The organism is Vibrio sp. M260121 (assembly GCF_036533715.1).
GTDB lineage: Bacteria > Pseudomonadota > Gammaproteobacteria > Enterobacterales > Vibrionaceae > Vibrio.
Genome location: NZ_JATABF010000019.1, coordinates 1 through 89,769, shown reverse-complemented (window position 1 = coordinate 89,769; position 89,769 = coordinate 1). Strand labels below are relative to the sequence as shown.

The window sequence follows — 89,769 nt, the reverse complement described above, 5'->3', positions numbered from 1 at the left end:
GGGCAATTTCCTAGGCATTACTCACCCGTCCGCCGCTCGACGCCGTTATCGTTCCCCGAAGGTTCAGATAACTCGTTTCCGCTCGACTTGCATGTGTTAGGCCTGCCGCCAGCGTTCAATCTGAGCCATGATCAAACTCTTCAATTTAAAGTTTTTGATTCCCTAAATAAATAGGGAGAGGCTCAATGAATACTGACTTCAAAACTACTAATGTAATTTTAAAGCTATTATCGTTCCAACAGAACGATAATGAATTGACTGTGCCAAGTCCGAAGACTTGATTGGTCACTTCGTTTCATTGAAACCTAATTTGAAACCGCTCTTTATTAAGAGAAATTTCTAATTGGATTATCATCAACGAGTGCCCACACAGATTGATAGGTCTATATTGTTAAAGAGCTTGCTTATCGAGAAGTTTTTCTCTCAAAGCGGAGGTGCATTCTAGCGAGATAATTGAGAGTGTCAAACACTTTTTTCAACTAATTTTTCGTAGAAGCTTTTTACCTCTCCGACCCTGCTGAAGCCTTGTGGCGCCTGCCGTGTCGATGGATGCGCATTATAGGGAGAAGATTTTCTTTGGCAATACTAAAAATGCATTTTTTCTAAAAAAACATGCCAAGCGAACACTTTCCATCCAACCTTAAAATTACTCAGAAATAACACTCAGGATCTCTACAATTTACCCACAAAAAGCTGTGGATAACTACTCATCGCTATCGAAGAAATAGGAAATGCGTGAGCGCGGATTAAGATACTCTTTGATTTTTTCCGGCAATTTAGACGGATGAATAGCATTAACTATCTTTATATCCTTAGATGCAAGGTCAATGATTGGAGCTTGCGTTCTTGGAACAGCAGGATCATAGACCAGTACATTCGGGAACAATAAGTGAGATGCGTTCACTGAGATAACCAAGCCCACCATATTGTTAGAAAGCTGAACTACTGTCCCTGGAGGGAATACGCCCATAAACTTAATTAAGATATTAAGGTTCTCTTCTTTATATAGGTGCTTGCAGTTCTTATATAAGTGGGAAAGTGCTGTATATGGAATTTTCTGTTCAGAAGCGATTGGGGTATGGCACAGATTATCAAAAGCATTAGCAACAATAATCACCTGTGCGAGCTCATCAATCTCATCCCCCTTCAAACCCTCTGGGTAGCCAGAGCCGTCGCGAAGTTCATGATGTTGAGCGATAACGGTTTTTGCGCTATCGGGGAAATCTTCAATTTGGTTAGCCATATCTAAGCCGTACTTAGTGTGCAGCTTTAGATAGTTGCTTTCGGGCTCACTCAGTGGCGTTTGCTTCCTTAATATAGCGGTTGGGATTTTGATCTTGCCCATGTCATGAAACAACGCAGCAAACGAAAGTGCTTTAAGTTGCTCGGCAGAATAGCCTTTCGCTCGCCCAATCATCATCGCAATAACGGCAACGTTAAGAGAGTGGAAGTAGATATCTTCGAACTCGTTCTTACCGTTCATTAAGTGCAAAGTCACATTGTCATCACACATTAACTTCTCAACGATGTCGTCGATCAGTTGTTTTGCTTCCCCTACCGCATCTGCGGGACGGTTACGAATTTTTGTCATCACAGAACGCATTCGAGCGAGTGAGCGTTCGAATTCTTTTTCACATTGAATGACGCGACGACGATAAGCACTCAGCTTTTCAATTCGTTTTTGCTTCTCTTGCCATAATTTTTGAGCCTCAAGATCTAAGGTATCATCTTTTTTAACTTCGGCTTGAGGCTGATTCGCAGGAAGAGGAGATGCATCGCTTTGTTCCGGATTAAAGTACACAAACTTCACACCAAGGTGACGAATCATCTCCACTTGTTCTTGGTCTTTAATCTTGAAGCTATTAAGTAGGAATGGGTGATCGTTCCACTTTAGCGGAAGACGGATATGTAACCCGGGCTGAATACGATCCACTGTAAGTTTAATTGCTGCCACTGTTCCACTGCTGATAAGACTTTATTGATAAGCCTCTAATACTAGTAGATTTTGTAAATGAATTCATCAATAAGGGAGATGAATGAAGCTTCTCTGTGCATGTCATCAACAAACTCGCACAGAGAGTAATAAAGAAGGGTTAGAAAAGAGTTCGATCCGCTTTGCGTAGTTTTAACTCTGCTTCAAATACTGGCTTGGTGTGTGATTGCTGATCTTTGATTAACCCCATTAACGTTTGAACTGCCACTCTAGCCATCTCGCTGATTGGGAAGTGTACGGCAGACACCGTTGGATATAAGCTTTCACACAAATCCACACTATCAAAACTCACCAATGAGATTTGTTCTGGCACTGGGATACGCTTTTCATGCAAAAACTGCATCGCTCCGACCGTCATCTCTTCACTACATGAAAACACAGCCGTCACTTCAGGATGGCGGTGATAAATAGCGGCCATTGCATCATAACCACTTTGGCGTCCGTAATTGCCTTCTTCACACCAGCTTTCGTCTATCTTAATGCCAGCCGTTTTCATTGCATCCACATAGCCGAGTTTTCGCAATAAACTATTATGACGTTGAGAAGGACCACTGATACAAGCGATATGTTTATGACCACCAGTAATTAAATGTTCAACGGCAATTCGACTGGCATGATGATGGTTGAAGGTGACGCAACGCTCCTCTATGCCTTCGACATAACGATCGAGTAATACAAACGGCGTTGGCAACTTGGCTAGCTCTCGTAAATCATCATCAGATAGGTAGCGGCTATGAAGCACGTAACCATCACACCGCAGATCATTAAAACGCTGAATGGCTTCCTTTTCCCCTTCCGCCGAATGGTGTCCTTGCGCTGTAATTAGGAACTTCTTATGCATGTCCAATTCGGTCTGCACTTGCTCCATCATCTCACCAAAGAATCCACCGGTATAGTACGTCACCAACAAACCAACCATGTTGCTAGATGAAGTTGCAAGCGAACGGGCAATAGCACTTGGGCGGTAGTTAAGTTCAGCCATCGCAGCTTCAACTTTTTTCTTTGTTTCTTCTCTGAACTTCCCCTCTCCATTAATAATGCGAGAAACGGTAGAGCGGTTTACTCCCGCAAGTTCAGCGACATCTTTAATCCTTGCCATCGTGCTTATTCAATCCAACTGCTTTTTGTTAATGGAGACAATACCAGAAAGTGACTGCCAGCAAATCGTAAGGTGTGCAGGGGGGCGATGCTGGCAGCCTTAATCATACACTGGCAAATTTACGAGTAGAAATGAGTGTCGAATAATCCGTGATGCTCATACCGTGCTCGGCCAGCTCTTGCTTTAATATTGGAGAGGTTAGCACCTGAAGTTCTAACTCTCGCTGCAGAGCGTAGCCGCTAATAGACAATAAGTGTTGATCGACATCAGCAGGGTGACACATTACTTCAACCACATCATATTGAGACTTGAGACTTTTTAGATGCGCCATAACACCATCTAAACTCACCCCCTGATCATAGAACTCATCGGTAAAATGATACGTGGTATCGCAGTCGATATGACACAAACCGCTACCACGCAACGGTACTCGATACTGCTCAGCCACTCTTCGAATCACTGGCAATAATTGAGGATGAGTATGAGCATGATGATGACTATCTATATGGCTAAGCGATAATCCCAATGAAAGAAAATGCTCAACTTGAGCAACGGCTTCTTGGTAAACCGCCTCTTCTTGGAAATCACGCTTCTTCCATAACTCGTTAAAACGAACAAACTGCTCCGCATCACAGGTAAGATTTGGATGCCCAGTTAGAGGGTTCCCTGCAGTAAAACGAAGGTGGACGCCAATTTTTAAGTTCGGATTCTGATTCGCTAACTCAACAGCGTGTTGCTCTGCGTCCATACCCATCATCATGGTTGTCGATAGAACAACACCTTGTTGATGGGCTTTGATAATGCCGTTGTTTACACCTTGAGTTAAACCAAAATCATCTGCGTTAAAAATCACTTTCATTCGCGATGTTCCTCGAGTTACAAAGTCGTCAGTTTAAACTGCGGCAGATATGGCGCATTCACTTCCAATATTTCATCTAAGATGGATTTCGCACGACCAATATCTGGAACCAACGGGTTGTTAGTTAATGCCATTAAGGCTTTGTCATAACTCCCCTCAACCGCCGCTTCTATTGCGAGTTGCTCATAGGCTTTTACTTGATGAAGCAATCCACTGATATTGGTAGATAAATTGCCAACAGCCAGAGGTTTTGCCCCCCAACTTCCGATAACGGCACTGCATTCAATAACGGCATCATCAGCTAAGCCATTGATTGCACCATTATTTAGCACATTAACAACGTGAATAGTGTTACGATTGTTGTAAATCGAATCCACAAGATTTAAAGAAGCATCAGAGTAATAAGCGCCACCTCTCTCTTCTAACTCCTTGGGTTTGTGGTCTAAATTTGGATCTTGGTAAAGTTTGAAGAGTGCACTTTCTGTTTCCATCACCTGCTCAGCACGTGTCCCCTGCTCCCCTGCACTTTGCTTTTCTTCAGCTAGCATTGCGTCGGTTTGATAGAAGTAACGATGATAAGGACACGGTATTGCGCCTAACGCTTTTAGAAATGCAGGATCCCATGGTTCTTCCCAAATGTTCTTCATACTGAAATTGGCACCGTCACCGACTTTCTCTAGCACCGTTTGAGTAATGTCTTCGCCTTTCAACCAAGCTTTTAGCACCCAGACAAGATGGTTCAAGCCTGCAAACTCGAGTTGAAGCTCCTTCGGTTCACACTCCATCATTTCAGCTACCATCATCTCCATCGAGACAGGGACATTGCACAAACCAATACTTTTAACCTTAGAGTACTTGCTCACCGCTTCAGAAACTAAACCTGCAGGATTGGTAAAATTCAGCATCCAAGCATTTGGCGCAAGCTCCTCAATATCTTTACAAATATCCAGAATCACGGGAATAGTTCGTAATGCTTTTGCAAATCCACCAGGGCCTGTTGTTTCTTGACCGATGACATCGTACTTAATTGGGATACGCTCATCGTTAGCTCGTGCAGCTAAACCACCGACTCGGAATTGAGTCATAACAAAATCGGCTCCGTTGATCGCCTCACGTCGGTCAAATCCAGCTTTGATTTCAATATCTGCACCAGCTTTATCCACCATACGCTGAGCTAAGCCCTTGATGATCTCTAGCTTCTCAGCGCCTGCTTCAATATCCACAAAGTGCATCTGTTTGACTGGCAAAAACTCCAAGCGTTTGATCACCCCTTCGACCAGTTCCGGTGTATAGCTGCTGCCGCCACCAATAATGGCAAGCTTGATTGCATCTCTTGGCATAATGGTTTCCTTACTTCTCAGCGAGTTGCTTATTCAGCGCGACGATTTCAACGGCCATTTCTTGCGCCAATATTGTGGTCATCAAATGGTCTTGAGCATGTACCATCACTAACGTCATTGGTACTTTGCCTTCTCCTTGGTCTTCTTCGATCAACTGAGTTTGAATCAAGTGTGCTTTGTTAATGCACTCTCTAGCTTGAGAAAGCTTTTCCTCTGCAGCAACAAAGTCTTTCTCTCTCGATAGACGTAACGCTTCGTAACTTAGACTTCTAGCCTCACCAGCATTGCAGATAATTTCCATCACAACTAATTCTTGTTCCATGTCTTCTCTCCGAAAAGAAGGGCTGCCAAATCACAGCCCAATTAATAGTTAAGCCGTCACGCCTTCGCCCGAAGGCTGCTCTGCTTCTTTGGATTCTTTATTGCTCGGTAATTCTTGCTCAAGTACCTGTTTCTCAAACATCTTGAAGAACGGCAGGTAAATAAAGAGGTCAAGAATAAGCAGGCCAATCACCAACAAAACAGGTGTGAATGTCCAACCACTTCCCCATGACGCACCAATAATCGCAGGCGTTGTCCAAGGCGTGGTCGCGACACCCATACCAACAAAACCAAGATGCACAGCAAAATATGCGATGGTTGCGTTCAAGATTGGAGCAAATACGAATGGAATAAATAGAATTGGGTTCATCACTACAGGGCTACCAAAAATAACTGGTTCATTGATTTGGAAGAACCCCGGTACAGCACTCATGCGACCAATACTTTTGAGGTGCGCTGAACGGCTGAAACACATCAACAGGACTAGCGCCAGCGTTGCGCCCGAACCACCAATGAAGATATAGAAATCCCAGAAAGGTTGAGTGAATACGTTTGGAATAGGCTGACCAGCAACAAACGCATCAATATTCGCACTGATATTAGTTAAGAAGATTGGGGATAGCAGACCAACAACGATTGCCGCCCCGTGGATACCTGCAAACCACAACAACTGACACACAAGCAGCGCACCAATAATCGCTGGTAAAGTATTAGAAGCGCTGATCAATGGTTTGAACATTGCCATCACGGCATCAGGGATCAACATGTCGTATTGAGTTTGAACAAAAATACTCAACGGATAGAGCGTAATGAAAATTGCCAAAACTGGCAGTAAAACTTCAAAAGAACGAGCGATAGCTGGCGGAACCTGCTCTGGCATACGAATAGTAATGTTATGTTTCTTCATAAATCGGTACAGTTCAACTGAGAAGAAAGCACACATAACCGCTGTAAAGATCCCTGTTCCTCCCATGTGATTCATCGCTAAAGCGCCATCTTTGGCTGGAGCAGCAACCAATAAAAAGCTCATGAGTGACAAAACCGCACTGGTAATTCCGTCCATCTTGTACGCCTTCGCCAAACTGTAGGCGACCCCAAGCGAGACAAATATGGTCATGATCCCCATCGACATATTAAAGGGCATCATTATGGTATCGAAATGCGTTGTCGCGAAATCCAACCATATTTGCCCTAAAGTAAACGTGGTACCTTCAGCAAATGGGGGAAACGCAAAAATTAAGATAAAACTGCCGACAATAATAAACGGCATTGCCACAATAAATCCGTCTCTCATTGCTCTAACATGAGGTTGATTACCCACTTTAGCCGCAATTGGGGCTATATGCTTTTCGACGATTCCGATAATCGCATCATAAAGCTTCATAGATTCCATCCTTATTTCAGACAAAAGAATTTCGTACCGAATATTTATATTCAGTTAAAAACTCTTACTTTTATTTAAATTATTGAATTAGTTAATAAGTTCTAATGCTTGTTGTAATACTTCTTCCCCTTTCATCATTCCGTAAGCTTGAGGGGAAATCGCTTCAATATTTTTGCCGTGTTCATTTGCTGTTTTACGAAGCTCTTCTAGTTGGAATCGCACTTGTGGCCCCAACAAGCAGACGTCATATTCTTTAATCGCTTCATCAAACGCATTCACTGATAGCGCATCTATCTTGCAGTCAATGCCTTGTTTTTCAGCTGCTTGCTCCATTTTTTTAACCAACATACTGGTCGACATCCCAGCACTACAGCACAAAAGAATTTTTTTCATAGCCTTACTCCCGTTGTGTAAATTTCAATCTACAAAAACTGTAGCAAAAATAACCAACGCAAAAAAGCGCAACCGGTTGCATTGTTCGTGAACTAAATCTCATTTTAGAAAATACAGCCTATTTTTTATTAATTATTTAGGTCTAGGATAAAAGCCAACAAAATAACAAAATGCATTAATTTATATTTATAACTATCAATATATTACTACTGACAACGTCATAATTAATTTCTAAAAAGGAATAGAAAATGAAATTAAATAAACTGGCTATGGTTACACTTTTAGGTACTGCGCTATCTCAATTTTCATTTGCCCAAACTGCACCAAAAGGCACGATATATTTGACCTTTGATGATGGCCCTATTAACGCTTCTATTGATGTGATTAATGTGCTTAATGAACAAGGCGTTAAAGGTACTTTCTACTTTAATGCTTGGCACTTAGATGGCATTGGCGATGAGAATGAGGATCGTGCTTTAGAAGCACTTAAACTTGCTCTAGACACTGGGCATATCGTTGCTAACCATAGTTACGCCCACATGATCCATAACTGTGTAGAGGAATTTGGCCCAAACAGCGGCGCGGAGTGTAATGCAACCGGCGATCATCAAATCAACTCTTACCAAGATCCTGTTTATGATGCGGGTACGTTTGCTGAGAACTTAGCTGTATTGGAAAGATACTTGCCGAATATCAACAGTTATCCAAACTATCGTGGCGAAGAATTTGCACGATTGCCTTACACCAATGGTTGGCGTGTAACAAAGAACTTCAAAGCGGATGGCTTGTGCGCAACTTCTGACGATCTAAAGCCTTGGGAACCAGGCTATGTGTGTGATACACATAATCCATCAAACAGTGTAAAAGCTTCCATTGAAGTACAAAATATTCTTGCGAATAAAGGCTATCAAACTCATGGGTGGGATCTCGACTGGGCCCCGGAGAACTGGGGCATTGCAATGCCAGCCAACAGTTTGACGGAAGCAGAACCTTTCTTAGGCTATGTCGACGCCGCTCTTAACAGTTGTGCACCAACAACGATCAATCCTATCAACTCCAAAGCTCAGGAATTCCCTTGTGGTACCCCGCTACACGCAGACAAAGTTATCGTGTTAACGCATGAGTTCTTATTCGAAGATGGCAAACGCGGCATGGGAGCAACCAAAAACTTACCTAAGTTGGCTAAGTTTATCCAAATCGCAAAGGAAGCAGGATACGCTTTCGATACCATGGATAACTACACGCCTGTTTGGCAGGTCGGCAACGCATACGCTGCTGGTGATTACGTAACGCATTCTGGCACTGTTTACAAATCAGTGACAGCGCACATCGCGCAGCAAGACTGGGCACCATCTTCTACTTCTAGCCTTTGGACCAATGCAGATCCTGCAACAAACTGGACACTTAACGTTTCTTATGAAGCAGGTGATGTCGTGACTTACCAAGGCCTACGCTATCTAGTCAACGTACCGCATGTATCACAAGCAGACTGGACTCCGAATACACAGAACACCTTGTTCACAGCTCTATAGGCTGTTCCTACTATCACCATGTAGTAGTTTGCGCGAGGCATACCCCTCGCGCTTTTTTTTGTTTTGAGGATTCAGAAACGTCGAGGCACCGCCTTGAGCTACAGTATCGGCGCACCAACCTAACTGGACAAACATTCCTACAGCTAATGCGAAGACACACTAACTTCCTTCTTCCATTTCCAAACGCCCCAAAACGAAGAAAGACCGCGATTAAAACGATCTTTCTATATATGGTATCGGCGGATGACTTGATTGGACAGGCACTCCTGCCGCCACGCTGGATTTGAATTAACAGAACCCAGATACAACAAAGCCCCGACTTTCGTCGAGGCTCTGTCTTAAAATATGGTACCGGTGGGCGGACTTGAACCGCCACGCCCGAAGGCAACGGATTTTGAATCCGTCGTGTATACCAATTTCACCACACCGGCATCTCTGGGCTATTGCCCTTTGATGGTTGGCATTATACGTAAGCTTTTGACCCGCGCAAGCAGAAAAACCTTAAATAACTATCGTTTGCTGATATTTTCGCCACAAAGTGTGACAAAGGAGATCTCATTACAGTTCAGTCTGCCATATAACCTGATAACAAGACCTCCCCTTCAGCCCTATAAACGATTAACAGTAATATCCGAAACGTAACCATTACCTATATTAGATAGCGCACCATGAATCATCGTCGCTGCATCGCCTGCGCTCATAAAGCTACTGGTGTCTAATGACTTACCGCTCGTCTCCCAAAATTCCGTCGCCATACCTCCGGGATACACAGCGATAATTTTCATTGGTTTGCCTTTTAACTCCATACGAACGGACTCAATCAAACCTTTAACTGCCCACTTCACCGCACAATAAGTCGATTCTTGTGCCTTTGGCTGTTGTGCCGCTGTCGACATCACCATCACAACATTTACAGGCTGCTCTTGATAACGCTTTACCAACTCTTTTAGGACATGAATTGCGGAGGTGAGATTGTTTTCAATCAGCTTTTGAATCTCTTGCGGGTCTTGCTCGGCCAACAAACCAAAATACCCACTTCCCGCACAATGAATCACGGTAGTAGGCGCTTGAGATAACTCATCAAATAAATTCTCCACTTGCGATGCGTCGATAAGATCACAACTTCGTACCTGAGCTTTACTTGAGAGGTGTTGAGCAAGCGTATTTAACTTCTTTTCGCTGCGGCCAGTTAACAGTGTTTCTTCGCCTTGGGCATCATACAACTTAGCGAGCTGTGCACCTAAGCCACTGCTTGCGCCTGTAATTACGATCATCTTGCACCTCTATTACATCATTCGTAATCTTGTTTTCTAAGCAAGGTAACCCATGCTTGTGGCTTTCACAGGTTGCATGGTAGGAAGTTTGAACTCGGTTGCTTTGTTGAGTGGTTGATTAGCGATAAAGCACTTGTGATTTGCCCGTAATTAGAGACTCTGTGCGTTAGCTCTCTTTTCACAAGCAGATGGAATCTATATTCTGACGCACAATTTTAAAGGTAAGTGATGGAACTATGACTACTTCTACAACTCTTCCACCAGCAGGCTTTTTCCGTCGACTCGCAGCGTTGTTTTACGACACACTGATTATCCTCGCGATTGAGATGATGGCTGCAGGCGTGGTAATGGCGATTGTTTTTGCGCTTAACGCGGCAGGCTTGTTGAGCTATGGAGAATATGTGGATGCAGCAGACATGCTAGGAAAGCATCCAGTATTAAGCCCACTGTTTACACTGTATCTTGCAGTGGTGTGGATCTACTTCTTTGTGTTCTTCTGGACTCGCGCGGGCCAAACCTTGGGTATGCGAGCTTGGAAAATGCAGATTCGTAACAGTAAAGATGGCGCACCAATTACGATTACTCAGGCACTAATTCGCTTAGCGACATCTGGCTTCGGCTTGGCAAACTTAACGGTGCCAATTGACCCACAAAAACGTGGTTTCCACGATATTTGGGCAAAAACCGAAGTTGTTGTCTTACCGAAAGCAAAATAGCGAAGCAACAAAAGCAGAATAGAAAAAGGAAGGCGCAGTGCCTTCCTTTTTTATATTTATCACTTTGAAAACCTACAGTTTTCTTCTTAGCAAGGATACTGCAATTGCTAGGAACACCAAACTAGGGGCTAATGCGCCGAACACTGGTGGAATGCCGTATACCAAGGTAAGCGGCCCAAAGAACTCACTGGATATGTAGAAGGTAAAGCCCGCGACCACCCCCGAAAGTACTCTTGCACCCATGGTCACGCTACGCAATGGTCCGAATACAAAGGACAGCGCCATCAGCATCATTACCGCGATGGAAAGCGGCTGAGAAAGCTTACGCCAAAATGCCAGTTCATAGCGTGAGGCGTCTTGCTCTGAAGCTTTCAAATAGGTCACATAGTCATACAAACCGCTTAGAGAAAGCTCTTCTGGCTTCACCGTCACAACCGCAAGCTTATCTGGCGCGAGCGAGGTGTGCCATTCCATCTGCTCTACGTCACGCTTGGTAATGACGTTCTCATTTTCCATATCGGTGATTTGCACATAACGCATCAACCAATTGTTATCTTGTTGGTAGTCGACTTCTTCTGCGAAGATAACTTTGTCTAAGTTCTTATCTTCATCGAAACGCCACATGTTCAAGCCGTAGAGTTTGTCGTCTTCTACTTTACCGATAAAAATGAAGTCATTGGCATCACGAGCCCATACCCCTGCCCGCACAGATACGATGCTACCACCAGACAAAGCAAACGCACGCAGGTCACGCGCCATCTTTTGCGCTTCAGGTGCGCCCCATTGACCCAACGTCATGACGATAAGCATCAATGGCACCGCGGTCTTAAGCACTGATAAACCGATATCCAACTTAGAGAAGCCCGCTGCTTGCATAACCACAAGTTCAGAGCTTGATGCCAGCATACCCAAACCAATCAAGGCCCCCAGCAGCGCGGCCATTGGGAAGAACATTTCGATATCGCGAGGAATACTCAGCAAAACAAAGTAAAGCGCATGCATTAAGTCGTAAGCACCACGGCCTACTTTACGCAACTGCTCTACGTATTTGATGATGCCCGACAAGCCAACGAAGGTCGCCAGAACCAAGGCAGTGGTAGAGATGATCGTTCTACCGATGTAAAGGTCTAAGAGTTTAAACACAGCTTACGCGAGCCTCTTCTTGCGGAATTTGTCTTTCATTCGTCGAACAGGAACGCTGTCCATCATGTTTGCCAAGATAGCCACTATCAACAACATTGCATTGATTGGCCACATACCAATGGCAGCAGGAATCGCACCATCCTCTAACGCCGATTTCGTTGCACTGATGGCAAGGAAGTACGCTAGGTAAATCAAGATGGCAGGTCCCATTTTAGCGAAACGCCCCTGACGAGGGTTCACTGCGGATAAAGGAATAACCAACATCGTTAATAGTGGAATACATACGAACAATGAGATACGCCATTGCAGCTCAGCTTGCGCTTCAGGATCGGGATGACCAATCAAGTCCGCCGTTGGGTATGCTTCCCAGTCGCGTCCTTTTTGCTTCACCTCACGCTGGCCAATCACACCTTCGTACTGATCAAACTTAGTCACCATGTACTCAACACGAGTCGGCACACCTTCATAACGCGTCCCCTCATGCATGGTGATGATCTGACGACCATCCGACAATTCTTTCACTTCACCGGAAGAAGAGAACATGACGCTAGGCAAGATAGAATCACGTGGGCGCATCTGTGCTACAAACACGTTACTTAACGTGCTGTCTTTAATGTCATCAATGAAAACAACCGAAGAACCATCTGGCGTGCCTTGGAACTGACCTTTCTTAAGTAGATCAACGCTGTTTTCGGCAGCGACTTGTTCATAAAGCTGCTCTACGCGGTCTTGCGACCAAGGTGATAGCCATAACGCGTTAAACGCCGCAACACCAGAAGTAATGATCGCCAAGTACAACGCCGCTTGTACTAGGAATTTATTCCCAATACCTGTCGCGTTCATCACCACGATTTCACTTTCTGCATATAGACGACCAAACGTGATCAATATGCCGATGTACAAACTCAATGGCAGCATTAATAGCCCCATTGCTGGCATGTTTAAACCAACAATTGAGAAAATTAATCCAGCAGGAATATCCCCGTCCGAAGCGTCAGCAAGAACACTGATAAACTTCTGACTCAAAAACACCAAAAAAAGCACGAAGAAAATCGCAAATTGGCTCTTGAGTGTTTCGCGGATCAAATATCTAACAATAATCACGCTGAAATTACCTATACAAAACTTGTTTTTTTGGTCGAATCACTATAGTTTCCCGTTGAACCATTTATTTTTTTAAAAATTATAAACTAGATGTTAGCGCTTAAATCAGCTCTGTTGGTAAGACCTGAGCTTAAATTCAACAAGTAAGCGATCATTATCTAACATTTAGAGCAATTTGTCTTCAGGATGTAGGAGTACGCATGGAGTTCAGTGTTAAAAGTGGCAGTCCAGAGAAACAACGTAGCGCATGTATCGTTGTTGGTGTGTTTGAACCACGTCGCCTTTCTCCAGTAGCCGAGCAACTTGATAAAATCAGTGACGGTTACATCAGTTCACTACTTCGCCGTGGTGATCTAGAGGGTAAACCTGGTCAGATGCTGCTACTGCATCAAGTACCAGGTGTTTTGTCAGAGCGCGTTCTACTTGTAGGTTGTGGTAAAGAACGTGAGCTAGGCGAGCGCCAGTACAAGGAAATCATTCAAAAGACGATCAGCACACTTAACGAAACAGGTTCTATGGAAGCAGTATGTTTCCTAACTGAACTGCACGTTAAAGGTCGCGATACGTACTGGAAAGTACGTCAAGCAGTTGAAGCGACTAAAGATGGTCTTTACACATTTAACCAGTTCAAGAGCGTTAAGCCAGAAACTCGTCGTCCACTGCGTAAGCTAGTGTTCAACGTACCAACGCGTCGTGAACTGAACCTAGGTGAAAAAGCAATCACCCATGGTCTAGCTATTTCTTCTGGTGTGAAAGCATCAAAAGATCTTGGCAACATGCCACCAAACGTAGCAAACCCAGCTTACTTAGCCTCTCAAGCTCGTCGCCTTGCTGACGATTACGAAACCGTAACCACCAAGATCATTGGTGAGCAAGAGATGGAAAAACTGGGCATGACATCTTACCTAGCAGTAGGTCGTGGTTCGAAGAACGAATCTATGATGTCGATTATCGAATACAAAGGTAACCCAGAGTCAGAAGCAAAACCTATCGTTCTCGTCGGTAAAGGTCTGACGTTCGATTCAGGCGGTATCTCTCTCAAACCTGGTGAAGGTATGGATGAGATGAAGTACGACATGTGTGGTGCAGCATCTGTATTCGGTACAATGAAAGCGCTAGCGAAGCTAAACCTACCAATCAACGTTATTGGTGTTCTAGCAGGCTGTGAAAACATGCCAGGCAGCAACGCTTACCGTCCAGGTGATATCCTAACAACCATGTCAGGTCAAACCGTAGAAGTTCTGAACACGGATGCGGAAGGTCGTCTTGTTCTTTGTGACGCACTGACTTACGTAGAGCGTTTCGAACCAGACTGTGTAGTAGACGTTGCAACGCTAACTGGTGCTTGTGTTATCGCACTAGGTCACCATATTAGCGGCGTAATCTCTAACCACAACCCACTTTCTCATGAGCTAGTAAACGCTTCTGAGCAAGCAAGTGACCGTGCATGGCGTCTACCAATGGCAGACGAGTACCATGAGCAGCTGAAGAGTCCATTTGCTGATATGGCAAACATTGGTGGTCGTCCTGCTGGCACTATCACTGCAGGTTGCTTCCTGTCTAAGTTTGCTAAGAAGTACAACTGGGCACACGTCGATATCGCGGGTACAGCTTGGAAGTCAGGCGCAGCGAAAGGCTCAACGGGCCGTCCTGTCTCAATGCTTGTCCAATTCCTTTTGAACCGCAGCGGCCAAGAGACAGAAGAGTAATTTCTGAACACTATCTAAAAGGGCCGCAAGGCCCTTTTTTATTACCCCGATTTTCTTGAGAGAGAATAGGAATGTAAAATGGTCTAAGGATGAGGCCAATGGCAAGTGAGAGAATGATGCAAACTGCAACCTTCTACATCATTAAAGAAGAGAGCCCTCAAGCAACAAAGACGGGCTTTGAACAATACATCGTATTCTTGGCTCAGCACTTTGCTCGCCAAGGAGCTAAAGTGTATTTGAACTGCCAAGACAAGTCGCACGCCGAACAACTGGCCGAGGCTTTTTGGCAAATTGATGCAGATAAGTTCATGGCTCATAATCTCGTAGGTGAAGGACCGAAATACGCCACCAATATTGAGATCGGCCATGAAGGCGTAAAACCTAATTGGAATCGTCAATTGGTAATTAATTTGGCGGAAAATGAGACAACCTTTGCGAACAAGTTTGCTCAAGTGGTAGACTTCGTGCCTTGCGAAGAAAAAGCTAAACAGGTCGCAAGAGAAAGGTATAAAATTTACCGTCAAGCAGGTTATCAACTGCAAACGATCGAAATTCAATATCCTTAACGGTCAATCCTTATAGTTAAGGCGATCTTGTTAAGATCCCTCACTTATAAAGATTGACTTAGATTCAACCATCAACGTATCCATTAAAAGAGCGCTATGGAAAAGACATACAACCCAACTTCAATTGAACAAGCTCTGTATCAGACTTGGGAAGAGCAAGGCTACTTTAAGCCACACGGTGACACTACTAAAGAATCATACAGCATCATGATCCCGCCACCGAACGTCACTGGTAGCCTACACATGGGCCACGCGTTCCAAGATACGATCATGGATACGCTTATCCGTTGTGAGCGCATGAAGGGTAAAAACACTCTTTGGCAAGTAGGTACGGACCACGCAGGTATCGCAACTCAGATGGTTGTTGAGCGTAAGATCGCTGCAGAAGAAGGCAAAACAAAACACGATTACGGCCGTGAAGCTTTCATCGACAAAATCTGGGAATGGAAAGGCGAATCTGGCGGTACTATCACTAAGCAGCTTCGTCGTCTTGGCGCATCTGTAGACTGGGATCGTGAGCGCTTTACGATGGACGATGGTCTATCTAACGCGGTTCAAGAAGTGTTCGTACGTCTATACGAAGACGACCTAATCTACCGCGGTAAGCGTCTAGTTAACTGGGATCCAAAATTACACACAGCGATTTCAGATCTAGAAGTAGAGAACAAAGACACCAAAGGCAACATGTGGCACTTCCGCTACCCACTAGCGGATGGCGTTAAAACAGCGGATGGCAAAGACTACATCGTTGTTGCAACCACTCGTCCAGAGACCATGCTAGGCGATACTGGTGTTGCGGTTAACCCAGAAGATCCACGTTACAAAGATCTTATCGGTAAAGAAATCATCCTTCCTATTGTTGATCGTCGCATCCCAATCGTGGGCGATGAGCACGCAGATATGGAAAAAGGTACTGGCTGTGTGAAAATCACACCTGCGCACGACTTCAACGACTACGAAGTTGGTAAGCGCCACCAGCTACCAATGATCAACATTCTGACTTTCGACGCGAACATCCGTGACGCTTCTGAAGTATTCAACACTAACGGCGAAGCAAGCGACGCATACAGCACTGAGCTACCAGCTAAGTACCACGGTATGGAGCGTTTTGCTGCTCGTAAAGCTATCGTTGCTGAATTCGACGAGCTAGGTCTACTTGAAGAAGTGAAAGATCACGATCTACAAGTTCCTTACGGCGACCGTGGTGGCGTGGTTATCGAACCAATGCTAACTGACCAATGGTACGTACGTACTGCGCCTCTAGCGAAAACAGCCGTTGAAGCAGTTGAAAACGGCGACATCCAATTCGTTCCTAAGCAATACGAAAACATGTACTTCTCTTGGATGCGTGACGTTCAAGACTGGTGTATCTCTCGTCAACTATGGTGGGGTCACCGCATCCCAGCTTGGTACGACAACCAAGGTAATGTTTACGTAGGTCGTGACGAAGAAGAAGTTCGTAAGAACAACAACCTAGAGTCAGTCATTGAACTACACCAAGACGAAGACGTACTGGATACATGGTTCTCTTCTGCACTATGGACGTTCGGTACTCAAGGTTGGCCAGAGCAAACTGACGATCTGAAAGTATTCCACCCTTCAGACGTACTAGTAACTGGTTTCGACATCATCTTCTTCTGGGTTGCGCGCATGATCATGATGACCATGCACTTCGTGAAAGACGAAAACGGCAAACCACAAGTACCATTTAAGACAGTTTACGTTACTGGTCTAATCCGTGACGAAAACGGCGACAAGATGTCTAAGTCGAAAGGTAACGTACTTGACCCAATCGACATGATCGATGGTATCGACCTAGAGTCTCTAGTAGAGAAGCGTTGTGGCAACATGATGCAGCCTCAGCTAGCGAAGAAAATCGAGAAGAACACTCGTAAGACGTTTGAAAACGGTATCGAAGCATACGGTACAGACGCACTACGTTTTACTCTTGCAGCAATGGCATCAACAGGTCGCGATATCAACTGGGATATGAAGCGTCTTGAGGGTTACCGTAACTTCTGTAACAAACTATGGAACGCAAGCCGTTACGTAATGATGAATACAGAAGAGCAAGATTGTGGCTTCAACGGTGGTGAGATTGAATACTCACTAGCGGACAAGTGGATCGAGTCTCAGTTTGAACTTGCAGCGAAAGCGTTCAACAACCATATCGACAACTTCCGTCTAGATATGGCGTCTAACACGCTTTACGAATTCATCTGGAACCAATTCTGTGACTGGTACCTAGAGCTTACTAAGCCAGTTCTATGGAAAGGTACTGAAGCGCAACAGCGTGGTACTCGCCGTACACTAATCACGGTTCTTGAGAAGACGCTACGTCTAGCTCACCCAGTGATTCCTTACATCACTGAAACTATCTGGCAAAGCATCAAGCCACTAGTTGAAGGTGTAGAAGGTGAGACAATCATGCTTCAAGCACTGCCTCAATTCGACGAAGCAAACTTCAACCAAGAAGCGCTAGACGATATTGAATGGGTGAAAGCGTTCATTACCAGCATCCGTAACCTACGTGCTGAATACGACATCAACCCAGGTAAGCCGCTTGACGTTATGCTGAAAGCTGCAAACGCAGAAGACGCAACGCGTCTAGAAGCAAATAAACAAGTACTGATGTCTCTAGCGAAACTAGAATCTGTACGCGTACTTGCTGCTGACGAAGAAACGCCAGCGTGTGCAACAGCATTGGTTGCTAAGTCTGAGCTGATGATCCCAATGGCGGGTCTGATCGACAAAGACGCTGAGCTTGCTCGTCTAGATGGCGAAATCAAGAAAACTCACGGCGAAATCAAGCGTATCGAAGGCAAACTAGGCAACGAAGGCTTCGTAGCGAAAGCTCCTGAAGCAGTTGTTGCTAAAGAGCGTGAGAAACTTGAAGGCTACAAAGAGACGCTAGCTAAGCTAGAAGAGCAGAAGACAACGATCGCTGCACTTTAATCGCTAAAGACTAGAGTAAAAGAATCAAAGGGTTGGTGTGAAAGCATCAACCCTTTTTGCATTTTATCGCTAGGAAAGCTTTCAAAGATATTCGCTCTTCTCTCCTACTTCCCCTCCTATTTAATAGTTTTTACCTATCAAACTAATCTTAACTGCCCATTAGATTTAATGATAATAATTCTCAATAATAGACCTATCGAAACAACACAACGATTGAGTAATTATCATGAAAAAGACACTAACCTTTGCAGCACTCCATTTTACTATCGCGTTTAGTGTCGCTTACGTGCTTACTGGCGACATTCTAATTGGTAGTTTAATTGCCATGATTGAGCCTTCAGTGAACACCGTCGCTTTCTACTTTCATGAAAAGGCATGGGCAAAAGTCCCAGCGCTTAAAGCTCGTCAGTGGATGACCAAATTAAAAACCGCAAGCTTTGCCACTATCCACTTCAGTGTTGCTTTTACCGTGGTTTACTTGCTAACAGGTGATGCGTTTGTCGGCGGTATTATGGCGATGCTAGAGCCTAGCTTGAACACTGTGGCTTACTACTTCCACGAGAAAGTATGGATGCGTAAATCAGATAGCCAAGCGCCACAATTTTGCCTACACCAACACGCTTAAACATGGAAGCTCAATACGCCTCCTAACAAGCAAAATAACATTTACCATTGACAAAGTTGCGCACCGCAATTAATTTAATTGCGGTGCGCAACTTTGTTTTTAGAGGTAAGTGATAATGCATGCTCGTCAACTCCGGCACTATTCCCGCCAAGCCGTCCGATTGCTTGGTATGCTCGATAAGCAATGTGGCGACGTCGCTCTCACTCCAGTGCAAGCGCACGCGTTAGGTGAGATCCAACTGCAGCCGTTGACCATCAATCGACTAGCACAACAGCTCAATGTCGACAAGTCCAATGCAAGCCGCACCGTAACTGGGCTGATCAAATTAGGTTTAGTTGAGAGTATCGAAAACCCGAAAGACAAACGCAGTCAACTTGTGGCGCTTACAGAGCAAGGTCAACAGGCGTTATCGCAACTAGACCAACAGCAAAACAGCTTCTTTGAACAACTGCTTACCCAACTGGATGACAGCGAGCAAGAGCAACTCAAACTTGGTTTAGAGACTTACCTAAAAGGGCTAACAAAAGTGTGTCAGGCAGAGGAATACGTTCTTCGACCTCTTACCAAAGCAGATAACTCGCAAGTTGCAAACGTGATTCGCGCAGTCTCCGCAGAATACGGTTTAACCGCAGACAAAGGTTATGGTGTGGCCGATCCAACGCTTGATGACATGTACTCAGTTTACGACCAACAAGGTGCCGCTTATTGGGTGGTAGAACACCAAGGCGAGATTGTGGGTGGTGGTGGCTTCGCACCTTTAGCTGGCGAGCCAAATGTGTGTGAGCTACAAAAGATGTACTTCTTACCTCAAACGCGAGGACACGGTTTAGCCAAACGCATCGTCGCATTGAGCTTACAACTGGCGAAACAGTTTGGTTATCAGCTGTGCTATTTAGAAACGACAAAATGTCTAAGAGAAGCGGTAGGCTTGTATGAAAAGCTAGGCTTTGAGCATCTCGATGCCCCGCTAGGACAAACAGGGCATGATGCATGCGAAGTCGTGATGCTTAAAACGCTATAGTGCTTTATCCTCAAACTTAAAGTACAAGATGGGTAACACAAAGCTCTTGGCTAAGTGCTACAGTAAACGCTTGGCGTTGCCCATCCAACTCCACCACGAGTTCGTAGAGATCTTTTGGATCGGGATCGTTAAGATCGGCATACTTTGGCGCTTCAATCTGGAATAAAGCACTCGCATGATCCGCTCGGACATCAATAGGAATATGGTAAGTCATGCCATTAAACTTAACCGATGCCGATACTAGACCCGGCGCAAAAGTTTGATAGTACAAGTCGACTTTAAACTCACACCCTCCGCCGTGGTGCCAAATCTGCTCGGTTGCCACACGGTCTAAACGAACATTGCGAATGAACTGTAGATACGGTTCTTGCCATACCCCCAAGCGCTCATCACTCTTTTGGTATTCATGATCCGCAAGTGAGCACAACTCCGGTTTATCCTCATCCAGCAGAAGATCTTCTTCTTCCTCGAGGAACAGGATCTCAAAACGGTTGCGTCCCATCTGCATAAATGGACGAATGTCTTTTTTGTATATGCTTTGCGAACCGTCACAGTCGAACAATGCGACTCCGTTCAAACGCACTTCTGCATGGTAATCCACGCCACCCAACACCATTTCTACCGCTGGGAATGTCATCATGGATTCGTCCACTTCGATGTCGTGCATCAGGTGCCACTCTTGCTGACGGATCGCTTCTTCAGTCAGTTCAGCAGGCAATACCTGACTCAAAGGAGCAGGGAAAGTAATGTCATCCTGTGGGATAGAAAGGTCCGTCAGTGGAGAGACTTGCCATAAACCGGCGAGTGAGAGTTGCATATACACCTTGAGCTAGATCAATTTTCATGCATTATATACTCAAGTGGCTTAGGGTTATAGGCAGTAAGCCTACAAACTCAATGAGAATTATTTATGCTCACCCTCGGTTATCATTTTTAAGGCACAAAAAAAACCAGCGATAAACGCTGGCTTCTTAGAATGAATGAGTCGACTACTCTTCGTCTTCATCATCTTCGTCTGGGTAAAGCGCATCTTCGCCTTCGTAGTAAGTACCCCAACCGTCGTAAATGATGTCGTATTTTTCTGCAAGGTGAATCAACTTCTCAACCTGTGCATCAATCGCTTCTGCGTTTAGTGCAGATTCCATTGTTGCATCACAACAAAGCAGTTTGTTACCGTCTTCATCTTCTGTTTCTTCAGCTTCAAGCACTTCAAAGCCCATTTTGAATGCTTCCACAACCGCTTTCTCTAGCGTGTCGAAGTCTTCAGCAAATAGGTGGTGCTCGATTTCGTATAGTGAATCTGGATCGCTGCCGTCTTCTAGCAATGCTGCAATGATATCGCGAGTCTCTTCCTTTTGAATCTCAATTAATTCTTCTACTGATAGATATTCATCTTCGTGAGACATGTTTTGGCTCCAGATTAGTTACTTGATGAAAACACTATACTCAAGACTGAGTATGTTAATGCGGTGAAATATGGCACGGATTGCGATGAAAAGCCACAAACAAACACCAAACTGCGGTGATTCTTGATGATAATTTTTACTCACAAATCTAAACCTCGCTCACAGAAACAAAAAATTAACAAAAACGGCTAATCTTTAATATTCAGAAGATCCTAATTGAGCCTGAGACGAGTAATTTTAGGCTTGTTTGCGTGTTTATGATCTTGGAGTGAATACAGCAACGGCTCGTTAATTCTGACCTAACGAATAAAAGAAAGCCAAAAACTGCATATTTCAGAATGGTTATGCACGTTTTATGCACTTTTGATGTATGACTTCTTTCTCAAACGAAAAAGAATAAAAACGCACTTTTTAAAACTCATGAACAAACAACAAAATATAGAATTAAAATACACCAAGGAAGCATTTACAAAATATAACGCCAAAAAATTATATTTTTACAATATATAAGCAAAGTTCTAAGACTTGCATCTTTGCACCAAGCTTGTCATAACTAACGGCTGGAATATTTGTAAGGATGCAAAATGAGTAAGCTGTACGTTGGATCAGAAGTTGGTCAACTAAGACGAGTTCTATTAAACCGCCCAGAGCGCGCCCTCACCCACCTAACGCCATCGAACTGCCATGAGCTACTGTTTGATGACGTATTAGCGGTAGAAGCGGCAGGTGAAGAACACGACGCGTTTGCGCGCACACTGCGTGAACAAGATGTCGAAGTACTACTACTTCATGATCTACTGGTTGAAACCCTTGCGGTTCCAGAAGCAAAACAATGGTTGTTGAATACTCAGATCTCTGACTTCCGTTACGGTCCGACTTTCGCTCGTGACTTACGCCAGTACTTCGCAGAGATGGACGATGAGCACCTAGCAAGCATTCTCCTTGGCGGCTTGGCTTACTCGGAACTGCCAATCAAATCTTCATCAATGTTGCCGAAGATGAAGCGCCCACTGGACTTCGTGATCGAACCTCTGCCGAACCACCTCTTTACCCGTGACACGTCATGCTGGGTATACGGCGGCGTTTCTCTTAACCCAATGATGATGCCTGCACGTCAACGCGAAACCAACCATCTGCGTGCGATTTATCGCTGGCACCCAACCTTCGCTGGTCAAGACTTCATTAACTACTTTGGTGATGAAGACCAGCACTACGACAATGCCAACGTTGAAGGTGGTGATGTACTGGTTATCGGTAAAGGTGCGGTTCTAATTGGTATGTCTGAGCGCACAACCCCACAAGGTGTAGAAAACTTAGCGGCAAGCCTGTTTAAATCTGGTCAGGCGAAAGAAGTTATTGCTATCGACCTACCAAAACACCGCTCGTGTATGCACCTTGATACGGTCATGACGCATATGGATGTGGATACTTTCTCGGTATACCCAGAAATCATGCGTAAAGATTTAGATACTTGGCGCCTAACACCTAAAGGCAACGGTGAAATGCATGTCGAAGCATCACACAACTATCTGCATGCCATCGAATCGGCACTCGGTTTAGATCAATTGAAGATCATCACAACGGGTGGTGACAGCTACGAAGCTGAACGAGAGCAATGGAACGATGCCAACAACGTACTGACGGTGAAACCTGGTGTTGTGATTGGTTACGAACGTAACGTCTACACTAACGAGAAGTACGACAAAGCTGGCATTGAAGTCCTGACTATTCCGGGTAACGAGCTTGGTCGCGGTCGTGGTGGTGCACGTTGCATGAGCTGCCCAATAGAACGTGACGATATTTGAGAAACCTCTCCACCAAATAAAACCAATTGAGACTAAGGTTGATGTGAATACATCAACCTTTTTTTGTTTTTAATTAAAATAATTATTCACAATAAAAGCATTTATATGTTTTAATGCTTTTATTCTTTATCAACCAAACGACCTAAGGGACGAGCTATGGCTTTCAATCTACGTAATCGCAACTTTTTGAAGCTATTGGACTTCTCAACTAAAGAGATCCAGTTTTTGCTCGAACTGTCTGCAGAGCTGAAAAAAGCTAAATATGCAGGAACAGAGCAGAAGAAACTTCAAGGTAAAAACATCGCACTAATCTTTGAGAAATCTTCTACTCGTACCCGATGTGCATTTGAAGTCGCGGCCTTTGACCAAGGCGCTCAAGTCTCTTACATCGGTCCTTCTGGCTCACAGATCGGTCATAAAGAATCGATGAAAGATACCGCTCGTGTTCTTGGTCGCATGTACGATGGCATCGAATACCGTGGCTTTGGTCAATCGATCGTTGAAGAGCTTGGTACTTATGCTGGTGTACCTGTCTGGAACGGTTTAACGGATGAGTTCCACCCTACCCAAATCCTTGCAGACTTCCTGACCATGCAAGAGCACGGACGTGGGAAACAACTGCATGAAATGACGTTTGCCTACCTTGGTGATGCTCGCAATAACATGGGGAATTCACTCATGGTTGGCGCAGCAAAAATGGGCATGGACATCCGCCTTGTAGCGCCAAAAGCGTTCTGGCCAGAAGAAGCATTAGTGGCAACTTGCCAAGAAATTGCCCAACAAACCGGCGCGAAAATCACGCTGACTGAGAACGTTGAAGAAGGCGTTAAAGGCTGTGACTTCTTATATACCGACGTTTGGGTATCGATGGGTGAGTCGGCTGAAGCTTGGGATGAGCGTGTTGCTCTGATGACACCTTACCAAATCAATATGGATGTGATTAAGCAAACGGGTAACCCTCATGTGAAGTTCATGCACTGCCTGCCAGCCTTCCACAACGATGAAACGACTGTGGGTAAAGAGGTAGCAGAGAAATACGGAATGAAAGGGCTTGAGGTCACCGAAGAGGTGTTTGAATCTGAATACTCTATCGTATTCGACGAAGCCGAGAACCGCATGCACACCATCAAAGCCGTGATGGTTGCGACATTAGGCAGCTAAACCATAGCATTAAAAATGGTAACAAAAACCATGATGTAATCGCTTGCGCTCACGAAAGTTAAGCGTATAATGCTCGGCAATTTGTCTGAGGATTACGAAATGACCACGCCGATTGCTGACGTAAAAACGCGATTTGCTCTAGCTAAGCGACTACGCTTACGTGCTGTTATTTTCGTTAATTCTATTGAATTTTAAAACCTCCCCAATTGGGGAGGTTTTTTTATGCCTAAAATTCCATCGCGGTGAATTTTGGGGATAGTCACCACTGTTATAGGGAAGAAGATCATGGCGAACTCGCTTTACCAGAAGCACATCATCTCTATTCCAGAGCTTTCACGTGAAGAACTGGAACTGATTGTAGAAACTGCAGGTCAGCTAAAAAAAGAACCTCGTCCAGAACTGATTAAAAACAAGGTTGTAGCAAGCTGTTTCTTTGAGCCATCCACACGTACTCGCCTGTCATTCGAGACAGCAATTCAACGTATCGGTGGCGATGTTATTGGTTTTGATAACGGTGGTAACACCTCTCTGGCGAAAAAAGGCGAGACGCTATCTGACTCAGTTCAAGTTATCTCTTCTTACGTCGATGCATTCGTGATGCGCCACCCTCAAGAAGGCGCAGCGCGCTTAGCCTCTGAGTTCTCTAACGGCGTACCAGTTATCAACGCAGGTGACGGCGCAAACCAACACCCAACGCAAACGCTACTCGACCTATACACCATCGCGGAAACGCAAGGTCGTCTAGACAACCTAAACGTTGCGTTTGTTGGTGACCTAAAATACGGTCGCACCGTGCACTCGTTGACTCAAGCATTGGCAAAGTTCAATAACATTCGCTTCTTCTTTGTTGCACCAGAAGCACTCGCAATGCCAGATTACATCTGTGAAGAGCTAGATGAAGCAGGCATTCAATACAGCCTACACACAGACATGGAAAGCGTGATTCCTGAGCTCGACATTCTGTACATGACTCGCGTACAAAAAGAGCGCTTTGATGAATCCGAATACGCGCACATCAAATCAGCTTACATCCTAACGGCGGCACTACTAGAAGGTGCACGTGAAAACTTGAAAGTACTGCACCCACTGCCACGCGTGGATGAAATCACCACAGACGTCGACGTCACACCACACGCTTACTACTTCCAACAAGCAGAAAACGGCGTTTACGCGCGCCAAGCGTTGTTGGCTCTGGTTCTTAACGAAACACTGTAATCGAGGGAGAAAAAGACATGGCTAAAGAAACTCAATTGCAGGTTGAAGCAATCAAAAACGGCACAGTAATCGACCACATCCCAGCACAAATTGGTATCAAAGTGTTGAAGCTGTTCGATATGCACAACTCTTCTCAACGTGTCACCATCGGTCTGAATCTGCCTTCATCTGCACTCGGCCATAAAGACCTACTCAAGATTGAAAACGTGTTCATCAACGAAGAGCAGGCAAGTAAACTAGCACTGTACGCACCACACGCGACCGTTAACCAAATCGAAAACTACGAAGTAGTGAAGAAGTTGGCGCTGGAGTTACCAGAGCGAATCAACAACGTGTTTGAATGTCCGAACAGCAACTGTATTACACACAACGAGCCGGTTGCGAGCAGCTTCCAAGTGTTCGAGAAGAAGGAAGAAATCCGTCTGAAGTGTAAATACTGTGAGAAAGTCTTCGCGCGTGAGATCGTGACTGAGCGTTAGTTTCCCGCTTCGATGTTGCTAACGATAAATTAACTGATACCCCGCTAATGCGGGGTATTTTGCTCTTTACGTGCTTCATGTTTAAAGGCAAACTGATTCTTCTTAAGAACGCTCAAGATGCTTGAGTAAACTCTTTATTCCCCTAAACAGATGGAACAATTCAAATGACGAAAGTACTTCATACTGAGTCTGCACCAGCAGCAATCGGTCCTTACGTTCAAGGCGTAGATCTAGGCAACATGGTTCTAACTTCTGGCCAAATCCCAGTAAACCCAGCGACAGGTGAAGTGTCTGCAGACATCGCAGAGCAAGCTCGTCAATCTCTAGAGAACGTAAAAGCTGTTGTTGAAGCATCAGGCCTTAAAGTGACTGACATCGTTAAAATGACAGTATTCGTGAAAGACCTAAACGACTTCGGCACAGTAAACGAAGTTTACGGTAAGTTCTTCGATGAGCACGAAGTAGCAAACTACCCTGCACGTTCTTGTGTAGAAGTCGCTCGTCTGCCTAAAGATGTTGGCATCGAGATTGAAGCAATCGCAGTTCGCAAATAATTGCGCAGGCTGACAAACATAAAAAAACGGGTAGCTCAGGCTACCCGTTTTTTATTGTCTTTTGGCGATGATGTCGCAGTAAAACTTAAGCTGCGTTGCGCTGTTTTACTTCTTCATCTAAGGCTTCTAGTTTTGCTTTCATTTCTTCACGACAAACATTCGCTAGCTCACGTACGCCTTCTTTGCCGTAACCTTCTGTGCTCACAGGAGGCAGCATCTCAATGATCACGTGACCATTGTTCCAGCGGTTCAGTTTGATGTGGTCAGTAGAACTACACACGATTGGAATGATTGGCACTTCTGCACCGATAGCGGCATGGAAAGCTCCCGTTTTAAATGGTAGTAAACCACGGCCACGTGAACGTGTACCTTCAGGGAACATCCACACTGAAACATCACTATTTTTAATGCTGTCTACAACTTGGTCGATAGTGCCTTTTGCTTTAGAGCGGTTTGCACGGTCAATCAAAATGTTACCTGTTAGCCAGTAAAGCTGACCAAACAACGGCATCCACGCTAGACTCTTCTTACCTACTGTTACGACCTTAGGTGTAACGGCTGAAGAGACAGTGAAAAGGTCCCAGTTGTTCTGGTGGTTAGCAATGTAAACATGCTGACCACGAGAGTACGCATTTTCCGGAATACGCAGCTCTAGCTTGATACCAAACACACGCGACATTTTGCCGAATAGACGACCGAAGGTGAAAACGTGCTTAGGGTTTCGAGGGCTTAGTAGGCAGTAACCGCAACCACCAATAAACATCACAATTGCGAAAATTGCGACAGCAAATACACGTAACAGTGCAATCATTGTTGTTCTCCAGGAACCGGCTTTGCGCCAGCTACAGCTATTATTGTCTCTTTGAACATAGTCATGGACTATGACAGAAAGCGCGATATAAAAAAGCCGAAACCTGAGTTTCGGCTCTCTTCATATCTAGGTCAACTGCGGTGCAGTTTAACCTGCCTCACTCACGCGCTCAATATTTGCGCCAAGTGCAGACAGTTTATTTTCGATTTTGTCGTAACCGCGGTCGATATGATAGATACGGTCAACGATGGTTTCGCCTTTTGCGATACAACCTGCAATCACCAAACTTGCCGAAGCTCGTAGGTCGGTTGCCATCACTTGTGCGCCACTTAGAGAATCTACGTCACCACAGATAACCGTGTTACCTTCGATTTCCGCTTTCGCGCCCATGCGCATCAATTCTGGTACGTGCATGAAACGGTTTTCGAAGATCGTTTCCGTGATCACGCCGCCGCCTTTTGCCATAATGTTCAAGAGCGTGAATTGCGCCTGCATGTCAGTAGGGAAGCCAGGGTGCGGAGCAGTGCGGATGCTTACCGCTTTCAGCTCACGGTCAGTCATATCAACAGAAATCCAGTCTTCACCAGTTTCCACTAATGCGCCTGCCTCTTCTAGCTTCGCCAATACCGCTTCTAGAAGGTGTGCATTGGTGTTGCGACATACTACTTTGCCGCCAGAAACCGCTGCTGCAACTAGGAAGGTACCTGTCTCAATACGGTCAGCCACAACGTTGTGCTTACCGCCACCTAGACGCTCAACACCCTCGATGGTGATGGTATCAGTACCTGCACCAGAGATTTTTGCGCCAAGTGTGTTTAGGAAGTCCGCCGTATCAACGATTTCAGGCTCGCGCGCTGCGTTGTCTAGCGTTGTCGTGCCCTCAGCAAGCGCTGCTGCACACATGATAGTGATCGTTGCACCAACACTCACTTTGTCCATCACAATGTGCGCGCCTTTTAGGCGACCATCAACTTCTGCTTTCACGTAACCATCTTCTAGTGTGATGGTTGCGCCAAGCTGTTCTAGACCAGTAATGTGTAGATCAACAGGACGAGCACCGATAGCACAGCCGCCAGGTAGAGAAACCTGACCTTGGCCAAAACGCGCTACAAGAGGACCAAGCGCCCAAATAGATGCACGCATGGTTTTTACTAAATCGTAAGGAGCACAGTATTCGTTGATACTGCTTGGATCGACATGAACGGAACCATTACGGCTTACCTTTGCGCCAAGACGCTTAAGCAGTTCCATGGTGGTGTCGATATCACGAAGGTGTGGCACATTCGCCACTTCTACAGGCTCTTCCGCCAAGATAGACGCAAATAAAATCGGTAGTGCTGCGTTTTTTGCACCTGAAATGGTCACTTCACCAACCAGTGGTTTATCTGACCCAATAACTCGAAACTTTTCCATCAATAAACCTTAAAGCGACATTAGCTTCTTATCACGAGCCCACTCTTCTGGAGTGAACGCTTTGATCGATAACGCGTGAATGTCGTTACGCTGGATGTAATCCATCAGAGGACCGTAAATTAACTGCTGCTTCTTAACGCGGCTCATTCCATCGAAACAAGCATCAACAGCAACCACCTCATAGTGGCTACCTTCACCTTTTACATGCACTTCTTGAAGGTTTAGTGCTTCTTCTAGTAACTGTTGTACTTTTGCGCTATCCACAATTTACCCCTGATAATTCTGTATATGTTTGGCCACTAAAGATTCAACATTGCTCAATTGAAACAAAGTGCGCAATTGCGCCGGCACGAAACTGAGCATTATATGACAGTTTTGTTTTTTTGCATGCTCTAATAAGTGGATTAACATCACCATTCCCGCAGAGTCAATGCGTTCAATCTCTTCTAACGAGCATTCTAGCTCGGTTTGAGAAGGTTGCCATTGCTGTGCCACCGCCCACAATGCTGGCACTGAATCACGATCCAGCGCCCCTGTAAGCTTAAGAATGTCTGCTTGTAATTGCCACTGAGAATGAGACTGCGCCATTACTTTGCCGCCTCGAAACGAATTGGCTGTGCTGCCAGTTTCTCTAAATCTTTCGCGACCGCTAGAATGCCTTCTTGGCGAATCTGAGTATTCCACTCTGATTGCTTGCTTGATAGTAGGCTGATGCCTTCTGCAACCATGTCGAATGCTAACCATTCACCTGTTTTCTTATCTTTACGCAGCTTAAACTCAAGTTTGATGTTTGGACGCGGTGCGTCGATGATATCAACCTTGATGCTCGTAATGCGTTTAGAAGGATCCAGCTTTGGCTCAGGGCCAAATTCAATTTGTTGATCCGAGTATTGCGTTAACACTTGCGCATATGAGGTCACCAGATAAGCACGGAATGCTGTGATGAACTCACCCACATCTTCACGCTTCGCACCTTTTAAGTTTGGACCAAGCAGTTTCAATGCCGCATAGCGATCGTTAACGTAAGGCATCAACTCTTCTTCAACGATGGTCTTAAGCAAATTTGGATCTTGCTTAATTTGTGGCTGTTCAGCTTTCAAACGATCAAATGTCACTTCCGCAACTTGTCTCATCATTTGATAAGGCTGAGTTTTATCCACTTCTGCAGCCACTGCACCAAAAGCAGTAAACGCTGCTACGAATGAAAGTAATAGTCTCGAAAGCATGGGTTATTCCTTACTTGTATCACCAGAATCGCCTGAACCACCAATGCTGTATAGTACTTGGCCGATAAGGTCTTCCAGTACTAATGCAGATTTGGTGTCTTCGATGGTGTCACCATCAACAAGCATTTCTTCATCGTCAAAAACAAAGCCCGGTACCAAGCCAATGTACTGTTCACCAATCAATCCCGATGTCAAAATTTGCACACTAGAGGTTTCTGGGAACTGGTTGTATTGGCTGTTAATCGACAAGCTAACTACTGGTAATAGGCTATCAGGGTTAAGTGTAATGCTACTTACACGACCGATAACAACGCCGCCAACTTTCACTGGAGAGCGAACTTTCAAACTACCAATATTGTCGAACTCGGCTTTCAAGGTGTAAGTATTGCCAGAGCCAATGCTTTTTACGTCAGCAACCTGAAAAATCATCACAAGAATCGCGCAAATTCCTGCTAATACAAAGCTGCCAACCCATAATTCTGTTTTACGTGTTTGTTGCATGATTAATTCCCAAACATCAATGCGGTCAGTACAAAGTCTAGTCCCAGTACTGCTAAAGAAGAATGCACAACAGTGCGCGTCGTTGCTCGGCTGATCCCTTCCGAAGTAGGAATAGCGTCATAGCCATTAAATAGAGCGATCCAAGTAACGGTAATCGCAAACACGATACATTTGATCATGCTGTTACCGATGTCTTGGCCTAATTCAACCGAAGATTGCATTGCAGCCCAGAAGCTGCCGTGATCTACGCCTTTCCAATCCACACCAACAAGCTGTGCACCCCAAATGCCCACAGCCATGAAGATCATCGCGAGTAGTGGCATTGAAATAGCACCCGCCCAAAAACGAGGTGCAATAACGCGTTTCAGCGGATCCACAGCCATCATTTCTAAGCTTGAAAGCTGCTCTGTGGCTTTCATCAATCCGATTTCTGCTGTCAGCGCGGAACCAGCACGACCAGCAAACAATAACGCTGTTACTACTGGTCCTAACTCACGTAGTAGCGAAAGAGCGACCATTTGACCAAGGCTGCCTTCTGCTCCGTAATCCACCAGCACCACATAGCCTTGCAAGCTAAGCACCATACCGATGAACAAACCAGAAACGACAATGATCGCTAGCGATTGAACGCCTACGGAATACAGCTGCTTAATCAGTAAAGGAAGGTTTTTGATTGGCTGTGGTCGAGTCACTAACGCACCAACGAGCATCAATGTTGCGCGACCGAACGCCTCACAAATAGCCAATGTGCGTCTGCCTAGTGAAGCGACAAATTGAATAAAGCTATCGACCATCAAATAAATCCTTTTCGATACTTTGAGCTGGGAAACGGAACGGTACTGGCCCATCCGCTTCCCCTTGTAAGAATTGCTGAACGCGAGGGTCTTGATTGTCTCTCAGTTCTTGAGGGGTACCAAAGGCAATCACTTTGCCATCAGCCATCAAGTAAACCCAATCCGCAATACTCATCACTTCTGGCACATCATGAGAAACGACGATAGAAGTCACGCCTAATGCTCGGTTAAGGTTACTGATCAACTCAACCAACACACCCATGGTAATTGGGTCCTGACCCACAAACGGCTCGTCGTACATGATAAGGTCTGGATCAAGCGCAATCGCTCGAGCCAGCGCAGCACGACGCGCCATACCACCTGACAATTCACTTGGCATAAGCTCTGCCGCACCACGAAGGCCTACCGCTTCAAGCTTTAGCAGCACCATGGTGCGGATGAGTTCTTCGGAAAGCTCGGTGTGTTCACGTAAAGGAAATGCCACATTATCGAACACATTCAGGTCGGTAAATAGCGCCCCTGACTGGAACAACATGCTCATTTTTTTACGTGCGTGATACAGTTTTTTGCGTGACAACGCAGGAATGTTGTCACCATCAAACCAAATCTCACCCTGTTCAGGGTATATCTGACCGCCAATTAGGCGCAGCAGTGTCGTTTTACCGATACCCGACGGCCCCATAATGGCCGTCACCTTCCCTTTTGGTACGTGCAAATCAATACCATCAAAGATCTTGCGCTCGCCGCGTGAAAAGGTGAGATTGTTAACGGTAACTAAATCGTTGTTCGACATACTATCTCTTCTACTATTTGTGAGCGGTTCTCACAGAGTTGTAATCCAACTCAACCCCGATTGTTTTCAAGATATTACGTCGAGAATATCCTAAAGTGACTTCGGTACACTTATTAGGCTGCAATCATAAGCACATTGAACGTTAATTAAAAGCACTGTTCAATTAAATAGAGCCGACGAAATTCAAGCAAATCTTCATAAAATATGACGAAATGAAAGGAAGGTGTTTACATCTCACTCCAGATTAACCGCATTAAGAACGACGATTGAATGAGCAACAATTAAACACAATTTCGTTACTAACCTTTAATTTATTTGTTGTTTATCTTCCATTTTTGGCCGCAAAAGGTCAAAATTAGCGGTTACTCATTTCACTTATTTTATTACTTAGGAATCATCATGCTCGAAGCCGTAGCATTGCTTATCGTCGGTCTTGTCTTACTTGTTTGGAGTGCAGATAAACTTGTTTTTGGCTCTGCAGCTCTGGCCCGCAACGTCGGTATTTCACCTCTAGTGATCGGTATGACCATTCTTGCAATGGGCTCATCTGCACCAGAGATGATGGTTTCGGCAACCGCTGCATGGGATGGCAAAACCGATACCGCGGTTGGCAACGTGCTCGGTTCCAACATTGCTAATATTGCTTTGATCCTAGGTATTACTGCGATCATCAAACCACTTTCTATCAGCTCTGCCGTGATTCGCCGCGAACTGCCTTTGATGATAGCAGTTACTGTACTTGCTGGTATTTTACTGTGGGATAGCCACTTAGGCTTCTATGAAGGTATCTTGCTGTTTATTTTGTTCGGTGGATTCCTATTTGCCATGCTGCAAATTAGCCGTAAAGAGCAGAAAGCTGGTGATGCGTTTGTTGATGAGCAAGAATCTGAAGTCCCAGAAGGCGTAACTAACCCGAAAGCAATCATGTGGGTTGTGATTGGCTTGATACTGCTTCCTTTGGCAGCAAGCATGCTGGTAGATAATGCCGTCATTATTGCGAAACACTTTGGCATGAGTGACCTAGTGATTGGCCTTACTATTATTGCTATCGGCACTAGCCTTCCAGAACTCGCTGCATCTCTTGCTGGCGTTCTAAAAGGCGAAGACGACATGGCCGTAGGTAACATCATCGGCTCAAACGTATTCAACATTCTTGCGGTTATGGGTCTACCTGGCATCATCAATCCATCGATGCTGAGCGAATACGCTATGGGTCGTGATTTCTGGGTGATGCTAGGGGTTTCTCTCCTTCTTGTGGCAATGTGTCTTGGTAAGTCACGCAGTATCAACCGCCTTGAAGGTGGCATCCTGTTTGTGTGTTTCTTAGGTTACCAAGTGTACCTATTCGCAAACATGGCCGCTTAATAACATAATAAGTAAAGACAAATTGGAGCACTGATATGTCCACTCAATTTGATTTTCGCGCTGCAGCTAAACAAGTTCTTGATATTGAGGTATCAGCTTTACAACAGCTAGACCAATACTTTGACGCGCAGTTTGAACAAGCTTGCGAATTGATTCTTTCCAATAACGGCAAAGTTGTCGTAATGGGCATGGGCAAATCAGGTCATATCGGCAACAAAATTGCTGCGACCCTTGCGAGCACTGGTACTTCAGCATTTTTCGTTCACCCTGGCGAAGCTGCACATGGTGACCTAGGCATGATCAGCGCGGGTGATATTGTTATTGCGATTTCAAACTCGGGAGAGTCTCATGAGATTTTGTCTCTATTCCCAGTTTTGAAACGCCTGAACATCAAAATCATCAGTATGACAGGCAAGCCAGAATCGAACATGGCGAAGTTGTCTGATCTGCATTTGCAAATCACTGTTCCAAAAGAAGCTTGCCCACTTGGTCTCGCGCCAACCAGCAGTACTACGGCGACTTTGGTTATGGGTGATGCACTGGCTGTTGCGCTTCTGCAAGCTCGTGGCTTCTCAGCGGAAGACTTTGCGTTATCACACCCTGGTGGTGCGCTGGGAAGAAAATTGCTGCTTAAGCTGTCTGATATAATGCACTTCGGTAATGCACTACCAAAAGTATCACCTGATGCGCTTATTCGTGACGCCTTGCTCGAGATTTCTGAAAAAGGCTTGGGCATGACAGCCATCGTCGATGAGCACGATGCTATGCTTGGTATATTCACCGATGGCGATTTACGTCGTACTTTGGATAAGCGCATTGATATCCACACCACAGCAATTGGTGAAGTGATGACGCAAAACCCAACTACAGCACATCCGGAGATGTTAGCGGTAGAGGGGTTGAATCTAATGCAAGACAAGAACATCAATGCTCTGATCTTGTGCGATAACAATAAGATTGTTGGCGCACTGAATATGCATGATTTATTGAAAGCTGGCGTGATGTAGTATTGCATCACCCAAAAGACTTAACGGTTGATTTAACAGATTAAGGCAATGGTCAGGGAAGTACTGAGCTAAGATAAAGGCCTTTATTTTATGAGTTTTACTCGCCTTATTTATTTGCTCTTGATCTTTGTTGTCGCGTGGTGCGGTTATTACCTCATGACACCAAAAGGCAATGAAGATATTCAAGTAGCACCAAATTTAGAACTGCCTATGTTCAGTGGTACTGGACTAGAAAACATCACTTATGGTGAAGATGGTGTCCGCAGTTACATCATCCGTTCCACTAACTTGGATCACTATGCTAAGAGTGGAGACACGATTTTTAAGAGCCCAACACTGATGGTTTACCGTGAAGGTAGCGTCGTGGAGTGGAAAGTCACTGCGACAAAAGCAGTACTTGATGAAGACCAGATTCTGACCTTGTACGACAAAGTACTGATGCAGAATCTATTGCCTGGCGCGAGTTTCGATACCATGGCGACAGATAAATTGGTCATCAATCTCACCAATCGTGATTTTAAAGCCGATCAACAAGTAATGTTGGTTGGACCGCAATTTGAAACTACCGGAGGCGCAATGCAGGGCAACTTGAAAGCTCACACTGCGACTCTGACAGATGAAGTTCAAGGTCGATATGAAACCGTTACACCTTAGCCTATTGGCATTGGTTTTAGCAGCGCCGCAAGCGTTAGCACTTAAGTCGGATACTCAACAACCGGTTTACATCAATTCAGACACCCAACAGGTGGACATGAAGAGTAACCAGGTCATCTTTAAAGGTGATGTATCGCTTAAGCAAGGTAGCATCAATATCGATGCTGATAGAATCGTTGTGACTCGCGATCCTAAGACCGAGTCTATCAAGCAGATCCAAGCATTTGGTAAGCCTGCTACGTTTTCTCAGTTGATGGACGATGGCAAAACGCTAAGCGGCCAAGCAACTGAGCTAGACTACCGCATCTCTACTGATGAATTGACCATGAAAGGTCAAGCGCAACTAGCACAAGACGGTAATACCATCAAAGGTTCATCGATCCGTTACCAAATTGGTCAACAGAAGCTAGTCGCCGACAGCTCGAAGGATGAGCGCGTAACCACCATCCTGCAACCGAATCAAATCGAGAACTAATATGGCAGTACTGAGTGCAAAGAACCTTGCGAAAAGCTACAAAAAGCGCAAGGTAGTTACCGATGTAAGTCTCGAAGTAGAATCTGGCCAAATCGTTGGTCTACTGGGCCCAAATGGTGCGGGTAAAACCACTTCGTTTTACATGATCGTAGGCTTGGTTCCGCGTGATGAAGGTACCATCACCATCGACAACCAAGACATCAGTATTTTACCGATGCACAGTCGTTCTCGCTTGGGTATTGGCTACCTGCCGCAAGAAGCGTCGATCTTCCGTAAGCTATCTGTTGAAGACAACATCATGGCCGTTCTCGAGACTCGCCAAGAACTGACTCGTGAAGAACGCCAAGACAAACTGGAAGATTTGTTGGAAGAATTCCACATACAGCACATACGCACCAGTGCGGGTATGGCACTATCAGGTGGTGAACGCCGCCGTGTAGAAATTGCTCGTGCATTGGCAGCAAACCCTCAGTTCATTTTGTTGGATGAACCGTTCGCGGGTGTTGACCCAATTTCGGTTAACGACATCAAAAAAATCATTGAACACTTGCGCGATCGCGGTCTTGGCGTGTTAATCACTGACCATAACGTTCGCGAAACCTTGGACGTTTGTGAAAAAGCCTATATCGTAAGTCAAGGACACCTCATCGCATCGGGAACTCCGGATGAAGTTCTCAATAACGAGCAAGTGAAACAAGTTTATCTCGGCGAACAATTCCGTCTATGATTACATTAGGAACGGTAAGATTCTGAGCATTACAAGGTAAGTAACACTGAATGAAACCTTCATTACAACTCAAGCTAGGTCAACAGTTAGCCATGACGCCACAGCTGCAGCAAGCGATTCGTTTGTTGCAATTGTCGACGCTCGATCTTCAACAAGAAATCCAAGAAGCGTTGGACTCCAACCCGCTACTGGAAGTTGAAGAAGGCCACGATGAGCCTCAAGCAAACGGTGAAGACAAATCAGCGTCTGAATCTGCTGATAACAGTGCGAACGAAGCTAACGACGCCTCAGAACCCGACCTTCCAGACAGCTCAGACGTGATTGAAAAATCTGAAATCAGCTCTGAGCTAGAAATCGATACCACTTGGGATGACGTATACAGCGCCAATACAGGCAGCACAGGCCTAGCGCTAGATGATGACATGCCCGTCTACCAAGGTGAGACCACTGAATCGCTGCATGATTACCTTATGTGGCAGTTAGACTTAACGCCTTTCAGTGAAACCGACCGCACCATCGCCCTCGCGATCATCGATGCCATCGACGACTACGGCTACCTAACCCTATCCCCTGAAGAAATTCACGAGAGCTTCGACAACGAAGAAGTGGAATTGGATGAAGTAGAAGCGGTACGTAAGCGTATTCAGCAATTTGACCCGCTCGGTGTAGCCTCTCGCAATCTACAAGAGTGCCTACTGCTGCAACTGGCAACTTTCCCTGAAGACACGCCATGGCTTGCTGAGGCGAAAATGGTGTTAAGCGATCACATCGACCACCTTGGCAATCGTGACTACAAGCTGGTCATCAAAGAGACTAAGCTTAAAGAAGCGGACTTGCGTGAAGTATTGAAGTTGATTCAACAACTTGACCCACGCCCAGGTAGTCGTATCACACCCGATGACACTGAATACGTCATTCCGGATGTGTCCGTATTTAAAGATCATGGTAAGTGGACCGTCTCCATAAACCCTGACAGCATTCCGAAACTAAAAGTAAATCAACAATATGCGCAACTAGGCAAAGGCAACAGTGCGGATAGCCAGTACATTCGCAGCAATTTGCAAGAGGCAAAATGGCTGATTAAGAGCCTAGAAAGCAGAAACGAGACGCTTCTCAAAGTTGCAAGATGTATTGTTGAACATCAACAAGATTTCTTCGAGTATGGTGAAGAAGCCATGAAACCAATGGTGCTAAATGACGTAGCATTGGATGTGGACATGCATGAATCGACAATTTCTCGTGTAACAACACAGAAGTTTATGCATACCCCACGTGGCATTTTTGAATTGAAGTACTTCTTCTCTAGCCATGTTAGTACAGACAATGGTGGAGAGTGTTCGTCCACAGCAATTCGCGCACTCATCAAAAAGTTGGTCGCAGCGGAGAATACCGCTAAGCCACTGAGTGATAGCAAAATTGCTGCTCTTCTGGCTGACCAGGGGATTCAAGTCGCGAGACGTACGATAGCGAAATATCGTGAATCCTTGGGTATCGCCCCTTCGAGTCAGCGCAAACGCCTACTTTAGGCACCAACTGAAAAGGAAAGTCTATGCAAATCAATATTCAAGGCCATCACGTTGATCTTACCGATTCAATGCAAGACTATGTTCAATCTAAGTTTCAGAAGCTCGAAAGGTTCTTCGACCACATTAACCAAGTCCAAGTCGTACTAAAAGTTGAAAAACTCAACCAAATAGCGGAAGCTACGCTCCACATCAATCAAGGCGAAATCCACGCGTCATCGAACGACGAAAGTATGTATGCAGCAATTGATTCGCTGGTGGATAAATTAGTTCGTCAACTTAATAAGCACAAAGAAAAACTAAACAGTCATTAATCATGCAACTGAGCGAAATACTGTCACTGGACTGCACCAAAAGTGCAGTCCATTGTACAAGTAAGAAACGTGCCCTAGAAATGATCAGCCAAATTGTCGCTGAAAACACGGGCCAAGATTCTACAGAACTGTTTGAGTGTATGCTCAGCAGAGAAAAAATGGGTAGTACTGGTATCGGCAACGGTATTGCTATCCCTCACGCAAGAATGCAATCAAGCGACAAAGCCATCGCGGTGTTACTTCAGTGTGACGAAGCGATTGAATTTGACGCCATCGACAACCGACCTGTCGACCTTCTTTTTGCTCTCCTTGTACCTGAAGAACAGTGCAAAGAGCACCTCAAAACACTATCCTCTATGGCAGAGCGTCTAAGTGACAAGCAAGTGCTTAAAAGCTTACGTAACGCTCAGAGCGATGAAGAGCTCTACGACATTATGATTCATAAGTAATCAGGACGATCACCATGCGATTAATCGTTGTTAGCGGGCACTCTGGTGCCGGGAAAAGTGTTGCCCTGCGCGTACTTGAGGACTTAGGTTACTACTGCGTAGACAACCTACCGGTAAACTTACTTGACGCGTTTGTTCAGTCAGTCTCTGAGAGCAAACAAAACGTCGCAGTAAGCATCGATATTCGAAATATCCCTAAGAAGCTCAAAGAACTGAATACCACGCTAGAGAAGCTAAAGGCTGAACTGGATGTGACAGTACTGTTCTTAGACGCGAATAAAGAAACGCTTCTCACCCGCTACAGCGAAACACGTCGGATTCATCCGCTATCACTTGGCAGTCAATCATTATCACTTGATCAGGCGATTGAGCTTGAACAAGAGATCTTAATGCCTCTGAAAGCACACGCAGACTTAGTTCTGAACAGTAGCGGTCAATCTCTGCATGATCTCAGTGAAACCGTACGTATGCGTGTGGAAGGCCGAGAACGCAAAGACTTAGTCATGGTGTTTGAGTCGTTTGGTTTCAAATACGGATTACCATCTGATGCCGATTACGTGTTTGATGTGCGTTTCTTGCCAAACCCACACTGGGAGCCAGCACTGCGCCCTCTCACTGGTTTAGACGGCCCGATCGGCGCCTTCTTAGAGCAACACCAGTCGGTACTTGATCTGAAATACCAAATTGAAAGCTTTATAGAGACTTGGTTACCACTATTAGAGAAAAACAACCGTAGTTACCTGACCGTTGCGATCGGTTGTACTGGTGGTAAACACCGCTCGGTTTATCTCACTCAAAAAATCGGTGAGTACTTTGCGGACAAAGGACACCAAGTACAAATTCGCCACACTTCATTGGAAAAGAACGTTAAGGAATAACGGTGGAATTAAGTCGTAAAGTACTGATCCAAAACCGCCTAGGCTTGCACGCTCGTGCGGCAGTTAAACTGGTAGAACTAGCACAAAGCTTCGACGCGGTGATCACCATCGACAACGAAGAAGACAAAACCGCGACCGCAGACAGCGTCATGGGATTGCTGATGCTGGAATCAGCCCAAGGACAATACGTGACCATCCACGCCACTGGCGATCAATCCGAGCAAGCTCTTGATGCGGTTTGCCATTTGATTGAAGATAAGTTTGACGAAGGCGAGTGATTCACTCGCTTTTTTATTATCTCTAGCCAGATATCCCACATAAGTTTCACCTCCCGCTTAAATTCCGATAAATAATTTTGTCGACTTTCATAAGTTGTTATTAAAAGGTGCCTAGAATTAAGTTATTATTCAAAGCATTGTAAATATCAGGAATTGGGAGGAATGAATGGCAGAGCAAATAGAATTCGACCAAGCTCACCAAGCCCTCCAAGAAGTCACTGAAGCACTGGAAAACGGCCGCTTCGTCCATGTTCGTCGCCAACTGCAGGACATGGAACCTGAGGATATTGCCCACCTTTTAGAAGCCTCCCCACGTAAAAGTCGTGAGGTTCTTTGGCAACTCACCGACCCAGAAGATTACGGTGAGATTCTTGACGAGCTAAACGAAGACGTTAAAGACAGTCTTGTGTCCAAAATGGCTCCTGAAGCGCTTGCAGAAGCAACGGAAGGCATGGACACCGATGACGTGGCTTACGTCCTGCGTAGCTTGCCTGACGACGTCTCACGTGAAGTTCTGTCCCAGATGGACAGTGCAGATCGTCTGCGCGTGGAAACCGCCCTATCCTACCCTGAGGATACCGCGGGTGGACTGATGAACACCGACGTAATCACTATTCGTGGTGACGTTGATGTCGACGTAGTCCTGCGTTATCTACGTATGAAAGGCGAACTGCCTGAAGCAACTGATGCGCTGTACGTCATTGATGATGAGAGCAAACTGATTGGTGAACTACCGATCACGACGCTGATCACCACGCAACCTGATGTCAAAGTCAGTGAAGTGATGGAAGATGCGGATGATGCAATTACAGTGGATACCAGTGACTCTGATGTCGCTAGCCTGTTTGAACGTCGTAACTGGGTATCTGCTCCGGTTGTGGATGAAAATCAGCACCTCGTTGGTCGTATCACCATCGATGACGTGGTCGACGTTATCCGTGAAGATGCCGAACACTCAATGATGAGTATGGCGGGTATGGATGACGACGAAGATACCTTCGCGCCTGTAGTAAAGTCTGCTCGTAAACGTAGTATTTGGCTTGGTGCCAACGTACTTGCTGCACTGGCCGCTGCTTCTGTCTCCAACATGTTTGAAGCGACTCTAGACCAAATGGCTGCGATTGCTGTCCTAATGACGATCGTGCCTTCAATGGGTGGTGTAGCAGGTAACCAAACCGTTGCACTTGTAATCCGTGGCTTAGCACTCGGTCATATCGGTGATTCGAACAAACGCGAACTGTTGATGAAAGAGGCGGCTATCGGCTTGCTAAACGGCATCATGTGGGCGCTGATCATCGGTGGTATCGTAGTAGCTTGGAAAGGGAACTGGATGCTTGGTGGGATTATCTCGGCAGCCATGCTGACCAACCTACTTGTAGCAGGTGTTGCGGGTGTAACTATCCCAATACTATTGAAGAAGATGAACATCGACCCAGCACTCGCTGGTGGTATGGCGCTAACGACAGTGACCGATGTAATTGGTCTTTCAGTTTTCCTTGGTCTCGCGACCTTGATGATTTAGCCTCAGTAATGACCAGTAGGTAACGAATAATAAAAAAGCCTGATGAACACATCAGGCTTTTTCGTATCTAGCGGTTAGTGAGTTTACTCACCAGCAACCTTCATGGTATCCAACAAGATAGAACCCGTTTGGATTTGTGAGCGTGTTTCTACATCGCTACCCACAGCCACAATCTGATTGAACATGTCTTTCAAGTTACCCGCGATAGTAATTTCAGACACTGGGTATTGGATTTCACCGTTTTCTACCCAGAAACCTGCAGCACCACGAGAGTAATCGCCCGTGACAACGTTTACGCCTTGCCCCATGGTCTCTGTTACCAGTAGACCGGTACCCAGCTCTTTCAGCATTTGCTCGAAGTTTTGACCTGTTGACTTCACGTACCAGTTGTGGATTCCACCAGCGTGACCCGTTGGGTCCATCTTCATCTTGCGAGCGGCATAGCTGGTTAGCAAGTAAGTAGCTAAAACACCATCGGTGATGATTTCACGATCTTGCGTGTAAACGCCTTCGCTATCGAACGGGCTGGAAGCCAATCCGCGCAGTACGTGTGGACGCTCAGAAATGTTGAACCACTCAGGCAATACTTGCTTACCAAGATGATCCAATAGGAAAGAAGACTTACGGTATAGGTTGCCACCGCTGATAGCCATCACTAGGTGACCAATCAAGCCTGTTGCTACATCCGCAGCAAACATCACCGGGTATTTGCCTGTCTTAAGCTTTTGCGCGTCAAGGCGACTGATGGTTTTCTCTGCAGCGTTGCGACCAACAGTTTCTGGTGTCCAAAGATCATCACGATGACGCGCAACGGTGTAGCTGTAATCACGTTCCATCTCACCGTTTTGACCCACACCAATCACACAACAGCTGGTACTATGACGGCTGGATGCGTAGCTGGCTAACAAGCCGTGGCTATTACCATACACTTTTACGCCGTAGTGGCTATCGTAGCTTGCACCATCGCTTTGCTTAATCGCATCGCTGTAGTTCAACGCTTCTTTTTCAGCAGCAATCGCGACTTGCGCTGCGTAGTCTGGATCAGGCGCATCTGGGTGGAAAAGGTCTAAGTCTGGTACCTCTTTCACCATGTATTCTTTTGGAGCAGGACCTGCGAATGGGTCTTCTGATGTGTATTGAGCAATGTCTAGTGCTGCTAAGACCGTTTGCTCGATAGCAGCTTCACTCAAGTCAGATGTGGAAGCACTGCCTTTGCGTTGACCACGGTAGACGGTGATACCCAGTGCGCCATCGCTATTGAATTCAACGTTTTCCACGTCACCCATGCGAGTGGAAACACTCAAACCTGTGCTCTTGGTGATTGCGACTTCAGCGGCATCAGACTTCGCCGCAGCGATTTCTAGTGCACGTGAAACGGCTTGTTCTAGCTCGGTACGTTGCTCAGCAACCTGCTGTTTAATATCCATTGTCTTTCACATCATGTATTCGATGCACAATAGAATAACAAGAATTTCGCTTTCTCCCCACGATTCTTGTTAAAATAGTCATAATATTAATCAAAACACAGGCAACTGAAATGGCACGTAAGAATCAAAAAGCGCCATGGGAACCAGAAGAAGAGATCATCTGGGTAAGTAAATCCGAGATGAAGCGAGACATGGAAGAGCTGCAAAAGCTAGGTGAAGAGCTTGTAGGCCTAAAGCCAGCTGTTCTAGATAAGTTTCCATTGAGCGAAGACCTACGAGAAGCGGTTGCTGATGCACAACGCTTTAAAAACGAAGCGCGTCGTCGTCAGCTACAACGCATTGGTAAGCTAATGCGTTACGAAGATCCAGAACCAATCCAAGCGGCACTGGATAAAATCCGCAACAAGCACTCACAAGCGACTGCTGCTCTGCACAAGCTAGAAGCGCTGCGTGATCGCGTTGTGGAAGAAGGCGATAAAGCGATTGATGACGTAATGGAACTGTACCCAGAAGCGGATCGTCAACGTCTACGTCAACTTGCTCGCCAAGCAGCGAAAGAGAAGAAAGCCGGTAAACCAGCAAAATCTTACCGTGAAATCTTCCAAATTCTTAAAGCGTTTGAAGAAGAAATGTAATTCAACGCTTAAGAACGTAAAAAGCAGACCTTTGTGTCTGCTTTTTTCATGCCTATTTTCTGCTATTACGCCAAGCGATTAAGACTTTCACCGCGCTCAAAGGCGTTAATATTCTCAATCAAGATCTCAGCCAAACGCTGAATCGATGAGTCACTGCCCCAGGCAACGTGTGGCGTCAGCAATAGGTTCGGCAAGTGCATATTGGCAATCAGCGGATTACTCTCATTGGCGGGCTCTTGGGTAAAGACATCAACCCCAGCACCAGCAATCTCACCTTGCTTTAAGCCGTCCACTAAAGCTTGTTCATCCACCAAGCCACCACGTCCGGTATTAATCAAAATCGATGTAGGCTTCATCAACTTGAGTTCTGCCTCACCAATCAAATTACGTGTTTCATCATTCAGTGGACAATGCAGTGTGATGGCGTCCGCTTGCTCAAGAACCTCAGCAAAAGAAACATAACCTTCTCGGCACTCCGTTACGCTTTTGCGCTCCGAAAACACCACGTTCATCCCTAACGCTTGTGCCAGTTTTGCTGTTGCTTGACCTAATGCGCCGCTGCCAACCACACCCAAAGTGCTACCTGCCACATCGCCAATCGGATGCGTAAAGAAACAGAACTGTTTATTGCGTTGCCACTCGCCCGCTGCGATATCTTGGTGATAACCAAACAAGTTACGACGCAAAGCAAACAGCATCGCGATAACGTGTTCTGGCACAGAGCGAGTCGCATAGCCACGCACGTTCGCGACCGCAACATTGTGCTCAGCGCAATAGTTGATATCGACGTTGTTGAACCCCGTGGCCGCCACAGCAATCATCTTGAGATTAGGAAGCTGAGATAGAACAGCTTGGTCGAGCACCACTTTGTTACTGATAACGATATCCGCATCAGTGAGACGCTCTATCACTTGTTCTAGAGAAGTCAGATCGTATTCCACCCAATCATGGGCAAAGCTCGGGCGGGGCACCTGAATTTGAGCGGGGATGGTCGCGCGGTCGAGGAAGACCACTTTAGGCAGTGACATAACAACTCCTTGTTCACTGCCTAAAGATGAATTTATGGACGTGGCAGTGTTTTGTAATCTGGTAATTTACGCTCTGGGTCGAAATAGTCAAAGATCATCGCTTCCGCTTCCGGGTAAAAATCACAAGGAACAAAAATGCTGCGCAGCCAATGGCATTTCGGATGGTAAAAGCTCAACTCAGCGGCGTGCAGTTCTAGGCGCTCAGAGAAGGCTTTCGCTTCTTCAGTTGCGTAAAACTCATCGCCTACAATCGGGTGACCTAATGCTTGCATGTGAACTCGCAATTGGTGTGAGCGACCAGTGATCGGCAACAAACGTACAATCGTCGTCTTGGAGCCATCAGGATGCTCTTCTCGCTTCGCTACTTGGAAAAGCGTCTTAGAAGGTTTGCCATTTTCAAAACAGACTTTCTGCAACGGACGATTAGGCCAATCGCAAATCAGCGGTAGGTCAATCTCACCCTCTTCTTGCTCTATATGCCCCCAAACGCGCGCGTAGTAAATCTTATGCGTCAATCGGTATTGAAACTGTTTCTTTAACGCGCTTTCTGCACGTTTGTTCTTCGCCAGTACCATCAAACCGGAAGTGCACATATCCAAGCGATGCACGACTTGAATATCTGGATACTGCTCAGTGAGTCGACTCCACATACTGTCATAGTGCTCAGCGAGACGCCCCGGCACAGAGAGCAAACCAGATGGCTTGTTTACCGCCAAAATTTGCTCATCTTCAAAAACGACATCAATCCAAGGATCGGTTGGTGGATTGTACTCAAGCATTGCCATGGGCAGGATCTCTACAGAATAAAAACGCGCTGATTATACCCAAGAGCCCTCAAGATGCATGCACAAAACACGTTTAATTTTTTCACCAATAGGGGGCGATATAACTTTTTGAAATAACGAAAGTTAACAAGTCAAATTACCAACAAAAATAAAAACAAAACAAGTTGTAAAATTAAATTGACAACCATACTGGGCATGTTACTTATAGTTTATCGTTGATGAACAAGGACAATAACAAATGGAATCTGCAGTACCAGATCAACCCCAATCCAAAATCTCCCAATTTGTACGCTCGTTGGGTCCCGGCATTCTCATGGCTTCTGCCGCAGTAGGTGGATCTCACCTCGTTGCTTCAACGAAAGCTGGAGCCATTTATGGTTGGCAACTCGCCGTGCTTATCCTGCTGGTAAACCTTTTTAAATACCCATTTTTCCGAGCCGGCGTGCAGTACACCATGGGCACAGGCAAAACCTTGGTTGAAGGCTACGCTAAGCTTGGTCGTCCATACTTGTGGTTGTTCTTGTTTCTCAGCTCCGTATCTGCGGTGATCAATACAGCAGCCCTTCTGATGTTCAGTGCGAGCTTGTTGGGTTACTTCATTCCATTTTCATTGTCGATGGCGTCACTCAGCATCATTGTATTGGTCACGTGCTTGGTGATCCTATTTGCTGGTCATTACAAAGCGCTGGATACGCTCTCGAAAGTCATCATGACCGTACTGAGCATTGCGACTTTGCTGGCAGTGGCGATTGCGTTTGGTAATCCGGTAGAACCCGTTGCGAACTTTGAATCTCCTTCTCCGTGGTCAATTGCAGCAATCGGCTTTATCGTCGTGACCATGGGCTGGATGCCAGCACCAATCGAGATCTCTTGTTTGACGTCTGCGTGGCTAAAACGCCAAACCAGCCAACAAGAAGTCACCGCAAAATCTGCGTTGTTTGATTTTAACGTCGGCTACATTGGTACGGCAGTATTGGCGTTGGTGTTTGTATCGCTAGGTGCGTTGATGCTACACGGCTCAGGCATCGAGCTTAAAAGCTCTGGCGTGGGTTTCTCCCACCAGCTAGTCGGCTTGTACGCTGCGACTATTGGTGAGTGGTCACGCTACCTAATTGCGGTGATTGCGTTCTTCTGCATCTTCGGCAGTACAATTACGGTGATTGATGGCTACTCTCGTGTAATTTCAGACTCTCAACGTCTACTGCGCTCACAACCAGAGACTAACCCAAAAGCAACGTCAGCGATCATGCTAACGGTATCGGTCTTGGCATTAGGTATTGTGGTGTTCTGGGCTTCAGCACTGCTACCAATGCTGAACTTTGCCATGGTACTGGCGTTTATGACGACACCGTTCTTTGCGCTACTGAACTACATTTTAGTGAGTAAAACGGACTTACCTAAGCCATTGGCATTGGGTCGTAAATTGAAGTGGTTGTCGATTGCTGGCTTGATTTACTTATTCGGCTTCTTAGCGCTGTTTATTTGGTGGAAGTGGCTAATGTAATTAGCTACAAACGATTAACCGAACCGCTGAGATAAACCAAGCTCAGATAAAGAAAAAGGTCTTCAATTGAAGACCTTTTTTCGTGTGTTTGAACGCTGATTAGTTATGGCTGACCACAATCAAACGTAGCGAATCTAGCTGGACCTGAGCTTGGTTGATGTAACCTGTTAGCTCTTTGATTTGCTCTTCAATCGCTTCAATTTCTTCATCACGGATGTTCGGGTTTACCGCTTTCAGCGCTTGTAGACGCTCAAGCTCAGCATTCAAGCTTTGCTGCATGTCTTGATGCGCTTGCTTACGAACTTCTTCCACTTTCTGCTCAACCAATACGTCACCCGCTTCGATTAGGCTGTGAATATCTTTCTGTACTGATGTCACTAGCTTGCTACCTAAGTGACGGTTTACCGGGCTTAGCTGACGGTTGAAACCTTCAAACTCAACCTGAGAAGACAGATCGTTACCACGAGCATCCATCATCATGCGAATTGGCGTCTTCGGTAAGAAACGAGTAATACCGCTGCGTTTTGGTGCTTGTGCATCCACCGCGTATACCAATTCAAGTAGGATAGTGCCCACTGGTAGCGCTTTGTTCTTCAGCAGAGAAACCGCAGAGGTACCCACACCTTCGCTCATCAGCAGATCAATACCACCTTGAATCATTGGGTGTTCCCAACTGATAAAGTGCATGTCTTCGCGAGATAGCGCTGTATCACGATCAAATGTGATAGTCGCACCTTCGTATGGCAAACCTGGGTAGCTTGGCACCATCATGTGCTCAGATGGCGTTACCACAAGTGCATTTTCGCCTTTGTCGTCTTGGTTCAAGCCAATGGTGTCAAACAGAGACAGTGCGAACGTCACTAGGTTTGTGTCACCATCTGTCGATGAGATTTTCTCAACGATCTGCTGCGCTTTCTCGCCGCCGTTTGAATGCATCTCTAGCAGACGGTCACGACCTTGCTCAAGTTGTGATTTCAGCTCTTTGTTCATCTTCGCTGATTCTTCAATCACTTCATCAAGGTTTGAAACATCACCAGATGCCAGCATTTCAATCAGCGCATCAGAGTACTTATCGTAAACCGCGCGACCTGTTGGACAGGTTTCAGCAAACGCGTTCAGACCTTCATCGAACCAACGAGCAAGAATCGCTTGTGACGTGTCTTTTAGGTAAGGCACGTGGATATCGATATCACGCTTCTGACCGATACGGTCCAGACGACCAATACGCTGCTCTAGCAAGTCTGGGTTGAACGGTAAATCGAACATCACAAGCTGGTTAGCAAACTGGAAGTTACGACCTTCTGAGCCGATTTCACTACAGATAAGAACCTGCGCGCCGCCCTCTTCTTGCGCAAAGTAAGCAGCCGCTTTGTCACGCTCAAGAATCGACATGCCTTCGTGGAATACAGTTGCACGAATACCTTCACGCTCACGCAGTGCCTGCTCAAGTTGCAGCGCAGTACTTGCACGAGAGGCAATAACCAGTACTTTGTCGCTGCGTTTCTCTTTTACTTTCTCAAGTAGCCAGTTAACACGTGAGTCGAACTGCCACCAGCTTGAATCTTCACCTTCAAATTCTTGGAAGATTTCTTCTGGATAAAGGTTCTTCACCGCGCGCGCTTCTGGTGTCATCTTGCCGCCGATCATGCCTGATACACGCATTGACGTGGTGTACTGCTGCGGAATGTCCATTGGCATTAGATGCACGTTACGCTTCGGGAAGCCTTTGATCGCTGCACGCGTGTTACGGAACAGAACGCGACCTGTACCGTGACGGTCCATCAGGTTGTCGATCAGCTCTTGGCGCGCTGACGCTTTCGCTTCTTCATCACTGTCGCTTTCGATAATGCGGAATAGCGGCTCAACGTCTTGTTCAGAAAGCAGTTCTGTAATTTGGTTTTTCGCTTCGTCAGGCAGTTTCTCACCAGAGAACAGCGAAGTAATAGCATCCGCAACAGGTGCGTATTGCTCTTCTTCTTCAACGAATGCGTCGTAATCGTAGAAGCGATCTGGGTCTAGCAGACGTAAACGAGCGAAGTGACTCTCACGACCTAGCTGCTCTGGTGTTGCCGTTAGCAGTAGCACACCCGCAGTGCGTTCTGCCAAGCCTTCTACCACTTGGTATTCGCGGCTTGGTTTGTCTTGGCTCCATTCTAAGTGGTGCGCTTCATCGACAACCAATAGATCCCACTCGCCTTCTAGCGCTTGCTCGAAACGCTTGCGGCTCTTACGTAGGAAATCCAGTGAACACAGCACGTATTGCTGCGTATCAAATGGGTTTTCCGCTTCTGCGAACGCTTCAATACAACGCTCTTCATCAAAGATAGAGAAGTGCAGGTTGAAACGACGCATCATCTCAACGAGCCACTGGTGTTGCAGTGTCTCTGGCACCACGATAAGGATACGTTCAGCACGACCGGACAGCACTTGCTGGTGGATGATCATGCCCGCTTCGATGGTTTTACCCAGACCAACTTCATCCGCTAGCAATACGCGAGGCGCGTGACGACGACCGACTTCGTGCGCGATGTAAAGCTGGTGAGGGATCAAGCCTGCACGCATGCCACACAGACCACGCATTGGGCTCTTGTGTTGCTCAAATTGGTTTTGTAGCGCACGGTAGCGAAGTACAAAGTTGTCCATGCGATCGATTTGACCTGCGTACAACTTGTCTTGCGGCTTGTTAAAACGAATGTGGTTGCTTAGGAAGATTTCACGCAACACGATCGCCGTTTCTTGCGTGTCTTCACGAGTACCGAAATAGGTGTATAGACCTTCATCTTCCAGTACTTCTTCAACTTTTAATGACCAACCTTCTTGGCAATCGATGACATCACCGACGTTGAACGTTACTCGGGTAACTGGTGCATCGTTACGTGCGTAAACTCGGTTTTCCTCTGATGCTGCAAACATCAATGTCACAGTACGAGCATCCATTGCTACTACGGTACCTAAACCTAAATCGCTTTCCGTATCGCTAATCCAGCGCTGCCCCAAAGCAAATGTCATGAATTGACTACCTCGTTGTTGTTTCTTGTTGGTCTCTACCCATCCCGATGGGCATGGATAATAGTTTAGATCTGATTCTGGCTTCTGCTATACCAATCGTGCTTGTCATGCCACTTTGTGCTGTGCATTTTTAAGCCAGCTGAACATGATAAATCGGGCGTAGCCTATACGCAGAAAAAGGTCGCTAATCTTACTTGAAGCTGTGATTTAGGTCACGCCGAAACCGCCCAGAGGGGCAACTTTTTTTCCTGAATTAGGAATGCAATCAAATTGTAAAAAACTCATGACAATTATTAAGTTGTAAGAAGTAAATTTTACGTATACTTCTAATGAGGGGCGCTTAGAGTCATCAAGCATGATTTGAGCGCATTAAGTACACGATTAGGATCAACACGGGTTTGCAGTAAGTTGTCTTGCTACTCGGTTGCGCACTAACCGACATTGCCCGACAACCTCTATTGCAAGCAATCAGAGTTAGGAAGACTGTTCCTTCTTAGCTACTAGCCAGCAAAGCCGCGCTGCGGCAAGGAGACGCTATGGGCGATACCGATCGGAAACTGTTTGTACTCGATACCAACATTCTTCTTCATGAACCCTTCGCCATCTTCTCTTTCCAAGAACACGATGTCGTCATCCCAATGACCGTGTTGGAAGAACTCGACCGAATCAAAGACAGTAAACGTGATGTAGCAAGGGATGCACGCGTTGCGATTCGCGCTTTGGAAGATCTGTTTAAAGACGCAACACCCGATGAAATCTCAGAAGGTATTCCAGTTTCTAAAGACAACCCAAACCAAGGCACCATCTCTATTTTGGCGGACTTCGAATTGCAGGAAACCGTCAAAGCCTTCGCCGACAAAGCCGGTGACAACCGCATACTCAATGCGGTGCTTTATCTGCAAAACAAACGCGCACCACGTGAAGTCGTGCTCGTAACCAAAGACATCAACATGCGTTTGCGAGCCAAAGGCGCTGGCGTACGTTTCGTCGAAGACTATCGTACTGATCAACTGATTGATGATATCCAATATCTCACCAAAGGCTTCCAACAACGTGAAGGTGATTTTTGGAGTGATGTGGATGAAGTTGAGAGTTACGCGCTGGGTGGAAAAACGTTCCATAAACTCAACCGCGAACCGTTCGAGCCGACCTTTATCAACCAATACGTGATTGATGAAGAGAGTGATTTTGTAGGTCGAGTAGAAACCATTAATGGGGATAAGGTTACGCTGCTCGACCTGAGTCGTGAGCGCATGATGCATCGTCGCGCTTGGGACATTACACCGAAAAATATCTATCAAGGCATGGCGATGGATGCCTTGCTTGATCCTGATATTGACTTGGTGATTCTGACCGGCGCTGCCGGTAGTGGTAAAACGCTCCTTGCAATGGCAGCGGCACTAGAGCAAACCATTGAAAAAGGCATGTTCGATAAGATTATCGTAACGCGGAACACGCCAGATATTGGGGAGTCGATTGGTTTCTTACCGGGCTCGGAAGAAGAGAAAATGATGCCGTGGTTAGCCGCAGTGACCGATACCTTGGAAGCGCTGCACAAGAACGACCATTGCACCGAAGGTTCGATGAAGTACATCTGCGATAAAGCCAATATTCAGTTTAAATCGATTAACTTTATGCGTGGTCGCTCTATCCAGAATGCGTTTGTCTTGCTCGATGAGTGTCAGAACTTAACCGCTTCACAAATCAAAACCATCATCACCCGTTGTGGTGAAGGCACTAAGATTGTGTGCTCGGGTAACTTGGCACAGATTGACTCCCACTACCTAACCCCAGTGACGTCTGGTTTGACGTATATGGTTGAACGCTTCAAGAACTTTGAAGGCAGCGCCAATATTCACCTCAATGGTGTGGTGCGCAGTCGCTTGGCAGAGTTTGCGGAAGAGAATCTATAGCGAATCATCTCCCCCTAAAACAAAAGAGCGCTCAATGGGCGCTCTTTTATTCTTTAATAGTTTAACGTTTGATGCTCTAGGCTAAAAGTCGAGATTCCCTATCATCGCTCCTTCGTCACGGTAGGGAATGACGATCTTTAACGTCATAGCTAATTGGTAGTTAATGCTTACTCAGTACCACCCACGGTGATTGAATCGAGCTTCAATGTTGGTTGACCAACGCCAACCGGTACGCTTTGACCAGCCTTACCACACACGCCAACGCCTCTGTCGATGCTTAGGTCGTTACCCACCATAGAAACTTGCTGCATTGCTTCGATACCTGAGCCAATCAACGTTGCGCCTTTCACTGGGCGAGTGATTTTGCCATCTTCAATCAAGTACGCTTCCGATGCAGAGAACACGAACTTACCAGAAGTGATGTCCACCTGACCGCCCCCGAAGTTTGGTGCGTACAGACCTTTCTTCACCGTAGAGATGATCTCTTCTGGTGTGTGTTCGCCCGGTAGCATGTAAGTATTAGTCATACGTGGCATTGGTAGATGTGCGTAAGACTCACGACGGCCGTTACCTGTAGGGTTCACACCCATTAGGCGTGCGTTTAGCTTGTCTTGCATGTAGCCTTTCAGCACACCATTTTCGATAAGCGTGTTGTATTGACCGTTCACACCTTCATCATCCACGTTCAATGAACCGCGCAGATCTTTTAGCGTGCCATCATCCACGATCGTACAAAGCGGAGATGTCACTTGCTCACCCATCTTGCCCGAGAACACTGACGACTCTTTGCGGTTGAAATCACCTTCTAAACCGTGACCTACCGCTTCGTGCAGCAATACGCCCGGCCAGCCAGAACCAAGTACCACAGGCATCATGCCTGCAGGTGCTGCTTCTGCTTCTAAGTTCACTAGCGCCATACGAATCGCTTCATCTGCGAATTGGAAGGCTTGTTTCACGCCGTTCGTTTCAGATAGGAAGAAGTCGTAACCGAAACGACCACCACCACCAGCGCTACCGCGTTCACGGCGATCGCCTTTTTCAGCAAGAACACTGATTGATAGACGAACAAGCGGGCGAATATCGCCAGCGTAAGTACCGTCGGTTGCTGCAACTAGCATTTGCTCGTGCACACCGCTGATGCTTATCGACACTTCTTTGATGAGTGGCTCTTTGGTACGAATGTACGCATCCAGAGACAATAACAGTTCAGTTTTTTGTTGCTTTTCCCAGCTTGCTAGTGGGTTTACCGCATCGTAGTAAGCTTGGTTATCAGAACGCTTGAATGCGTGCACTTTGCCGTTTTGACCTTGCTGCGCAATACCACGCGCTGCAATCGCACTTTGCTTCAAACCTTCTAGTTGAATTTGGTCTGAGTAGGCGAAACCGGTTTTCTCGCCTGTGACTGCACGTACACCGACACCACAGTCAATATTGAAAGAGCCATCTTTAATGATACTGTCTTCTAGAACCAGAGACTCATGCCAGCTGGACTGAAAGTAAATGTCCGCATAATCGATCTGGCGCGTCGCAATGCTCGCTAGTGTGTCAGCGATGTCTTGCTCTGTCAGACCGTTTGGGGCAAGGAGTGCCTGTTCTATTTGGTTTATGCTCATAGTTAGCTCTTTTATTTCCGTTTCAATTCATTTTGAAAGCGACTGTGTTGAGTCAGCGGCATATTCTGCCTTACTTGCTGGTTGTGTGACAAATCTATCTCTGCCACCAGCAGTCCTACTTGGTCATTCAATTGTTGGTGAACGCGCCCCCAAGGGTCAATCACCATGGAGTGCCCCCAGGTTTGACGACCACAAGGATGCGTCCCCGTTTGCCCGCAGGCAAGAATCCAGCACTGGGTTTCAATCGCACGCGCTCTTAGCAGTACTTCCCAATGCGCCTCTCCCGTGACGGCGGTAAACGCAGCGGGCACAACGATAACTTGTGCTCCTGCTAAGCGTAGTGCTTTAAACAGTTCAGGAAAGCGTACGTCGTAGCAAATACTTAAGCCTACCGTACCAATATTGGTCTCTGCCGTCACGATGCGATTACCTGCACTAAAGGTATCCGACTCACGATAGCTGCCATACCCATCGGCGACATCCACGTCAAACATATGCAGCTTATCGTAATGAGCAATACGCTCGCCTTGCGGTGAGAAAACAAATGTCGTGGTAGTCACGCCTTGTTCAGTGCGAATCGGCATGCTTCCGACTATTAGCGTTAATTGATTGCGTTGTGCGATCTCAGATAAACACTGCTGAATAGGACCGTCACCCAAAGTTTCTGCGTTCTGGTGATACGCCTCTCGATTGGCAAACTGCGTAGCGTTTTCTGGTGTCACAACCAGCTTCACACCTTGCTCAGCAGCCAATGCGCATTGCTTGGCAATGAGGTCCAGATTCTCCTCGATATCTGGACCTGATGTCATTTGGATGATGCCAACACGTTCCATGTATTCAATTCCTTGTTCGTCGGAAGACTAACCGCGCAATTACTTCGCTTGCTCACGCAGTTTTTCTGGCAACTTGTATTCACCTTTGCTTCGTGAAATCTCTTTTACAGTAGGTGAATCCAGAGGACCTTTCACTTCGTAGTTTACTTGCGTGAAGACTTCCACTACTGGAGAAATAACCGTCGAAATCGCCAGTACGTACAACGCCGTTTGAGGCGCTACAGCAAAGGCAGTCAGCATAGGCAAACCTGAAGTAATGTCCGGAGTAAAGTTCACTTCCGCATCCACCAAGCGGGTGTTCATATCGGCGATGCCACGAATCTTCATTTCACCGGCCAGTGCATCCATCACAATATCGTTGGTGATAAATACACCATCTTGGATTTGGCCTGTACCCGTAATTGAGTTGAATGCCATCCCTTTGTCGAACACGTCAGTAAAGTCGAGCTGCATCTTACGAATGATAGAGTCGAGGCTGAATAGACCAAGCAATCGAGCGGCGCCGCTGACTTCAGTGATCACGCCTTTTCCGAACTCGGTAGACACGTCACCTTGTAAACTTTGAGTCTTCATCGACCACGGCGCGCCATCCCAGTCTAGGTTGGCATTGATTTCAAACGGCGCTTGTTGGATGCCAGAGGTTATCCCAAAGCGCTCCATCAAATCACTGTTGTTCTCACCTTTCACCTTCATGGTCAGGTTTGAATGACTACGTTCTTTCGTCAGTTCCCACCATCCGCTCATATCCACACGGTTTTGACCACTGCTAAAGTTTACATTCTTCCATTCAAGGCGGTTGTTAGCGCGTGCCACATCCACATTCACTTTGCCGACTTTATAGCCCTGCAACCAAAAGTCATCGATGCTCAAGGTTAAGTTTGGCATCTCTGCATGGAACTTGCGGTCAAAGTTTGAGATAAGCGGTGCCGCTTGATCTTCGCTGGCAAACAAGGAACCTCGCTCTTTGGTCATCTCATCGAAGCCCGGAATGTACAAATGCAGATGATCAAGTGAAACAGACAGCTCAGACGGCTTGAGGTAGTTCGCTTTACCTTTTACTTCCTGACTATCTACATCAAGCTGCCAGCTTAAGTTCTTCTTACGCGCATTTAAGTTCACGTCATGGAACTCAATCCCACCAAGTTCTAAGTTTTGTACGTCCATACTCACGCGCGTAGGTACAGGAATCGTCGGCGTTTTCATGCTCGACAAAACAGACTGTGTGGTACTTTGTGGAACGTGCATTAAATCCGCCCACTTATCGAGGCTCAAATCATCCAAACGAATTGAGGCGTCGTGTCCTACCACAGGGCTGATTTTGAAACCGCCGTTCCCCACAACGAGATTTGTTGCGGTCAATACTGGGACATCGCCTGAAATGTCGATTTCCGTTTGGTACTTCGCATTTGGGATCTGCAAACGAGCCGAAACACTTTCTTGGTTTCCAGAAGCTTGGAGCTCCGCTTGCCCTTTTTCGCCCCGTTTTTTCCCAAGCGGGTACGGATATTCACTTGCTAACTGACTTAGCTGAGCAAGCACATCCACTTGGTAGGTAAAGCCAACATCATTCAGTTGTAGGTCGATATCCATTTGCCAAGGTGCATGACCAGACACCAGACTCAACCAACGCTCACCAAGGTAAGGTTTAAGCGGGTTTACCTCCCAATCACCAAGGGTATTAATGGTTACGTTATAGCCTTGTTCCGCATTCTCACCGCGGAAGTCCAGTGAGATTGGCTGCTTCAATAGTTCAGCAGAGAGACCCGAAGTGGTCACAACGTCATTATCGAACTTGATACGGCCGGTTGCGTTTTCTAACGTCATCGGCGGCGCATCTATGTCTACGCGGTTATTCTTAAGATCCGCATAGCCCCAAGCGCGAGCGTCTTTCTCGGTATCAAATGGGATATTAAGTTGGAACTCAGAATAGACCGGTCCACTGACTTGCAGCGCGGTCAATGCAGCTCCCACGGAGTCAACCAGTGGCGTCGCCATCATGTAGTCACGAACTTCATTACCCGGAGCGCTTGCTTTGGCTTCAATCTCAATGTGGCCACCTTCTGCAAGCTCAGGAATACGACCTGTAATTCGCTTCGCTTTCACGCCATTTAACGTGGCAGACTTCGAATCCAAATACATGGCGTCATTTTCAAACAACAAGTCGAGCTGTAAATCTGTGATGGTCGGCCAAGCAGTATCAAAGCTGAACTTCGCGTTCTTCAAACCAACCCATGCTTGGAACATACCGTTATGCGCTTTATACGGGAAGTCACCTAACTCGCCATACCAAAGCAGCTTAGCTGTATTAACCTTACCACCTTGAATCGCAGTAGAGAGATAGTCTGTCAGATCTTGCCCAAGCGCTAACGTCGGCAGATAACGCCAAGTTTCACCCGCGTTGTAGAGGTCGGCTTCGGCATAAAACGACAGGAATGGGCTTTGTTCTTTCGGGAAGTCGAGACGGAACGCACCCAGCACTTGCAGATCCGGTGTAGCCGCCGTCACTTTATCGGACCATAAACGCCAGCCTGCTTCGTCCTGCTGCCAGATGATGTCGACCTCACCTTGCTTAATGTTCAAAGGCGCTTGAAATACATCTCCATACGGAAACACATCATCAATAACGGTCACTTTCGCTTTTGCTTGCTCTAAGTTACCCGACACCTTGCCTTGCACATGACTAAAGCCAGGAAGCAGTTCCCATTGCGTTAAGCCTAGCTCTTCCAGTTCGGCAGAATAACGCAACGTATCTAAGCTGCCATTCATCGACAGACGGATGTCTTCTACACGCCCTTTTGGCGCAAGCTTGTCGAGTAAATCCGTGGTGGATTCTGACTTCGGTGCTAATTTAATTAACGGGGTTAGCGCTTCAATATCCAATTGAGAAAGGTTGAGTAACCAGCCTTCTGGTTGCCAATCAAAAGCAACATCTAGCTCTGGCCATGGTCTGTCATCCGTGCGGATTTGAAGTGAGTGACCATTTACTTTCCACCCCTCTTTATCGGGTAGTAGCTTGAAAATACCAGATTCGATCAGAAGATCATGATGGCCATTCTCATTCCAAACCAGTTCAGAAGGTTGTAAGTCGACGTAAGCATAGCTCGGTTGGCTATGTCTCAATGTCAGCCAAGTATTGAGGCTCACTTTACCTGACTCAACACCCGATTGTTCTTGCATGTAAGTGGTTAGCCAAGGCGTCACAGACACGTCTTTTACACTTACGTAAAACTCGCCCGACACATCACGCAACGAGCCGTAATCTTTAAAGTTGGCACGCACTAATAACGAGTTAAGACTTGCATCGGCAATACTTACCGTACCCTCTGCTAGGTGGTGTTTACCTTGGTTACTCCAGCGTAACTGTTCGATATCCAAGCGGCGTGTTTCACCTGAAATCGATTTATACCAAATACGAGAATCAGTGATGGTGAAGTCTTCAAACTGGCGCAGCAATAGAGAGTCGAGTTGATCAATCAGCTTGGTTTCATTTTTGCTGACATTCGCAGGTGGTTCTTTGCCTTCTGATTTCGACAACAGGTCGACAGTGCGAATATCTAACGCTAAATCATCGATCGTTAAGTCCGCAACCACGGGCTTAAACTGCAAAAGAGATTGAATGAGATCGAATTCAATATGGATTTCATCCACTGCAAAACGAGCATCTTGGTTGTTCGGCAGATTCGCTTCTAAACCTTGCAGTGCGATAGAGGGATGGCTGTTACGCCAAGAGCCAGCAACGCTGGTGATAGAAAAGTCAAAACCTGTGCCTTGCTTGACCCAGGTTTTGATCTCATCTTGGAAGTGGTTAAGTTGTGGCAATGCTACGCGCAGTGTGGTCACTAAAATGGCCAGAAGCACCAACAGAGTGACCAACGTCCACGCGCAGAAACGCCCGAAACGGTTAAAGCCAGAATTCACAAATTTTCCAATTACATCATGACGACGTCAAACTGCTCCTGAATGTACAGGGGTTCAGCTTGAATACGAACTTGCTTACCAATAAATACTTCGAGTTCAGCTAGTGCATGGGATTCATCACCCAATAGTGTTTCAGCTACGTATGGCGATGCGTACACAACGAAGTTGTCTGCATCATACGCACGATTCACTCGAGTGATTTCACGTAGGATCTCGTAACACACGGTCTCAACAGTCTTCACGCTGCCGCGACCTTCACAAGTAGGACAGCTAGAACATAAGATATGTTCAATACTTTCGCGCGTACGCTTACGAGTCATCTCAACTAAGCCTAGTTGAGTAAAGCCATTAATGTTGGTTTTCACTCGGTCTTTTGATAATGCCGCTTCAAGAGAGCTTAGAACGCGCTTACGGTGTTCATCCGATGCCATATCGATAAAGTCGATAATGATGATGCCACCAAGGTTACGCAGACGAAGTTGACGTGCGATTGCTTGCGTCGCTTCAACGTTGGTATTGAAGATGGTTTCTTCTAGGTTGCGACGGCCAACAAACGCGCCGGTATTGATGTCGACCGTAGTCATGGCTTCCGTTTGATCGATGATCAGGTAGCCGCCGGACTTAAGCTCGACTTTGCGTTCAAGAGAGCGTTGGATTTCGTTCTCTGTGTCATACATATCGAAGATAGGCTTATCGCCTTCGTAGAGTTCAAGCTTCTCAGTCAACTCTGGCACATATTCAGAGGTAAACTCTTTTAAGTTCTCATACTCTAGGCGAGAATCGACCATGATTTTGTCAAGCTCAGTACCTACAAAATCACGCAGAATGCGCTGCGCTAAACCTAGCTCACCGTACAAGGTAGAGCGGGTTTTGTATTTCGAGCGACGCTCCATGACTTTCAGCCATAAACGCTTCAAAAATGCCGCATCTTGAGAAAGTTCTTTTTCGTCTGCACCTTCTGCGGCAGTACGAATGATGAAGCCACCATGCTCATCACAGTAGTGATTGACAACTTTCTTTAAACGCTCGCGTTCTGTTTCACTTTCAATACGCTGAGAGACACCGACGTGGCTAGCACCCGGCATAAAGACAAGGTAACGCGATGGCAAGGTGATATCGGTTGTCAGACGTGCGCCTTTAGTGCCCAGAGGATCTTTCACCACTTGCACAACGATGTCCTGACCTTGGCGAACCAATTCAGAAATATCACGTACTTGGAATTGTTGCTTTTCGTTTTCTGCCACACATTCGGTGTGTGGAACGATATCTGATGCGTGTAAGAACGCCGCTTTATCAAGACCAATATCAACAAACGCCGCTTGCATGCCTGGCAATACTCGGCTCACTTTGCCTTTGTAGATATTGCCAACAATGCCACGACGCGATTCACGTTCTATATGAACTTCTTGTAGTACTCCACCTTCAATCATGGCCACACGAGTTTCACTCGGGGTCACGTTTAGCAGCAATTCTGCACTCATGTGCACACCTCAAAACAATTATAAAAATTCTTGAATTAGCTGATCGGTTTCGAACAAAGGTAAGCCTACTACGGCGTGATAACTGCCTTCGATTCGGGTGACGAAACGCCCACCGAGTCCTTGAATACCATAACTTCCAGCTTTATCGCATGGTTCGCCTGACTGCCAGTATCGTTCTATTTCTTCTTCAGTCAGTGTTTTGAACCACACGTCAGTGATAACGACCACTGAATGTTGTTGTTCTTTTGATACGACGCTCACCGCAGTCATCACCTGATGCTGACGACCGGACAGATTGCTGAGCATGCGTTTTGAATCTTCGAAATTTTTAGGTTTCTCTAACACGTGGTTATCGCATACCACCACGGTATCTGAGCCCAATACAACGGAATCAGGCTTAGCCATCGCTAAGCCTGCTTGAGCTTTTTCCAGAGAGAGACGCAAAACATAGTCTTTTGCTTGCTCATGATCTTGTTTGGCTTCCTCTATATCAGGAAGCACAATATCAAAGTCATAACCTAATTGAGCAAGCAACTCTTTTCTTCTCGGAGAACCCGATGCGAGAACGAGGGATAAGCCCTTTTTCACAACGCTACCTTACGTGCCATGCGCGACGGACGCGTCGCATAAGTAAAAACATCCATGGCCAAAGTATACAGTTTATTGCCGCAGTCCACAGAGATAATGGATTAAATACTACGTCTTGGTTCAAATATTCCCCACAGAATATGAGAAGTTCCAGTAGCACGGTAAAAAAGGCAATCAAGATAGATTGTTGCCAAAGCGCCATGTTACGGATCACCAAGAAATTCAAGGCCACCAAGTAGATAATGATCGACATCATCATCCCTCGGATACCGAGCGTAGAGCCAATCAATATGTCCCACAACAAACCTAAGATCAAAGCGGTACCGACGTTAACACGGTGAGGCAATGCCAACACCCAGTAACAGGCCACTAAGAACAGCCACGACGGACGCAGCAAATCGAGCACGCCCGGCCATGGAATAGTTTGTAAGACTAGCGCGACAAAGAAGCTGACGCCGATGACCATTCGGCTTCTAAATACACTATTGGCCATCGGTTACCTCTTGCTCTGAACCTTCTTCGACATTGGATTGCAGTACTTTGTGTTGACGGTCTTCATTCGGCCAAATCAACAACAAGTAGCGCAGACGATCAAACTCAACCACAGGTTCAGCTTTGATCGATGCAAACTCTTGGCGAGTGTCATGATCGACATTCGTGACGGTTGCGACTGGGTAGCCTTCAGGGTAAATACCACCGAGACCCGACGTCACTAGCAAGTCGCCCACTTGGATGTCAGTACTGGTTGGGATGTGTTCCAGTTGGATTTCATCCACTTCACCATTACCGGAAGCGATCACACGAATATCGTTACGAATCACTTGAACAGGAATCGCGTTTTTCGCGTCTGTTAGCAACAATACGCGTGCGTTGTGCGCTGCAACAAACGTTACCTGACCAACGATACCTTTCTCGTTAATAACAGGCTGACCAACGTAAACACCATCAATACGACCTTTATCAATCACCACTTGGTGGCGATATGGCGAGGTATCGACAGCCATCACTTCTGTGACGACTTTCTTTTCGTCACGAACGAATGAAGAGCCGAGCAGTTTACGCAGGCGTTGGTTTTCTTCTTTATATTGGTCGAGCAAGATCAGCTCGCTCTTCAGGCGAAGCACTTCTCGCTTCAAACTGCGATTGCCTTCAATCAGTGCCTGACGAGTGTTTAAACTCTCGAACATTCCATCGAACATGCTACGAGGCAAATTAGCTGCGTATTGAATTGGCGCAACCATACTGTTCAATAGGTATCGGACGTTGGAAAACGTATCTAGACGGTTATCAGCCAGCATCAAGCTCGCCGACACGATGACAGCAAAAAACAGACGTAATTGCAGAGATGGGCCTCTGCCAAAAATCGGTTTCATCTTGTTTTTAACCTGATTGCTACCATGATTATTGAGCCTTACTTGGCAACCAGAGAATCTAATGTAAGTGGATTCTAGGTATGGAGCAGATTGAAATTACAGAGAGCGGAAATGAAGGTGAAGCCCATATGGACTCCACCCTGCATTTTATTCTTCAGAGAATAGATCGCCACCGTGCATGTCGATCATTTCTAGAGCTTTACCGCCGCCACGAGCCACACATGTTAGTGGGTCTTCAGCGATAACCACTGGAATGCCAGTTTCTTCCATTAGTAGACGGTCTAGGTCTTTAAGCAGTGCACCACCACCCGTTAGTACCATACCGTTTTCAGAGATATCAGACGCTAGCTCTGGTGGACATTGTTCTAGTGCAACCATCACTGCAGATACGATGCCAGATAGCGGCTCTTGCAGTGCTTCTAGGATCTCGTTTGAGTTCAGGCTAAAGCTACGTGGCACACCTTCTGCAAGGTTGCGACCGCGAACTTCGATCTCTTGAACTTCATCACCAGGGTATGCAGAACCGATTTCGTGTTTGATCTTTTCAGCTGTTGCTTCACCGATCAAGCTGCCGTAGTTACGACGCACGTAGTTGATAACGGCTTCATCAAAGCGGTCACCACCGATACGTACAGAAGAAGAGTAAACCACACCGTTTAGTGAGATAACCGCAACTTCCGTTGTACCACCACCGATATCGACCACCATTGAACCTGTTGGCTCAGATACGCGAAGGCCAGCACCGATTGCCGCCGCCATTGGCTCGTCAATTAGGTAAACTTCACGAGCGCCAGCGCCTAGTGCAGATTCGCGAATCGCACGACGCTCAACTTGAGTCGAACCACAAGGAACACAAACTAGTACGCGAGGGCTTGGTTTAAGGATGCTATTGTCGTGCACTTGCTTGATGAAGTGCTGAAGCATTTTTTCTGTTACGTAGAAGTCAGCAATAACGCCGTCTTTCATTGGGCGGATTGCTGAGATGTTGCCCGGCGTACGACCAAGCATCTGTTTTGCCGCATGGCCTACAGCAGCAACGCTTTTTGCAGAACCTACACGATCTTGACGAATAGCAACTACAGAAGGTTCATCAAGGACGATGCCCTGTCCTTTTACGTAAATTAGAGTGTTGGCAGTACCTAAATCGATAGATAGGTCGTTAGAAAACATGCCACGAAGTTTTTTAAACATATTCTTCGCTCATCCTGCAAAAATTTAGAAGACAAAAATTGTCCTAAATGTACCAATGCCTCGCTGTCACAGCAAGGCATTGGTACACAAACATGAGCAGAAAGCCTCAATTTCTTGCAGTTTCCTTACTTAACGCAAAAAACCGAAGTTTGTTACTGTCCGGTTAACCCCGGTTCACCACGATAAATCACTCGGTCATTACCACGATGAATACCAAACGTGACAACCGATGATGGGTTTTCTTCACCAGCGTTATCTTTATTCCAGTTGTATTTAAGCCATGGTAAACCATTTGCAGAGGCATCAAGATCTAACCAAACGCGCGTCTGCTGACGATATGACTCCGCTTCTTTAGCCGTTACCGTTCGAGAGTAACCTTCAGAAACTTTACCACCACCTCCTAATGTGACCGCTTTAGGGGCCGCATCAGTACCTTTTGGCCAAATATGCGCTTCAGCAGCAGTGACACCTTTCACATCGGTTTGGCTGTCATGAGGGTTAGCGACAAAGCGGCTACCATTCCAGTATTCAACTCGGAGTGGCACATGTAATGTCGAACCTTGGTTACCACCAACATCATCTAGGTCGATACGACCAAAGCGAATGTCAGGTTGTTTTACTAAACGTGAGTTAGAGTCTTCGTCAGCAATAAACTCAACAGGATCTGCATTGTTGGTGTATATCAAACCAATTTGTGATTTGTCAGTACCGTTCACTGAGTTAAATGGTCCATCAGGGTAGTTGCCACCCAAGTCTTTATTCCAACAAGCACTGCCAATGCACTGACCACTATTACTGATTGAGAAGTCTCCGATACTTTTATCCGATTCATTACTCCAACTGCCGGCGCCAAAATCTGGCGCATCGAATCGACCTGAGTAATGCTCAATATCATCTAGGTTGAATTCCGCTTTTGTAGAAAAGTCGGCATAGTTCTTAATCGCAGCTTTGTTAGCATTCAAAGCCTCCACGCTGAACTCGACGGCATCGAAGGGCTGGTTCATATAAGCAAAGCTTTGTGATTCAGGGTAATCCCAATCACTGGAGATGACTTGGAAGAATTTAGGGTAAAATCGACCGATAACCTGACTATCCTCATCAAGCGACATCCCCAAATAAGAAGCGTTGGTCGTCAAATTCAACGAGCCCGCTTCATTCCAAACATATTCCCCTTCCTTACCCGATGCTGCTTCAGCCTTACTAAACGTTAATGAACCAACAAAACCATTATCTTCAGACAAGTTGGCAAGCTCGCCGTCAACTGGATAAGCAACATCAAACTTAATGTCTAACGGAGCATTGGTATTGTCACTCGAGAAGTAGTTCTGAGTCAGCGGGTAATCACAGATATCCGTTGCGCTACCACGTGATTCGCTATGAACAACAGGCTTGTATGTCACATTAAAACTTGTAGCGGAAGGAATAAAGCCATTCCCTGTAGCTTGCGTGCCCGGGTTGCTCACATCGCCTTCTTTCGACTTAACATCACAAATAGCAATTTTCCAAGGGCGAGACTTAACATTAAACGAACCATTTAGCATGACGGTTTCTTGCTGCGAGTCATCACCTTCTTCTGGAGCAATAGGACAATCGTCAGCATACTGTGGATCACACACAAAGTTAGGGTCCGTCAGGGTTATTGTATATTCGCCCGATTCCATTAACTTGAAATCTTCTATAGAACTACCGTTTTCACTCTTCACAAACTCAGGCGTGTAACTCAAGAGGCTGTCATCATCACGCCCCATTTTTGGCGTTTCAAGTTTAAGTGCAATGTTCGGCGTACCTTCATAGCTCTTAACAACGGTTTGCTCTCCGCCACTGCATGCCAATACTTGTGCAGTAACCGACTTAGATTTTCCAGCAATCACACTCTGATCATCAACATGGAACTTAAACGGAACGTACTTAAACGTCGCTGTCTGAGTTTGATTGCCATCCTCTTCTAACGTGACCTTTAATGAGTAAGTTTGATCGAGGTCGATGTTGGCAGTGTCGTTCACTGATACCGATAACTCGAGCTCGCCTTTAGTTCCATCATTCATACTGGTACGGAAGCGAGGATAACTGCCTGAACCGATATGATTAGCCACAGACACTGTAAAGTCACTTGCACTGCTCGCAGGCAGTACCTCGACGTTAACCCAGGCACTTTCAAGTTCACCTTGGTTTTTTGTTTCGATAGTAAAGGCTGGCTTTTCAACGCCACACATCAGCGCATATTGTGCTTTTGGTGATACGGTCAGTTCATAATCATCTAACGGTGGTAAACATGATGTCGCAGCATGCACTTCGGCATTGTTGTTCATGTCGATGTCTTTCGCCGTGACCGCACCGTATATGACGCTATGGTTACTCAGATAAACTTTGTCTTCACTGTAAATCAAGCCGACAACTTCAGAGTGGTTGGCGATATCAACCCAATCTTGAAGCGTACTGCCTGCCGCAGGAGCTAAGCCATAAACATTCACGCGCATGTTGCCGGTAAATACAGGGTTATTCTCAGCGTTGACATCCATCCCCATATAGGACTTGTTCGCCAATGCAAGCGCCTTAGTATTTATGATAACTTCGGTACCCTCTCTTACGAGGATCTTACCGCCGGTGTTGATTTTGACTGAGTCAAACCAGTATTTACCTGGTTCAAGCGTTAGCACACCGTCCACATTCAAGTGCTTAACATTGGTACCTTCAGAAAAGGTAACTCTGTCATTTTCACCTATAATTCGGTTACTCCAACTGGTGGTTATCGGGAAATTTTCTAGTCCCTCTTTACCTATCAACAAGCCCTCATCACCATGACATTCATACCCATCACAGGCGTCCGACTTGTTTTGCCCAGAAACAGTACCGGGCATGAAACCAACCACTCGCTTCCGGTCACCACCGACTGTTAAAACTGGAGCGCCCAAGATTTTTGATGTGTTGGATAGAACTAGAGTGCCATCAGCGCCATCATTCACCAACTCTCTGCGCCATGTCTGAACGGGTGCATTAAAGGCATCACAGATAGGGTTAGGGTTGGCTTTCTCAAACATAAACCAGCCCACATCCTCATCCAAGTGACCGCGCTCTTTATCCTTCTGCATGTCTTCTTCAACGATAAATGCAACAGAGTCCCTCTTAATGTCACAACGGCGTAACCAACCACCGTTATTACCACGTCGGGAGTTTTTATTAGCCACTAAAACTGGTGGGCTAACAAACCCTGCAGTATCAGGGAAAGGCGTGTAAACCTTACATCCCTCATAAATTGGATCGATGACCGGATCTTGTTGATCCAACGTGTATTCAGTTTTACCTTGCCCCAACCAAAAACGTTGCCCATTGATGTAACCAAAGCCTTCACCAGCAACAAACGCCACGGTCTCATTGTCGTTAAGAACATTGAAGGTTTCGTGACCTTGGTTATTCTTCTTATAAACTTCTGATTTTTCTAAAGCGAGTTTAAAGGAGGCTGTATTCGCATCCCTAGCCATCCCAGTAAACCAGTTGTTAGTACCGTCATTGTTTTTGGTTTGCGGCTGAACTAACACACCTGGTTTCCCATCAAACCCCGTCAAACCATAGTCGTCAAAATCAATGGTGATGCCATTATTCTGCTCATTGATACCTTTGTTATTATTTTTATATTGAGATGCAGCAACGTTGGTCTTGATAGTACCCGCGACAATTTTTGCACCATTATTGAGCTCTAAAACTCCGGGTTCGATAACAAAGAAATCAACCTTCGCCAGTTCCTTTTGAACCTGAGAACTATTCTTATCTAAAAAGGTGACATGTCTATCTGCTTTTTGATGTGGAGGGAACTCTTGCACGATAGTTGCAGAGTTGTGTGTCGTGTGAACGACAGAGATACTCGATGGATACTCTGTTTTACGAGGATTCTTGCTCGATAATGTTTTATCGATGGTAGGCATGACAAAAACAAGCGGTTTAGGATGGCTTGCGTCATACGTATTTTCAAAGTGGATAGTACAAGTGTACTTACCGCCGGTCATGCTACAGGTGCTATTGTCAACCGTACCAAACTCAAAATCAGGTGAACGGTTAATTGGCCCTCCAGGATTACCAGGATCCACAGTGTTAGAGCACTGAATATTGTCGACATCATCTCCAACATCAACAACCCAATGCTGACCATTATCCAAATTCACGGTTTGGGTTTCTATTAGCTTATAATTAGCCGCGCCTTCAAATTTGCGGTAATACTTCAACGTATTTGAGCCAGCCTCATGAGTAATCTTTATGTTGTAATCAACATCATCAATCAGCCGCTGCTCATTGAACAAGTAGTCATAGTTATTGGTATTACTTCTCTTATGACCCGTGTACCAGAGCACATACCCATGACTTCCTTGCTCTAACTTTACAGCTTGGTATTCATCATCTCCCTCGACATCAAAGCTAACTGTAAAGCTATTTTGACCTTTAACTGAGCACTGTGAAGCATGCACAAAACTCGGCAGCATGAGCATGAGTGCTAATAAAGCATTTAGCGTTTTCATTATTATTTACTCCCTAACCCAAATCTCTTGTTGTCGCTGTACTTGTACAACCCCGGAACCACAAATTGCTGTGGCTTGCACTCTAAATAGAGATTCAGCTTCAGAGGTACCTGCATTGAAGGTACCAATGTTTGAACATGTCATAGCACTTAATTGACAGCCAGTGCCTTGTGTAACATTCGGTGTAGCACCACTTACCGTGTTAGCACAAAAGTTGGCTACATCAGGATTCTTATCGTTTAAAGGATATAGCTGAGTCAGTGCCCACTCATTGGCAGATTGCGCAATAAACCAAGCTTTAGTGCCTAGAAATTCGCGAGTCAACGTACTCTGATTTGACCAACTCACCTTCATTAAAGATGCAGCTAAATAGCCCATCACAATGATGACGAACAAAACGACGATCAGGACATTGCCTTGCTGAGCATTTTTACGGAACATTGAGCACCTGCACATCTTGTTGGTAAACACTGCGCTCCCCGTTTTGAGCGAACTCTAAGTTGATATGCACAATGCCGCCACGTTGAAGGGTTGGCTCAAGGTAGTGCATATCACTCGCTGAAGTATCGACACTGTCCGCAACCGTAATGCCATTACGCGTGATTTGACTGTTGTCAAAACAGTAACGTACTTCTGAGTTGTTCTGGTAGATGTAATGACGGCTAGAAATGGAAGTACCACCAATCGTACTTGCTGCACCACTGACAACAAAAACATCGCCAGTTTTGGCTAAACCGCCGACCGCTAAACTCTGTGGAGAGGTAGATTGTAAGTCTTCGTAGCGACTTGGGTTAATCACCATCCAACGGTTAGCAGGCATGGGGTTTAGCGTAGAGTCATTGCCGAGTAAAAACTCCAAGTCATTATTCGTCAGAGTATAAAAGCCTGAATACTCAATCGGCACAAATTCCAAACAGTTTGCAGCACCTGCAGGCACATGAAAGCTGTTTGGGACTGCGTGACGAATTTCTCGTGACATTTTCTCTAGCACAAACTGCGCTTGCGTTTGCATTCGTTGGCGATCAATCGTGTCTGCGTACCCCTTCATGCCTAACTGCACGTAACCCGCAATACCAAGCATGATGAAGCTACCAATTACGATGGTGACGATCATTTCCATTAAGGTGAAACCACGAGTTTTCATTCAGTAGTTACCTCTTATTGCAGTTAGTGTTAGAGGTTGAGCATTACTAGCAAAAATCGTAATCGTGACTTTTTTATAGTTAGTGACTCCTGTCGGGGGAGTAGCACTCAGATCGTCATACGCCACGCCAACTTCAACTCTGAAGTTTCGGTACTTATCTTCACTACTTGTGCCCAAAATATCTGAGATATTGCCTCGGCTCGTCTCTTGGCATTGAGCAACCGTCGTTGGCGTACTCCAACAACCGATGTAATCATCGACATCGTCAAAATTTTCGGGAATAGACTCACCAGAGTCAGGACCGAGATTGGCCGGTAGGGTGCAGGAAGTCGAGTTCTCACCACAACGCAATAGACCGCCATCAAAGTCACTGTTCTCGTCAAAACCACGAGCCAAAATTTGCGACATAAAGCTTTGCCCAAGCGCGGTTGCTCGGGTTTGGTAGTGTGGCATTGCAGAGTCGCGAATTTGAGGAACAAGGAAGGAGGTAAATGCCACCATCGCAATGCCCATCAGGACAATAGCAATGATCATTTCAGCTAAGGTCATACCGAGTTGCTTTCTCATGAGCATGAGCCCTCAGAGACATAACCTTGAGAGTTAATCAGCACTCGACATTGGCTTTGACCATTTACATCGCGGATAAGAATAGACACACCATCGGAAGCAACACTTAATGGGTTCCCTAATAAATCAAAGCTAATTGGACTTGTTGCTCCAGTTAGACTGAACGTTGCAGCGGAATCTTCAACCAAGTCACTACGGGCGTCCTTCTCATTACCACTCAGCGAACAAGCCGCAACTGAGCCGATACAACTAGAGGAAACTTCTAATTGGAAGTTGGTATCCGTGGTTGAGGTATTTGATTGCATGCGATTCACCTGTACTTGGCGAATCACTGAAATAGCCTGTTCTTGAAGCGCAAATGCGGAAACACTGCCCTTGCCCATAAAGCGGCTAGCAGCGTAGAGAGAAAGAATGGAAAGGAGGACGATCACTAGGATCAGCTCCATTAATGTAAACCCTAATGCAGAGCTGCGAATTTTCATAACCCAACCTTAGGCTTAGGACAAGCGAAATAAGTATACGATGAAATTATGAGAATAATGATAGATTTATAAGTTTTAAGTTCGAACTGTGAGCAAGTGTACAAATAACCATCGGCAGGTTATTTCTCTCCTTTAGAACGCTCCAATTCTTCTTCAATTCGATCGTAAGTTTCTTTGTTGCTTAGCGTCTCAGAAACGTGCTCAGCGGTTTGCTTAGTTTGCTCCCACTTAGCTTCGTAAGTTTCTGGCTCGAAACTGATAAATCTTGGTAATACCACATAACCGATCACACCTAAGATAATCAGCACGACAACAAACTCTATCGCACTAAGACCCGATGATTTACGCATATGAACTATTCCGAGATTAATCAAAATAAGGAGATAAAGGCCAGACTAGCTGGCCTTTATCCTGAGAATGTTAGTTTGAACCACATTCAGTAGCAGTGCTAGTAACAACAACTGTCGCAGGAGTATCTTTACCTGTAGCTTGGCTGTATTTCACACATTTCGAATCGTAGTTATCGAAACCATATGAAATGTATGGATTCGCGCCTGTGTCTACAGAGTGCTTTACAACCCAGTCTTCAGACAAACCATCAACAACTAGTGATAGTGCTGCAGATGTAGCGTCTGGGTAACCGTAAGTAAGGCCTAGAGTTGATGAACCAATGCTAATTGCACCGTCAGCGGCAGCTTCTTGACCTTCAATTGCTGCTTTACCGTAAGTAATGCCAGCCGCACCAGTCATAGCACCTTTCAAGCCATCAAGTGCTGAATCACGAGCGTCATCTTGTAGGTTAAGGAAACGTGGTGCTGCAGTTACCGCTAGAATACCTAGGATTACAATTACCACTACTAATTCGATAAGGGTGAAACCACCTTGTCTTTTCATTGTTTACTCTCTCTATGTAAGCATGCAGAGTGACTGCAAAGTTTATCGGTCATGCGACCATTTTGGATAATGTCAAAACGGTGTGGCATCTCAGCGATAAACCAATGTTTATCCATTGAGCCCTTTTTCTACCGCTTGAGCAGAATGACGATTCGCCATTATTAAGTTAAAGCCGTGCAAAAAAGTTATCCAATGTTTGGTTTACTTTTTATTACAACCTTTTGCTTATGGTAATGTTTGCATTATACCGACTTTCATTCCTATTTATAGTACTTAAGTGTCAAAAAATTCACTCCGTCGACATTTCGACGTCTATTTTCAGGTAATTAGCGTCTGATATAACAACAACTCTCTGTCCATTTTCATAAGTATAGTGACATATATAACTATTACTTTTAATTGCTCCACGAACTTCTAACAACTCGCTCGCCATAATTTTACGTTGCGGGTAGTGGACCGTCAGCCAATAGTCACAATCAAGTGCACCGCTTGCTCTGAAAGGTGATACCAAGCCCCCTTCCGTCATTTTAAGCTCAAAACCATCCATTAACAGCAACTTAGGCTCTCCATGCACGAGCCATGCTTGGCGGTATCTTTGCACACTATCTTGCATCCAAACCTTGGCAAGTTTCGCGCCTGTCTCTTGCGCTTCTTGCTCTATCGGTTTCAACTTTTGTATAAATGCGCCCAGAACAATAACCCCGACGATTCCTGCAAGAATCAACGTTGCTCGGCTTTGATTTTCGACCACGCCGTTAGCCGCCTTTGATGATGTCCAGCATCCCCCACATTGGCAGAAAGATACCGAGTGCCAACACCATAACCATGCCTGCTACAATGACCAAAAGTAACGGTTCTATTCGTGCAGTCAGGGTTTTTAAGTCGTAATCCACTTCACGGTCATAGAAGTCCGAAACTTCCAATAGCAACTCATCAATTCGACCAGTCTCTTCACCGACCGCAATCATCTGAATAACCAGAGGCGTAAAAATCTTACTGTTGATTGCCGTAACTGAAATGGTACTGCCCGCTTCAATGGCCGCTTTCATTTCTAGAATTCGGTTCTCTAAGAACTTATTACCTAGCGCTTCACCAGCCAGTGCTAATGATTGGTTTAGCGGTACACCAGATTTCAACATGAGTGAAAACGTTCGTGCGAACCGCGATAGCTGCGCACGGTTAACTATGTCGCCCACAATAGGCAGTCTTAAACGCAGCTTGTCGAACTTTTCTCGACCATCCGCGGTTGCGACCCAAGATCTAAAAATAACAAACGCACCAATGATCGCGGCAATCAGTAAGCCCCAATAATTCACAAAGAAGTTCGACGTAGCGATCAGAATTCTGGTAGGCAGCGGTAACTCAACACCAAAGCGCGTAAACATGGACGCGAACTCAGGGATTACCAAAATGTTCAAAATAAACATCGCGATGGTGATAAATACGATCACAAAAGTTGGGTAGCGCATGGCGGCTTTGATGCGTTTGCGGGTCTCTAACTCTTGTTCGTAGTAGTTTGCTAGCTGTAGCAAGGCTTGGTCTAGGCGACCGGTGTTTTCACCCACGTTAATCATCGACACGAACAACGGGCTGAACACTTTGGTATGCGGTTGCATCGCGGAAGAAAGGCCGCGTCCGTTACTCAACTCAGCTACCACGTCTTCTAAAGCTTCTTTAAGCTGTTTGTTCTCACAGTTTTGCAGCAGACCACGCATTGAACGTAGCAATGGCACGCCGGCTTTGGTCAAACTAAATAGCTGACGTGAAAATAGGATTATCACTTCAAGCGGAATCGCAGGCACAAGTAACTTAGACAAGCTGACTTTGCTTTTGACCGCTTCTTTTTCTAATCGCAGGTTTAGAGGAATAATCCCCTTATTCATCAATGCTTCCGCTGCCGCTTCGGAATTCACCGCATCGACTTTGCCACTGGTTGATGAGCCGTCTAAGGTGCGGCCTTGATAACGAAAAGTTGGCATTCACTTACCTACATGAAAATTGGGTCGGTTTTACCAGAAGCATCACCCTCGCCAAGGGTCATGACTTCGTCCAAACTCACAGTGCCTTGCAGCGCAAGTTCCATCGCAGAAGCCAATAGCGGCTTGTAGTTTTCTGAGCGACGTGCTGCTTGAGCAAAGCCCACGGCATCATTCGCACGTAGCTTGTCCATCATCTCATGTTCAAGCTCAAGCATTTCAAACACACCAACCCGGCCGCGATAACCTGTCAGGTTACAGTTTTGGCAACCCGCGCCTTTGTGGAAGGTTTGCCCTACTTGATTAGGGAAGCGACCCGCAAGCCACTGCTGACGAGCCTCATCGAGCACATCGGTGGTTTTACAATCTGGACAGACACGGCGAACAAGACGCTGAGCCACAACCGCACGAACAGCACTTGCTACCAAGTAACCAGGCGCGCCCATATCAATCATTCGCAGCGCACTGTCTACCGCATCATTGGTGTGCAAGGTACTCAATACTAAGTGGCCAGTCAGTGCGGCACGAAGGCCAATTTCAACCGTTTCTTGGTCACGCATCTCACCAATAAGGATGATGTCTGGGTCTTGACGTAGGAAGGTACGTAGCACGCGAGAAAACGTTAGATCAATCTTGCTGTTGATCTGCACCTGAGTAATACGCGGTAAGCGGTATTCCACCGGATCTTCTGCGGTGATGATCTTCTTGCCCGGTTCGTTTAATTCACTCAACGCACCATAAAGTGTGGTGGTTTTACCTGAGCCTGTTGGACCAGTAACTAAGATCATTCCGTGTGGGCGAGAAAGCTGACGACGAAGACGAGCAAGTAGCTCAGGCGGCAAACCGGAATCTTCAAGCTTACGCAAACCAGAAGATTGGTTTAGCAAACGCATTACTACTGATTCACCGTATTGCGTCGGCAGCGTCGACATACGAATATCGATCGATTGACCACGAACTTTGATATTGAATCGACCATCTTGAGGTAAGCGCTTTTCAGAGATATCGAGATGCGCCATCAGCTTCAGACGCAATACTAACGCTGAGGCAATGTTCACCTCGTTTAGAAGTGTTTCATGGAGAACACCATCGACACGTTGACGCAAACGTAGCACTTTATCATCGGGCTCAATATGAATATCTGATGCGCCAACTTGAACAGCATCTTCAAACATCGAGTTAACCAGTTTTACAACGGTAACTTCTTCGCTGTCACCTTCATCAATACCGTAATCAAAACCTTCAACATCTTGGTGCTCAGCTTGCAGCTGTTCAGCAAACGACGCGATTTCTTTGGTTCGGCGATAGTAGCGGTCAAAGCTTTCGACTAACTGGCGTTCAGGTGCAATGATAAATTCTAAATCGTACTCACCGAGCAAGTTCATCAATGATTCTTGCGTGAACAGGTCGGCAGGATCGCTCATAGCAACGCGCAGCGTGTCACCATTGCGAGCAACAACCATGGCACGTAAGCGGCGAGCATGCACCTCTGGCAAGATCTGCACAGCATCAGCATCAACAGGCGCACGGCTTAAATCGATCAATGGTAAGCCAAGTTGCTGAGACAAAAACTCCAGCATCTGTTTTTCACTGATAAAGCCAAGATCGATAAGAGCGTCACCTAACTTTTGTCCGGTGCTATGCTGAGCACTCAGGGCTTGCTGGACCTGATCTTCAGAGACAATACCCTCTTCAACCAATAGGTCGCCTAAGCGTTTTCTCAACTGAATTTTCATTGTGCGTTCTCCAGTTGCTTTAAAATATTCAAGCGGTCACGAATAAATGCCTGAGACTGATTCGAAATACCGACTTTGCCCAACGCCTTTTGGTAAGACGCAATAGCCGGAGTAAAGGCAAGTGCTCGCTCTTGTTGAATGGCTAAACCAAGCCACCAGCGGGCGTTTTCTGGCTCACGCTGAGTCAATAGTTGATAGCTTTCTAGAGCAATATCATTTTGTTTCTGCTTTTGAGCAAGTGCGGCTCGCATCGCTAAATAGTCGCGGCTTGGTGTTGGCGGCAAATGCACTAGTGGGCTCAATGCGGCTTCTGGCTGATCTGCTTTTACCAGTAGTTTCGATAGCGCTAGACGTAAAGGCTGATTGTTCGGATCCAGAGAAATGCCTGTTTGCAGAATCTCATAGGCTTTTCGTGTATCACCTTTACCGAAATACAATGCCGCAAGCTTTTGGCGAGCTTCAAGGTTAGTCGGTTGGTAGCGAAGCGCTTCACCAAATGCAGATAATGCAGTTTTCATGTCATTGGCATCCATCGCTTTATCTGCACGGGCCAATGCCTTTTCGGCGAGCTGTTGATGCGTGAGTTCAACCTGCTCAATACGCATTGAACTTTCATGAGAAACGTTCGCAGTTCGGCTGACGCCGTTATTTAGGCTAGCCAGTAAAATAGGCTGCTCTGGAGCAGTGCTTAGTTCTCTTCGCGGAGCAAAATCATCTACTTCTGGTGCGGATTCCACGGCTGGTAATTGCACAGTGACTTTAGGCTTCTCTATTCTTTGCGTGTAAACCACATTATCTAATTGAGGCGTCACCTTATTAGTCGGAGAGTGACTTACTGCAATCACAGGTGATGTTTCTACAACAATGTGATTTACCGAAGCGCCTGAAGTTAAAGGCACTTCTTCTATCGACGTAGGGCCTTGAGAAACCGCCCAACCTCCGACAGCTAAGCTTAAAGAAAAACCTCCTACCAGCCACAGCCATGGTTTGCTTCGAGTAATACTTGGAATTTCCGCCCGAGTTAACTCTGAAGGCGACTCTTTTTCAGCAAGTTCTGATAATGCTTTATTGATGGCACTCAAGGTTGGCTCCATCCCCAAAATCTGGGAGTTTTAAACTTAGGTTTACGCGCATCGAAGGTGTCATGCATTGCAACGTAAACGTGTTGATTCTTTAATAACGTGCAACGGTCATTGAACGCAGTGAGCAGGGCTTTGTGACTGATTTGGTTGATCAGCCTCGGGATTCCCATCGCCGAACGCCAAATCGCTTTCTTCTGCTCAATCGAAAAAATATGCGCGCCGTTGCCGGCTTTGTCTAAACGATTGTTGATATAGGCTACACCCTCTTCAATCGAGAGAGGCCGAAGCTGGCAACTAAACGTAATTCGCTGACGGAACTGTCTTAATTCATGAGTGCCAAGTCGCTCATCCAATTCAGGTTGGCCAAACAAGACCAGTTGAATCAGCTTGTCTTGTTCCGTTTCCAAATTGCCGAATAAGCGCAGCGTTTCCAGAGCTTCTGATGACAATGCCTGTGCTTCATCAACAATCAGTACGGTCTTTTTACCGACCGCATGAATTTGAATTAAACGTTCTTGAATCAAAGAAACGACTTTAAGCGGATCGCTATCTTCAATACCCAACTCACGAGCTACTGCAAACTGTAACTGCTCACCATTTAGGACGGGGTTAGGTAAGTAAACGAGTTCAACTTCAGATTCGATTTGCTCGATTAACTTACGACAAACCATGGTTTTGCCCGTACCAACCTCTCCGGTAACCTTAATCACCCCCTCACCCATTTTGACCGCAGCCATAATGGTTTGAATGGCCTCGTAGTGAGGTACTAACCCAAGAAACATTTCTGTATTTGGGGTCAGTGAGAAAGGTTGAACTCGAAATCCAAAATGCGACAAGTACATAGTCGAATCACAGAACCACGTTTACGACACTCCCAACGCTGATTACTCAGCGTCAGGGAACCACTCTTGTAGCAAATCACGTGAACGCTCTAGCTCTTTCTGCCATGTGTTCACGCCAACAACGGTTGGTTTAAGCAAAATAACCAGCTCTGTTTTTTGCGTCACATTATTGATGTTACGGAACAAATTACCCAGCGCAGGTACATCACCTAGGAAAGGCACTTTCGATACTTGCTCTAGGTTTTGCTGCTTCATCAAACCACCAATCACAACCACATCACCATCTTTAGCACGGATCACCGAATCAGACTCACGAATGGAACTTTTCGCCAGTGGTAATTGAATGTTTTGGAAATCACCACCAAGGTTTAGCTGTTTAATCTCTTCTTCGACTTCAATAACCGCAGGGTGAACGTGTAGGAACACGTTGCCTTTGTTATCGATTTGCGGCGTTACATCCAGAGAAATACCAGAGAAGAAAGGCGTCAGTTCGACTTCAGGAACCGCATTCGAGTTCTCACCGTTACCAGCGTTACTAGAAAGCTCAGTCACGAAGTACTCATCAGTACCCACCTTGATGACGGACTTCTGGTTGTTCGCGGCGGTAATACGAGGACTAGAAAGTACGTTTAGGTCACCTTGTGTCGCCATAAAGCTCATCACAGCTTCAAAGTTACCATCGGAGAAGGTTACATTCGTTTGTCCACCTAGAAGAGTACCAATAGCATCTAGAGGCAGAGTCACTGGATTACGATCAACCACAATACTGCCCGAGTTACCGATGGAGGCAGACATATTTGACCAATTGATACCTTGTTGATAGCCGTCGCTCAATGTTACTTCTAAGATCTTCGCTTCAAGAATGACTTGGCGCTGCATGCGCTCTTGCGACACACCAAGGAACTCACGAACTTCACGGATCTCATCAGGGAAAGCACGTACAGTAATCACACCAGCTTGCGGTGTAACAACAACGCTTTGACCTTTGCCTGAACCAATCAGGTTAGCAACCGCCTGCTGCAGCATTGGCCAGAAATCACTTTCAGTAATAGTCTCAATACGAGTACCGCCGGTTGATGTCGTAGAGCCATCACCATTATTGTTGTTTGAGTCTGATGAGTCAGAATCGTCAGAGCTGCCGCCTGAGTTTGATGTACCTGCTGAGGTTACAGAGCCGGTTACGATGCTTGTTAGCGAGCGACCAGAACGTTTGAACTGAAGGTAATCCACTGGGATTGTTACGGTACGCATACCTGCTGGGTAGATTTGAATTACCTTACCCGACTTCACGACGTCATAACCGTACATGTTTTGCACAACATTCAGCACTTCATCTAGCGTCACATCAGAAAGGTTTACGGTAATATTGCCTTGTACCGCAGGGTGGATCGCCACGCTGTATTCGGTGCCTTTAACCAAAGAAGCAAAAAAGCTACGCGCCTCAACCGCGTTGGCTTGGATTCTAAAACGCTTCAATGTTCCTTGCTGAGACGACATGTTAGCGTCTAGGTTTGGCATAAGATCGGCTTCCACTGAAGATGGAATGTCTTCTAGGGCACGACTGTTTGCTTCATTGATAGATTCATTCAGTGCTTGCTTCACTTCTACTGGATCGCGGTGACCCATAGAACAACCCATTAAGGAAGCAATCATAATTCCTACAACTAATTTGCGCATATCTGATCAGGCTCTGATTATTATTTTTTTACGTTTAAACCAAAAAGCTCTAGTTTCCACTGACGGTTACCACGCTTTAAAGTTACAAATTCACTGTTGATGCTAGCTACTCGGTAGCCATTAAGTTTTGCCCCAGGCTCAACAATACGGTCATTCAAAATCGCAACACAGGGCGTGTTTGGCTTGCAAACAATGCTATTTAGGGTTGGCAGACGATATTGTTTCGCTCTTGGCTTTGCTTGTTCGGTAGCTGGTTTCGTCCAGCCCAGCGGCGCAGTTGGATCTTGGTTCGCCCAACAGCTGCCTGCAATAGAAACAAGTGCCAATGAGATAATGAGTTTCTTAACCACCAATAAACTCCTCTCGTGAACCTAGGGTGTAGACTTCCAATACAAGTTTTGCTTTTGGATAATCTTCGACTTTGTAGCTGAAGCTTCGCCAGTAATAACTTGCAGGCAAGCTTTCAAGTTTTGTTAGGTAATTAGCAATTGCAAAGTAGTCACCGGTAAGTTCCATACGAACTGGGTGCACGTAGTAACCTGAGTATTGCGACGCTTCTTTATCTTCTGTTATCGGCTCCGCAGGCAATGTCTGAAGTGACAATAGGTGAATACCGCTTTGTTGCTCCAATACACTTTCTAACAAGCTCGCCATTTGAGAAGGCGTAATCAAGTGTTCAATAATTTCAGAAAGCTGCATCGATAAGTGCTGACTTTCGGTTAGCAATTGAGAAATAGCCTGATCAATCTCAGCGTTCGGATCTTTCTTTAATTGCGCTTGGATGCGTAAGATCTCGATTTCAGTCTGTTGATTGGTCTGTTTTAAGTTACTTAGCTGTTTGTCATTACTGGTAACTTCATTCAGTTTCGGTTCTAACACCAAGGTAAACAGCAGCATTACGACAGTGACAAGACCACACAAGGCAATCAATACCTTTTCTCGTGCGCTCATCTCATCGAAGCGCTCTTCTAACGAGGACCAGAATTCGTTCATTTCTCTTTGTCTCCACGCGTCTTCAATTCAAAGGTCACAATGTTGTCTTCGTTACGACCAATCTTCACATCATCAAAAGTACGTCCAACAAGGCTTATTTCATTCTTAAATTGACTCACCCAGTTTGGGACTGAGCTTGGCGAACGAGCCAAGCCTTTGAGATCTAAAGTCGTATTGTCGATACGAATTTCAGACAAAGAAATGTTATTGCTGCCAAGTTTTGCAAGAGATTGCATCACGCCGGAGTAACCAGTGCGTTGTGAATCGTCATATTTGCCGACCGCTTTTAGTGAGTCACGTTTTGCCTTCACCTCACGCTCTAAACGTGCTTTCGCCGCCAACTTGTTGGTATCCGGCTGGTGTTTACGCAACTTAGCTTGTTGGCGCGTCAGCTCTGATTTCATGATATCGCCACGACTTTTAACAATCGCGATTTCATCCTCAACGCCTTGGCTCTGCCAAGTAACATAGCCATAAGAGATAAAGATAAATGAAGCAGCAACACCCCAAGAGATAGCAACATTTTTAAGTGTTAACAGGTTCTTCTTCGGTTTAAGGAAGTCTGGATAAAGGTTGACACGTCGAGCACTCGCTGTGGCCGCCGCGGTGTCCGCCAATACATGACCTGATAGCTCATGCTCTTCTGCAAGCAGAGGAGACACCTTGGTGCTTAGACGGTAATTGAGTGATTCAACCAGCTCTTTCTCGTCTTCGTCATCACAACACACTTTCAATTGATGTAACTGGACATGACGCAGTTGAGAAGAGAGGTAATCTATCGATCGTTGCAGTTCCAGTGACAAACTGTCCATTTGTAAGTCACTTGAAGGTACGCCTGTTAATGGTGGCGTCACACTGCGAATGGAACGATGAAATGCAATGGTGTGCTCAACGAATGCGCTAATACGGAAGTGACCGCGCGCACTGCGTTGTAGAAGTAGGAAGTTGCCTAGCTCGCCAGAAGTATCACCCCAGATATCATCCTCAGGAATAATTGCTTCAAGCGTTAATTGAACTCGGTTTGCAAGCAGTACGATCTTGTCGAGGATTTTGCGCGAAAGCACATAAGCTTGAACTTTATTTGAGTTAGGTAACTCTGCGGCATCGGCAATAATGTCGATAGCACGTTCAGAAATAAGTTCTTTTAATAGAAACGGCAACGCCGACGGCCACTCATTGCGCGGCATCGCAGGCTTGTCGATCTGATACATCTGGTAATAGTTGTGAGAAAGCACAACTGCCAACGAGTCGTAAGAACTGGCAGCAACACTGAGTGCTTGCTCACAAGCTCGTTCCCAATTTGATTCTGTGATCTCAAATTTAGATGGTCGACTGCTTTTCGTTGGTGATGATAAATAAACTGCGTCTGGCTGAATGACCAAAAAGCACGTGCGGCCACCAACCGATGACCGCTTGAGCTTATCGAGTACTGCTTTAAAATCCATGATTATTATCTTTATTTTTTTCGCCAGCGATTTCTGCGTCCCAATTTTACTTGAGATTCAGATTGAGAAATGACCGTTGGTTTGGATCTAGGTAGATACTGCTCTTCTGGAGAGAAATAACGTCCCTGCCCGCCATGAACCCCTAATTCGTTCAGGGTGTTCAATTCGTGCTTATTCTCAATTCCCACTGCTATTATTTTTGTTTTGCTGTTTGCGGCCGCACCCAACATACTGCGGACAAACAACTGGTTCTCATGTCTCTGATCGATTTTAGTTACCAAACTGCGATGGAGCTTAAGGTAACGAATGTCCACTTCTTTTAGATAATGGGTACTGACGATCGTGCGTCCAGCTTGCCCAATCATGACGTGACACTCTAAACCGGCCAGCATTTTAGCGACTGGTCGCATAAAGTCTAAGTGTCTTACAAATTGTGCTTCGACAAACTCAAAAGTGAGACACTTTCTTTGCTCTCGTGACAACTGTAAGAGTTCATCACGGAACCATTTGAAATATTCTCGTTGCCCAAAAGGCACAACATGTAAGTTAAGTACATAGCATTTAGAGCTATCAAAGCTATGTTTAAAGTCTTTTAAGAATTTATTAACCACTGCGCGGTCCATCTGCGCTTCATAACCGACTTGTCGAACGGCAGAAATAAAGCGAGAAGCTTTAACAATGCCATTTTCCGGATCACGAATCCGACATGTTAACTCTTCGTGCAAAGGTTTTTTATGCGCCACATCACTTATTGAATAGGCCGATTGTGCGTAGAGTATCACATTTTCAGATGTGAGTGCTGAATCAAATAGCGTACGCCATCTCACACTACCGCGAGCTTCTTCGTCGTGATTCCACTTCTTAAAACGACTCCAGTTGTTATTATTCTGTAACTGAGCACTACGTAATGCGGTTTCAGCTTCATCAATGATTTGGCTATGACGTTCGCCCTCTTTGTACATGGTGATACCGATATGACACCAGTTGTCAGAATCGAGAGGGTAAGGAGGATGAAGCTTTTCTAATTGACGAATACATTGAGACGCCAAGTTTGCGACATCTTTTGCCGCTTGATGAGGTAAGAACAGGGCAAAATCAGCATTGTAGTAGCGTGAGAACACCACATCTGGGTAACGCTGTACAAGGTTAGAAAGTAAGCTACCAACTTCAACAATAAACTCGTCGCAAGTTTGCTTATCTTGCTCTTCTTCAACGGATTTCCAATCTTGAATGCGGATCAGCATCACTGAGCCACGTGCACCACTTTCCAACAGAGCAGATTCAAGCTTACTGTCAAACAACACTCGGTTGGCCGTGCCAGTTAATTTATCGAGAAAAGTTTGCGTACGGATAAAGGTATCGAAGCGACTGCGTTCTTGGCGAGCATCTTGAAGTTCTTCGATCAATACATCTAATGCCTCACTGGCCGTATAAGGCCATTCTCGCTCATCACCTTTTGCGTATTGCTCGACTCGGCCCGCTAAAATCATTCGTCCACGCTCTTCGAGCATTTCCGATCCTGCTAGCTGCTCTTTGAGCCATTTAACACCACGCATTAAACAGAAAATGATCAAAATGACCGCTAGCGTGATCGACCAAAGTGCTTGCATCGAATAGCCGTAACCTAGATACGGAGGAATGGCTTTGAAGTAGATGGTGTAATCTTGGTTATGATTAAGCTGATACTCGTGCTCAAACAAAACGGAATTATCCATCTTATGGGAAGTATCTTTGAAGCGATAAACCACAGCATTGTTGGTTGAGAGCGTCATTTCAACAATGTTGCTTGCTTGCAGCATCTTTGGCATCCAACGTTGCATCGAATACGCTGCGTCAGGATCCTCCATCTCTTTATCAACAACTTCTACTATCCCTTCCAAATAATGGTTGAGATACTCTTGTCCTAGTCGTTTGAAAGAGAGGGTGCCACCGACAAACAAGATAAACATTGCGCAAATAACGATCATGGTGACAAAAGCCACCAGCCGCGTGCTTAGCTTAAGAGTTGGGGTATACCTCATGAATACCAAATTCCTTTTCTATTCATCATATACCTTGTTGAAATATTTATACTTGATAAGCGTTCAGTAAACAATCGCATTCGTGTGAATGTGAGAAGCTGAGGCGGAAAGAAACAAAACATCATTCGATATTTGAGCGTTACTGTCTTTTAATTACAAATTGAAATGATTGAGCCCACGATATAGGCACGAAGATAATAAAAAAGCCGCGAAATTCGCGGCCTTTTAAACTCAATACTGAATCGACTTAGAACGGGATATCATCGTCGAAGTCCATTGGTGGCTCGTTGTATTGCTGCTGTGGTTGCTGCGGAGCCTGTTGTTGTTGCTGAGGAGCATTGTATTGCTGCTGCTGAGCTGGCTGTTGAGGCTGACCCCAACCACCTTGTTGTTGCTGTTGTGGCTGACCACCGCCCATAGGTGCGCCACCTTGAGCACGACCACCAAGCATTTGCATTACGCCATTGAAGCCTTGAACAACAACTTCTGTTGAGTAACGGTCTTGACCACTTTGGTCTTGCCATTTACGAGTTTGAAGCTGGCCTTCAACGTAAACTTGAGAACCTTTACGTAAGTACTCACCTGCTACTTCAGCAAGTTTGCCGAATAACACAACACGGTGCCATTCTGTTTTCTCACGCTGTTCGCCAGTCCCTTTGTCACGCCATGACTCAGAAGTTGCAATTGTGATGTTTGCTACTGCACCGCCATTAGGCATGTAACGAATTTCAGGGTCGTTACCTAGATTCCCCACCAAAATAACTTTGTTAATTCCACGGCTGGCCATGATGTGCTCCGTTTCACTCTGGATCTATATAAAATTTTAGCGCATAAGAATACACGCTTTGATGTTTTGATTAAAGCCTAATCCCCATTGTCTTCTGTGACAACAGTTGGTGGAATCGAAATCTCACTTCAACCTCTAGGCGTAGCATTTTTGATTCGTTTTGCAGACATCGTTTCGCGAACCTTTGAATCTCAACGCATTTCTCCTCCCTTCCTATAGCTCTGAGTGATGATTGATGCCAACGTATCCGCGTTTTCGAACTCAAGAAACTTTACTCAAGGAGATTAAGGCGCGTGAAAAAATCGGCTTATGCGAGAAAACTTTTTCTGATCAGCATGGAAGATGATGCAGTGAAAAAGGTCGAAGCTCTAGAAACATACACTGACATCAACATCCCTGTCATTTCGACTCAAGCTTTGATGGAAGCCAACCCGAAACACCGCAATAAAATCTTGTTGATCGACTTTAGTGAACACAAAGAACTGGTTCAATCGATCAAAAATCTGCCGTTGATCTGGAAAAATTTTGAAACCGTGGTGTTCAATGTACCTAAGCGTTTGACTACGGATGAATTACTCACATTTGGGCAATTGAAAGGCATTTTCTACCAAGATAGTTCTTTAGAACAAATTGGGGAGGGTTTAAAAGAGATCGTAAACGGTCAAAACTGGTTGCCTCGCAATGTGACTAGCCAACTCCTGCATTATTATCGCAATGTCATCAGTACCCACACAGCGCCAGCCACCGTCGATTTGACCATTCGTGAGCTGCAAGTCTTACGCTGCCTTCAAGCGGGTGCCTCAAACAATCAAATGGCGGAAGAGTTGTTCGTTAGTGAGTTCACCATCAAGTCACACCTGTACCAAATTTTTAAGAAGCTCTCAGTGAAAAACCGCGTACAAGCCATTGCTTGGGCTGACCAAAATCTGATGTCATAAAACTAGATGCGCGACACAAATTCACAAAGACATTAGTTGCTCATGCTTCTTTAGGCTCCGATTCTCAGATTTTTTCCTACTTAATTCATGATTCATATGCATCTCTCGTGTTAAAGTTATGCCCAGATTCTTGATTAAAAAATGAGAAAGGATATTCCCCCGATGATTAAAAAATGTCTGTTCCCTGCAGCGGGCTATGGTACGCGCTTCCTCCCTGCGACCAAGTCGATGCCTAAAGAGATGATGCCTGTAGTGAACAAGCCACTGATTGAATACGGTGTAGAAGAGGCGATCCAAGCTGGCATGAACGGCATGTGTATCGTGACTGGCCGTGGTAAGCACTCAATCATGGACCACTTCGATAAAAACTACGAACTGGAACACCAAATCAGCGGCACGAATAAAGAAGAGCTGTTGGTTGATATCCGTGAAATCATCGACTCTGCAAACTTCACTTACATCCGCCAACGCGAAATGAAAGGTCTAGGTCACGCAATCCTAACTGGCCGTGAACTTATCGGCGACGAACCATTTGCTGTTGTACTTGCTGATGACCTTTGTGTGAATGAGCAAGAAGGCGTATTGGCTCAGATGGTCGCACTCTTCAAACAGTTCCGTTGTTCAATCGTTGCTGTTCAAGAAGTTCCAGAAGAAGAAACTCACAAATATGGCGTAATCTCTGGTGAGATGATCAAAGATGACATCTACCGTGTAGACGACATGGTCGAGAAACCAGAGCAAGGCACTGCGCCAAGCAACCTAGCAATCATTGGTCGCTACATCCTGACTCCAGATATTTTCGAGCTGATCGAAAACACGGAACCGGGTAAAGGTGGCGAAATCCAAATCACTGACGCACTACTTAAGCAAGCAAAAGCAGGCTGTGTGTTGGCATACAAATTCAAAGGCCAACGCTTCGACTGTGGTAGCGTAGAAGGCTACATCGAAGCAACAAACTATTGCTTTGAAAACCTATACCTAAAAGACGAAAAGAAGTCTGAGCTAGGCAAACACGCAACTAAGAAAGAAGCGTAATCAACTCAAACTGATTGATGAGAAAGCCCAGCTTAATGCTGGGCTTTTTGTTTACTGTTTTTTTGTCCAGTATTTTCTTTGCACATTTCTCACACTATGTAATACTTGCGTCACTTGGTTATACATAGAGCAAAAACGATGGATAAAATAGAAGTTCGTGGTGCCCGCACCCATAACCTCAAAGACATCAACCTCACTATCCCCCGCGATAAACTGATTGTCATTACTGGTTTGAGTGGTTCTGGTAAATCCTCTCTCGCATTCGATACTTTGTACGCTGAAGGTCAAAGACGTTACGTAGAGTCACTATCAGCTTACGCGCGCCAATTTTTGTCTCTTATGGAAAAGCCAGATGTTGACCACATCGAAGGTTTGTCTCCTGCGATCTCGATTGAGCAGAAATCAACATCACACAACCCACGTTCTACCGTCGGTACCATTACCGAGGTATACGATTACCTGCGTCTACTTTACGCTCGCGTTGGTGAGCCTCGTTGTCCGACGCACCATACGCCTCTAGCCGCTCAAACCATCAGCCAGATGGTCGATAAAGTCTTAGAGTTGCCAGAAGGCAGCAAAATGATGCTGCTTGCGCCTATCGTGAAAGAACGTAAAGGTGAGCATGTTAAGACTCTAGAGAACCTCGCTGCTCAAGGTTTCATCCGCGCACGCATCGATGGTGAAACTTGCGATCTTTCTGATCCTCCACCGCTAGAACTGCACAAGAAACACACTATTGAAGTGGTTGTAGACCGCTTTAAAGTCCGCCCAGATTTGCAGCAACGTTTGGCTGAATCATTCGAAACCACACTAGAACTTTCTGGTGGTATTGCAGTTGTTGCTCCAATGGACGGCTACGGCGAAGAGGTGATCTTCTCAGCTAACTTTGCTTGCCCTATTTGTGGCTACAGCATGCAAGAACTTGAGCCTCGTTTGTTCTCATTCAACAACCCAGCTGGCGCGTGTGGCACTTGTGATGGTTTAGGCGTGCAGCAATACTTTGATCCAAGCCGAGTCATTCAAGATGAAACGCTGAGTTTGGCACAAGGTGCGATTCGAGGTTGGGATCAAAAGAACTATTACTACTTCCAGATGCTGACAGCACTGGCGGATCGTTACGGCTTCGATCTTCACGCACCATTTAACTCTCTACCAAAGAAAACCCAAGACATCATTCTTAAAGGATCGGGGCGTACTGAAGTCGAGTTTAAGTACATTAACGATCGTGGCGATATTCGCGTTAAACGCCATCCTTTTGAAGGGATCCTGAATACACTTGAACGACGTTACCGCGATACTGAATCTAACTCGGTACGTGAAGAGCTTGCGAAATACATCTCTACTAAGTCTTGCTCAAGCTGTGGCGGTACACGTCTGCGCCTAGAAGCACGTAACGTATTCATTGCCGATACGACACTACCGGAAATTGTAGAACTCAGCATCGCCGACGCATTGGAATTCTTCCACTCATTGCAGCTAGAAGGTCAACGCGCCCAAATCGCTGAAAAAGTGATGAAGGAAATCAACGACCGCCTGCAATTCTTGGTTAACGTTGGTTTGAACTACCTCAACTTATCACGCAGCGCAGAAACCTTATCAGGCGGTGAGGCTCAACGTATTCGTTTAGCGAGCCAAATTGGTGCGGGTCTAGTGGGTGTTATGTACGTACTGGATGAGCCATCAATTGGTCTCCACCAGCGTGATAACGAACGTCTATTGAAAACTCTGACTCACCTAAGAGATTTAGGTAACACGGTATTAGTAGTTGAGCACGATGAAGATGCGATTCGTTGTGCTGATCACGTGATCGATATCGGTCCAGGTGCCGGTGTACACGGTGGTAACGTGGTCGCCGAAGGTACGATGGACGAGATCATTGCCAATCCGAACTCATTGACTGGTCAGTACCTCAGTGGCGCGAAAGAGATTGCGGTACCAAAAGAGCGTACACCACGCGATCCAAAGAAAACCGTTGAATTAGTTGGCGCGACAGGTAACAACTTAAAGAATGTCGACCTTTCCGTTCCTGTTGGCTTGTTCAGTTGTATTACCGGTGTATCCGGCTCAGGTAAGTCGACTCTGATCAACGATACCTTCTTTAAGATTGCTCATACCCAGTTGAACGGCGCAACAACGGCGCAACCTTCACCATATAAAGCGATCAAAGGTTTAGAGCACTTCGATAAAGTTATCGACATTGACCAAAGCCCTATCGGTCGTACGCCACGCTCAAACCCAGCTACTTACACGGGAATCTTTACTCCGATTCGTGAACTGTTTGCTGGCACGCAAGAGTCGCGCTCTCGCGGTTACAAACCGGGGCGCTTTAGCTTTAACGTACGCGGAGGTCGCTGTGAAGCGTGTCAGGGTGATGGTGTAATCAAGGTGGAAATGCACTTCTTACCTGACGTTTACGTTCCTTGTGATGTGTGTAAAGGTAAACGCTACAACCGCGAAACACTTGAAGTACGTTACAAAGGCAAGACCATTGATGAAGTATTGGAAATGACGGTAGAAGATGCACGTACTTTCTTCGATCCAGTACCTGCGATTGCTCGTAAGCTGCAAACTCTGATGGATGTAGGTTTGTCTTACATTCGCTTAGGTCAAGCGGCAACTACGCTGTCAGGTGGTGAAGCTCAGCGTGTGAAACTGGCTCGAGAGCTGTCTAAGCGTGATACAGGTAAAACCTTATACATTTTGGATGAGCCGACAACAGGTCTGCACTTCCACGATATCCAGCAGCTACTAACTGTACTGCACCGTCTGCGCGACCACGGAAATACCGTTGTCGTCATCGAACATAACCTCGATGTCATTAAGACGGCAGACTGGATTATCGACTTAGGCCCTGAAGGTGGACAAGGTGGCGGTGAGATCATTGCACAAGGAACCCCTGAAGATGTGTCTCAGATCGAAGGTTCACACACAGCTCGCTTCCTTAAGCCTATGTTGAAGTAGAAAAAACAGGTAAAGTACAAAGACCAGCCATCGCTGGTCTTTTTTCATTCAAAACAACACAATAACTATGGCAACTATACACGTCAGTGGAACCAAGCTTTCCCCAGGTAAAGTGCAAGTTCCTCTTAACCGCAAGTTTCTCATCGCGTTAGCAGCTCTATTTCTGCTCGCGATGCATTTCTTCATGCCAAATCCGGGTGGATCTGGACTAGCTCTGTCTTTCAATGCGACCACATGGATTGCGTTCAGCTTTGTACTCGGTATTGGCTGCTACCAACTTGCGACTAACCGTGTGTTACGTTATTCCAAATTAACAATCGGTCTGCTGATCAGTTGTATCATCATGACGCTGCCCATTTTCTATCCCAACGCGGATAGTATGCTCGCTGCAAATAAGCTGATTGGCCTATGGTGCGGTATGTTGCTCTTCGTCGTACTGCAACAATTCCATTTCAGTAATAAGCATCGCCAACGCTTGTTATGGTTTATTGTCCTTGCTGTTGTTATCGAAGCGATTTTCGGCTTAACGCAATATCTTTATCTTAAACCAGGAAACGTATTTGGATACGACACGGTAGCTAACCGCCCTTATGGCATCTTCCAGCAACCCAATGTCATGGCAAGCTTCCTTGCGACTGGTTTAGTGATTGCTAGCTATCTACTTGCCCGACAACCTTACAAATACTCTCGTAAACTCAGCGATGTTTACCTGTTGTACGCCGTACCTGTACTGACACTGCCTTTGATTGTTGCCCTTGCCTCTCGCACTGGTTGGCTAGCATCCATCATTGCCATTTTGCTAGTGATTCCATACATGTATCGTTTTGCAACACGTGCGCGCTTTGTTCGTTGGGTAATAGCTATGGCAGCAGGTCTAGCTCTGTCGGTTGTGGTAATAAATATTGCCTTTCCAGATGGAAGCGACCTAGCCAGCGAAAAAGTGAACATGGAGTCACCACGTGCTTACACCTTCCCACAAACATTGGACATGGTGATTGAGAAGCCATTCACTGGGTACGGTTACGGCAAGTTTGAGTCAGAATACATGCTATACACAGCGCGTCAGCATGCACTCAATGAAAGCTATCCTGCGGGCTTGCCATCGATGGATCACCCGCACAATGAATTGTTGTACTGGGCGGTAGAGGGCGGATTGTTGCCAATTCTGGGGATCTTTTTGGCAATGGCGTTAGTGCTATATCGCATCTACCAAGCCAAACGCGGTACTCGCTTAGCACTGCTGGCACTGTTTATTCCAATCGTGCTGCACTCGCAATTAGAATATCCCTTCTATCATTCATTGGTGCATTGGCTGATCTTTGTAATTCTGCTTTATTGGGTCGACCAAAGAGTTTCTCGTTACCGCCAAGCACCGTTTAGCAAAGTAACCAAAAGTTTATTGCGAGTATGTAGCCTCGTCATTCCAGCAGTATTTACTTTCTATATGGTTAGCGCATTGCACACCAACTATGTCTTAACCAAGTTTGAAACAACGCGCCCGACCAACCCGGACATCTTGAATCAGGTGACAAATCCTGTGGTTTGGAAAGATCGTTTCGATTGGGATGTATACAGTACTTTCTTAAACATCGGCTTATATAAACAAGATCCAACCTTGATTCAGCCTTACATTGATTGGTCTTTGGAAATCATTAAAGACAAGCCACGCCCAGCGTTTTACAACAACTTGATACTGGCATATCAAGGGTTGAATGACACAAGCAAGGCAGAACAAATTCGTGCAGAGGCACAGTTCTTGTTCCCTAAAATTGATTTCAGTGGCGTCAACTATCAGCCACCTTCTCAAGCTATCTCAGCCTCACCAACACCAACGTCCAGCGCTGAGCAATTGACCCGTCCTGATATGGGTTGACACTTTTTAGTTAAAACGCTCGATGTACTTCATCGGGCGTTTTGTATTTTAGCGCTGTATGAGGCCTCATCTGATTATAGATTTCTACAGACTCTGCGACCATTTTTCTCGCCTGAACTATATCTT

At 45.8% G+C, this 89,769-nt stretch carries 82 protein-coding genes, 1 tRNA gene and 1 rRNA gene; 31 read left to right on the top strand and 53 right to left on the bottom strand.

All coding sequences use genetic code 11. The features are described from left to right. The 8 genes from QTO06_RS12510 to QTO06_RS12475 all read right to left on the bottom strand — a co-directional run. Nucleotides 1-147 (bottom strand): 16S ribosomal RNA (locus QTO06_RS12510); the annotation flags it as partial. Between the two features lie 556 nt (nucleotides 148-703). Continuing rightward, the gene (locus QTO06_RS12505; protein WP_331408305.1) at nucleotides 704-1,954 is read right to left on the bottom strand and encodes an HD-GYP domain-containing protein; all 1,251 of its coding nucleotides are present in this window, start codon (nucleotides 1,952-1,954) and stop codon (nucleotides 704-706) included. 139 nt (nucleotides 1,955-2,093) lie between these two features. Further along, nucleotides 2,094-3,092 (bottom strand): LacI family DNA-binding transcriptional regulator, encoded by a 999-nt coding sequence (locus QTO06_RS12500; RefSeq protein ID WP_331408304.1) that lies wholly within the window; start codon nucleotides 3,090-3,092, stop codon nucleotides 2,094-2,096. A gap of 103 nt (nucleotides 3,093-3,195) precedes the next feature. Further along, nucleotides 3,196-3,951, bottom strand: coding sequence for a chitin disaccharide deacetylase (chbG, locus tag QTO06_RS12495; RefSeq protein WP_331408303.1), 756 nt, complete (start codon nucleotides 3,949-3,951; stop codon nucleotides 3,196-3,198). Between the two features lie 17 nt (nucleotides 3,952-3,968). Beyond that, the gene (locus QTO06_RS12490) at nucleotides 3,969-5,291 is read right to left on the bottom strand and encodes a 6-phospho-beta-glucosidase (RefSeq protein ID WP_331408301.1); all 1,323 of its coding nucleotides are present in this window, start codon (nucleotides 5,289-5,291) and stop codon (nucleotides 3,969-3,971) included. A 10-nt stretch (nucleotides 5,292-5,301) separates the two neighbouring features. Then, nucleotides 5,302-5,613, bottom strand: coding sequence for a PTS lactose/cellobiose transporter subunit IIA (locus QTO06_RS12485; protein WP_005441971.1), 312 nt, complete (start codon nucleotides 5,611-5,613; stop codon nucleotides 5,302-5,304). A gap of 48 nt (nucleotides 5,614-5,661) precedes the next feature. Next, the gene (locus tag QTO06_RS12480) at nucleotides 5,662-6,996 is read right to left on the bottom strand and encodes a PTS sugar transporter subunit IIC (RefSeq protein ID WP_331408300.1); all 1,335 of its coding nucleotides are present in this window, start codon (nucleotides 6,994-6,996) and stop codon (nucleotides 5,662-5,664) included. Nucleotides 6,997-7,083: 87 nt separating this feature from the next. After that, complete coding sequence (locus QTO06_RS12475; RefSeq protein WP_020197390.1) at nucleotides 7,084-7,389, bottom strand: PTS sugar transporter subunit IIB; 306 nt, start codon at nucleotides 7,387-7,389, stop codon at nucleotides 7,084-7,086. 248 nt (nucleotides 7,390-7,637) lie between these two features. Here QTO06_RS12475 and cod point away from each other — a divergent pair, with 248 nt between their 5' ends. Then, nucleotides 7,638-8,921, top strand: a complete 1,284-nt coding sequence (gene cod, locus QTO06_RS12470; protein ID WP_331408299.1) for a chitin oligosaccharide deacetylase — start codon at nucleotides 7,638-7,640, stop codon at nucleotides 8,919-8,921. A gap of 346 nt (nucleotides 8,922-9,267) precedes the next feature. Here the strand turns inward: cod and QTO06_RS12465 are convergent. Both QTO06_RS12465 and QTO06_RS12460 read right to left on the bottom strand, forming a co-directional pair. Beyond that, nucleotides 9,268-9,352 (bottom strand) — tRNA-Leu (locus tag QTO06_RS12465). 177 nt (nucleotides 9,353-9,529) lie between these two features. Then, nucleotides 9,530-10,195 (bottom strand): SDR family NAD(P)-dependent oxidoreductase, encoded by a 666-nt coding sequence (locus QTO06_RS12460; protein WP_331408298.1) that lies wholly within the window; start codon nucleotides 10,193-10,195, stop codon nucleotides 9,530-9,532. Nucleotides 10,196-10,431: 236 nt separating this feature from the next. Here QTO06_RS12460 and QTO06_RS12455 point away from each other — a divergent pair, with 236 nt between their 5' ends. Then, nucleotides 10,432-10,911: an RDD family protein gene (locus tag QTO06_RS12455; protein WP_005432836.1), complete on the top strand. Its 480-nt coding sequence runs from the start codon at nucleotides 10,432-10,434 to the stop codon at nucleotides 10,909-10,911. A 72-nt stretch (nucleotides 10,912-10,983) separates the two neighbouring features. On the opposite strand, the gene lptG is transcribed toward QTO06_RS12455, so the two are convergent. Beyond that, nucleotides 10,984-12,054 carry an LPS export ABC transporter permease LptG gene (gene lptG / locus QTO06_RS12450; RefSeq protein ID WP_331408296.1) on the bottom strand — a complete coding sequence of 357 codons (1,071 nt, stop codon included), beginning with the start codon at nucleotides 12,052-12,054 and terminating at the stop codon, nucleotides 10,984-10,986. A 3-nt stretch (nucleotides 12,055-12,057) separates the two neighbouring features. Next, nucleotides 12,058-13,158: an LPS export ABC transporter permease LptF gene (lptF, locus tag QTO06_RS12445; protein WP_009707625.1), complete on the bottom strand. Its 1,101-nt coding sequence runs from the start codon at nucleotides 13,156-13,158 to the stop codon at nucleotides 12,058-12,060. Between the two features lie 200 nt (nucleotides 13,159-13,358). Here lptF and pepA point away from each other — a divergent pair, with 200 nt between their 5' ends. From pepA to QTO06_RS12420, 5 genes are all read left to right on the top strand, one after another. Continuing rightward, a complete protein-coding gene (pepA, locus tag QTO06_RS12440; RefSeq protein ID WP_010450385.1) occupies nucleotides 13,359-14,867 on the top strand; it encodes a leucyl aminopeptidase in 1,509 nt (502 codons plus the stop codon). A 116-nt stretch (nucleotides 14,868-14,983) separates the two neighbouring features. After that, on the top strand, nucleotides 14,984-15,433 hold the full coding sequence (locus QTO06_RS12435) for a DNA polymerase III subunit chi (protein WP_038864600.1): 450 nt from the start codon (nucleotides 14,984-14,986) through the stop codon (nucleotides 15,431-15,433). A gap of 96 nt (nucleotides 15,434-15,529) precedes the next feature. Beyond that, complete coding sequence (locus QTO06_RS12430; protein ID WP_331408294.1) at nucleotides 15,530-18,388, top strand: valine--tRNA ligase; 2,859 nt, start codon at nucleotides 15,530-15,532, stop codon at nucleotides 18,386-18,388. A gap of 226 nt (nucleotides 18,389-18,614) precedes the next feature. Next, nucleotides 18,615-19,013 (top strand): DUF2061 domain-containing protein, encoded by a 399-nt coding sequence (locus QTO06_RS12425; protein WP_038884572.1) that lies wholly within the window; start codon nucleotides 18,615-18,617, stop codon nucleotides 19,011-19,013. Nucleotides 19,014-19,128: 115 nt separating this feature from the next. After that, nucleotides 19,129-20,034 (top strand): bifunctional helix-turn-helix transcriptional regulator/GNAT family N-acetyltransferase, encoded by a 906-nt coding sequence (locus QTO06_RS12420; RefSeq protein ID WP_331408291.1) that lies wholly within the window; start codon nucleotides 19,129-19,131, stop codon nucleotides 20,032-20,034. Nucleotides 20,035-20,050: 16 nt separating this feature from the next. On the opposite strand, the gene QTO06_RS12415 is transcribed toward QTO06_RS12420, so the two are convergent. Further along, nucleotides 20,051-20,851 carry a glycosyl hydrolase 2 galactose-binding domain-containing protein gene (locus tag QTO06_RS12415; protein WP_331408290.1) on the bottom strand — a complete coding sequence of 267 codons (801 nt, stop codon included), beginning with the start codon at nucleotides 20,849-20,851 and terminating at the stop codon, nucleotides 20,051-20,053. 172 nt (nucleotides 20,852-21,023) lie between these two features. After that, nucleotides 21,024-21,440, bottom strand: coding sequence for a ribonuclease E inhibitor RraB (rraB, locus tag QTO06_RS12410; RefSeq protein WP_038864481.1), 417 nt, complete (start codon nucleotides 21,438-21,440; stop codon nucleotides 21,024-21,026). Between the two features lie 584 nt (nucleotides 21,441-22,024). Between rraB and arcA the strand changes: the two genes are divergently transcribed. The 6 genes from arcA (at nucleotide 22,025) to QTO06_RS12380 (ending at nucleotide 26,654) form a co-directional block, all read left to right on the top strand. After that, entirely contained in the window at nucleotides 22,025-23,245 is a 1,221-nt protein-coding gene (gene arcA / locus QTO06_RS12405; RefSeq protein ID WP_005432859.1) for an arginine deiminase, read from the top strand. Between the two features lie 156 nt (nucleotides 23,246-23,401). After that, entirely contained in the window at nucleotides 23,402-24,406 is a 1,005-nt protein-coding gene (locus tag QTO06_RS12400) for an ornithine carbamoyltransferase (RefSeq protein WP_005432863.1), read from the top strand. Between the two features lie 69 nt (nucleotides 24,407-24,475). After that, on the top strand, nucleotides 24,476-24,601 hold the full coding sequence (locus QTO06_RS12395) for a hypothetical protein (RefSeq protein WP_005432831.1): 126 nt from the start codon (nucleotides 24,476-24,478) through the stop codon (nucleotides 24,599-24,601). Between the two features lie 90 nt (nucleotides 24,602-24,691). Next, entirely contained in the window at nucleotides 24,692-25,621 is a 930-nt protein-coding gene (gene pyrB, locus QTO06_RS12390; protein WP_005432845.1) for an aspartate carbamoyltransferase, read from the top strand. 17 nt (nucleotides 25,622-25,638) lie between these two features. Beyond that, nucleotides 25,639-26,100, top strand: coding sequence for an aspartate carbamoyltransferase regulatory subunit (gene pyrI, locus QTO06_RS12385; RefSeq protein ID WP_005448817.1), 462 nt, complete (start codon nucleotides 25,639-25,641; stop codon nucleotides 26,098-26,100). A gap of 164 nt (nucleotides 26,101-26,264) precedes the next feature. Then, a complete protein-coding gene (locus tag QTO06_RS12380; protein WP_005432832.1) occupies nucleotides 26,265-26,654 on the top strand; it encodes a RidA family protein in 390 nt (129 codons plus the stop codon). 85 nt (nucleotides 26,655-26,739) lie between these two features. Here QTO06_RS12380 and QTO06_RS12375 read toward each other — a convergent pair whose 3' ends face one another. The 8 genes from QTO06_RS12375 to mlaF form a co-directional block, all read right to left on the bottom strand. Further along, the gene (locus QTO06_RS12375; protein ID WP_331408287.1) at nucleotides 26,740-27,465 is read right to left on the bottom strand and encodes a 1-acylglycerol-3-phosphate O-acyltransferase; all 726 of its coding nucleotides are present in this window, start codon (nucleotides 27,463-27,465) and stop codon (nucleotides 26,740-26,742) included. Between the two features lie 147 nt (nucleotides 27,466-27,612). Further along, nucleotides 27,613-28,878: a UDP-N-acetylglucosamine 1-carboxyvinyltransferase gene (gene murA, locus QTO06_RS12370; protein WP_331408286.1), complete on the bottom strand. Its 1,266-nt coding sequence runs from the start codon at nucleotides 28,876-28,878 to the stop codon at nucleotides 27,613-27,615. Between the two features lie 9 nt (nucleotides 28,879-28,887). Continuing rightward, complete coding sequence (gene ibaG, locus QTO06_RS12365) at nucleotides 28,888-29,142, bottom strand: BolA family iron metabolism protein IbaG (protein WP_005432865.1); 255 nt, start codon at nucleotides 29,140-29,142, stop codon at nucleotides 28,888-28,890. Between the two features lie 3 nt (nucleotides 29,143-29,145). Then, nucleotides 29,146-29,466: an STAS domain-containing protein gene (locus QTO06_RS12360; protein ID WP_005432856.1), complete on the bottom strand. Its 321-nt coding sequence runs from the start codon at nucleotides 29,464-29,466 to the stop codon at nucleotides 29,146-29,148. Further along, a complete protein-coding gene (gene mlaC, locus QTO06_RS12355; protein ID WP_005535407.1) occupies nucleotides 29,466-30,104 on the bottom strand; it encodes a phospholipid-binding protein MlaC in 639 nt (212 codons plus the stop codon). The genes QTO06_RS12360 and mlaC overlap by 1 nt, the downstream gene beginning before the upstream one ends. A gap of 3 nt (nucleotides 30,105-30,107) precedes the next feature. After that, a complete protein-coding gene (gene mlaD / locus QTO06_RS12350) occupies nucleotides 30,108-30,605 on the bottom strand; it encodes an outer membrane lipid asymmetry maintenance protein MlaD (protein WP_005432853.1) in 498 nt (165 codons plus the stop codon). A 2-nt stretch (nucleotides 30,606-30,607) separates the two neighbouring features. Then, nucleotides 30,608-31,399, bottom strand: a complete 792-nt coding sequence (mlaE, locus tag QTO06_RS12345; protein ID WP_005535409.1) for a lipid asymmetry maintenance ABC transporter permease subunit MlaE — start codon at nucleotides 31,397-31,399, stop codon at nucleotides 30,608-30,610. Further along, nucleotides 31,389-32,192 carry a phospholipid ABC transporter ATP-binding protein MlaF gene (gene mlaF / locus QTO06_RS12340; protein WP_005535411.1) on the bottom strand — a complete coding sequence of 268 codons (804 nt, stop codon included), beginning with the start codon at nucleotides 32,190-32,192 and terminating at the stop codon, nucleotides 31,389-31,391. Before mlaF ends, mlaE begins: the two co-directional genes overlap by 11 nt. Nucleotides 32,193-32,591: 399 nt before the next feature. Here mlaF and QTO06_RS12335 point away from each other — a divergent pair, with 399 nt between their 5' ends. From QTO06_RS12335 to mgtE, 11 genes are all read left to right on the top strand, one after another. Beyond that, a complete protein-coding gene (locus tag QTO06_RS12335; protein ID WP_038891160.1) occupies nucleotides 32,592-33,557 on the top strand; it encodes a calcium/sodium antiporter in 966 nt (321 codons plus the stop codon). A gap of 35 nt (nucleotides 33,558-33,592) precedes the next feature. Continuing rightward, a complete protein-coding gene (kdsD, locus tag QTO06_RS12330) occupies nucleotides 33,593-34,564 on the top strand; it encodes an arabinose-5-phosphate isomerase KdsD (protein ID WP_045367607.1) in 972 nt (323 codons plus the stop codon). A 90-nt stretch (nucleotides 34,565-34,654) separates the two neighbouring features. Continuing rightward, a complete protein-coding gene (gene lptC, locus QTO06_RS12325; RefSeq protein WP_005535416.1) occupies nucleotides 34,655-35,218 on the top strand; it encodes an LPS export ABC transporter periplasmic protein LptC in 564 nt (187 codons plus the stop codon). Continuing rightward, nucleotides 35,199-35,693 (top strand): lipopolysaccharide transport periplasmic protein LptA, encoded by a 495-nt coding sequence (gene lptA, locus QTO06_RS12320; RefSeq protein ID WP_005432860.1) that lies wholly within the window; start codon nucleotides 35,199-35,201, stop codon nucleotides 35,691-35,693. Before lptC ends, lptA begins: the two co-directional genes overlap by 20 nt. Before the next feature lies 1 nt (nucleotide 35,694). Continuing rightward, nucleotides 35,695-36,420, top strand: coding sequence for an LPS export ABC transporter ATP-binding protein (gene lptB / locus QTO06_RS12315; protein ID WP_005432855.1), 726 nt, complete (start codon nucleotides 35,695-35,697; stop codon nucleotides 36,418-36,420). A gap of 50 nt (nucleotides 36,421-36,470) precedes the next feature. Beyond that, nucleotides 36,471-37,946, top strand: a complete 1,476-nt coding sequence (locus QTO06_RS12310) for an RNA polymerase factor sigma-54 (protein WP_005432834.1) — start codon at nucleotides 36,471-36,473, stop codon at nucleotides 37,944-37,946. A 23-nt stretch (nucleotides 37,947-37,969) separates the two neighbouring features. After that, the gene (hpf, locus tag QTO06_RS12305) at nucleotides 37,970-38,257 is read left to right on the top strand and encodes a ribosome hibernation promoting factor (protein WP_005432838.1); all 288 of its coding nucleotides are present in this window, start codon (nucleotides 37,970-37,972) and stop codon (nucleotides 38,255-38,257) included. Nucleotides 38,258-38,259: 2 nt separating this feature from the next. Further along, on the top strand, nucleotides 38,260-38,706 hold the full coding sequence (ptsN, locus tag QTO06_RS12300; RefSeq protein WP_005432846.1) for a PTS IIA-like nitrogen regulatory protein PtsN: 447 nt from the start codon (nucleotides 38,260-38,262) through the stop codon (nucleotides 38,704-38,706). 14 nt (nucleotides 38,707-38,720) lie between these two features. Next, on the top strand, nucleotides 38,721-39,584 hold the full coding sequence (gene rapZ, locus QTO06_RS12295; protein ID WP_005432858.1) for an RNase adapter RapZ: 864 nt from the start codon (nucleotides 38,721-38,723) through the stop codon (nucleotides 39,582-39,584). Between the two features lie 2 nt (nucleotides 39,585-39,586). Continuing rightward, the gene (locus QTO06_RS12290) at nucleotides 39,587-39,862 is read left to right on the top strand and encodes an HPr family phosphocarrier protein (RefSeq protein WP_005432843.1); all 276 of its coding nucleotides are present in this window, start codon (nucleotides 39,587-39,589) and stop codon (nucleotides 39,860-39,862) included. 166 nt (nucleotides 39,863-40,028) lie between these two features. Further along, nucleotides 40,029-41,384 carry a magnesium transporter gene (gene mgtE, locus QTO06_RS12285; RefSeq protein WP_010450444.1) on the top strand — a complete coding sequence of 452 codons (1,356 nt, stop codon included), beginning with the start codon at nucleotides 40,029-40,031 and terminating at the stop codon, nucleotides 41,382-41,384. Between the two features lie 83 nt (nucleotides 41,385-41,467). Here mgtE and pmbA read toward each other — a convergent pair whose 3' ends face one another. Next, nucleotides 41,468-42,811: a metalloprotease PmbA gene (gene pmbA, locus QTO06_RS12280; RefSeq protein WP_010450446.1), complete on the bottom strand. Its 1,344-nt coding sequence runs from the start codon at nucleotides 42,809-42,811 to the stop codon at nucleotides 41,468-41,470. Between the two features lie 110 nt (nucleotides 42,812-42,921). Between pmbA and yjgA the strand changes: the two genes are divergently transcribed. Beyond that, a complete protein-coding gene (gene yjgA, locus QTO06_RS12275; protein ID WP_010450448.1) occupies nucleotides 42,922-43,446 on the top strand; it encodes a ribosome biogenesis factor YjgA in 525 nt (174 codons plus the stop codon). Between the two features lie 65 nt (nucleotides 43,447-43,511). On the opposite strand, the gene QTO06_RS12270 is transcribed toward yjgA, so the two are convergent. Further along, complete coding sequence (locus QTO06_RS12270) at nucleotides 43,512-44,474, bottom strand: D-2-hydroxyacid dehydrogenase (protein ID WP_331408280.1); 963 nt, start codon at nucleotides 44,472-44,474, stop codon at nucleotides 43,512-43,514. Nucleotides 44,475-44,506: 32 nt separating this feature from the next. Continuing rightward, a complete protein-coding gene (gene rluA, locus QTO06_RS12265; protein WP_331408279.1) occupies nucleotides 44,507-45,259 on the bottom strand; it encodes a bifunctional tRNA pseudouridine(32) synthase/23S rRNA pseudouridine(746) synthase RluA in 753 nt (250 codons plus the stop codon). A 238-nt stretch (nucleotides 45,260-45,497) separates the two neighbouring features. Here rluA and QTO06_RS12260 point away from each other — a divergent pair, with 238 nt between their 5' ends. Further along, complete coding sequence (locus tag QTO06_RS12260) at nucleotides 45,498-46,763, top strand: NRAMP family divalent metal transporter (RefSeq protein ID WP_050910361.1); 1,266 nt, start codon at nucleotides 45,498-45,500, stop codon at nucleotides 46,761-46,763. A gap of 99 nt (nucleotides 46,764-46,862) precedes the next feature. Here QTO06_RS12260 and rapA read toward each other — a convergent pair whose 3' ends face one another. After that, nucleotides 46,863-49,772: an RNA polymerase-associated protein RapA gene (rapA, locus tag QTO06_RS12255; protein ID WP_331408276.1), complete on the bottom strand. Its 2,910-nt coding sequence runs from the start codon at nucleotides 49,770-49,772 to the stop codon at nucleotides 46,863-46,865. Nucleotides 49,773-50,308: 536 nt separating this feature from the next. Here rapA and QTO06_RS12250 point away from each other — a divergent pair. Further along, nucleotides 50,309-51,685 (top strand): PhoH family protein, encoded by a 1,377-nt coding sequence (locus QTO06_RS12250; RefSeq protein WP_331408274.1) that lies wholly within the window; start codon nucleotides 50,309-50,311, stop codon nucleotides 51,683-51,685. Between the two features lie 167 nt (nucleotides 51,686-51,852). On the opposite strand, the gene tldD is transcribed toward QTO06_RS12250, so the two are convergent. The 26 genes from tldD to QTO06_RS12120 form a co-directional block, all read right to left on the bottom strand. Then, nucleotides 51,853-53,298 carry a metalloprotease TldD gene (gene tldD / locus QTO06_RS12245; protein ID WP_005444369.1) on the bottom strand — a complete coding sequence of 482 codons (1,446 nt, stop codon included), beginning with the start codon at nucleotides 53,296-53,298 and terminating at the stop codon, nucleotides 51,853-51,855. An 11-nt stretch (nucleotides 53,299-53,309) separates the two neighbouring features. Further along, nucleotides 53,310-54,131 carry a carbon-nitrogen hydrolase family protein gene (locus QTO06_RS12240; RefSeq protein WP_050924999.1) on the bottom strand — a complete coding sequence of 274 codons (822 nt, stop codon included), beginning with the start codon at nucleotides 54,129-54,131 and terminating at the stop codon, nucleotides 53,310-53,312. Nucleotides 54,132-54,170: 39 nt separating this feature from the next. Next, nucleotides 54,171-58,049, bottom strand: coding sequence for a YhdP family protein (locus tag QTO06_RS12235; RefSeq protein ID WP_331408271.1), 3,879 nt, complete (start codon nucleotides 58,047-58,049; stop codon nucleotides 54,171-54,173). An 11-nt stretch (nucleotides 58,050-58,060) separates the two neighbouring features. Then, a complete protein-coding gene (rng, locus tag QTO06_RS12230; protein WP_005438152.1) occupies nucleotides 58,061-59,530 on the bottom strand; it encodes a ribonuclease G in 1,470 nt (489 codons plus the stop codon). An 18-nt stretch (nucleotides 59,531-59,548) separates the two neighbouring features. Further along, complete coding sequence (locus tag QTO06_RS12225; protein WP_009707646.1) at nucleotides 59,549-60,118, bottom strand: Maf family protein; 570 nt, start codon at nucleotides 60,116-60,118, stop codon at nucleotides 59,549-59,551. A gap of 4 nt (nucleotides 60,119-60,122) precedes the next feature. After that, nucleotides 60,123-60,611, bottom strand: a complete 489-nt coding sequence (gene mreD / locus QTO06_RS12220; protein WP_020195896.1) for a rod shape-determining protein MreD — start codon at nucleotides 60,609-60,611, stop codon at nucleotides 60,123-60,125. Next, the gene (gene mreC, locus QTO06_RS12215) at nucleotides 60,601-61,491 is read right to left on the bottom strand and encodes a rod shape-determining protein MreC (RefSeq protein WP_009707647.1); all 891 of its coding nucleotides are present in this window, start codon (nucleotides 61,489-61,491) and stop codon (nucleotides 60,601-60,603) included. The genes mreD and mreC overlap by 11 nt, the downstream gene beginning before the upstream one ends. A 147-nt stretch (nucleotides 61,492-61,638) precedes the next feature. Beyond that, entirely contained in the window at nucleotides 61,639-62,682 is a 1,044-nt protein-coding gene (locus QTO06_RS12210; RefSeq protein WP_005381144.1) for a rod shape-determining protein, read from the bottom strand. 152 nt (nucleotides 62,683-62,834) lie between these two features. Further along, nucleotides 62,835-67,190 (bottom strand): DUF6701 domain-containing protein, encoded by a 4,356-nt coding sequence (locus tag QTO06_RS12205; protein ID WP_331408270.1) that lies wholly within the window; start codon nucleotides 67,188-67,190, stop codon nucleotides 62,835-62,837. 6 nt (nucleotides 67,191-67,196) lie between these two features. Continuing rightward, nucleotides 67,197-67,631: an MSHA biogenesis protein MshP gene (locus QTO06_RS12200; protein ID WP_331408269.1), complete on the bottom strand. Its 435-nt coding sequence runs from the start codon at nucleotides 67,629-67,631 to the stop codon at nucleotides 67,197-67,199. Next, a complete protein-coding gene (locus QTO06_RS12195) occupies nucleotides 67,621-68,334 on the bottom strand; it encodes a PilW family protein (RefSeq protein WP_331408268.1) in 714 nt (237 codons plus the stop codon). The genes QTO06_RS12200 and QTO06_RS12195 overlap by 11 nt, the downstream gene beginning before the upstream one ends. After that, the gene (locus QTO06_RS12190; protein WP_331408267.1) at nucleotides 68,335-68,901 is read right to left on the bottom strand and encodes a type IV pilus modification PilV family protein; all 567 of its coding nucleotides are present in this window, start codon (nucleotides 68,899-68,901) and stop codon (nucleotides 68,335-68,337) included. Then, complete coding sequence (locus tag QTO06_RS12185) at nucleotides 68,898-69,383, bottom strand: type II secretion system protein (RefSeq protein WP_005432805.1); 486 nt, start codon at nucleotides 69,381-69,383, stop codon at nucleotides 68,898-68,900. The genes QTO06_RS12190 and QTO06_RS12185 overlap by 4 nt, the downstream gene beginning before the upstream one ends. A 119-nt stretch (nucleotides 69,384-69,502) precedes the next feature. Next, entirely contained in the window at nucleotides 69,503-69,733 is a 231-nt protein-coding gene (locus QTO06_RS12180; protein ID WP_005432800.1) for a type II secretion system protein, read from the bottom strand. Between the two features lie 70 nt (nucleotides 69,734-69,803). Beyond that, nucleotides 69,804-70,277, bottom strand: coding sequence for a type II secretion system protein (locus QTO06_RS12175; RefSeq protein ID WP_061010753.1), 474 nt, complete (start codon nucleotides 70,275-70,277; stop codon nucleotides 69,804-69,806). A gap of 289 nt (nucleotides 70,278-70,566) precedes the next feature. Next, complete coding sequence (locus QTO06_RS12170) at nucleotides 70,567-71,028, bottom strand: MSHA biogenesis protein MshF (protein ID WP_331408265.1); 462 nt, start codon at nucleotides 71,026-71,028, stop codon at nucleotides 70,567-70,569. A gap of 4 nt (nucleotides 71,029-71,032) precedes the next feature. Continuing rightward, a complete protein-coding gene (locus QTO06_RS12165; RefSeq protein ID WP_045403559.1) occupies nucleotides 71,033-72,256 on the bottom strand; it encodes a type II secretion system F family protein in 1,224 nt (407 codons plus the stop codon). An 8-nt stretch (nucleotides 72,257-72,264) separates the two neighbouring features. After that, nucleotides 72,265-73,989: a GspE/PulE family protein gene (locus QTO06_RS12160; RefSeq protein WP_103410509.1), complete on the bottom strand. Its 1,725-nt coding sequence runs from the start codon at nucleotides 73,987-73,989 to the stop codon at nucleotides 72,265-72,267. Continuing rightward, on the bottom strand, nucleotides 73,986-75,083 hold the full coding sequence (locus tag QTO06_RS12155; RefSeq protein ID WP_331408263.1) for a tetratricopeptide repeat protein: 1,098 nt from the start codon (nucleotides 75,081-75,083) through the stop codon (nucleotides 73,986-73,988). The genes QTO06_RS12160 and QTO06_RS12155 overlap by 4 nt, the downstream gene beginning before the upstream one ends. Next, on the bottom strand, nucleotides 75,068-75,913 hold the full coding sequence (locus QTO06_RS12150) for an ExeA family protein (protein WP_331408262.1): 846 nt from the start codon (nucleotides 75,911-75,913) through the stop codon (nucleotides 75,068-75,070). The genes QTO06_RS12155 and QTO06_RS12150 overlap by 16 nt, the downstream gene beginning before the upstream one ends. A 42-nt stretch (nucleotides 75,914-75,955) precedes the next feature. Continuing rightward, nucleotides 75,956-77,590, bottom strand: coding sequence for a pilus (MSHA type) biogenesis protein MshL (gene mshL, locus QTO06_RS12145; RefSeq protein WP_331408261.1), 1,635 nt, complete (start codon nucleotides 77,588-77,590; stop codon nucleotides 75,956-75,958). Between the two features lie 20 nt (nucleotides 77,591-77,610). Continuing rightward, the gene (locus tag QTO06_RS12140) at nucleotides 77,611-77,940 is read right to left on the bottom strand and encodes an MSHA biogenesis protein MshK (RefSeq protein WP_331408260.1); all 330 of its coding nucleotides are present in this window, start codon (nucleotides 77,938-77,940) and stop codon (nucleotides 77,611-77,613) included. Then, nucleotides 77,933-78,583: a type II secretion system protein GspM gene (gene gspM, locus QTO06_RS12135; protein ID WP_331408259.1), complete on the bottom strand. Its 651-nt coding sequence runs from the start codon at nucleotides 78,581-78,583 to the stop codon at nucleotides 77,933-77,935. The genes QTO06_RS12140 and gspM overlap by 8 nt, the downstream gene beginning before the upstream one ends. After that, nucleotides 78,580-80,028, bottom strand: a complete 1,449-nt coding sequence (locus QTO06_RS12130; protein ID WP_331408258.1) for an MSHA biogenesis protein MshI — start codon at nucleotides 80,026-80,028, stop codon at nucleotides 78,580-78,582. The genes gspM and QTO06_RS12130 overlap by 4 nt, the downstream gene beginning before the upstream one ends. 11 nt (nucleotides 80,029-80,039) lie before the next feature. Next, nucleotides 80,040-82,049, bottom strand: coding sequence for an RNase E specificity factor CsrD (gene csrD / locus QTO06_RS12125; protein ID WP_331408257.1), 2,010 nt, complete (start codon nucleotides 82,047-82,049; stop codon nucleotides 80,040-80,042). 247 nt (nucleotides 82,050-82,296) lie between these two features. Then, on the bottom strand, nucleotides 82,297-82,836 hold the full coding sequence (locus tag QTO06_RS12120; protein WP_005438106.1) for a single-stranded DNA-binding protein: 540 nt from the start codon (nucleotides 82,834-82,836) through the stop codon (nucleotides 82,297-82,299). A gap of 293 nt (nucleotides 82,837-83,129) precedes the next feature. On the opposite strand from QTO06_RS12120, the gene QTO06_RS12115 reads away from it, so the two are divergent. The 4 genes from QTO06_RS12115 to QTO06_RS12100 all read left to right on the top strand — a co-directional run bounded on the left by QTO06_RS12115 (nucleotide 83,130) and on the right by QTO06_RS12100 (nucleotide 89,643). Beyond that, entirely contained in the window at nucleotides 83,130-83,774 is a 645-nt protein-coding gene (locus QTO06_RS12115) for a LuxR C-terminal-related transcriptional regulator (RefSeq protein ID WP_331408255.1), read from the top strand. A gap of 162 nt (nucleotides 83,775-83,936) precedes the next feature. Then, nucleotides 83,937-84,809, top strand: coding sequence for a UTP--glucose-1-phosphate uridylyltransferase GalU (gene galU / locus QTO06_RS12110; protein ID WP_038864585.1), 873 nt, complete (start codon nucleotides 83,937-83,939; stop codon nucleotides 84,807-84,809). A gap of 138 nt (nucleotides 84,810-84,947) precedes the next feature. Next, nucleotides 84,948-87,770, top strand: a complete 2,823-nt coding sequence (gene uvrA / locus QTO06_RS12105; RefSeq protein WP_331408253.1) for an excinuclease ABC subunit UvrA — start codon at nucleotides 84,948-84,950, stop codon at nucleotides 87,768-87,770. Between the two features lie 67 nt (nucleotides 87,771-87,837). Beyond that, complete coding sequence (locus tag QTO06_RS12100; RefSeq protein ID WP_331408251.1) at nucleotides 87,838-89,643, top strand: PglL family O-oligosaccharyltransferase; 1,806 nt, start codon at nucleotides 87,838-87,840, stop codon at nucleotides 89,641-89,643. 10 nt (nucleotides 89,644-89,653) lie between these two features. Here QTO06_RS12100 and QTO06_RS12095 read toward each other — a convergent pair. Beyond that, nucleotides 89,654-89,769 (bottom strand): integrase core domain-containing protein (locus QTO06_RS12095; RefSeq protein WP_331407074.1); only part of this gene is annotated, 116 nt, incomplete at its 5' end.

Bases quoted from the DNA above. Each gene is read 5' to 3' on its own strand.
- lptA (WP_005432860.1), top strand. From the start codon at position 35,199: ATGAAACCGTTACACCTTAGCCTATTGGCATTGGTTTTAGCAGCGCCG.
- QTO06_RS12400 (WP_005432863.1), top strand. From the start codon at position 23,402: ATGGCTTTCAATCTACGTAATCGCAACTTTTTGAAGCTATTGGACTTC.
- rluA (WP_331408279.1), bottom strand. From the start codon at position 45,259: ATGGCAATGCTTGAGTACAATCCACCAACCGATCCTTGGATTGATGTC.
- QTO06_RS12150 (WP_331408262.1), bottom strand. From the start codon at position 75,913: ATGTACTTGTCGCATTTTGGATTTCGAGTTCAACCTTTCTCACTGACC.
- mshL (WP_331408261.1), bottom strand. From the start codon at position 77,590: ATGCGCAAATTAGTTGTAGGAATTATGATTGCTTCCTTAATGGGTTGT.
- QTO06_RS12420 (WP_331408291.1), top strand. From the start codon at position 19,129: ATGCATGCTCGTCAACTCCGGCACTATTCCCGCCAAGCCGTCCGATTG.
- mlaF (WP_005535411.1), bottom strand. From the start codon at position 32,192: ATGTCGAACAACGATTTAGTTACCGTTAACAATCTCACCTTTTCACGC.
- QTO06_RS12485 (WP_005441971.1), bottom strand. From the start codon at position 5,613: ATGGAACAAGAATTAGTTGTGATGGAAATTATCTGCAATGCTGGTGAG.
- yjgA (WP_010450448.1), top strand. From the start codon at position 42,922: ATGGCACGTAAGAATCAAAAAGCGCCATGGGAACCAGAAGAAGAGATC.
- chbG (WP_331408303.1), bottom strand. From the start codon at position 3,951: ATGAAAGTGATTTTTAACGCAGATGATTTTGGTTTAACTCAAGGTGTA.
- QTO06_RS12155 (WP_331408263.1), bottom strand. From the start codon at position 75,083: ATGGAGCCAACCTTGAGTGCCATCAATAAAGCATTATCAGAACTTGCT.
- QTO06_RS12395 (WP_005432831.1), top strand. From the start codon at position 24,476: ATGCTCGGCAATTTGTCTGAGGATTACGAAATGACCACGCCGATTGCT.
- mgtE (WP_010450444.1), top strand. From the start codon at position 40,029: ATGGCAGAGCAAATAGAATTCGACCAAGCTCACCAAGCCCTCCAAGAA.
- pepA (WP_010450385.1), top strand. From the start codon at position 13,359: ATGGAGTTCAGTGTTAAAAGTGGCAGTCCAGAGAAACAACGTAGCGCA.
- mlaC (WP_005535407.1), bottom strand. From the start codon at position 30,104: ATGCTTTCGAGACTATTACTTTCATTCGTAGCAGCGTTTACTGCTTTT.
- QTO06_RS12175 (WP_061010753.1), bottom strand. From the start codon at position 70,277: ATGAAAAGACAAGGTGGTTTCACCCTTATCGAATTAGTAGTGGTAATT.
- QTO06_RS12310 (WP_005432834.1), top strand. From the start codon at position 36,471: ATGAAACCTTCATTACAACTCAAGCTAGGTCAACAGTTAGCCATGACG.
- QTO06_RS12415 (WP_331408290.1), bottom strand. From the start codon at position 20,851: ATGCAACTCTCACTCGCCGGTTTATGGCAAGTCTCTCCACTGACGGAC.
- QTO06_RS12210 (WP_005381144.1), bottom strand. From the start codon at position 62,682: ATGTTTAAAAAACTTCGTGGCATGTTTTCTAACGACCTATCTATCGAT.
- QTO06_RS12455 (WP_005432836.1), top strand. From the start codon at position 10,432: ATGACTACTTCTACAACTCTTCCACCAGCAGGCTTTTTCCGTCGACTC.
- QTO06_RS12190 (WP_331408267.1), bottom strand. From the start codon at position 68,901: ATGAGAAAGCAACTCGGTATGACCTTAGCTGAAATGATCATTGCTATT.
- mlaE (WP_005535409.1), bottom strand. From the start codon at position 31,399: ATGGTCGATAGCTTTATTCAATTTGTCGCTTCACTAGGCAGACGCACA.
- QTO06_RS12185 (WP_005432805.1), bottom strand. From the start codon at position 69,383: ATGAAAATTCGCAGCTCTGCATTAGGGTTTACATTAATGGAGCTGATC.
- QTO06_RS12475 (WP_020197390.1), bottom strand. From the start codon at position 7,389: ATGAAAAAAATTCTTTTGTGCTGTAGTGCTGGGATGTCGACCAGTATG.
- galU (WP_038864585.1), top strand. From the start codon at position 83,937: ATGATTAAAAAATGTCTGTTCCCTGCAGCGGGCTATGGTACGCGCTTC.
- QTO06_RS12180 (WP_005432800.1), bottom strand. From the start codon at position 69,733: ATGCGTAAATCATCGGGTCTTAGTGCGATAGAGTTTGTTGTCGTGCTG.
- QTO06_RS12195 (WP_331408268.1), bottom strand. From the start codon at position 68,334: ATGAAAACTCGTGGTTTCACCTTAATGGAAATGATCGTCACCATCGTA.
- hpf (WP_005432838.1), top strand. From the start codon at position 37,970: ATGCAAATCAATATTCAAGGCCATCACGTTGATCTTACCGATTCAATG.
- pmbA (WP_010450446.1), bottom strand. From the start codon at position 42,811: ATGGATATTAAACAGCAGGTTGCTGAGCAACGTACCGAGCTAGAACAA.
- pyrI (WP_005448817.1), top strand. From the start codon at position 25,639: ATGGCTAAAGAAACTCAATTGCAGGTTGAAGCAATCAAAAACGGCACA.
- QTO06_RS12240 (WP_050924999.1), bottom strand. From the start codon at position 54,131: ATGGAACGTGTTGGCATCATCCAAATGACATCAGGTCCAGATATCGAG.
- QTO06_RS12270 (WP_331408280.1), bottom strand. From the start codon at position 44,474: ATGTCACTGCCTAAAGTGGTCTTCCTCGACCGCGCGACCATCCCCGCT.
- murA (WP_331408286.1), bottom strand. From the start codon at position 28,878: ATGGAAAAGTTTCGAGTTATTGGGTCAGATAAACCACTGGTTGGTGAA.
- QTO06_RS12260 (WP_050910361.1), top strand. From the start codon at position 45,498: ATGGAATCTGCAGTACCAGATCAACCCCAATCCAAAATCTCCCAATTT.
- uvrA (WP_331408253.1), top strand. From the start codon at position 84,948: ATGGATAAAATAGAAGTTCGTGGTGCCCGCACCCATAACCTCAAAGAC.
- kdsD (WP_045367607.1), top strand. From the start codon at position 33,593: ATGTCCACTCAATTTGATTTTCGCGCTGCAGCTAAACAAGTTCTTGAT.
- QTO06_RS12460 (WP_331408298.1), bottom strand. From the start codon at position 10,195: ATGATCGTAATTACAGGCGCAAGCAGTGGCTTAGGTGCACAGCTCGCT.
- rng (WP_005438152.1), bottom strand. From the start codon at position 59,530: ATGAGTGCAGAATTGCTGCTAAACGTGACCCCGAGTGAAACTCGTGTG.
- mlaD (WP_005432853.1), bottom strand. From the start codon at position 30,605: ATGCAACAAACACGTAAAACAGAATTATGGGTTGGCAGCTTTGTATTA.
- ptsN (WP_005432846.1), top strand. From the start codon at position 38,260: ATGCAACTGAGCGAAATACTGTCACTGGACTGCACCAAAAGTGCAGTC.
- gspM (WP_331408259.1), bottom strand. From the start codon at position 78,583: ATGAACGAATTCTGGTCCTCGTTAGAAGAGCGCTTCGATGAGATGAGC.
- mreD (WP_020195896.1), bottom strand. From the start codon at position 60,611: ATGGCCAATAGTGTATTTAGAAGCCGAATGGTCATCGGCGTCAGCTTC.
- QTO06_RS12360 (WP_005432856.1), bottom strand. From the start codon at position 29,466: ATGGCGCAGTCTCATTCTCAGTGGCAATTACAAGCAGACATTCTTAAG.
- QTO06_RS12200 (WP_331408269.1), bottom strand. From the start codon at position 67,631: ATGTTCCGTAAAAATGCTCAGCAAGGCAATGTCCTGATCGTCGTTTTG.
- mreC (WP_009707647.1), bottom strand. From the start codon at position 61,491: ATGAAACCGATTTTTGGCAGAGGCCCATCTCTGCAATTACGTCTGTTT.
- QTO06_RS12500 (WP_331408304.1), bottom strand. From the start codon at position 3,092: ATGGCAAGGATTAAAGATGTCGCTGAACTTGCGGGAGTAAACCGCTCT.
- lptB (WP_005432855.1), top strand. From the start codon at position 35,695: ATGGCAGTACTGAGTGCAAAGAACCTTGCGAAAAGCTACAAAAAGCGC.
- rapA (WP_331408276.1), bottom strand. From the start codon at position 49,772: ATGACATTTGCTTTGGGGCAGCGCTGGATTAGCGATACGGAAAGCGAT.
- QTO06_RS12430 (WP_331408294.1), top strand. From the start codon at position 15,530: ATGGAAAAGACATACAACCCAACTTCAATTGAACAAGCTCTGTATCAG.
- pyrB (WP_005432845.1), top strand. From the start codon at position 24,692: ATGGCGAACTCGCTTTACCAGAAGCACATCATCTCTATTCCAGAGCTT.
- csrD (WP_331408257.1), bottom strand. From the start codon at position 82,049: ATGAGGTATACCCCAACTCTTAAGCTAAGCACGCGGCTGGTGGCTTTT.
- rapZ (WP_005432858.1), top strand. From the start codon at position 38,721: ATGCGATTAATCGTTGTTAGCGGGCACTCTGGTGCCGGGAAAAGTGTT.
- QTO06_RS12130 (WP_331408258.1), bottom strand. From the start codon at position 80,028: ATGGATTTTAAAGCAGTACTCGATAAGCTCAAGCGGTCATCGGTTGGT.
- QTO06_RS12490 (WP_331408301.1), bottom strand. From the start codon at position 5,291: ATGCCAAGAGATGCAATCAAGCTTGCCATTATTGGTGGCGGCAGCAGC.
- QTO06_RS12160 (WP_103410509.1), bottom strand. From the start codon at position 73,989: ATGAAAATTCAGTTGAGAAAACGCTTAGGCGACCTATTGGTTGAAGAG.
- cod (WP_331408299.1), top strand. From the start codon at position 7,638: ATGAAATTAAATAAACTGGCTATGGTTACACTTTTAGGTACTGCGCTA.
- QTO06_RS12205 (WP_331408270.1), bottom strand. From the start codon at position 67,190: ATGAAAACGCTAAATGCTTTATTAGCACTCATGCTCATGCTGCCGAGT.
- rraB (WP_038864481.1), bottom strand. From the start codon at position 21,440: ATGTCTCACGAAGATGAATATCTATCAGTAGAAGAATTAATTGAGATT.
- QTO06_RS12120 (WP_005438106.1), bottom strand. From the start codon at position 82,836: ATGGCCAGCCGTGGAATTAACAAAGTTATTTTGGTGGGGAATCTAGGT.
- QTO06_RS12335 (WP_038891160.1), top strand. From the start codon at position 32,592: ATGCTCGAAGCCGTAGCATTGCTTATCGTCGGTCTTGTCTTACTTGTT.
- QTO06_RS12250 (WP_331408274.1), top strand. From the start codon at position 50,309: ATGGGCGATACCGATCGGAAACTGTTTGTACTCGATACCAACATTCTT.
- QTO06_RS12375 (WP_331408287.1), bottom strand. From the start codon at position 27,465: ATGATTGCACTGTTACGTGTATTTGCTGTCGCAATTTTCGCAATTGTG.
- QTO06_RS12480 (WP_331408300.1), bottom strand. From the start codon at position 6,996: ATGAAGCTTTATGATGCGATTATCGGAATCGTCGAAAAGCATATAGCC.
- QTO06_RS12165 (WP_045403559.1), bottom strand. From the start codon at position 72,256: ATGCCAACTTTTCGTTATCAAGGCCGCACCTTAGACGGCTCATCAACC.
- QTO06_RS12380 (WP_005432832.1), top strand. From the start codon at position 26,265: ATGACGAAAGTACTTCATACTGAGTCTGCACCAGCAGCAATCGGTCCT.
- QTO06_RS12100 (WP_331408251.1), top strand. From the start codon at position 87,838: ATGGCAACTATACACGTCAGTGGAACCAAGCTTTCCCCAGGTAAAGTG.
- QTO06_RS12435 (WP_038864600.1), top strand. From the start codon at position 14,984: ATGCAAACTGCAACCTTCTACATCATTAAAGAAGAGAGCCCTCAAGCA.
- arcA (WP_005432859.1), top strand. From the start codon at position 22,025: ATGAGTAAGCTGTACGTTGGATCAGAAGTTGGTCAACTAAGACGAGTT.
- tldD (WP_005444369.1), bottom strand. From the start codon at position 53,298: ATGAGCATAAACCAAATAGAACAGGCACTCCTTGCCCCAAACGGTCTG.
- QTO06_RS12425 (WP_038884572.1), top strand. From the start codon at position 18,615: ATGAAAAAGACACTAACCTTTGCAGCACTCCATTTTACTATCGCGTTT.
- lptC (WP_005535416.1), top strand. From the start codon at position 34,655: ATGAGTTTTACTCGCCTTATTTATTTGCTCTTGATCTTTGTTGTCGCG.